Source organism: Streptomyces sp. Act143 (assembly GCF_003143935.1).
Lineage (GTDB): Bacteria > Actinomycetota > Actinomycetes > Streptomycetales > Streptomycetaceae > Streptomyces.
The window spans coordinates 7780069-7895411 of record NZ_QFRX01000001.1; the positions used below are offsets into that span (position 1 = coordinate 7780069).

Genomic DNA, 115343 nt, shown 5'->3' on the forward strand with positions numbered 1-115343 from the left:
CGGTTCAAGGAGGACTTCCCGGCGAACGCCGGCGGTGTCTACGACGTCGGTACGCCCGGCACGCGCAACCCGCAGACCAACAACCCGGGCCCCACGCTGTGGCTGCCCAAGGGCAAGACGGTCCGCTTCGTCCTCACCTCGCGTGACGTCATCCACTCCTTCTGGGTGGTGCCGTTCCTCATGAAGCAGGACGTCATCCCGGGCCACACCAACTCCTTCCAGGTGACCCCCAACAAGGAGGGCACCTTCCTGGGCAAGTGCGCCGAGCTCTGCGGCGTCGACCACTCCCGGATGCTGTTCAACGTGAAGGTCGTCTCCCCCGAGCGCTACGAGCAGCACCTCAAGGACCTCGCCAAGAAGGGGCAGACCGGTTACGTTCCCGCGGGCATCGAGCAGACCGCCCACGAGAAGAACCGGGAGACGAACAACCTGTGAGCATCCTCAACGAACCCCAGGGTGCCGCGGCAGCTGAGGGGCACTACTCAGACGAGCTGCCGGTCCGGCGCAAGCAGCCCGGCAACGTCGTGATCAAGTGGCTCACCACCACTGACCACAAGACGATCGGAACGCTGTACCTCGTCACGTCGTTCGCGTTCTTCTGCATCGGTGGCGTGATGGCGCTGCTCATGCGCGCCGAGCTCGCCCTCACGTCGTTCGCGTTCTTCTGCATCGGTGGCGTGATGGCGCTGCTCATGCGCGCCGAGCTCGCCCGGCCTGGTCTGCAGATCATGTCGAACGAGCAGTTCAACCAGGCGTTCACGATGCACGGCACGATCATGCTGCTGATGTTCGCGACGCCGCTGTTCGCCGGCTTCGCGAACTGGATCATGCCGCTCCAGATCGGCGCCCCGGACGTCGCCTTCCCGCGGCTGAACATGTTCGCCTACTGGCTGTACCTGTTCGGCTCGCTCATCGCGGTCGGCGGCTTCCTCACCCCGCAGGGCGCGGCCGACTTCGGCTGGTTCGCCTACAGCCCGCTGTCGGACGCGGTCCGCTCCCCGGGCATCGGCGCCGACATGTGGATCATGGGTCTGGCCTTCTCCGGCTTCGGCACCATCCTCGGCTCGGTCAACTTCATCACCACGATCATCTGCATGCGCGCACCGGGCATGACCATGTTCCGCATGCCGATCTTCGTGTGGAACGTGCTGCTGACCGCCGTACTGGTCCTGCTCGCCTTCCCGGTCCTGGCCGCGGCACTGTTCGCCCTGGAGGCGGACCGCAAGTTCGGCGCCCACGTCTTCGACGCCGCCAACGGCGGCGCGCTGCTGTGGCAACACCTCTTCTGGTTCTTCGGCCATCCAGAGGTGTACATCATCGCCCTGCCGTTCTTCGGCATCATCTCCGAGGTCATCCCGGTCTTCTCCCGCAAGCCGATGTTCGGCTACATGGGCCTGATCGGCGCCACCATCGCCATCGCGGGCCTGTCCGTGACCGTGTGGGCCCACCACATGTACGTCACCGGCGGAGTCCTGCTGCCGTTCTTCTCCTTCATGACGTTCCTCATCGCCGTCCCGACCGGCGTGAAGTTCTTCAACTGGATCGGCACCATGTGGAAGGGGTCCCTGAGTTTCGAGACCCCGATGCTCTGGGCCACCGGCTTCCTGATCACCTTCACCTTCGGTGGTCTGACCGGTGTCATCCTGGCCTCGCCGCCGATGGACTTCCACGTGTCCGACTCGTACTTCGTCGTGGCGCACTTCCACTACGTCGTCTTCGGCACCGTCGTCTTCGCGATGTTCTCCGGCTTCCACTTCTGGTGGCCGAAGATGACCGGCAAGATGCTCGACGAGCGCCTCGGCAAGATCACGTTCTGGACGCTGTTCACCGGCTTCCACGGCACGTTCCTCGTCCAGCACTGGCTGGGCGCGGAGGGCATGCCGCGTCGTTACGCGGACTACCTCGCGGCCGACGGCTTCACCGCCCTGAACACGATCTCGACGATCAGCTCGTTCGTGCTCGGCCTGTCGATCCTGCCGTTCCTCTACAACGTGTGGAAGACGGCCAAGTACGGCAAGCCGGTCGGCGTCGACGACCCGTGGGGCTACGGCCGTTCGCTCGAGTGGGCGACGTCCTGCCCGCCGCCGCGGCACAACTTCCTCACCCTGCCCCGTATCCGCAGCGAATCCCCGGCGTTCGACCTGCACCACCCGGAGATCGCCGCTCTCGACCAGCTCGAGAACGCGCCTCACGGTGAGAAGGCCCTCGCTGGTGGCAAGGAGGCCGGCAAGTGAAGATCCAGGGCAAGATGTTCATGTGGCTGAGCGTCTTCGTCCTCGCCATGGCGGTCGTCTATGGCGTGTGGTCGAAGGAGCCGGCCGGTACCACGGCCCTCTTCCTGGCCTTCGGTCTGTGCATCATGGTCGGCTTCTACCTGGGCTTCACGGCCCGGCGGGTCGACGCGGGCGCGCAGGACAACAAGGAGGCGGACGTCGCGGACGACGCCGGCGAGGTCGGGTTCTTCAGCCCGCACAGCTGGCAGCCGCTGTCCCTCGCGGTCGGCGGTGCGCTCGCCTTCCTGTCGATCGCGATCGGCTGGTGGCTGATGTACTTCTCGGCGCCGCTGATCCTGGTCGGCCTGTGGGGCTGGGTCTTCGAGTACTACCGCGGTGAGAACCGCACCCAGTAGCACGGCTTGAGCTCAGGGGAGCCCGGACACTCCGTCAGGAGGGTCCGGGCTCCCGCTTTTGCAGCAGTTTCGGTGGCCGGTTGCAGCAGTGCCGGTCCCTCGTCCGAGTTACCCACCGCGCCGCGGCTGACGAACCTTCCTAGCGTGAGACGCATGAGCCACACTCCGCGCACGCGCACCGTCCTCTCCTGCACCCTGCTGGTGCTCGCCCTCACCGCGGGCGCCACCGCCTGCAGCAGCGACGGCAACCCGCTGTCGGCGGCGCCGTACGACGCGGCGGACCAGATCTCCTTCAACGGCCCCTCGGGCGACGGCAAGAAGGCCGACCCCGACAAGCCCCTGGAGGTCACCGCCGAGGACGACGACGGGCGCATCACGGATGTCACGGCCATGGACGCCACGGGACGCCATGTGGCGGGCGAACTCTCCGCCGACGGCTCCCGGTGGCACAGCACCACTCCGCTGGCCGCCAGCGCCCACTACACGGTCCGCGTGAGCACCGAGGACGAGGACGGGGCGCCCGGCCGCCGGGTCCTCACCTTCGACACCGGCAAGCCCACCACCAAGAAGCGCCTGAAGGTCACCTTCGGCCCCGAGGCGGGCAAGTACGGCGTCGGGCAGCCCATCACCGCGAAGCTGAACAAGCCCGTCAAGGACAAGGCGCAGCGGGCCGTCGTCGAGCGCGCCCTCAAGGTCGACTCGATGCCCGCCGCAGAGGGCGCCTGGTACTGGGTGGACGACAAGGAACTCCACTACCGCCCCAAGGAGTACTGGCCCGCCCACGCCACGATCCAGGTGCACAGCAACCTGGACGGAGTCAAGATCAGCGATCGCCTGTGGGGCGGCCCGGCCAAGCCCCTCAAGCTGACCACCGGGGACCGCGTCATCGCGGTGACGGACGCCTCCTCGCACTCGATGACGGTCTACCGGAACGGCAAGGTCATCAACGAGCTCCCGGTCACCACGGGCAAGCCCGGCTTCGAGACCCGCAACGGCGTCAAGGTCGTACTCGGCAAGGAGTACTTCGTACGGATGCGCGGCACCAGCATCGGCATCGCCGAGGGCTCCTCGGAGTCGTACGACCTGCCGGTCTACTACGCGACCCGGGTCACCTGGAGCGGCGAGTACGTGCACGCCGCCCCCTGGTCCGTCGGCTCCCAGGGCTACGAGAACGTCAGCCACGGCTGCACCGGCATGAGCACCGGCAACGCCGAGTGGTTCTTCGACACCGTCCGCGAGGGTGACGTGGTGAAGGTCGTCAACTCCTACGGCGACACGATGGAGACCTTCGGCAACGGCTTCGGCGACTGGAACCTCAAGTGGAACAAGTGGCGCAAGGGCAGCGCCCTGACCGCCGGCACACCGGAGGCCCCCAGCGCCGAGCAGCGGGCTCGACTGCGGCCGGAGAGCGTCTAGAAGTCCACCAGAGCCTCTCTCCAGCCCGCAGCGGCCTTCTCAGGCGCTCAGCGCCCGCTTCTGGCGCAGCAGGGACGCCAGGGCGGAGGCGAACTCCACCGGGTCCACCGGATGCGTCACAGCGCCCTCGGCGCGGCTCCACGTGGCCAGCCAGGCGTCCTGCGGGCGGCCGATCAGCAGCAGCACCGGCGGGGAGTTGAACACCTCGTCCTTGATCTGCCGGCACAGCCCCATGCCGCCCATGGGCACGGCCTCGCCGTCCAGCACACAGACGTCGATCCCGCCCCGGTCCAGCTCCTTCAGCACGGCCGCAGGCGTGGCGCACTCCAGGAACTCCACCACAGGTGCGTCCGGAGCCGGCCGCCGGCCGGTCGCGAGCCGTACCTGCTCGCGGGTGTTGGCGTCGTCGCTGTAGACCAGCACCGTGGCGGTCGCCTGCATGCTTCCTCCGTGACATCAGCGTCGTACGGACAGAACAGTTGCCGCGGATGCTACTCCCTTGAACAGCCCGTCAACACCCGCTGGAACACCCCTGCGATGGGCCATCCGGGCAGTACACACGCTGCGAACACTCCGAACGGCACCCCCCGGAGTGAGGGCGGGATAAGCGACCGACATAATGTCGGTCGTGGCGACAGCAACGACAGTAGAAACCGGGCACGCGCACCCGTCGGTCAATCGGCCGAACCTCACCAGTGTCGGAACGATCATCTGGCTGAGTTCCGAGCTGATGTTCTTCGCGGCCCTCTTCGCGATGTACTTCACCCTGCGATCGGTGACGGGTCCCGATCACTGGAAGGAAATGGCCGAGAGCCTGAACTTCCCGTTCTCGGCGACGAACACCACGATCCTGGTGCTCTCCTCCCTCACCTGCCAGCTCGGCGTCTTCGCCGCCGAGCGCGGTGACGTGAAGAAGCTCCGGGGCTGGTTCATCGTCACCTTCATCATGGGTGCGATCTTCATCGGCGGTCAGGTGTTCGAGTACACCGAGCTGGTCAAGAAGGACGGGCTCTCGCTCTCCTCCGACCCGTACGGCTCGGTCTTCTACCTGACCACCGGCTTCCACGGCCTGCACGTGACGGGCGGTCTCATCGCCTTCCTGCTGGTCCTCGGCCGCACCTACGCGGCGAAGAGGTTCACTCACGAGCAGGCGACGGCCGCCATCGTCGTGTCCTACTACTGGCACTTCGTCGATGTCGTCTGGATCGGACTCTTCGCCACGATCTACATGATCAAGTAGTCGGGCCCGTCCCGAGCGCATCCATCAGAAGCGCACTTCCAGAAGCATCGACGCAGAAGATCCTGACACCGGGGTAATCCGTGAAAAAGCTCTCCGCACGACGACGCCATCCGCTGGCGGCGCTCGTCGTCCTACTCCTCGCGCTGGCGGCCACTGGGGGGCTGTACGCCACGTTCGCGCCCGCGGACAAGGCCCAGGCCGATGAAACCGCCCAGTCCCTCACCATCGAGGAGGGCAAGAAGCTCTACGCCGTGGGCTGCGCCAGTTGCCACGGCACCGGTGCTCAGGGCACCACCGACGGCCCGAGCCTCATCGGCGTCGGCGCCGCGGCCGTGGACTTCCAGGTCGGCACCGGCCGTATGCCGGCCCAGCAGCCGGGCGCGCAGGTCCCGCGCAAGAAGGTCATCTACACGCAGGCCGAGATCGACCAGCTCGCCGCGTACATCTCCTCCCTGGGCGCCGGTCCGGTCGTCCCGACGAAGAACCAGTACAGCCCGGAGGGCGCGGACATCGCCAAGGGTGGCGAGCTGTTCCGCACCAACTGCGCGCAGTGCCACAACTTCACCGGCAAGGGCGGTGCGCTGACGCACGGCAAGTTCGCGCCGAGCCTCGAGGGTGTCGACCCGAAGCACATCTACGAGGCCATGCAGACCGGCCCGCAGAACATGCCGTCGTTCCCCGACACCACGCTGTCGGAGCAGAACAAGAAGGACATCATCGCGTACCTCGACGCGGTCAACGGTGACGACACCGAGAGCCCCGGCGGCCTCGAGCTGGGCGGCCTCGGCCCGGTCAGCGAGGGTCTCTTCGCGTGGGTGTTCGGACTCGGTGGCCTGATCGCGATCGCCGTCTGGCTCGCCGCTCGGACCGCAAAGGCCAAGAAGTCATGAGTAGCCAAGACATTCCAGAAGAGAACCTGCCCGCAGAGCAGGACGCCCATGGCGCGGTAGGCGTCGCGGACGACAAGGACCCCTTCGCCGACCCCGGCCTGCCGCCGCACGAGCACCGGGTCCAGGACATCGACGAGCGGGCCGCCAAGCGGTCCGAGCGCACGGTGGCCATGCTGTTCACCCTGTCGATGCTGGCCACGATCGGCTTCATCGCCGCGTACGTGGGCGTCCCGCACGACAAGGCGATCTACGTCTTCCCGATCGGGCACATCAACGCGCTGAACTTCTCGCTCGGCCTGACCCTCGGTGTCGCCCTCTTCGCGATCGGCGCGGGCGCGGTCCACTGGGCCCGCACCCTGATGTCCGACGTGGAGATGGTCGACGAGCGTCACCCGATCGAGGCGTCTCCCGAGGTCCGCGAGAAGGTCTTCGACGACTGGAAGCAGGGCGCCAAGGAGTCCGCGCTCGGCCGTCGCAAGCTGATCCGCAACACCATGCTCGGCGCGCTCACCCTGGTGCCGCTCGCCGGTGTCGTGCTGCTGCGCGACCTGGGCCCGCTGCCCGGGACCAAGCTCCGCCACACCATGTGGCGCAAGGGGCTCCAGCTCGTCAACATGAACACGAACGAGCCGCTGCGTCCCGAGGACGTCGCGGTGGGTTCGCTCACCTTCGCCAAGCCCGAGGGCCTGGAGGAGCACGACGAGGAGTTCCAGACCGAGATCGCCAAGGCCGCCCTGATGATCGTCCGCATCCAGCCGGACAACATCAAGGACAAGCGCGAGCTCGAGTGGTCGCACGACGGCATCGTGGCGTACTCGAAGATCTGCACCCACGTCGGTTGCCCGATCTCCCTGTACGAGCAGCAGACGCACCACGTGCTGTGCCCGTGCCACCAGTCCACCTTCGACCTGTCCGACGGCGCCCGGGTGATCTTCGGTCCCGCGGGCCACGCCCTGCCGCAGCTGCGGATCGGCGTGAACGACGAGGGCTACCTCTACGCGCTCGGCGACTTCGAGGAGCCTGTCGGTCCTGCTTTCTGGGAGCGCGGATGAGCACCAACGAGAACAACGCTTCCCGCGACCGCGGGAAGGCCCCGGCCGGCGAGAAGCTCGCCGACTGGGCCGACGGCCGGCTCGGGATCTACTCCCTGGCCAAGGCCAACATGCGCAAGATCTTCCCCGACCACTGGTCGTTCATGCTGGGTGAGATCTGCCTCTACAGCTTCATCATCATCATCCTCACGGGTGTGTACCTGACGCTGTTCTTCCACCCGTCGATGAACGAGGTGGAGTACCACGGCAGCTACGTCCCGCTGCAGGGACAGCTGATGTCCGAGGCGTTCAACTCGACCATGCACATCTCCTTCGAGGTGCGCGGTGGTCTGCTGATCCGGCAGATCCACCACTGGGCGGCGCTGATCTTCCTCGCCGGCATGTTCGTGCACATGATGCGCGTGTTCTTCACCGGCGCGTTCCGCAAGCCGCGTGAGGTCAACTGGCTGTTCGGCTTCCTGCTGTTCGTCCTGGGCATGTTCACCGGCTTCACCGGTTACTCGCTCCCGGACGACCTGCTCTCCGGCACCGGTGTCCGCTTCATGGAGGGCGCGATCCTGTCCGTGCCGATCGTCGGCACGTACCTGTCGTTCTTCCTCTTCGGCGGCGAGTTCCCGGGCGGCGACTTCGTGGCCCGCTTCTACTCGATCCACGTCCTGCTGCTGCCGGGCATCATGCTCGGCCTGATGGTGGCGCACCTGATCCTGGTCTTCTACCACAAGCACACGCAGTACGCGGGCCCCGGCAAGAACAACAACAACGTGGTCGGCATGCCGCTGCTGCCGGTCTACACGGCCAAGGCCGGAGGCTTCTTCTTCCTGGTCTTCGGTGTCATCGCGGTCATCGCGGCCATCGCCTCGATCAACCCGATCTGGTCCCTGGGCCCGTACCGTCCGGACCAGGTGTCCACGGGCGCCCAGCCGGACTGGTACATGGGCTTCTCCGAGGGCCTGATCCGTGTCATGCCGGGCTGGGAGATCAACTTCTGGGGTCACACGCTCGTCCTGGGCGTCTTCATCCCGCTGGTGATCTTCCCGCTGGTCCTGGTCGCGATCGCGGTCTACCCGTTCGTCGAGGCCTGGGTCACCGGCGACCGCCGCGAGCACCACATCCTGGACCGCCCGCGCAACGCCCCGACCCGTACGGCCTTCGGTGTCGCGTGGATCACCTGGTACATGATCCTGCTCGTCGGTGGTGGAAACGACCTGTGGGCCACCCACTTCCACCTGTCGATCAACTCGATCACCTGGTTCGTCCGCGTCGCGTTCTTCGTCGGCCCGGTCCTCGCGTTCATCGTCACCAAGCGGATCTGCCTCGGCCTCCAGCGCCGCGACAAGGACAAGGTGCTGCACGGCCGCGAGTCCGGCATCATCAAGCGCCTGCCGCACGGTGAGTTCATCGAGGTGCACGAGCCGCTCAGCCAGGACGCGCTGCACACGCTCACGGCGCACGAGCAGTACAAGCCGGCCGAGATCGGCCCGACGGTCGACGAGAACGGCGTCGAGCGGAAGGTGAAGGGCTCCGAGAAGCTGCGCGTCAAGCTCAGCGAGGCGTACTACGGCGAGGAGTCGCAGATCGCCAAGCCCACCGTCGAGGAGTACAAGGAGATCACGAGCGGCCACGGCCACCACTGATCGCTGCGCTCGCCACGCGCGCTGGAAGGGCCCCCGTCCGGTCTTCGGACGGGGGCCCTTCCGCGTGCCCTGAGCTGGATAGGGTGGGGTCAAACGTCTGTTGAAGCAGGTTCTACGACACCCAGGAGCGGCCTTATGAGCGCTGTGACCCCCGCTGGAGGCGACACCGCGGCGGGCCGTTCCTGGCCCGAGGTGCTGAACGCCCTGCTGTACGGCCAGGACCAGAGCGCCGACGCCACCGCCTGGGCGATGGACAAGATCATGCGCGGTGAGGCGACCGACGCGCAGATCGCCGGGTTCGTGGTGGCGCTGCGCGCCAAGGGCGAGACCGTCGAGGAGATCACCGGGCTGGTCCAGGCGATGTACGAGCACGCGAACGTCATCGAGGTGTCCGGGCGGACCGTCGACATCGTCGGCACCGGCGGCGACGGCGCCAAGACGGTGAACATCTCCACGATGTCCTCGCTCGTCGTGGCCGGCACCGGCGCGAAGGTCGTCAAGCACGGCAACCGGGCGGCCTCGTCGGCGTCGGGCTCCTCGGACGTCCTGGAGAAGCTGGGCGTCAACCTCGACCTCACCCCGCAGCGGGTGGCCGAGGTGGCCGAGGAGGCGGGCATCACCTTCTGCTTCGCCATCAAGTTCCACCCGGCGCTGCGTCACGCGGGCGCCGCCCGCGGTCAGTTGGGCATCCGCACGGTCTTCAACGCGCTCGGCCCGCTGACCAACCCCGCGAAGGTCAAGGCGCAGGCGGTGGGTGTCGCCGACCCGCGGATGGCTCCGATCGTCGCCGGAGTCTTCGCCGAGCGTGGCAACTCCTCCCTGGTCTTCCGCGGGGACGACGGCCTCGACGAGCTGACGACCACCTCCACCTCCCGGGTGTGGATCGTCCGCGACGGCAAGGTCACCGAGGAGTCCTTCGACCCCCGTGACGTCGGGCTGGACCTGGTGCCGGTGGAGGCGCTGCGCGGCGGTGACCCGGCGTTCAACGCGGACGTGGCGCTGCGCCTGCTGAACGGTGAGACGGGTCCCGTGCGGGACGCCGTGCTGCTGAACTCGGCGGCGGCGCTCGTGGCGCTGGAGCCGACGGAGGCAACGCTGGCCGATCAGCTCCGTGCCGGAATGGCGAAGGCCGCGGAATCCATCGATTCCGGGGAGGCCAAGCGGGCGCTCGACCGCTGGGTGGCGGCCAGCAACCGCTGAGGTGTGACGCGGGGCGCAGTCCACGATGCGGACTGCGCCCTTGCGCGTCGAAGATCGTATGGCAGGATGCTGTACCAGGTCATGAGTGACAGTCATGAGGCCCCGGCCGACTGTCCGGCAACCCTCCGTCCGTGGCGGGGTGCCCCGGGTGAGGACCAGGCCGTAGGCAGTGAGGTCTACGGCAAGCGCGGACCCCTCGCGATACCAGGGGTCCTGGTCGTCGAGGAGATTCCCGTGAGCAAGCGAATGCGATAGGGCCGCCGAGCCCCGCCTCCGCGCACCCCTTTTCTCATCTTCAGCCGCTTTGCGCTGCCCTCTCACGGGAGTTCCCCATGTCTGTCTCCACCGCTGCCGCCGCTCAGACCATTTGTGCCCCGCTGCCCGTTCTCGGGCGAGATGTCACCGTCCCGCTCGTCACCGGTGGCGAGGTCACCTACGCCGCCCTCGACTACGCGGCCAGCGCCCCGGCCCTGCAGCGGGTGTGGGACGACGTGGCGGCGTACGCGCCCTACTACGGCAGCGTCCACCGCGGTGCCGGGTACCTGTCGCAGCTGTCGACCGACCTGTTCGAGAACGCCCGCAGGACCGTCGCCGAGTTCCTGGACTGCCGTGCGGGCGACCAGGTCGTCTTCACCCGGTCCACCACCGACTCCCTCAACCTCCTCGCCGCCGCGCTGCCCGCCGACTGCCAGGTCTTCGTCTTCGAGACCGAGCACCACGCCTCGCTGCTGCCCTGGCGCGACGCCCGCGTCACCTGCCTCGACGCGCCCCGCACCCACCAGCAGGCCGTGGAGACCCTGGAGAAGGCCCTCGCCGACCGCGACCCGTACGGTCCGGCCCTGGTCTGCGTGACCGGCGCCTCCAACGTCACCGGCGAGCTGTGGCCGGTACGCGAGCTGGCCGCCGCCGCCCATGCGCACGGCGCCCGGATCGTCCTCGACGCCGCCCAGCTCGCCCCGCACCACGCGGTCTCCGTCGCGGACCTCGACGTCGACTGGGTCGCCTTCTCCGGCCACAAGCTGTACGCCCCCTTCGGCTCCGGCGTCCTCGCGGGCCGCGCCGACTGGCTGACGGCGGCTGAGCCCTACCTCGCCGGCGGCGGCGCCAGCCGCAAGGTCACCCGGCGCGAGGACGGCGGCGTGGACGTGGAGTGGCACGAGACCGCGGCCCGCCACGAGGCCGGCTCCCCGAACGTCATCGGCGCCTACTCCATCGCCTCGGCCTGCAAGGCGCTGACGGAGGCCGGCTTCGACACGCTGGTCGCCCGCGAGCAGTACCTGATCGAGAAGGTCCGCGCGGGCCTGGCCGAGGTCCCCGAGGTCCGCGTCCTCTCCCTCTTCGGCGACGACGCCCCCCGCGTCGGGGTGATCTCCTTCGTCGTCGACGGCTGGAACAGCTCCCACTTCGCCGCCGCCCTCTCCGCCGAGTACGGCATCGGCGTCCGCGACGGTCTCTTCTGCGCCCACCCCCTCGTCCGCACCCTGCTCGGCAGCGACCCGCAGACCCAGGGCGAGTGCGGCGCCCCCGAGGCCGCGCCCGGGGAGAAGTCCCTCAACGCCATCCGCGTCAGCTTCGGCGCGGGCACGCCGGACGAGCACGTCGAGCGGTTCGTGAACGCCGTGTGCGAGCTGGTGAGCGACGGCGCGAAGTGGCGGTACCGGACGGAGGACGGGCGCTGCGTCTCGGCCGTCTGACCGGCTGACCGGGCATTGCCGATACCCTCCCCCTCGGACATGTTCGAGACGTCCAGGGGGAGCGGAAAGTGCAGGCGCTGCGCGCGACGGATCCACGCAGGGTCGGCCCGTACGAGGTACGGGGGCGGCTCGGCTCGGGCGGCATGGGCGAGGTCTACCTCGCCGAGTCACGGACCGGGCTGCGGCTGGCGGTGAAGGTCGTACGGCCCGAGTACGCCCAGGACCGCACCTTCCGTGCCCGGTTCCGGCAGGAGGTGCGGGCGGCGCAGACCGTCGGCGGGGCGGGCACGTACACCGCGCGGGTGGTGGACGCCGACCCCGAGGGCGAACACCCCTGGATGGCCACGGAGTTCGTGGCGGGGCCGAACCTGCGGGACGCGGTCCTCGACGGCGGACCCCTGCCCGAGCCCGCGGTACGGGTGCTGGGGGCCGCGCTCGGGGAGGCGCTGGGCGCGATCCACGCGCGCGGCATGGTCCACCGGGACCTGAAGCCCTCCAACATCCTGCTGGCGCCGGACGGTCCTCGGGTCATCGACTTCGGGATCGTCCGGGCCCTTGAGGCCACCGCGATGACCCGCACCGGCGCGATCGTCGGCTCGGTCGGCTATGTCTCGCCCGAGCAGATCCGCAACGGCGGCAAGGTCGGACCGTCGAGCGACGTCTTCTCCCTGGGGGCCGTCCTCGCCTATGCGGCGAGCGGGCGGGAACCCTTCGGCGAGGGCCAGGACTCGGTGATCCTGCTGCGCATCCTGACCCGGGACTTCGACCTGACGGGCGTACCGGAGGATCTCCTCCCGCTGGTGGAGGCGTGTCTGCGGGAGGAGCCGGGGCAGCGGCCGATGCCGAAGGACGTCGTCGAGGCCATGGGGGGTTCGCCGCTCGGCGGCCTGCGTCCGGGCTGGTACACGGCCGCGGGATCGGAGCCCGAGGCTGCGCAGGGGGACGAACTCTGGCTTCCCGAGCGGGAGTCGGGGGAGCGGGAGAGCCGGGTCGAGTACATGGTCGGCGACGCGGCCGCACCGGACGTGCCCGAGACGCCCGCGCCGGAGGAGACGGTGGCCGAGGTGCGGCCGTCGCGGCGCGGGCTGCTGCGGCTCGCCGTGGGCGGGGGTGCGGTCGCCGCCGTCGGCGGAGCGGGCGTCTGGTGGTGGCTCGGCGGGCCGGACACCGACGCGGACACCGATGCGGACGCGGAGGCGGGCAGTCGGGCCGGGGGCGCGGGGAAGGCGCCCGCGCGGAAGGCGACCGTGCGCTGGACGTACGAGGACGGCGGCCCGCCGAGCGTGGACGGCGGTCCCTGCGGGGCGCTCTCCGCCGACGGCCGGACACTGTACTTCGCCGGGGCGGACGGGATGCTGCGGGCCTTGGGCAGCGACGGCAAGGAACACTGGAAGGTGTCCCTCTTCAAGGGGGAGTCCTACGTCACCAAGCCGGTCGTCACGTCCCACGGGATCTTCGTCGCCACGGTCAGTGACACCGCGACCGGACCGGGGCGGCTCATCGCCGTGAGCGTCGACGGCGAGGAGATGTGGAAGAAGACTCTGCCCAGCGGCTACTTCCGTCAGCCCGCGGTGTTCGGGGGCAACGTCGTCGTCGGCTCGGCGGTGCGCGCGTACGACGGTCCGGGCATCGTGCAGGCCTACGACAGCCGGGGCACGGTGCGCTGGTACGCCTCGCTGGACGGTGCGCCATACGACGAACTCGTCGTGGCCGGCGACGTCCTCTATGTGCCCAGCATCGACAACCACCTCTACGGGATCCGCGAGGGTGGTGCCACGCCGTTCGACGCCCCGCTGGACGGTGATGTCGGCCGGCCCGCCGTCAGCGGTGACACCGTGGTCGTGAGCACTGGGAACCAGGCCAACGACCTGTTCGGGCTGGATCTCGAGGGCCGCCAGAAGTGGACACGGCCGGGCCTCGCCGGTTCCTACGTCCCGGCGAGGGCGGCATCCTTCGCCTTCCTGGGGGTGACCAACGCGGCGGAGGTCAAGGCGATCACCGAGGGCGGAGAGGTGGTCTGGACGTACAGCGAAGGCAGGGCCTTCTCGGACCCCGTCCTGGTGGACTCCACGGTGTACGTGCGTACGGAGACCGAGGTCCACGCCCTGGACCTGAACGGCAAGCGGCTCTGGAAGGCCGAGGTGGGCGCCGACCCGGGCGTCCTGCTGACGCCCGTCGTCCACGGCCGCCGCGTCTATGCCGGTACGAACAAGGGCGTCGCCGCCCTCGACGTCAGCAGCTAGCCGTCGAGACCGATCGAGAACGCCGCCTCCAGGTCGTGCTGGGAGTACGTGCGGAACGCGACGTGGGTGTCCGTGGCCTCCACGCCCGGGATCTTGCTGATGTTGCCGGGGATGACCTCGGCGAGATCCTCGTGCCGGCGGACGCGGACCATGGCGATCAGGTCGTAGGTGCCGGTGACGGAGAAGACCTCGCTCACCGAGTCCAGCGCCGCGATCGACTCGGCGATCTCGGGGATCCGGTCCACGCTGGTCTTGATGAGGACGATCGCGGTGATCACGGCTGGTTCTCTCCCTCGGGGGCCGGAGCTGGGGCGGGTTTCACTTTAGTCGTACGGCCGAATCGGACCCACGCGAAGGCGAAGCCCAGGCCGAAGCCCACCAGGTGCGCCAGATAGGCCACCCCGGGCCCGTTCGGCGCCCGGCCCGCCGCCAGCCATTGCAAGGCCGCCCAGAAGGGCAGCACCACCCAGGCCGGGAAGCGCAGCGGGAGGAAGAACAGGAACGGGAGCAGGCTTGTCACCCGGGCGCCGGGGAACAGGTAGAGAAACGCTCCGAGCACGGCCGAGATCGCTCCGGAGGCGCCGACCAGCGACTGGTCGGAGTCGGAGTTCGCGGCCGCGTAGCCCAGCAGCGCCAGATAGCCGCAGCCGAGGTAGAACAGCGTGAACTGGACGCGGCCCATCCGTTCCTCGGTCAGCACTCCGAAGACGTAGAGGAAGAGCATGTTGCCGAGGAGGTGGACCCAGCTGCCGTGCACGAAGAGGGCCGTCGCCGGGGTGAGGGTGGCCCGGGCCGAGCCCTCGAACAGTTCTGCGGGGACCACGCCCCAGCGGTGGAAGTAGGCCCGCTGGGCGGCCAGCAGCTCGTCGCCGGTGCCGTAGGCCGGGTTGAGGCCCCCGGCGGGGCCGATCACGAAGAGCAGGCAGCACAGGGTGATCAGGCCGTAGGTGACCGGTGCCGACCGCCACAACCCCCTGCTCGCGCCACCGACCGTGACCCTCCAGTTGCTGATCATGAACACAGAGCATGACGTAACGGGACGCAACCGAACAGACCGCCTCGCCGCCGGGCGGCCGACGCGGACGGCCGAGCGACGAGTACCCGCCAGGCCGTAGGGTTACGAGCCACACGCACCGGGCCCGGTGTGTCGCGGACAATGGAAGACCTAGAAGGAAAGAGCACAGGCACGATGACGGTTCCCCTGCCGACCGCCTCGACGCGGTGGCGCTGCACCCTCTGCGGCAACCTCACGCGGTTCGACGTGACCCGCTCGTCGAAGGTCGTCGAGTACGTCCACCTCGACCTGGCCGGTGAGCCGAAGGTCGAGGAGCGCGAGGTGGTCAGTGAGACCATCGAGTCGGTGCGCTGCCGCTGGTGCAACGCCGTGGATCAGGTGGAACTCGTGGACAGGCCGGGCGCCGACTCCTGAGGGAGCGGGCCCCGCACAGAGGTTGGGGTGTTGACGGATGGTGGAGACACAAGGCGGGGGGCCGGACGACGGCGCCGCTGAGGTGCTCGACCGTCCGCTGCCCGACGGTGTGCGGCGCCGGGTGGTGCAGATCGTGTCGGACGGCTTCGGCGGGCTGACCGTCGGTGAACTGCCCGCGCAGCTCAGACAGTACGCGCGGTTCGCGCCGAACCGGCGGGCCAAGTTCGCCGGCAACGCGATGGCCGCGGCGCTGGAGACCGATCCGCTCTTCCGGCAGCGGATCGGCGAGAAGTTCAGAGAGGCGCAGCCGGAACTCGTCGGCGCCCTCGACTCCGGCTCGCCGCCCCCGGCCGCGGATCCGCTCGACGTGGCGGCCGCGGCCTATGTTCTGCGCCCCGTCGGCTGGGTGAAGCTCGTGACCGCGGCCGGCGAGGAGGCCCAGCGGGCCGATGCCGAGCGCGCCGACGAGGAGAGCCGCGTCGAGCTGGAGCGGCTGCGCGAGGAGCTGACGGCCGCCAGGGACCACACGCGTGCCGAGACCGAGCGGCTGCGTGCGGAGCTGGACTCCGCCAAGAAGGAAGCCGAATCGCTTCACCGCAAGCTGCGGGCCGCCCTCAGTGACGTCAAGCGCGGCGAGGCGGCGCTGCGCAAGTTGCAGGGCGAGATGGACGCCGTGCGTGCCGAGGGGCAGGCGCAGGTGTCCGCCGCCGAGGTCGAGTCGCGTCGGCTCAAGGCCCGGCTGGGGGAGGCCGAGGCCGCCCTGGAGGCCACGCGCCGGGCGGCGCGGGAGGGGCGCAGTGTCGAGGACATGCGGGTCCGGCTGCTGCTGGACACCGTTCTCGACGCGGCCCAAGGGCTGCGCCGGGAGCTGGCGTTGCCGCCCGTGTCGGTGCGTCCCGCGGAGACCGTCGACGCGGTCGAACCGGGTCGAATGACGCCGAAAGACATCGCGGCGCGGGCCCTGTCCGAACATGACCCGGCCATTTTGGACCAGTTGTTGGCGCTGCCTCAGGCCCACTTGGTGGTCGACGGCTACAACGTCACCAAGACCGGCTATCCGCAGATGCCGTTGGAGAAGCAGCGGCTGCGGCTCCTCGGTCAGCTCTCGCAGCTCGCCGCGCAGACCGGGGCCGAGGTGACCTGCGTCTTCGACGGTGCCGAACTGGCCGCGCCGGTGTTGCTCGCGCCGCCGCGCGGCGTGCGGGTGCTGTTCTCCAAGCCGGGTGTCACGGCCGACGAACTGATCCGCCAGCTGGTGCGCGCCGAGCCGCCGGGCCGGCCCGTCATCGTGGCCTCGACCGACCGCGAGGTCGCCGACGGAGTGGCCAAGGCGGGGGCCCGGCCTGTCGCTTCCGCGATGCTTCTGAAGCGGCTGTCCTGAACTTCAAGGTCCAGGCTTATTGCCCGATTTGATCGAATCGTCACGCAACGTAGCGTCAATCGAGCATTACCGCACGTGAGTTGTGTGTAAAGAATGCAGTCCGTGACTGATTTTTTGGCGCGAGGATTTGAACTGATCACAAGAAGGTCACTAGGGTCTGGCCTCGAACCTCCGAACGGGTGATCACTCACAAGAAGGAGCTCACCTCCGTGGCGTCCCACCGTCGACCCAAGCAGCCGAGCCGCACACGCGTGACCGTGCTGACCACCGCTGCTGCCGCCGCCGTCGCGCTGAGCGCCAACGCCGCCAACGCGGCACCGAGCGAGAAGCCCAGCAAGGACGAGGTCAAGTCCAAGGTCGACAAGCTCTACGAGGAGGCCGAGCAGGCCACCGAGAAGCTCAACGGCGCCAAGGAGAAGCAGGAGAAGCTCCAGAAGGAGATCTCCGCCATCCAGGACACCGTGGCCCGCGGCCAGGAGGACCTCAACGGGCTCCGCGACTCCATGGGTCTCGCGGCCGCCGCCCAGTACCGCACGGGTTCCATAGACGCCTCCCTCCAGCTCTTCCTGTCGTCCAACCCGGACGACTACCTGGACAAGGCCTCCACGGCCGACCAGTTGAGCGCCCAGCAGGTCGAGGCACTGAAGAAGATCCAGGAGAAGCAGCGCGAGCTCGCGCAGGAGCGTTCCGAGGCCTCCGAGAAGCTCAAGGACCTCTCCTCCACCCGTACCGAACTGGCCAAGAAGAAGAAGGAAGTCCAGGCCAAGCTCGCCGAGGCGCAGAAGCTCCTCAACACGCTGACGGCCGCCGAGAAGGCCGCCCTCGCCGCCGAGGACGCGCGCGCCAGCCGCTCCGCCAGCGAGCGCGTGAACCTCGGCAACACCCCGCCCGCCTCCAACTTCGCCGCCGCCGCCTTCCAGGCCGCCCAGACCCAGCTCGGCAAGCCGTACGTCTACGGCGCCACGGGCACCGCCTCCTACGACTGCTCGGGCCTGACCTCCTGGGCCTACGCCCAGGCCGGCGTCTCCATCCCGCGCACCTCCCAGGCCCAGGCGAACGCGGGCACGCACCTGTCCCTCAGCCAGCTCAAGGTCGGCGACCTCGTCATCTTCTACGGCGACCTGCACCATGTCGGCATCTACGCCGGCAACGGCCAGGTGATCCACGCCCCGCGCACCGGCACGGTCGTGCGCTACGAGGCGATCAGCAACATGCCGTTCCAGTTCGGCGTCCGGATCTGAGCACCCTCAAGATCGCGACACCGCACCGCCCGAACGGGTGGATTGCCGCCACCTGAACTGACCCCGCACCCCGTCGATGACCTGCGTCAGCGGCGGGGTGTCACGTTGTGTGCCCGCGACGGTCGTTGGTCGGTGCCCCCTCACGGAGCTACTGTCGGCCGCGTTTCCCCGCTGCGGCGGGGAGCAGTCCTTGTCCGCCAGCGGAAGGAGTGCGGCCTCCGTGGTGTCCCATCGCCGCCTTGTACCGTCCGGGTTCGACCGGGGCGCCGGCGCCGCCGCGCTCTGTGTCCTGTCAGCCACCGCCGCGGCCCTCGGGGCCGTACCGGCCACGGCCGCGCCGCACGACACCCGCGCCGAGGTGGACCGCCTCTACGAGGAGGCCGAGAAGGCGACCGAGGCCTACAACAAGGCCGACGAACGCGCCGATGCGCTGAAGAAGCAGGTCGGCACCGCGCAGGACCGGATCGCCCGGCAGCAGGACCGCATCAACTCCATGCGGGAGGCGCTCGGTTCGCTGGCCGGTGCCCAGTACCGCTCCGGCGGCCTCGACCCCTCGCTCGCCCTGCTGTTCTCCGACGACCCGGACGACTACCTCGACAAGGCCGCCGCCCTGGACCGGATCACCGCCCACCAGGCCGGTGAGCTCAAGGACCTCCAGTCGGCGATGCGTGAACTCGCCCAGGAGCGCGCGGAGGCGGCCGGTCAGCTGGCCGAACTGGAGAAGAGCCGCAAGGCGGTCGCGACCCACAAACAGACGGTCGAGCGCAAACTGGCCAAGGCCCGTCAACTGCTCAACTCCCTGCCGTCCGCGGAGCGCGCCGCCTACGACCGGGCCTCCCGCTCCGGCCGCGAGGAGATGCCCGACCTCAGCGGGGCGCTGCCGCCCAACGCCCGTGCCGCCGCCGCGGTCGCCGCGGCCCGTGCCGCCGTCGGCAAGCCGTACGTCTGGGGCGCGACCGGCCCCTCCGGCTTCGACTGCTCGGGCCTGATGGTGTGGTCGTACCGGCATGCCGGGGTCTCCCTGCCGCGTACCTCGCAGGGCCAGCGCTACGCGGGCCGGCAGGTCCCGCTCTCCCAGGCGCAGCCCGGCGATCTGGTCACGTACCGGGGCGACGCCAGTCACGTCGGCATGTACGTCGGCAACGGCCAGGTGATCCACGCGCCCTACCCCGGCGCGCCCGTCCGCTACGACCCGGTGGGCATGATGCCGGGCGCGACGGTGACCAGGCCCTGAGCCCGGCCGGGCTCCCTCCGGCTGCGGAGCCGGCCGGCGGTCCCCGGTCGCCCCGGACCTCTGACCCTCGCGCCCGTCCCGCCGTACGATCGTGAAATGGCTGGTCGAAGGCGGGCGTCGGGACACGGGGTGTTCGCGCTGTGCCTGCTGCTGGTCTCGCTGGTGGCCTGCGGGGGGAGAGCGGGGAACGGCACCGCCAGGGCGGACGTCCAGGAGCTGCTCGACCGGCGGTCGGCCGCGGTGCTCGACCGGGACCGGGCGGCCTTCATGCAGACGGGCGCGCTGGACTGGTTCGAGCACGCGCGGGGCGTGCCGTTCGCGTCCTGGACGTACCGGCTGACGGGGCTGCACCAGCACGGCGCCGACGCCACCGCCGACGTCGAGCTGAAGTACCGCATACAGGGCTACGACAACGCGCCGGTCACCGTCGGCCGGACGCTCACCCTGACCCGGGACGCGGGCGGCGAGTGGTACGTCGACCAGGAACAGCCCGCGAAGAAGTCCGCCCAGCAGCTGTGGGACCAGGGCGAGGTGGACGTCGTGCGCGGCAGGCACAGCCTCGTCCTCGGGGTCGGCCGGTCGAGCGCGGCGCTGCACACCTACGCGGATCTGGCGGACCGCGCGGTTCCGGCGGTGTCGGCGCGGTGGGGCACCGGCTGGGCGCGGCATGTCGTGGTGCTCGTGCCGAGGTCGCTGGAGGGCATGGCGGGGCTGCTGGGCTCGCCCGCCTCCTCGTACCGCGGGATCGCCGCCGTCACCACCGGCGAGACCGGGGCCCCGGCGAGCGCGCCCGCCGACCGGGTCATCGTCAACCCCGACGCGTACGGCGTGCTCGGCAGCGTCGGCAAGCAGGTGGTGCTCACCCACGAGACCACCCATGTCGCCACCCGCGAGGACACCACCGCCGCCACCCCCCTGTGGCTGTCCGAGGGGTACGCCGACTGGATCGGTTACCTCGACTCCGGCCGCTCGCCCGTGCAGGCCGCGCCGGAGCTGTGGCGGGCCGTGACCGAGGGGCGGACGCCGGAGGCCCTGCCCGCGGACGCGGACTTCGGGTTCAGCGGCGACGCGACGAAGCTGGCGCAGGCCTACGAGAGCGGCTGGCTGGCCTGCCGGATGGTCGCGGAGCGGTGGGGCACCGACCAGCTGCGGGCGTTCTACCGGGCCGTGGGCGCCCACGAGCAGCGGGCCGGGGCGGTCGAGGACGCGCTGAAGGACGTGCTCGGCACCGACCTGGACGACTTCACGGACCAGTGGCGGGACTATCTGAAGGCTGAGCTCGACTGAGCCGCTCGATGGCCTCCTCCAGCCAGGTGCGCTCCGCCTCCCCGGTCGCCCGCGCGACTCGCAGCATGCCTTCGCGAAACAGGTCCGCCGCCTCCTCCGCGGGGACGGGTCTGCCGCCCTCGTAGAAGAAGCTCGTGGGCGTGTCGAGGAACTCCAGGCGGCGGCGGAGCACCGCGGCCTGTTCGCCGCGGTCCGGGAGGTGGCGCAGGAACGTCAGGACCGTGTTGAAGCGGACCTGGTCGGAGATCTCGACCGGCTTGGGGTGCCGCAGGCGCTCCAGCAGGTCCGCGCGGCCGGTCTCGGTGAGGGAGAGCGTGCGGCGCGGGGCCGCGCTCGCGCCGGGCTCCGTGTGCTCGTCGAGCTTGCCCGCCTTGATCAGGCGGGTGATGGCCGGGTAGAGGGCACCGTCGCTGACCGGGCGGACATGGCCGCTGAGCGCCTTGATGCGCTCCTTCAACTCATAGCCGTGCAGCGGTTCTTCGGCCAGGAAGCCCAGGATCGACAGCTCCAGCACGCCGATTCCTCCTTGTGGTGGTCGTGGTGCCATGGTACCTCTTATCGAGCTACCTCGTTTCGAGGTAGCTCGGATTGATGCAGCTCGGATCGAGGGGGCTTTCTCATGGACAGTCATCGGCGTCGGATCGTCGCGCTCGCCCACCCCGTCTACTTCTCGCTGCTCGCCTCCGTCGCCGCCGGGATCATCAACACCGTCTGGGTCTCCCGGCTCGGCGGACCGGCGGTGGCCGCCGTCGCCGTGGCGACCAACACCGAGAACGTGCTGCTCGGGGTGGCCCTGGTCTTCGGCTCGGGCACGACCGTGCTGGTCGCGCGGGCCAGGGGGGCGCGGGACCCGGGGGCGGTACGGGCCGCCGTGCGCGGGGGCTGGGCGGTGTGCGGGGCGGTCACGCCGGTGGTCGTGGTGGGCGGGTATCTGCTGCGGGAGCCGCTGGCCCGGCTGGTGCTCGGCGAGGGCGCGGCGCTGCCGCTCGCCGTCGGCTACTTCGCGATATCCATGCCGGGCATCGCTGTGTTCTTCGCCCAGCAGATGGTCGACGCCATCCTGAAGGGCACGGGGGACACCAGGACGCCGATGCGGCTCGCCCTGCTGGCCAACGGGCTGATCCTCGTCTGCGACCCGCTCTTCATCCACTTCTACGGTGTCCGGGGCGCCGCCGCCTCGACGGTGCTGTGCCGGTGCGTGGCCCTGGGGGCCGGGCTTCTCGCCCTGCGGCGGAACGCGCTGCTGCGGCACGCCGCCGGACCCGGCGTCGCCTTCCGGCGGACGCTGCGCACCGGACTGCCGATGGCCGCCGACTTCACCGTGCGGCAGGGCGGGGCGCTGGTGCTGGTCGCCGTCGTGGCGCGGATCGGGGTGACGGCGGTGGCCGCGTACGCCATCGCCTACAAGGTCCTCTACCTCGCCACCATGGGCTTCTACGCCGTCCGGCAGGCCGCCGCCATCCACACCGCGCATCTGCTGGGCGCGGGGTCGGACGCGCGGCGGGCGATCGGGCGGCAGGCGGTGACGGTGTCCGGGGCCTTCGGACTGGTCGCCGTCGCGCTGTTCGCCCTGACCGCGCCCTGGATCATGGCCGCCTTCGGCGCCGGGGGCGCGGTCGCCGACGCGGGGGTGCTGTTCCTGCGCTGCGCAGGGCCCTATCTGCTGCTGATGGCCTGTTTCATCGCGCTGGGCGGGGTCTTCGAGGGCAGCGGGGGCGCGCCGGTGCTGCTGCGGGTGACGCTGCTGGGGACCGCCGTCCAACTGCCGCTGGCGTACGGGCTGTCCGGGCTCGGGCTGCCGGGGGTGTGCCTCGCGATGGCGCTGGCCATGGCCGTGCAGTGTGCGGTGGTGGGCGTGGTGCTCGGGCGGTCCCGGCGTCAGGAGGAGACCGAGGTCTCCGGCGACTCGGACGACTCGGACGACTCCGACGCCTCTGCGGCCTGCGCGGCCTGAGCGGGTTCGGCGGCCTCGACGGGGGCGCTCACCGTGGCCCGCCACAGCTCCACGGCCGCCAGGACGGTCGCGGCGACGAGCAGGCCGTTGCGCAGGAAGAGCAGGGTGACGCCCAGGCCGTCACTGGCGACGACGTTCGCGAAGTAGACCGGGAACTCCAGCACGGTCACGAAGGACGCCACCAGCACCAGCAGGGCGGGCACCGTCATCCGGCTCGCCCGGAAGCACAGGCACACCGCGGCCAGGCCGATCAGCCACACCATGTACTGCGGGCTGATCACCCGGCTCGTGGTCGTGAACAGCAGGATCGCCACGAACGCCGCGTCCGCCAGGGTGTGTGCCTCGAAGCGGGTCGCCACCAGCCGCCACAGCAGCAGCCAGGCGAAGGCGACGCCGGTCAGGGCGAGCGCGGCGGTGCTGACGACGTTCACCCACGGGCCGAGGAACTCCACCGAGCCGTAGTTCAGCAGCACCTGGCCGTCCCAGCCGTACCGTCGCGCCACATGGAAGACCAGGGAGCCGAGCGACTCCACCTCGGTGCCCCGGTCGGCCTGGAAGGTCAGGAAGGCGAAGGCGCCGGGCATGGCCACCGCGAACAGGGCCGCGAGGCCGGCCGCCGTGGCCGCCGCCGACATCCACGTGGCCCGCTTACGGGCGGCCACCAGCAGCAGCACCGGCCACACCTTGAGCATCGCCCCGAAGCCGACCAGGGCGCCCATCACGCGCGGATGCCGGGCGCCCGCGAGCAGCGCGGCCACGGCGACGGCGGTGACCATCACGTCGTAGCGGGCGTACACGGTCGGACCGAGCAGCGGCACGCCCACCACCCACATCCACACGCCGCGCAGACTCCGCCCGGGACGCAGGCCCGCGTACAGCAGCAGGGAGAAGACCACCAGGTCGGCGAGGAAGGCGAGGACGAAGAACGCCGTCGCGTACGAAAGGAACGGCAGCAGGGCGGGGGAGAGGATCGCCAGCGCCGCGGCCGGCGGGTACTGCCAGGTGACGTCGTCCTGCGGGAAGGTGCCGGTGCGCAGCACGTCGTACCAGCCCTGGTAGATCACCGACACGTCGCTGGTGACGTCCGGGCCGGGGAAGACGTACACCTTCAGGACGAACAGGAGCAGCAGCAGTCGCGTCAGGCCCCAGGTCGCCAGCAGTCCCGCCGGAGACCGCCTCGTACCCGCAATGTCCACCGGAGCCCCTGTTCGCGCGTTGCCGTGTTCGCTGTCCTTGAGATGGCCATGATGTCCCGGCCTGCTGTGAGGTTGCCATAAACGTGGCCGCGCCCGGCTGTGAGGGGGTCGTGGAGCGGAGGTGGGCATGCCGTTGGGTAGGGTCGGCGGCGATGCGCACGACGATGTCCAAGACCCTGATCGTCACGAACGACTTCCCGCCCAGGCCAGGCGGTATCCAGGCGTTCCTGCACAACATGGCGCTGCGCCTCGATCCCGAGCGGCTCGTGGTCTATGCCTCGACCTGGAAGCGGGGGCGGGAGGGCGTAGCGGCCACGGCCGCCTTCGACGCCGAGCAGCCCTTCACCGTCGTACGCGACCGTACGACGATGCTCCTGCCGACGCCCGCGGCGACGCGTACGGCGGTCGGACTGCTGCGGGAACACGGCTGTACGTCGGTGTGGTTCGGGGCGGCGGCCCCGCTCGGGCTGATGGCGCCCGCGCTGCGGAAGGCGGGGGCCGAGCGGCTGGTGGCCACGACCCACGGGCACGAGGCGGGGTGGGCGCAACTGCCCGCCGCCCGGCAGCTGCTGCGCCGGATCGGTGAGGGCACGGACACCCTCACCTACCTCGGGGAGTACACGCGGTCGCGGATCGCCGCGGCGCTGACGCCGGAGGCCGGCTCGCGGATGGTGCAGCTGCCGCCGGGGGTGGACGAGAAGACCTTCCATCCGGGGTCGGGCGGCGAGGCCGTGCGGGCGCGGCTCGGGCTGACCGACCGGCCGGTGGTGGTGTGCGTCTCGCGGCTGGTGCCACGCAAGGGGCAGGACACGCTGATCCTGGCGATGCCGCGGATTCTGGCCGCCCAGCCGGACGCGGTGCTGCTGATCGTCGGGGGCGGTCCGTACGAGAAGGAGCTGCGCAGGCTCGCAGCCGAGACCCGGGTGGCCGACTCGGTCGTCTTCACGGGGGCCGTGCCCTGGTCCGAGCTGCCCGCGCACTACGGCGCCGGGGACGTCTTCGCGATGCCGTGCCGGACCCGGCGGGGCGGGCTCGACGTGGAGGGGCTCGGGATCGTCTACCTGGAGGCCTCGGCGACCGGGCTGCCGGTCGTCGCCGGGGACTCCGGCGGGGCGCCGGACGCGGTGCTCGACGGGGAGACCGGGTGGGTCGTGCGGGGCGGGTCGGCCGAGGACTGCGCCGAGCGGATCCTGGCGCTCCTGGACGATGCCGAGCTGCGGCAGCGGATGGGGGAACGGGGGCGGGCCTGGGTCGAGGAGAAGTGGCGCTGGGACCTGCTGGCAGAAAAGTTGAAGACGTTGCTCTAGGCGTCTAGGCGGAACCGAATAATCCGCCCATGCTGCGCGCATGACAGCAAAACTGATGCAGCGTCAGCTGACGAGACGTCACATATTGGGCATGGTGGCCCTCCAGACCGCCGCCGCGTCCGGTCTCACCCGCATCGGTCTCGAGTCGGCGTCGGCCGTGGAACCGGCCGCCGTCGACAACGCCCCGGCCATCGTGGTCGGTTCGGGCTACGGCGCCGCCGTGGCCGCCCTCCGCCTCGGCCAGGCCGGCATCCGCACCCTGATGATCGAGATGGGCCGGCTGTGGAACACCGCCGGCTCCGACGGCAAGATCTTCTGCTCCACCGCCGCCCCGGACCAGCGCTCCATGTGGTTCCGCACCCGCACCGAGGCACCGCTCGCCACCTTCCTGTGGCTGGACGTCGTCAACAAGGACATCAGCCCCTACCCCGGCGTCCTGGACCGGGTGCACTTCGACCACATGTCGGTGTTCGTGGGGCGGGGCGTCGGCGGCGGCTCACTGGTCAACGGCTGCATGGCGGTGACCCCGCTCAAGTCGTACTTCGCCGAACAGTTCCCGACCGTCGACGCCGACGAGATGTACGCGACGTACTTCCCGCGCGCCAACTCCATGCTCGGCGTCAACACCGTCGACCCCACCTGGTTCGAGTCGACGGAGTGGTACCGCTTCACCCGGATCTCCCGGAAGCACGCCCAGAACACCGGCCTGAGGACCACCTTCGTGCCCAGCACCTACGACTTCGCCTACATGCAGAAGGAGGCCGCGGGGACGGCGACCAGGTCGGCGCTCGCCCAGGAGGTCATCTACGGCAACAACCACGGCAAGAAGAGCCTCGACAAGACCTATCTCGCCGCCGCGCTCGGCACCGGGAACGTCACCATCAACACGATGGAGCGGGTGCGGGCCATCAGCCGGGCGAGCGACGGCTCGTACATCCTGACCGCCGACCGCATCGACGACGCCGGCACGGTCGTCGAGACCAAGCAGTACAGCTGCACCTACCTGTTCCTCGGCGGCGGCAGCCTCGGCACCACCGAACTCCTCGTCCGCGCCCGGGACACCGGCACCCTGCCCGCCCTGGACCCGAGCGTCGGCGCCGGGTGGGGACCCAACGGCAACACCATGCTCGGCCGGGCCAACCACCTGTGGGACACGGTCGGGGCGAACCAGTCGACCATGCCGGTCATGGGCATCGACGACTGGGCCAACACCGCCAACCCGGTCTTCGCCGAGATCGCCCCCCTGCCCACGGGCCTGGAGCACTGGGTCAGCCTCTACCTGGCGATCACCAAGAACCCTCAGCGGGCCGCGTTCACGTACGACAGCGCCACGGACGGCGTGAAGCTGGGCTGGACCGCAGCCCAGAGCGCGGTGTCCTCGGGCATGGCCAAGAAGCTCTTCGACCGGATCAACTCGGCGAACGTGACGATCTACCGCACCGACCTGTTCGGCTCCTCCAACAAGACCTTCGCCGACGACTTCACCTACCACCCGCTGGGCGGCTGCGTGCTGGGCAAGGCGACCGACAACTACGGCCGGGTGAAGGGGTATTCGCGGCTGTACGTCACCGACGGCTCGCTCGTGCCCGGGTCGATCGGCGTCAACCCGTTCGTGACGATCACCGCGCTCGCGGAACGGACGATGGCGCGGGTCCTCGTGGAGGACACCGCGCCATAAGTCGCGTACCGCAGTGACTACTTCTGGTAGATCGCCTCGATCTCGTCCGCGTAGTCCTTCGCCACCACGTTGCGCTTGAGCTTCAGGGACGGCGTCAGGTGGCCCGACTCCTCCGTGAACTGGGAGGACAGAATGCGGAACTTCCGCACCGATTCCGCCTTCGACACCGCGGCGTTGCCGTCGTCGATCGCGGCCTGGATGGCAGCGTTCAGGTCCGCGTCCCCGGCCAGCGACGCCGCGGTGGAACCCGCCGGCTTGCCGTGCTCCGCGGCCCACCGGCCCAGGAACTCCTCGTCGACGGTGACCAGCGCGCCCACGAAGGGCCGCCCGTCGCCGACCACCATGCACTCCGCGACCAGCGCGTGGGCGCGGATGCGGTCCTCGATCACGGCCGGGGCGACGTTCTTGCCGCCCGCGGTGACGATGATCTCCTTCTTGCGGCCGGTGATCCGGAGGTAGCCGTCCTCGTCGAGGGTGCCGATGTCACCGGTGTGGAACCAGCCGTCGGCCAGCGCCTCGGCGGTCGCGGCCTCGTTGTTCCAGTAGCCCTTGAACAGGTGCTCGCCGTGCAGCAGCACCTCGCCGTCGTCGGCGATCCGGACCACCGAACCGGGCAGCGGCTGGCCGACCGTGCCGATCTTCTGCCGGTCCCAGGGGTTGAAGGCGGTGGCCGCGCAGGACTCGGTCAGGCCGTAGCCCTCCAGCACCGTGAAGCCGATGCCGCGGAAGAAGTGACCGAGCCGCTCGCCCAGCGGGGCGCCGCCGGAGATGGCGTACTCGCCCTTGCCGCCGAGGACCGCGCGCAGCTTGCTGTAGACCAGCTTGTCGAAGGTCTTGTGCTTGAGCCGCAGACCGAGGGACGGGCCCGACGGGGTGTCCAGCGCCTTGCTGTACGCGATCGCGGTGTCCGCGGCCTTGTCGAAGATCTTGCCCTTGCCGTCGGCCTGCGCCTTGGCGCGCGCCGAGTTGTAGACCTTCTCGAAGACGCGCGGGACGCCCAGGATCAGCGTCGGCCGGAAGGAGGCCAGCTCGTCGGTGAGGTTCTTGATGTCCGGGACGGTGCCCAGCTTGATCGGCGCCATCATCGGCGCGACCTGCACGAGCCGCCCGAAGACGTGCGCGAGCGGGAGGAAGAGCAGGACGCTGCACTCGCCGGTGCGGAACAGCGGACGCAGCCGCTCCACGACGTTCCCGCACTCGGCGAAGAAGCTGCGGTGGGTCAGCACACAGCCCTTGGGGCGGCCCGTCGTCCCGGACGTGTAGACGATGGTCGCCGGGTCGTCCGCCTTCGCCAGCGAGCTGCGCTCCTCGACGGCGGCGTCGCTGATGTCCTGCCCGAGCCGGCCCAGCTCCGCCACCCCGCCGGCCTCGATCTGCCAGACGTGCTTGAGGGCGGGCAGCCGGTCGCGCACCGACTCGACGGCGGCGGCATGGTTGTCCAGCTCCACCACACAGGCGGTCGCGCCCGAGTCGGAGAGGATCCACTGGATCTGCTCGGGCGAGCTGGTCTCGTACACCGGGACGGTGACCGCGCCCGCACACCAGATCGCGAAGTCGAGCAGCGTCCACTCGTAGCGGGTCCGCGACATCAGGCCCACCCGGTCGCCGGGCTGCACCCCCGAGGCGATGAGGCCCTTGGCGGCCGCGTGCACCTCCGCGAGGAAGGCCGTGGCCGTCACGTCCTGCCAGGCACCGCCGACCTTGCGGGCGATGACGGCGACATCGGGATGCTGCGCGGCGTTTCTGCGGACGATGTCGGTGAGGTTTCCGTCCGCAGGGACCTCGTACAAAGCCGGAAGGCTGAACTCGCGCAAGACTGCTGCTCCTCATAAGGCGCCGGCGCCACGACGTTGTGCGATGCGACGGTGCGGTCCAAGGCTCGGGCAGGTGCTCAGGCTTCTTCAAATGGTTGCAGCCACTGGTTGAAATCCTGAGCACGACTGGACTGCCCGGACGTTACCCGCCGGTATGGCGTCTCCGACAGGGGGTCCCGGCGAGATGTTCGCTGCGTCACACGGATTGGTGTTTCTCAGCGCACAGTAGTCGAGGCGTCTGACGACTGGCCAGTAACCGCAGGTCCGGCCGCCACTGTTCACGTATGCCGCACACGCCTACCCTTGATCGTCATGGCACCCACACCCGCCGGTAACCGGAGGACACGCGTACATGTGGTCAGCGACGTGCACGGCAACGCCCGGGACCTGGCCGGCGCCGGCGAGGGTGCGGACGCCCTGATCTGCCTGGGTGACCTGGTCCTCTTCCTCGACTACGCCGACCACTCCCGCGGCATCTTCCCCGACCTGTTCGGCGAGGAGAACGCCGATCGCATCGTCGAACTGCGGACCGCCCGCCGCTTCGAGGAGGCCCGCGAGTTCGGCGCCCGCCTGTGGGCCGGGATCGGTACGGACCGGGCGAGCGCCATCGAGCAAGCGGTGCGCAAGCAGTACGCCGAGATGTTCGCCGCGTTCCCGACCCCGACGTACGCCACCTACGGCAATGTCGACATGCCGCCCCTGTGGGAGGAGTACGCCGGACCGGGCACGACGGTCCTGGACGGGGAGCGGGTGGAGATCGGCGGACGGGTCTTCGGGTTCGTCGGCGGGGGCCTGCGCACGCCCATGCGCACCCCGTACGAGATCAGCGACGAGGAGTACGCGGCGAAGATCGAGGCGGTCGGCGAGGTGGACGTGCTGTGCACCCACATCCCGCCGGAGGTCCCGGAGCTCGTCTACGACACCGTCGCGCGCCGCTTCGAACGGGGGAGCCGGGCACTGCTGGACGCGATCCGGCGCACCCGGCCGCGGTACGCCCTGTTCGGCCACGTCCACCAGCCGCTCGTCCGCCGGATGCGGATCGGTGCCACCGAGTGCGTCAACGTCGGGCACTTCGCGGGGAGCGGCACACCGTGGGCGCTCGAATGGTGAGGGTTCCGGACGGCGGGTGGCTCGAAGGGTGAGGGGCGTGAACGCGAGCGGCCCGGACGGCGGGTGGCCCGAAGGGTGACCGGTCGGTGAAGTCGGCCGCTCACGTGCGCGGTAGCCTTCACGCTGCACACACGTGCGCACGCTTCATGACCTACCGGCCCGCATCTGGAGGAGCCACGGCGATGGCGGAACACACCAGCTCGAGCATCACGATCGAGGCGGCACCGGCCGACGTCATGGCGGTGATCGCCGACTTCGCCCGCTACCCGGACTGGACCGGCGAGGTGAAGCAGGCGGAGGTCCTGGCCACGGACGCCTCCGGCCGTGCCGAGCAGGTACGGCTCGTCATGGACGCCGGCGCCATCAAGGACGACCAGGTGCTGGGCTACACGTGGACCGGGGAGAACGAGGTCTCCTGGACGCTGGTGAAGTCCCAGATGCTGCGCCAGCTCGACGGCACGTACCTCCTCAAGGCGACCGGCACCGGTGCCACCGAGGTCACCTACGTCCTGACCGTCGACGTCAAGATCCCGATGCTCGGGATGATCAAGCGCAAGGCCGAGAAGGTCATCATCGACCGGGCGCTGGCCGGGCTGAAGAAGCGGGTGGAGTCGGGGGCGAAGTAGGGATTCACCGCATGGGGATCTACCGTTCACTCCCATGCGCACCCTCCTGATCACCGGTCCCGGCGGCAGCGGTCGTACGACGGTCGCCGCCGCCACCGCACTCGCCGCCGCCCGCGCGGGTGACCGGACCCTGCTCCTCAGCGGCGACCGGACCGACACCCTCGGCGCGGTCCTGGGTGTCGCCACCGGCCCCCGGCCGGTGGAGGTCCGCGACGGGCTCACCGCGTGGCGGCCCGACGCGACCGCCGGATTCCGGGACGATCTCGCCGGTTTCCAGGAGCGCGCCTCCTCCGTCCTGGACCTGCTCGGCGCCTCCCGCCTCGATCCCGAAGAGGTCACCCCGCTGCCCGGCGCGGAGGAGCTCACGCTTCTCCGCGCGCTCCGGGACGCGGCCCTGTCCGAGCGCCACGACCTGCTCGTCGTGGACCTCCCGCCCACCCCGCAGGCCCTCGCCCTCCTCGCGCTCCCCGAGGAACTGCGCCGTTATCTGCGCCGGCTGCTGCCCCCCGAGCGACAGGCCGCGCGGGCGCTCAGGCCCGTGCTCGGCCGGCTGGCCGGGGTGCCGATGCCGTCGGAGTGGCTGTACGAGACCACCGCGCGGTGGGACCTGGAGCTCGCCGCCGTCGAGGCCGTCATCGCCGACCGCAAGACGGCCGTACGCCTCGTCGCCGAGCCGGGGCCGGCCGGTGCCGACGCCGTCCGCGCCGCCACCCTCGGGCTCGCCCTGCGCGGGCTGAGCCCCGACCGTCTGCTGGCGAACCGGGTCCTCCCCGACGTCCCCGCCGACAGCCGGTTCGCCGGGGCCGTCGCCCAGCAGCGCAAGGCGCTGGAGGAGTGGCGGGAGGCGTACGAGGTCGTGGAGGTCGCCCACTCCGGACGGGACCCGCGCGGCCTCGACGACCTCGAAGAGCTGGGTGCGCCCGGGGCGCCGCAGGTGCCGTCCGGGGTGGAGTGGCCGGTCGCCGACCGGCTCGCCGAGGACGGCGTGCTGGTGTGGCACCTCCCGCTGCCCGGCGCGGTGCGCGACGAGCTGGACCTCATCCGGCGCGGTGACGAACTCGTCGTCACCGCCGGGCGGTTCCGGCGGATCGTGCCCCTGCCCTCCGCGCTGCGCCGCTGCACCGTCGCCGGGGCCGCGCTGCGCGACGGAGAGCTGCGCGTGCGGTTCGCGCCGGACCCGGATCTCTGGCCGGAGACACGGTGAATCCGGTGCGGCCGTTCGGGTAACGTCGTAGGGACGAACCGCAGTCAGGAGTCCGTCATGAGCGAAGAGCTCCGCCCGTCAGAGGCCGATGAGGCTGTGGACGAGGTGCGGGCCACCGACGCCGACGCCTGGGCGACGGCGTGTGCCGAGGACCTCGCGGCGGAGAAGGCCCGCCGCCGCGCCGAACACGGCCAGCCGCCCGGCTCGGCCGCCGAGGAACTGCGCAGACTCGTCGACGCCGTCACCGACAAGCTGTCGTCGATCCAGTCGCCGCTGCTCGGGGCGGTCGCCGGACCGGCCGCCCAGCAGGTGGTGCAGCAGGTCGTCCAGCAGGCCAAGGCCGCCGTCGAGCCCGTCATCGAACGCAACCCGGACGTCTTCGACCACCTCGCAGCCGCCGGCAGCGAACTCCTGGCCGCCTACCGCTCCGCGGTCCAGGCCCAGGAACAGCGCTGGACCCAGCGGGACACCAAGCCCGAGGAGGGCGGCGAGGGCCCCGGTCCGGGGGAGCGCATCGACCTGGACTAGAGCGCCCTCGGGTACGGTGGGCCGTAGCGGGGCTCGACCGAAACTGAGGGATTCATGGGACTCACCATCGGCGTCGACATCGGCGGCACGAAGATCGCGGCCGGCGTGGTCGATGAGGAAGGCAACATCCTCTCGACCTTCAAGGTGCCGACCCCGGGCACGCCCGAGGGCATCGTGGACGCCATCGCCTCCGCCGTCGAGGGCGCGCGCGCAGGTCACGAGATCGTCGGCGTGGGCATCGGAGCCGCCGGTTACGTCAACCGGCAGCGCTCCGAGGTCTACTTCGCGCCCAACATCGACTGGCGCAACGAGCCGCTGAAGGCGGAGGTCGAGGCCCGCGTGGGCCTCCCCGTCGTCGTCGAGAACGACGCCAACGCGGCCGCATGGGGCGAGTACAAGTTCGGCGCGGGCAAGGGCCACCGCAACGTCATCTGCATCACGCTCGGCACCGGCCTCGGCGGCGGCATCATCATCGGCAACAAGCTGCGCCGCGGACACTTCGGCGTCGCCGCCGAGTTCGGCCACATCCGCATGGTGCCGGACGGGCTGCTGTGCGGCTGCGGCTCGCAGGGCTGCTGGGAGCAGTACGCGTCGGGGCGCGCCCTCGTCCGGTACGCCAAGCAGCGCGCCAACGCGACCCCGGAGCGCGCCGAGGTGCTGCTCGCCCTGGGTGACGGCACCCCCGAGGGCATCGAGGGCAAGCACATCTCCGTCGCCGCCCGGCAGGGCGACCCGGTCGCCGTCGACTCCTACCGCGAGCTCGCCCGCTGGGCCGGCGCCGGCCTCGCCGACCTCGCCTCCCTCTTCGACCCCTCCGCCTTCATCGTCGGCGGCGGCCTCTCCGACGAGGGCGAGCTGGTCCTCGACCCGATCCGCAAGTCGTACAAGCGCTGGCTGGTCGGCGGCAACTGGCGCCCGGTGGCGGACGTGATCGCCGCTCAGCTGGGCAACAAGGCGGGGATGGTCGGGGCTGCCGACCTGGCACGGGAGCCCGATCCGATCATGTGATCGAGCGGTGGGGCAGGGCTGTTCAGGGGCGCGGGGAGCTGCGCGACAAGCCACGACGATCCGGCAGTCGCGCACGAACCCTGCGCCCCGAGCCAGTGGGCGTACATTGACGCCATGCCCCCCGAGAGTTCAGCCCTCGTCCGAGTCCTGAGCTACAACGTCCGCTCCCTCCGCGACGACACCGCGGCCCTGGCCCGCGTCATCAAGGCCTGCGCCCCCGACCTCGTCCTCGTTCAAGAAGCCCCCCGCTTCTTCCGCTGGCGCAAGAAACTCGCCCGCCTGGCCCGCGCCGCCGACCTCGTCATCCTCACCGGCGGCGGCACCGCCGCGGGCCCGGCGATCCTCTGCGACCTCCGCGCCACCGTCGAGCGCACCGAGGACGTTCTCCTGCCGCTCACGCCCGGCCGGCACCGCCGCGGCTTCGCGACCGCCGTCGTACGGCTCGGTGGCGCCCGGCTCGGCGTGCTGAGCTGTCACCTCAGCCTCCAGAAGGACGAGCGCTACGAACAGGCCGGCATGCTTCTCGACCGGGTCGCCGGCCTGGGCGTCGAGCACGCCGTCGCGGGCGGCGACCTCAACGAACGCCCCGGTGGCCGCACGTTCCGCCGGCTGGCCGAGAGCCTCCAGGACTGCTGGGCCGTGGCCCCCGACGGCGGCGAGCACACCTGGGTCCACAGCGAACCCCACCAGCGCATCGACGCGATCTTCGCCACGAAGGGCATCGAGGTGCTCGGCTGCGGGGTGCCGCCGGACCTCCCGGAGAAAGACCTGAGGGCGGCCACGGACCACCTTCCGGTCCTGGCCACCCTCAGAGTTCCGGTGAGCTGACGGACTTACACGACCGCCCCGCGCCCCGGATCGTCGTCCTCGTCCTCGTCCGTCCGCATCCGCACCACCAGCGTCGCGAACCCGCCCAGGAAGCCGCCGATCCCGATCGTGGTGAGCCACCAGGTCATGTCCCAGCGGAGCAGTACCGCCAGCAGCAGGAGCAGCGGGCCGCCGAGCACCGCCAGCCACGCGAACTTGGCCGTGGTGTCGGCGTCCGGCAGCGGGGGCGGCTCCGGCGGGACGAAGTGGCCCTCGTCGTCCTCGTCGAAGTCGTCCTCGGTCGGCTCCGGCGCCGTGTAGTCGCGCGGGCCCACGCCGGGCGCGAAGGCGACCGAGCTGCCCAGCGGCCTGGCGGGCGCGGGCTTCTCGTCCGCCTTCGGCTTCCCGGCGTCCGTGTCGGCGCCGGTGCCGGTGTCGGTGCCCGTGTCGGTGTCGTTGGTCTCCGGCTCCAGCAGGGCCAGGTCCTCGACCGACTTGAACGGCTTGGCGCCCGGCGGGTCCGGCGGCTCCTCGCCGTACCCGGCGACGATCGCCTCCCAGGCGGCGGCCTCGTCGAAGGGGACGTGCTGCTCCTCCGCGCCGAGGCCGTCGCGCTCGTCGCGGTTCTCCCAGCCTTCCCGGTCCTCGCGGTCCGAGTCGTACTCAGCCACGTACGGCCGTCCCTTCCTTGCTGCCGGTGCCGGCGGCGAGCCGGCCGATGAACGCGGAGCTCTCCTCGAAGATCCGCTCCGCGTCATGGTCCAACGTCGCCACGTGGTAGCTCTGTTCCAGCACGATCTCCGTCACGTCCGTGGACGACACCCGGCTCAGCACGCGCGCGGAGTCGGCCGCCGGCACCACATGGTCCTCGGCGCTGCGCAACAGCAACAGCGGCTGGGTGACCTGCGGCAACTCGCCGTCGACCAGCCGGAAGAAGGCCCGCAGGGAGTGCGCGGCGTGCAGCGGCACCCGGGTGTAGCCCAGTTCGTGCCGGCCCTCCTTGGCGATGTCGTCGGCGATGCCCGGCGTCGACCGCAGGAAGTGACGGGCCACCGGAAGGGCGTACGGCGCGAGGCCGTGCATGCGGTTCGCGGGGTTGACGACCAGCACGCCCCGGACCGCGTCGCCGTGCTTCGCCGCCAGCCGCAGGGCGAGCGCGCCGCCCATCGACAGGCCGGCCACGAACACCTCGGAACAGCGCTCGGTGAGGGCGCGCAGCTCGCGGTCCACCTCGGCGTACCAGTCCTGCCAGCCGGTGAGCTGCATGTCCTCCCAACGGGTGCCGTGGCCCGGCAACAGGGGGAGCGACACGGTCAGGCCGCGCTCGGCGAGGTGCTCCGCCCAGGGGCGCAGCGACTGCGGGGAACCGGTGAAGCCGTGGCAGAGGAGGACGCCCGTCTGCCCGCCCTCATGGCGGAACGGCTCGGCTCCAGGGAGGACCGGCACCTTCGGTCTCCTGTTCATGGGGTCGGTTGCGTGTGCGTGGGGTCGTGCGCAGGTACTTCACCGTACGCGACCGCACTGACACCGACCAGGGTCGTCGGGTCCTTTGCCGGTGCTCCGGGTTAAGGTCTGATCGACAGACACAGGAGGCACTCGGTTGTTGTACGGAACGATGAAGGTCGCCATCGGAGGGCCGCTGAAGGTCGCCTTCAGGCCCTGGGTGGAGGGCGCCGAGAACATTCCGGCCGAGGGCCCCGCGATCCTGGCGAGCAACCACCTGTCCTTCTCGGACTCCTTCTTCCTGCCCGCGGTCCTCGACCGCAAGGTCACCTTCATCGCGAAGGCCGAGTACTTCACCACGCCCGGCGTGAAGGGCCGGCTGACGGCCGCCTTCTTCAAGGGCGTCGGTCAGCTCCCCGTGGACCGCTCGGGTGCGCGCGGTGCGGGCGAGGCGGCGATCAAGAGCGGTATCGAGGTCCTGGAGCGCGGTGAGCTGTTCGGGATCTACCCCGAGGGCACGCGCTCGCCCGACGGCCGCCTCTACCGGGGCAAGCCGGGCGGCCTCGCGCGCGTGGCGCTCGCCACCGGCGCTCCGGTCATCCCGGTCGCCATGATCGACACGGAGAAGATCCAGCCGCCGGGCAAGGTGATGCCCAAGCTCATGCGGCCGGGCATCCGCATCGGCAAGCCGCTGGACTTCAGCCGGTACCACGGCATGGAGCACGACCGTTTCGTGCTCCGCGCGGTGACCGACGAGGTCATGTACGAGATCATGAAGCTCTCCGGCCAGGAGTACGTCGACATGTACGCGACGGCCGCCAAGCGGCAGATCGCGGACGCGGCGAAGGCCGAGAAGGAAGCCGAGAAGGCGGCCAAGGCCGCGCTCGCGCAGGCGGAGAAGGAACGCGCCGAGTCCTGAGACAGGGCTCGGCCGGGGGTGGGGAGTGAGCCGGAGGGCGGCTGAGGGCGCCCGGAGGCGAACGACCGGAAAAAAGGGGGGGCCATGGCCAAGCGCGAGCGTGTCATGAGGATGTCGGTCGAACTGCCGCTGTGGCGCGCGCTCACCGGCTACCGGGTGCTGACCATGCTGTACGCGGTCGGCCTGTTCGCCACCGGGTACGAGAAGTACGACCGTCCCTCCATCGCCGTCGCGTACTACGCCGTCCTGTGCGTGTGGACGCTGGCGACCCTGCCCCGCGCCCAGAACGAGGCCGCCTGCACCAAGCGCTTCCTGGCCGCGGACCTCACCATCGCGCTCGTCGGCATCCTCCTCACCCCGTTCGCCGTCAACGAGCACCACATCGAGACCGGCGGCCCCACCCTGCCGTCGATATGGACGGCAGGCTCCGTCCTCGCGTACGCCATCAAGGGCGGCTGGCGCTGGGCGGCGTTCGCCTCCACGCCGGTCGCCGTGGCCAACCTCGTCGAGCGCGGCGCCCCGGCCCGCGACACCGTCCACAACGTGATCCTGGTCTGGGTCGCCTCCATCGCCATCGGCTACGTCGTCGAGGTCGCCCGCGCCTCCGAGCGCACGCTCGCCCGCGCCCTGGAGATCGAGGCGGCGACCAGGGAGCGGGAGCGGCTGGCGCGGGACATCCACGACAGCGTGCTCCAGGTGCTGGCCATGGTGCAGCGGCGCGGCGCCGTCCTCGGCGGCGAGGCGGCCGAGCTGGGCCGGATGGCGGGCGAGCAGGAGGTGGCGCTGCGCACGCTGGTCTCCGGCGGGCTGACGCCCGTCTCGCGGGTGTCGGAGGACCTGGCCGCGGGGGCGGTGGTACGTGCCGTCGACGAACCCGAGGACTCCCCGGGGCCCGTCGACCTGCGGACGCTGCTCGCCCCGTACGCCGCCGCGAAGGTCAGCCTGGCCGAGCCGGGCGCCCCGGTGCCGCTGCCGTCGCAGGCCGCGCGGGAGCTGGCCGCGGCCGTGGGCGCCGCCCTGGACAATGTGCACCGGCACGCCGGGGGCGACGCGCGCGCGTGGATTCTGGTCGAGGACGAGCCCGACGAGGTGATCGTGACCGTACGGGACGACGGGCCCGGCATCCCCGAGGGGCGGCTCGCCCAGGCCGAGGGCGAAGGGCGGATGGGGGTGGCCCTGTCGATCCGGGGGCGGCTGCGCGACCTCGGTGGCAGCGCCGAGCTGATCTCGGTGCCCGGGCAGGGCACGGAGGTCGAACTGAAGGTACCGAAGGTTTCACGGGGGAAGGCAGGACAGCGATGAGTGACAAGGGCCCGATCAAGGTCATGGTGGTCGACGACCATCCGATGTGGCGCGACGCGGTCGCCCGCGACCTCGGTGAGTCCGGCTTCGAGGTGGTGGCCACCGCGGGCGACGGCGACCAGGCGGTACGCCGTGCCAAGGCGGCCGGTCCCGATGTGCTCGTGCTCGATCTGAACCTGCCGTTGAAGCCCGGCGTCCAGGTCTGCAAGGAACTCGTCGGCCACAACCCGGCCCTGCGGGTCCTGGTGCTGTCGGCGAGCGGGGAGCACGCGGACGTGCTGGAGGCGGTGAAGTCGGGCGCGACCGGCTACCTGCTGAAGTCGGCGTCCACCGAGGAACTGCTGGACGCGGTGCGCCGCACGGCGGTCGGGGACCCGGTGTTCACACCCGGCCTCGCCGGTCTCGTCCTCGGCGAGTACCGCCGCCTGGCCTCGGAGCCCGCGCCCGCCGCCGACGCCGACCAGCCGAAGGCGCCCGAACTCACCGACCGCGAGACCGAGGTGCTGCGGCTGGTCGCCAAGGGCCTGAGCTACAAGCAGATCGCCGAGCGGCTGGTCATCTCGCACCGCACGGTCCAGAACCACGTCCAGAACACCCTGGGCAAGCTCCAGCTGCACAACAGGGTGGAGCTGGTCAGGTACGCGATACAGCGTGGACTCGACGACGAGTGAACGAACGACCCGCTGATTCCGCGGAATTGCCCTTCCGGCCCATCCCTGTGTGACCTGGATCACCATTAGCGTGGCCTTCACCAGGCAACCCCGGCGAAGGGACATTTCCATGCGGGTCGGAGTACTGACCGGAGGCGGCGACTGCCCCGGGCTCAACGCCGTCATCCGGGGCATCGTCCGCAAGGGCGTGCAGGAGTACGGCTATGACTTCGTCGGCTTCCGGGACGGCTGGCGCGGGCCCCTGGAGGGCGGCACCGTCCGCCTCGACATCCCCGCCGTGCGCGGCATCCTGCCCCGCGGCGGCACCATCCTCGGCTCCTCGCGGACCAATCCCCTGAAGCAGGAGAACGGCATCCGCCGGATCAAGGAGAACCTCTCCAAGCTGGAGGTCGAGGCGCTCATCGCGATCGGCGGCGAGGACACCCTGGGCGTGGCCGCCACCCTCAACGACGAGTACGGCGTCCCCGTCGTCGCCGTGCCGAAGACCATCGACAACGACCTGTCCGCCACCGACTACACCTTCGGCTTCGACACCGCGGTCGGCATCGCCACCGAGGCCATCGACCGGCTGCACACCACCGCCGAGTCCCATATGCGGGTCCTGGTCTGCGAGGTGATGGGCCGGCACTCCGGCTGGATCGCCCTGCACTCCGGGCTCGCCGGCGGCGCCAACGTCATCCTCATCCCCGAGCAGCGCTTCGACCTGGACCAGGTGTGCGCCTGGATCACCTCCCGCTTCAAAGCCTCCTACGCGCCGATCGTGGTCGTCGCCGAGGGCGCCATGCCGAAGGACGGCGACATGGTCCTCAAGGACGAGTCGCTGGACTCCTTCGGGCACGTCCGGCTGTCCGGGGTCGGCGAATGGCTCGGCAAGGAGATCGAGAAGCGGACCGGCAAGGAGGCCCGCACCACCGTCCTCGGGCACATCCAGCGCGGCGGCACCCCCAGCGCCTTCGACCGCTGGCTCGCCACCCGCTTCGGACTGCACGCCATCGACGCGGTCCGGGACGGCGACTTCGGGAAGATGGTCGCCCTGCGCGGCACGGACATCGTGCGCGTGCCGATCTCCGACGCCACGGCCAAACTGAAGACGGTCGCCCCGGAGCTGTACGCGGAGGTCGGCGTGTTCTTCGGCTGAGCTGCCCCGAACGCCCTCTCCGCCGCCCGGCCTCAGAGCGCCGCCACGGCTTCCGTGGCGGCGTTCGCCGTGTGCCGGGGCGGGTACGAGGGGAGCAGGAGAGGCGTGCGACGGGGGAGGGGCGCGTGGTCGGGTGGTGGAGCGGACGGGAGTTACGGGCGCTGCTGGCGCGGCACGAGGAGCAACTCGGCGCCGTATGGCCCGCGTTCCGGGACTCCGCGACGCCGCCGAGGGCGACGCCCGAGCACCTGCTGGGCCTCGCCGAACTGCTGCGGGCCGCCGGGAGGTCGGGCGGGGAGCGGGGCGCCGAGGCCGACAGCACACCCGAGACCGCGGTGGTCATCCTGGTCCTCGCGCTCTGCCACCGGCTGCAACCCGCCCTCGCACCACCCCCGTTGCGCGTCCTGGTCGACCCCGTGGCACACCTCGACGCCGACGACGTGAACGCCGCGGGCCGGCTGACCGCCCGGTTCGCCGAACTGGCCCGGGACCAGCGGACCCCCCACCACCTGCGCCGCTGGTGCGCGGACGCCGCGCTGCTGTGCGGCACCCGCTGCCTGACCGGCTCGGCCCCCGGCGACCCCCGCCTGGGCGTGCTGCACCAGGTCGTCTCGGGCGCCGCCGAGCAGCGCTTCGAGATCACCCAGGACCCCGCCGACGAGGACACGGCCATCGCCCACGCCCGCGCCTCCTACGACCGCCGCACCCCCGGCTCGTCCGGCGCCGAGGAGGCCACCCGGCTCGCCCGCCTGCTGGGGCAGCACTGCGCCCGGCTGCGGGACGCCTCGCCCATGGGAGACGTGCCCGACCTGGTACGGGCCGCCCTCGCCGCCACCGACCCCGCGAGCCCGCAGTGGCTGGCGTACGCCGCGTCGGCCACCGGCGCCTTCGTCACCGCCACCGCCCACGAGAAGCAGAGCACCGAACTCCTCGACGAGGCACTGGAGTTGCAGCGCGCGATCCGCAGGCACCCGAACTACGGGCTCATCCGGGAGCAGATGGAGCCGACCTGCGCCGGTCTGCTCGCCCAGCGCTTCGCCCGCCGCCGCGACGGGGAGATCCTCCAGGAGGCCGTCGAGATCTACGAGGCGCTGTACGCGGCCCGGCCGCAGCGCTACGCCGCCGACCTCGGCAGGCACCTCCAGTACCGCTACCAGCTGCACGGCGACACCGCCGACCGGCGCCGCGCGCTGGACCTCATGGGGGAGGGCCTCACCGGGCCGCACTCCACGCACGAGGCGGTGAGTTCGTACGGCGCCGCCGCGGTGCACGAGTTCCGGGAGACCGGCGAGATCGCGGTGATCGACCGCGCCCTGGCCGTGGTGACCCCGCTGACCCTCCCCGGCGGCGCGTACGCCGAAGCCTCCGCGGCCCACCGCGCGCTCTGCATGCTGCGCCTCGCCCGCGCCGACGACGAGGCCGCCTTCGACCACCGCCCCGCCGAGGCCGCCGCCCGCCGCGCCCTGTCCCTCGCCCGCTCCGCCGCCGACCGGGCCCTGGCACTGGGCGTGCTCGCCAACGTGCTCGTGTACCGCTACCGGTTCGGGCACGATCTCGCCGTGCTCGACGAGGCCGTGGCCCGCAGCCGCGAGGGCTTCGCCGCACTGCCCGCGGACCCCGACTCCGAACTGCTGACCAGCCTCCGCGGCAGCCTGATCATGGCCCTCTCCGACCGGCACACCCGCACCGGGCATCTCGCCGCCCTGCGCGAGGCGGTCACCGTGGCCGAGCAACTCGTCGCCGATATCCCGCAGTTCGAGGCCGAGACCCCGGTCGTCATCGGCAACGTGGCCACCCTGCTGATCGAGTACGCCCGCCAGAACGCCGGCCGGGGCCTGGGCGGTGCCGAACTCGACCGGGCGCAGCGCCTGGTGGAGCGCGCCCTGGACGGCACCGCGCCCGGCCACTACGGACGGCACCACCTGGTCTCCGCGCTCGGCGGTGTCCTGCTCGCCCGCTTCCAGCAGCCCGACGCCGGCACCGAGGCCGCCGAGGCCGCCGTACGCCACTACGAGACGGCCCTGCGCAACCCGCCCGCCGACCCCCTGCGCCGCGCCGGCCTCTACGGCAACCTGGCCCACGCCCTGCGCGAGCGCCACCGGCACGGCGGGGACCGCGAGGACCTCGACATCGCCCTGGCCGCCGCCCGCAAGTGCGTACGCCTGGTACCGCCGGGGCATCCGCTGCGCGGCGGCTGTCTGGGCGCGGTGTCCTGGGTGCTGAGGGACATCGCCCGCGCGGACGGCGGTCATGACGCGGTCCGCGACCAGGCGCTCGCCGTCAACGCCGAGCTGGCCGCCGACCCCGCCCTGCCCCCGGCCCACAAGGTCGCGGCGTCGGTACGGCTGGCCGGCGTGGCCCATGACGTGGGGGACGAGGAGCGGGCGCTGGCCGCGATGCGCACCGCGATCGACACCCTGCCGCTGGTGATGTGGCGCGGCGGCGACCGCTCGGACCACGAACAGTCCCTCAGCGACTCCGAGTTGAGATCGCTCGCCGCGACGGTCGCGCTGGCCGCCGGCAAGCCGTACGACGCCCTCGAACTGCTCGAAGCCGGTCGCGGCCTGCTCGCCGCCCAGGCCCTCGAACTGCGCACCGACACCGAGGACCTGGCCGCCGCCCACCCCGGACTCGCCGCCCGCTTCGGCGAGGTGCGCCGGCAACTGGAAACCGCCACCGACGATCTCTCCGCACCCGGCGCCGACCGCCGGCACCGCCTGGCCCGCGAGTGGCAGGAGACCCTGGAGGCGATCCGGGCCCGCCCCGGGTTCGCCGACTTCCTGCGGCCGCCCAGAGCCGGCCGGCTGCTGTCCGCGGGCGCGCACGGACCGGTCGCGGTCGTCACCGTCGGCCAGGAGGGCACCGGCCACGCCCTGCTCCTGGACAGCACCGGCCTCAGGGTCTGCCCGCTGCCCGGTCTCACCCATCAAGAGGCCCGGCAGCAGAGCGAGTTGCTGTTCCAGGCGGTCGCGGCGGCCGGGCGGTCCGGCCTGGCCCGCGCCTTCGCCGAGCAGTTCACCGGCGACCTCCTGGAGTGGCTGTGGACCACGGTCGCCGAGCCGGTCCTCGACACCCTCGGCATCACCGGCCCGCCCCCGCCGGGCCAGGAGCCGCCCCGCCTGTGGTGGTGCCCCTCCGGGCCGCTGACCTTCCTCCCCCTGCACGCCGCCGGCGCCGTGCCCGACCGGGTCGTCTCCTCGTACACCCCGAGCCTCGCGGCGCTGCTGCGGGCGCGGGAGAGGGCGGCCCCCGAGGCGGACCGGAAGCCGCTGATCGTCGCCGTACCGGAACTGGACGGGCAGACCCCGCTGCCGGGCGCCCTGCGGGAGGCCGAACTGGCTCACCGGGCGGTCGGCGGCGCGCTGCTGCGGGGCGAGGAGGTGCGTGCGGATGCCGTACGGGACGCGCTGCGCGCCCACCCCTGGGTCCACTTCGCCTGCCACGGCGTCCAGGACCCCGAACAGCCGTCCCAGGGACGGCTGTTGCTGCCCGACGGCGAGCTGTCCGTCCTCGACATGACCCGACTCCACCTGCCCGCCGCCGAGTTCGCCTACCTCTCGGCCTGTGAGACGGCCGTGGGCGGCGCCCGCCTGCCCGACGAGGCGCTGCACCTCGCGGGCGCGCTCCAACTCGCCGGGTTCTCACAGGTGATCGGGACGCTGTGGCGGGTGGACGACGACTCGTCGGCGGAGATCGCCGGGCAGGTCTACGACCGGCTGGCCACGGCCGGACCAGGGGCGCCGCCCGCCGCGCGCGCCCTGCACAGCGCCATGGGCCGGCTGCGGGAGCGGTACCCGGAACGGCCGTTGAGCTGGGCGGCGCATGTGCATTCGGGGGTGTGAGAGGCGTGGACGGCTTTACGATCGGTTCCGTGGAACCAGCCGACCGTGATCTGCATGCCGAATTCTGCCGGGAGTTGGCGGCCATGAGGCTCTTCAGCGGGCCCCGGCGCGCGGCCCTGGAACAGGCGGTACGACGGTTGCGTGAGGGAGCGGCCATCGACGAGGTCGTCAGCAGCCTCCCCGTCGGTGTCACCGGCCCGTTGCTGGCCCGGCACGCTCCGCCCCCGGTCGCCGCCCCCGGCCCACCCGTCCCCGGCCTCTACCTCTGCCCGGTCGGCGCCTGCAATCGCGCCGAGCAGCGGTACGCGGGGCAGGGGCCGCCCGAGTGCCTGGTCCACGAACGCGTGCTGACCTTCGTACCGGACGCCTGAGGACCGGCCGGTGACGGGGTTCCTCGCCGAACTGGGCCGGAAGCTGGCCGAGCGCTGGTTCACGCTGCTGGTCCTGCCGGGGCTGGCCTATCTCCTCGTCGCCGCCGCGGCGTTCAAGCTCGGCCAGCGCGACTGGCACGACTGGCATGCGCTGTGGAACGGCTTCGCCGCGCTCACCGAGGGCGACGCGGACCGCCAGGACGCCCTCGCGGTCCGGGCGGTTCTGCTGGTCCTGGCCGCAGTCCCGGTCTCGGCCGCCCTCGGAGTCGTCGCCCAGGCGCTGGCTGGTCCCGTCGAGCGCGCCCTGTGCGGCCCCTGGCCACACCCCTTCGCCGGCCTCTCCGCCCGCCGCACCCGCCGCCGCGCCGATGCCTGGAGCACCGAGGACACCGCCTACCGCGAGCACCGCGACCCCGAGCGGGCCGCCCGCCGCAACGCCCTCTCCCTCATCCCGCCCGAACACCCCACCCACCTCGGCGACCGCCTGCGTGCCCCCGCCGTACGCCTGCGCCAGGAGTACGGCATCGACCTCGCCACCGTCTGGCCCCGCCTCTGGCTGCTGCTCCCCGCCGCCACCCGCGACACCCTCACCGAGGCCCGCACCCGCCTCGACACGGCGTTCGCGCTCGGCGGCTGGGCGGTGCTGTATCTGCCGCTCGCCCTGTACTGGTGGCCCGCCGCACCGGTCGTGCTGGTCACCGCGCTCGTCTCCCGGCGCCGGGCCGCAATCGCCGCCGACGTCTACGCCGACCTCGTCGAGGCCGCCGTCGATCTGCACCTGGACCGTCTCCACAGCCGTCTCGCCGAGCCCCGCCCGTCCCCGCAGCAGGGCCGTGCGCTCACGGAGCGCCTCCGCAGGGGTCTGTGAGATATTCGCCAGGACCAGACAATTCCGGCGCACCCCCGGAGGGCCGCGTGGAGATCCTCGCCTTCGGTGTCCAGGCCGACGAGAAGCCCCTGATCGAGCACGCCTTCCAGGGCCACCACGAGGCCCGCTGCCTGGACGTCTTCCTGAACGAGGACACCGCACCCATCGCCGCCGGTTACGAGGTCGTCTCCAGCAGCGTCAACGCCGATCTCGGCGCCCGCGTCCTGGAGATTCTGGCCGCCGGCGGCACCCGGATGATCGCCCAGCGCTCCACCGGCTTCAACAACATCGACCTCAAGGTCGCCGAGCGGCTCGGCATGACGGTGGCCCGCGTCTCCTCCTACTCCCCGTACTCGGTGGCCGAGTTCGCCTGGACCCTCGCCATGGCGGTCAACCGCCGGATCGTCCGCGCCTCCACCCGCACCCGCGACTTCGACTTCCGTCTCGACGGCCTGATGGGCCGCGACATGCGCGGCCGCACCGCAGGCGTCCTCGGCACCGGCAAGATCGGCGAGGCCTTCACCCGGATCGCCCACGGCTTCGGCATGAACCTCCTCGGCTGGGACGTCACCGAGAACCCCGCCTGCCGGGAACTCGGCATGAAGTACGTCCCCAAGGACCAGCTCCTCGCCGAGTCCGACCTGATCACCCTGCACGTCCCGCTGATGCCGGAGACCAGGCACCTCATCGACGCCGCCGCCCTGAGGGCGATGCGGGACGACGCGATCCTGGTGAACTCCAGCCGCGGCGGCCTGATCGACACCGCGGCCCTCGTCACCGAGCTGCGCGCGGGCCGGTTCGCGGGCGTCGGCCTCGACGTGTACGAGGCGGAGGCGGGCCTGTTCTTCCTCGACAAGTCCCTGGAGGCCGTGGAGGACGACACCCTGGCCCGCCTGGTCACCTTCCCGAACGTCCTGGTCACCTCGCACCAGGCCTACTACACCGAGGACGCCGTCGGCCAGATCGTCGACACCACGGTGCGCAACGTCCTCGACTACAAGGCCGGCCGCCGCTCGGAGAACGTGCTGGTGCCGCGCAGCTGAGCCATCAACTCCCGGACGACCGCGGTGCCGTTCAGCGTCAGGACCGACTCCGGGTGGAACTGCACGCCCGCGAAGCCCGGCCCGCGCAGCGCGTGCACCTCACCGGACGGACTGCGGCTGACCTCGACCCCGTGCGCGGCCAGCTCGGTCGCCGTCCCGTCGTCGCAGTGCGCCACGAAACTGTTGTAGAAGCCGACCGTCTCCGGCCGCCCGAACAGATCGACGGTCGTCTGCGCCCCCTGGTACGGCACCTCCTTCCGTACGATCTCCAGACCCAGCTCCGCCGCGATCAGCTCGTGCCCGAGGCAGACGCCCAGTACGCCGTGCCGGTGCTCGCGGACGACACGAGCGGCGAGATCGCGCAGGAGGCGCATCTTGGGGTCGTCCAGGTCGGCGGGGTTGCCGGGCCCGGGGCCCAGGACGACCGGGCCCTCGTGGGCGAGAACCGCCTCGCGCAGACCGGGTTCGTCGTAGCGGCGGACGGTGACGTCGAGGCCGCCGGAGCGCAGGACGTGCGCCAGCATCGCGGTGAAGGTGTCCTCGCCGTCGACGACGAGGGCATGACCCTCCAGCTCCGCCGCGCGGTCCTGCATCCGCAGCCAGAACGGGGCCAGGGAGGCGCGGCGCCCGTCGAGCGCGGCACGCACGCGCGGGTCGTCGGACAGCCTGGGGCGCGCCTTCTCCGTACGCGGCCGCGACGGTCGTACGCCCAGTGCCGCCAGCACCCCCGCCGCCTTCGCGTGCGTCTCGGCGACCTCGCTCGCCGGGTCCGAACCGCGGACGAGTGTGGCGCCGACCGGGACCCGGAGGCGTCCGTCGGGGGCGATGTCGGCGGTGCGGATCAGGATGGGGGAGTCCAGGGTCTGCGCCCCGGCCGATCCTTCCCGCCCGCCGCCCGAGTCCCGGCCCAGCAGGGCCAGCGCGCCCGCGTAGTACCCGCGCCCGCCGACCTCGTGCCGCTCGATGACCCGGCAGGCGTTCTGCACCGGGGAGCCGGTGACGGTGGCCGCGAACATGGTCTCGCGCAGCACGTCCCGCACATCGAGCGAGGACTTCCCGCGCAGCTCGTACTCGGTGTGCGCGAGATGGGCCATCTCCTTCAGCCGCGGCCCGATCACCACCCCGCCCATGTCGCCGACGGTGCACATCATCTTGAGCTCCTCGTCGACGACCATCGACAGCTCCTCGATCTCCTTGCCGTCGGCGAGGAAGTCGAGCAGGTGCTCGGGGCTCGGGCCCTCGACGGGATAGCGGTACGTCCCGCTGATCGGGTTCATCACGACCGTGCCGCCGGACATCCGGACGTGCACCTCGGGGCTGGCGCCGACGAGGGTGCGGTCGCCGGTGTGGACGACGAACGTCCAGTAGGCGCCCCGCTCGCCTTCCAGCAGCCGCCGGAACAGCGCGAGGGCGTCGGCCCTCCCGAACCCCGGGATCTGACCCTCGTACGTCCGCCGGATCACGAAGTTGGCGCCCTCGCCCCGCCCGATCTCCTCGCGCAGCACCCGGCCGACGATCTCGCCGTACTCCTCGTCGGCGACGTCGAAGCCACCGTTCTCTACGCGCACGTCATGGGCGGGAAGCTGCGCCAAGGCGTCCGTCAGCGCCAGGGAGTACGTCTCCTCGGGGACCAGCACCGCCAGCGGCGTCCCGTCGTCCCGCGCGTCGAAGCCGCGCTCGCGGATCTGGCGGAAGGGGATGAGGGCGAGGCCCCGGTCGGGGAGGTCGGCGAGGCGGTCGCAGGAGGAGACCGGGCCGAGGAACACCTCCACGGTGTTCTCGTCGTGGCCCGGGGTGCGGCGGCGCAGCAGGGCGAACGGACGGTCGTCGTGCACGAGCTGTGTCAGGTCCATGGTTCCTCAGCTGTCGATGATGAGGAACGACCCCGGAAACGCCGAAGGCCGCCCCTCGGGCGGCCTTCGCGAAGTCTTGCGTACGCGCAGTCAGTGGGCCGCCGGATGAGCGGTCCACCACCAGTTCTGGGTCGAGTGCGCGAACATGCGACGCACCCTACCCCATGTCCGACCTGTGTACCCCGTGTCTCATTTGCTGGGCATGCGGCGGAGGGCAGGACACGACGCCGTAATGTTGAGGCCGTGACCGTGAACGCTAAGACCAGCGCGAGCGCTGGCAACACCTGGCGAGACCTGCCCGCGGCGCAGCAGCCCGAGTACCCCGACCCCGAGGCTCTGCGCGCAGTCGTTGCGGAGCTGGAGTCGTATCCGCCGCTCGTCTTCGCGGGCGAGTGCGACCAGCTGCGCGCCCGGATGGCGGCCGTCGCCAAGGGAGAGGCGTTCCTCCTCCAGGGCGGCGACTGCGCCGAGGCCTTCGACGCGGTGTCGGCCGACCACATCCGCAACAAGCTCAAGACCCTGCTCCAGATGGGCGCCGTGCTGACGTACGCCGCGTCCGTCCCCGTGGTGAAGGTCGGCCGGATCGCCGGCCAGTACTCCAAGCCGCGCTCCAAGGGCACCGAGACCCGCGACGGCGTGACCCTGCCGACCTACCGCGGCGACTCGGTCAACGGCTTCGACTTCAACGAGAAGGCCCGTATCCCGGACCCCGAGCGCCTGAAGCGGATGTACAACGCCTCCGCCTCCACGCTCAACCTGGTGCGCGCCTTCACCACCGGCGGCTACGCCGACCTGCGCCAGGTGCACGCCTGGAACCAGGACTTCGTGAAGTCGTCCCCCTCCGGCCAGCGCTACGAGCAGCTCGCCCGGGAGATCGACAACGCGCTGAACTTCATGCGGGCCTGCGGCACCGACCCGGAGGAGTTCAAGACCGTCGAGTTCTACTCCTCGCACGAGGCGCTGCTGCTCGACTACGAGTCCGCGCTGACCCGCGTGGACTCGCGCACCGGCCAGCTGTACGACGTCTCCGGCCACATGGTGTGGATCGGTGAGCGCACCCGGCAGCTGGACCACGCGCACATCGAGTTCGCCTCGAAGATCCGCAACCCGATCGGCATCAAGCTCGGCCCGACCACCACGGCCGAGGAGGCGTTGCAGTACATCGAGCGCCTCGACCCGGACCGCGAGCCGGGCCGTCTCACCTTCATCGTGCGCATGGGCGCGGACAAGGTCCGCGACAAGCTGCCCGAGCTGGTCGAGAAGGTCACCGCGTCCGGCGCCACGGTCGCCTGGGTGACCGACCCGATGCACGGCAACACCTTCGAGGCGGCCTCGGGTCACAAGACCCGCCGCTTCGACGACGTGCTCGACGAGGTCAAGGGCTTCTTCGAGGTCCACAAGGCGCTCGGCACCCACCCGGGCGGCATCCACGTGGAGCTCACCGGCGACGACGTCACCGAGTGCGTGGGCGGCGGCGACGAGATCTTCGTCGACGACCTGCACCAGCGCTACGAGACGGCCTGCGACCCGCGCCTGAACCGCAGCCAGTCGCTCGACCTGGCCTTCCTCGTCGCGGAGATGTACAGGGACCAGTGAGGGTTCCGCCTGTTACAGGGGCATGATGTGGGGCGCGGATCACATACGATCCGCGCCCCGCACCACTTTTGCGGCCCCTGTGGGCCGGGTAAGGTTAGGTTAGCCTCACCGATCAATCGGGACGGCACCACTGATCGATCCCGGCGGGAGGTGAACCGCGTGTACGTCTGCAGTTGCTTCGGTGTCACCGAGCAGCAGGTGAAGAAGCACGCGGCGGACGGTGCCTGCACCCCCCGCCAGATAGCCTCCGCCTGCAAGGCGGGCACGGACTGCGGTTCCTGTGTCCGGCGCATCCAGGCGATCCTGGGCCGGGGCGCGTGCCCCCGCCGTGAGCTCGTCGAGCAGGGCGGGTCGGTCCTGGCGGAACTGGACGAGGCCGCCTAGCTCTCCGGCTGCTCGATCAGCTGCGCGATGTACAGCGCCTCGCCGAGCTTCTCCAGCAGCTCCAGCTGGGTGTCGAGGTAGTCGATGTGGTGCTCCTCGTCCTCCAGGATCGACTCGAAGATGTTCGCCGACGTGATGTCGCCCTTGGCGCGCATCACCTCGATACCGCGCTTGAGGCGGTCGATCGCCTCCACCTCGATCTGCCGGTCGGCCTCGAACATCTCCTTGACCGTCTGCCCGACCCGGACGTGGAACAGGCGCTGGTAGTTCGGCAGCCCCTCCAGGAACAGGATCCGGTCGGTGAGCACCTCGGCGTGCTTCATCTCGTCGAACGACTCGTGGCGCGTGTACTTCGCGAGCTTCGTCCAGCCGAAGTTCTCCTGCATCTTCGCGTGCAGGAAGTACTGGTTGATCGCGGTGAGCTCGCCGGTGAGCTGCTCGTTGAGGAATTCGATGACCTCGGGGTCGCCCTGCATCGCAGAGGCTCCTTCCAGAAAGAACGAGGGGGGACTGGCAGGTTGCGCCGCATCCTTGCACCGCCGCCGAAGATCGTCCAGTAAGTCTTCGCTTAGTAAGTAAGTGCATGCTTAGTCTGATTTGAGGGGAAACGGTAGGGGGTTGGTCAGGTGTACCGCCTCAGGTCTGTCAGGATGGAGTCATGGGTCAGTCGGTGGAGCGCGAAAGTGGAGAAGCGGCGCACTCCGAGCTTCCGCCGGGGCAGCGACTGCAGCGTGGCTGGCCCGTCACGCACTACGGACCGGTCCCCAAGTTCCGCCCCGAACGCTGGGAGTTCCGGGTCTTCGGCGCCACCGCGGACGGCGAGAAGCGCTGCTGGAACCACGAGGAGTTCACGGCCCTGCCGCACACCTCGGTCGTGGCGGACCTGCACTGCGTGACGAAGTTCAGCATGCTGGGCGCCGAGTGGGGCGGGGTCCCCGCCCGGACCGTCCTGGAGATCGCCCCGCCCGCGCCGGACGTCACTCATGTGATGGTGTGGGCCGAGTACGGCTTCAGCTCCAACCTGCGTCTCGCGGACTTCGCCGCCGACCGCGCGATCTTCGCCACCCACAAGGACGGCGAGCTGCTCACCGCCGAACACGGCTTCCCGCTCCGCCTGGTCGTGCCGCATCTGTACGCCTGGAAGGGACCCAAATGGGTCCGCGGCGTCGAGTACATGACCGCCGACCGCCGTGGCTTCTGGGAGGAGCGCGGCTATCACAACATCGGTGATCCCTGGAAAGAGCAGCGGTACTCGTACCAGGAGGAGCCCGGGGACGGCCCGGAGCTCTGACTCCTGGTCCTGCCCGGTTCAGTGGTGGTACTGGTGCACCACCGCGTGCCCCTTGCCGCGGCCGATCGTCCACTTGTTGACCGGGGTCGTCACGACGAAGGCGACGACGAGGGAGATCGCCAGCGTGCCCCAGAACAGCAGGTCGTCCAGCGTGGCGTCCATCGCGCCCGGCCAGAGCGCGATCACGCCGTTGTCGACCAGTTCCATCACGGCGATCGACAGGGTGTCGGCGGCCAGCGCCACCTTCACGGCGGTCCCGAGGCCCACGCCGGCCTTCAGGACGCCCCGCAGGGTGAGCGAGTAGCCGAAGAGGAACGCGAGGACGATCGCCAGGACGGTCGTCGGCAGGTTCCCCCAGCCGAGCGCGGTGCCGATGACCATGCCGAGCACTTCGCCGATGGCGCACCCCGTGAGGCAGTGGAGGGTGGCCTGGATCGCCATGGCCCAGCTGCTGCCGGGTGCGTGATGCCCCTCGTGCTGGTGGTGAGCGTGGTCTGTGTGCGCCTCGTGTTGCATGCGTGCCCCCAACGTCAGGTGACGGTTCCTGCATCGAGAAGAACCGTATACCCCCCAGGGGTATTCCGTAGCGGCTTATGCGTCGCGAAGTTTCTTCAGCCGCTCCACGTCCGCCGCGTGCCCCTCCTTGCCGCCGGGAGTCTCGATGATCAGTGGTACGCCCGCCGTGGCCGGGTGGGTCATCAGCGCCCGGAACGGGTCCTCGCCGATGTGCCCGGCGCCGATGTTCTCGTGCCGGTCCTTGTGGGCGCCGACGACGTCCTTGGAGTCGTTGGCGTGGATCAGCTTCAGCCGCCCCTCGCCGACGGTGTCGACCAGCAGGTCGAGCGTCTGGTGCATGCCGGACGGGCCGGTCAGGTCGTGGCCCGCGGCGAAGATGTGGCAGGTGTCCAGGCAGACCCCGAGCTTCGGGTGCGCGTCCAGCGCCTCGAAGTACGGTCCGAAGTCCCAGGTGCGCGAGCACAGCGAGGAGCCCTGCCCGGCCGTCGACTCCAGCAGCAGGAACGGGTCGTCGTCGTGGGTGAGCTCGTCGAGCAGCGGCAACAGGTGCTCCCGTACCTGCTTCAGTGCCACGGACCGGTCCCGTCCGCCGGTCGCGCTGCCCGTGTGCACGACCACGCCGAGCGCCCCGATCTCCCGCCCGCGCCGCAGCGAGTGCCGCATGCTCTCCACCGACTTCTCCACGGTCGCCTCGGTGTGCGAGCCGAAGTTGATCAGATACGGGGCATGGACGTACGCCGGGATCGACTCCGCCGCGCAGGCCGCCCGGAACTCCTCGTCCTGTCGCGGGTTGCCGACGGGCGTGGCCCAGCCGCGCGGGTTGGCGACGAAGACCTGCACGGTCTCGGCCCTGAGATCACGGGCGTAGGACAGACCGACGGAGTTCAGACCGCCGGCCACGGGGACGTGGCCGCCGACGGGGTTGCGCTGAGTCATCACCCGTTCAGGGTGTCATGCGTGGGGGAGTGCCCCGTCGGCGGTCCGGGCTCCGGGCTCAGCGGATCTCGATCGTGATCGTCGACCCCTTGGGCGCGGTGTCGCCGCCGTCCACGGACTGGCCCTTGACGGTGTCACCGAACAGCCCGAGGATGCCGCGGTCTTCGTCGACCTCGAACCCGGCCGCCTCCAGCGCGGACTTCGCGTCGTCGACGCTGTCACCCACTACGTCCGGGACCTCGACCATCTCCGGACCCTTGGAGATCGTCAGCGTCACGGTGTCGCCCTCGGCGGCCTCGCTGCCCTCGCCCGGCGTCTGGGCGGCGACCTGGCCCTTGTCGAACTCGGAGTTGACCTGCTCGGTGGCGACCTTCACCTTCAGGCCCGCCTCCGTCAGGTCCGCCTTGGCGTCCTCCAGGCTCTCGCCGGTGACGTCCGGGACGTCGACCGGGCTGCCCTTGCTGACGACCAGGGCGACGGCCGTGCCCGCGTGGAGCTTGGTGCCGCTCTCGGGGTCGGTGCGGATCACGAAGCCCTTGATGACGTCGGAGCTGAACTCCCGGGTCACCATGCCCGGCTCCAGCCCGTCGTTCTTCAGCCGGGTCCGCGCCTTGTCCAGCCGGTAGCCCTTGAGGTCGGCCAGCTGCACGGTCTCGGGGCCGTCGGACACGGTGAGCGTCACCGAGTCGTTGCTCCGGATACGGGTGCCCACCTCCGGATCGGAGCTGATGACCCGGCCCCGCTTCACGGTGTCGCTGTAGGCGTGCTGCACCTTGCCGACGTCGAGGCCCTCCTGGGAGAGCCGCTCGCGGGCCTGCGCCTCGGTCTTCCCGATCAGCGCCGGGACCTTGGTGAACTGCCCGGAGTTGATGTACCAGACACCCGCGCCGACGCCGAGGATCAGCAGCAGGGCGACGACGATCGCCAGCGGCCCGCGCGGCGGGCCCGAACGCCGCCGGGGCGGCAGGGGCGGCGGGGTCTCCAGCCGGCTCGTGCGGTGCATCAGCTGCTGCGGATCGTCGTCGTTGACGGGCAGCGGACGCGGCACCGTCAGCGAGCGCGGGATGACACTCGTCCGGTCTTCCGCGATGTCGTGGTCCACCGACAGCGCCTGCGGCGGCACGGCGTCCAGCTGGTCCGCGCTGAGCGCGGCACGCGCCTCGCGGACCTGGGCGAGCAGCGCCACCGCGTCGTACGGGCGCACGTCCGGGGTGCGGGCGGTCGCCGACGCGACCAGTTCGTCCAGCTCGAACGGCAGGCCCGGCACGATCGCCGAGGGCGGCGGGACGTCGTCGTGCAGGTGCTTGTAGAGGACGATGGCGGGGGAGTCCCCGTCGTGCGGCTTCTGGCCGGTCAGCATCTCGTACAGCACCACACCGCACGCGTACACGTCGACGCGGGCGTCGGTGGCGCCCGGCTGTTCGATCTGCTCGGGCGCGAGGTAGGAGACGGTGCCCAGCACGGTGCCGCTGGTGTTGGTGACGGTGTCGACCGAGCGGACGAGCCCGAAGTCGGCCACCTTGACCCGGCCGTCATCCCCTATGAGGACGTTCTCCGGCTTCATGTCCCGGTGCACGAACCCGGCGCGGTGCGCGGCACCGAGCGCGGCCAGCACCGGCTCCAGGATGTCGAGCGCGGCCCGCGGCTGCAGCGCCCCGCGGTCGCGCAGCACGTCCCGCAGGGTGCAGCCGGCGACGTACTCCATGGCGAGATAGACGTACGACCCGTCGGTGCCCTGGTCGAAGACCTGCACCACGTTGGGGTGGGCGAGCCGGGCGACGGACTTGGCCTCGCGGATGAACCGCTCGACGAAGGTGCCGTCGGCCGCGAGACCGGGGTGCATCACCTTCAGGGCGAGCACGCGGTCGAGGCGGGTGTCCAGGGCCCGGTAGACCGTGGCCATCCCGCCGACGGCGATCCGCGCTTCCACGCGGTACCGGCCGTCGAGCACCTGCCCGACCAGAGGGTCCTGAAGGGTCGTATCCACGCAGGTGAGTGTACGAGCCGAGACTGACAGGGCCGGGGGTTCGGGTGAGATCGGGGCGGGACTGAAGCCGAGCTGTGACGGACCTCGCACCCGCTCCCGTATCTCGTCGAACGTACGTTCAGAACGCCGGGCGCTCGGGGTCCAGGCGCGCCAACCCCTCGGTGGGGGAGGACGCTTCGGCGAAGTGGCGCCTGGGAATGCGGCCGGCCCGGTGGGCCAGGCGCCCCGCCTCGACGCCGTGCCGCATCGCGTGGGCCATCAGCTCCGGCTCCTGGGCCCGCGTCACCGCCGAGGCGAGCATCACACCCGCGCACCCCAGCTCCATCGCCAGCGCCGCGTCCGACGCCGTACCGGCCCCGGCGTCCAGGATCACCGGCACGCGCGCGTGCTCGACGATCAGCTGGAAGTTGTGCGGGTTGCGGATGCCGAGCCCGGAACCGATCGGGGAGCCCAGCGGCATGATCGCCGCACACCCCGCGTCCTCCAGCTTCCGTGCCAGCACCGGGTCGTCGTTGGTGTACGGCAGCACCGTGAACCCGTCGTCGACCAGCGTCTCCGCCGCCTCCAGGAGCTCGATCGGGTCCGGCAGCAGGGTGCGCTCGTCGGCGATGACCTCCAGCTTGACGAGGTCCGTGCCGAGCGCCTCACGCGCGAGGCGGGCCGTGAGCACCGCCTCGCCCGCCGTGTAACAGCCGGCCGTGTTCGGCAGCACCTGGATGCCGAGCTCGGTCAGGACGGACAGCACCGAGCCGTGCACGCCGGGGTCCACGCGCCGCATCGCGACCGTCGTGAGTTCCGTCCCCGAGGCGACCAGCGCCCGCTTCAGCACGTCCAGGCTGGGCGCCCCGCCCGTGCCCATGATCAGCCGGGACGAGAACGTCCTGCCGCCGAGGACGAAGGGATCGTCGGCCATGGGTCAGCCTCCTTGGACGGCGGTGAGGACCTCGACGCGGTCCCCCTCGGAGAGGGGCGTCGACGGCCACTGCGCGCGCGGGACGACGGTTTCGTTGAGGGCGGCGGCCACTCCCGAGGGCGCCGCGGTGAGGGCGCGCACGACGGTGTCGAGCGCGGTGCCGGGCGCGAAGACGCGCGGCTCCCCGTTGACGGAGATGTTCATGCGGGCTGCTCCGTGAGGTGCTCGGCGAAACGCCTGGGGGTGAAGGGACGGGCCTCGTCCGGGAGTTCACCGGTGGTGAGGGCGTGCGCCATCGCGTCCCCGGTGACCGGCGTCAGCAGCACGCCGTTGCGGTAGTGGCCGGTGGCCAGCAGCAGCCCCGGCAGTCCGGTCGGGCCGAGCAGCGGCGCGTTGTCGGGGGAGCCGGGGCGCAGCCCGGCGCGGGTCTCGGTCAGCGGCAGTTCGGTGATGCCGGGGACCAGCTCATGGGCGTCGCGCAGCAGCTCGTACACCCCGCCCGCGGTCACCGTCGTGTCCCAGCCCAGCTCCTCGCTGGTCGCCCCGATCACCAGCTCGCCGTTCTCGCGCGGCACCAGATAGACGTGGCTGCCGCGCACCACGGCCCGCACGGTCCGGCTCAGGAAGGGCGCGTACCGCCGCGGCACGGTCAGCCGCAGCACCTGACCCTTCACCGGGCGGACGGGCGGCAGCACGGCGTCCGGGACGCCGTCGAGGCGGCCGCTGAGGCTGCCCGCGGCCAGCACGACCTGGCTCGCGCCCAGCCGCGTACCGTCGGTCGTCGTGACCCCGGCGGCCCGGTCCCGAAGGACGTCCAGACGCTCGGCCCAGTCTCGGTGGAACTCCACGCCCGCCCGCTCACAGGCGGCCAGCAGGGCCTGCGTCAGCCGCCGCGGGTCGATCTGGTGGTCGCCGTCCACCCGCAGCCCGCCGCGCACGCCCGGCGCGAGCATCGGCTCCAGGCGCCGGCACTCCCGCCCGGACAGCCACTCCGACTCCAGCCCCGACTGCTGCTGGAGGGCGTGCAGTTCGCGCAGGTGGGCGCGGTCGTCGGCGTCCAGTGCCACGGCGAGCGTGCCGCTGCGGCGGTAGCCGAGGTCGAGTCCGGTCAGCTCGGTCAGCTCGGCCGCGAAGTCCGGATAGCGGCGGGCCGAGGCCAGGTTCAGGCCGAGCAGGGTCTGCTCGCCGTAGTGCAGTTCGGTGACGGCGGCCAGCATGCCGGCCGCCACTTGGGCCGCCCCGCCGCCCGGTGCGGGGTCCACCACGGCCGTGGCGAAACCGCGCTGCGCGGCCCGCCAGGCCGTGACGAGGCCGATGATTCCGCCCCCGACGACGAGGACGTCTGACGTACGTGAGGACATGGGCGTCCAGCCCCTCCCTTCGCCGGCATGACCCGGATCAGGTTCGTACGGTCGGAGGCCGCCAGCCTCCCTCTCAGCCCGGTGCGTCCGGGCTCCCGCGAGTGCTCTACGGTGGCCACCCTAGCTCCCGGAGCTTCGCCCTCGTAAGGAGGCCTGCTGCCATGGCCCGCTCGCTGGACGGCCTCGTCCTCGCCCCCGTCGCCGACCAGGCCCCAGGTCAGGTGGGCACCCGGACCCGGTTCACGTACCACGAGAAGGACGGTGAGATCTGGGCCGAGTACGCGGGCGGCGATGTCGTGCGCGGGCATCTGGTGGGCACGCGCGCGGGCGACCGGCTCGACTTCCGGTACGTCCAGCTCAAGACCGACGGGACGACGTCGAGCGGGCACTGCGTGTCCACGGTCGTCGAACTCGCCGACGGGCGGCTGCGCCTGGAGGAGAGCTGGCAGTGGGAGTCGCAGCCGGGGAGCGGCACCAGCGTCGTGGAGCAGATCGCGCAGGGTGTGCAGCAGGTCACGGCGCACGACTCCTGACTGACGAAATGTCAGTTGTCTATGGTGATCAGGTGAGCGACGAGACGGAGACGCAGGCACAGCGGCGGGTCGTCGTGGTCGGCGCGGGCATGGCCGGCGTGCAGACCGCGGTGGCCCTGCGCGAACAGGGCTTCACCGGCACCGTGACGCTGATCGGCGCGGAACCCCACCAACCCTACGACCGGCCGCCGCTGTCCAAGGCGGTGCTGCTCGGCAAGGCCGAGGGCTCCGCCTTCGACGTCGACTTCGAGGCGCTCGGCATCGAACTGCGCCTGGGCGTCGAGGTGCTGGGCGTACGGCCCGCCGACCACGAACTGGACGCCGTCGGCGGTCCGGTGCCGTACGACGTCCTGGTCCTCGCCACCGGCGCCGAACCGATCCGGCTGCCCGGCGCGGAGGGCGTCCCCGGCGTCCATCTCCTGCGCACCCTCGACGACGCCGAACGGCTGCGGCCCGTGCTCGCCCGCCAGCACGACATCGTGGTCGTCGGCGCGGGCTGGATCGGCGCCGAGTTCGCCACCGCCGCGCGCGACGCGGGCTGCGCGGTGACGGTCGTCGAGGCCGCCGACCGGCCGCTCGCGGGAGCGCTGCCCGCGGAGGTGGCCGCGCCGATGGCGGCCTGGTACGCCGACGCGGGCGCCGCTCTGCGCACCCACGCGCGCGTGGCGCACGTCGAGCCCGGCGAGGTCGTCCTCGACGACGGCTCCCGGCTGCCCGCGGACGCGGTCGTGGTCGGCATCGGCGCCCGCCCGGCCACGTCCTGGCTGTCCGGCTCGGGCATCGGCCTCGGCGCGCACGGCGAGGTGCTGGCCGACGCCGGCCTGCACACGTCCGTCCCGGACGTCTACGCGGTGGGCGACTGCGCCTCCTTCCCGTCGGGCAGGTACGGCGAACGCCTGCTCGTCCACCACTGGGACAACGCCCTCCAGGGCCCGCGCACGGTGGCGGCGAACATCATCGGCGAGACACCGTCGGTCTACGACCCGGTGCCGTACTTCTGGTCCGAGCAGTTCGGCCGTTTCGTCCAGTACGCCGGCCACCACACGTCCGCCGACACGGTCCTGTGGCGCGGGGACCCGTCCGGACCGGCCTGGACGGTCTGCTGGCTGCGGGAGAACCGCCTGGTCGCCCTGCTGGCGGTGGGCCGGCCCCGGGACCTGGCGCAGGGGCGACGGCTGATCGAGGCGGGGACGGAACTGGACCCGGCGCTGCTGCCGGACCCGGGCAGGCCGTTGAAGGCGGCCGTGGTCTAGCGGAAATGTCCAGGTCGCACGCGTTTTGGGTGGCCCTGGCTTCCGACTGTCAGTGCGGGATGGCAGGCTTGATTCCGTGACCGAGATTGACGCAAAGATCGATGCTCTCGTCCCCGCCTGGCTCACCCTCCCCGACATCGCAGAAATGCTGGACGTCGAGGTGACGCGTGTGCGGCAGCTGGTCAAGGAGGGCCAGCTCATCGCCGTACGCCGGGGTGAGAACCGCGCACTGCACGTCCCCGCCGCCTTCATCGACGGGGCCGAGCAGAAGGTCGTCAAGGGCCTCGCCGGGACCCTGACGCTGCTGCGGGACGACGGCTTCACCGACGAAGAGATGCTGGAGTGGCTCTTCACCCCGGACGACAGCCTGCCGGGTACCCCCGCCCAGGCCCTGAGCGAGAACCGCGGCACGGAGGTGAAGCGCCGCGCCCAGGCGCTGGCCGTCTGACCTGAACACCGTCCGGCCCCAGGGCCGTCTGCCCCGGCTGCGGGCAGACGTGCCGCTGGGGCGGCACGGGCGGGCGCTGGGGCCCCTCCGGGGGAGGCCTCCCGCAGGCGCGGGCGAGTGACACCCGCCCCCGGTCCGTGCGCCCTCCCCGCGGCGTACCGGCATGCCCCCGCACGACCCACCTGTGGTTCACTACCGCCCGCCGAGGCCGACCGCACGCGTCCGAGGCCCGCACGCCACCGACACCGGGGGACCGACATGACCGACGCCACTCGCACCGCCCGCGCCCACCTCGCCGACGCCCGCGTCTACCTCTGCACGGACGCCCGCAAGCGCCAGGGCGACCTCCCGGAGTTCCTCGACGCCGTCCTGGCCGCCGGCGTCGACATCGTGCAGCTGCGGGACAAGGGCATGGAGGCCGCCGAGGAGCTGGACCACCTCCAGGTCTTCGCGGACGCCTGCGCCCGGCACGGCAAGCTGCTCGCCGTCAACGACCGGGCCGACGTGGCCCACGCCGCCCGCGCCGACGTACTCCACCTCGGCCAGGGCGACCTCCCGGTCCCCGCGGCCCGGGCGATCCTCGGCGACGACGTCCTCATCGGCCGCTCCACCCACGCGGAGCCGGAGGCGGCGGCCGCCGCGGTCCAGGACGGCGTCGACTACTTCTGCACCGGCCCCTGCTGGCCGACCCCCACCAAGCCCGGCCGCCACGCCCCCGGCCTCGACCTCGTCCGGTACACCGCCGCCCTCGGCACCGGCCGCCCCTGGTTCGCCATCGGCGGCATCGGCCTCGGCAACCTCGACGAGGTGCTGGAGGCGGGCGCGGACCGGGTGGTCGTCGTACGGGCCATCACGGAGGCGGACGATCCCGGCGCGGCCGCCGCGGAGTTCGCGAAGCGGCTGCGGCAGCGGTGAGTGCCTGCGGCAGCGGTGGGTGACCGCGGCAGCGTTGAACGGCCTCGGCGCTGCCCCGTTGTCCGAAAACTGTCCGATGGGTGGACAACAAGTCGACAAATCGGGCAAATTTCCGTGATCTGGTTGGGTGACCGCCGCCCCCTGGCTAACCTGCGGGTATGGCCCTCGGCACCGCATCCACCAGGTCGGATCACGCCCGCACCGTGCGCGACATGCTCGCGACCGGGAAGACCACGTACTCGTTCGAGTTCTACGCCCCGAAGACCCCGAAGGGCGAGCGGAACCTGTGGAACGCGCTGCGCCGGGTCGAGGCGGTCGCCCCCGACTTCGTCTCCGTGACCTACGGCGCGGGCGGTTCCACCCGCGCCGGCACGGTCAAGGCGACCGAGGCCATCGCCTCCGACACCACGCTCACGCCGATCGCCCACCTCACCGCCGTCGACCACTCGGTCGCCGACCTGCGCAACATCATCGGCCAGTACGCCGACGCCGGTATCCGCAACATGCTGGCCCTGCGCGGCGACCCGCCCGGCGACCCGATGGGCGAGTGGGTGGCCCACCCGCAGGGGCTGCGGTACGCCGCCGAGCTCGTCGAACTGATCAAGAACTCCGGCGACTTCTGCGTGGGCGTCGCGGCCTTCCCCGCGATGCATCCGCGCTCCGCCGACTGGGACACCGACGTCCGCCACTTCGTCGACAAGTGCCGCGCGGGCGCCGACTACGCCATCACTCAGATGTTCTTCCAGCCGGAGGACTACCTGCGGCTGCGCGACCGCGTCGCGGCCGCCGGCTGCGAGACCCCGATCATCCCCGAGATCATGCCGATCGCGAGTGTGAAGACGCTCGCGCGGGTCCCGTCCCTGACCAACGCCGCCTTCCCGGCCGCCCTGAAAGAGCGGATCCTCACAGCAAAAGACGATCCGGCCGCTGTACGCTCCATGGGGATCGAGTTCGCCACCGAGTTCTGCGCGCGGCTGCTGGCCGAGGGAGTGCCCGGACTGCACTTCATCACGCTCAACAACTCCACGGCGACGCTGGAAATCTACGAGAACCTGGGCCTGCACCACCCACCGCAGGCCTAGACCGGCCGCACGGATATACGACACACTGCGTAGCGGTCACTGGGAGAGGGGCGTACATGGGCTGGACGGTCCTCTACATCGCGTTCGGAATCGTCGCGCTGTGGTTGCTCGGCGAGGTGCTGCTCCAGTACAAGGCGCGGCTGCGCTGGCGCCTGCTCGCCTTCGCGGGTTTCGTGGGCGTCGTCCTCGGTGTCCTGATCCCCTCGGTCGTCGTCATCGGACTGGGCGCCGTCGCCTTCGCGATCGGCCAGACCTACGTCACCCTCTCCTTCCGCCGCGGCTTCGAACAGGGCTGGGCGGTCAATCCGCCGGCCGCCCTGGGCGGGCTGACCGGCGGCAAGCGTCCCCGCCGGGAGCGCGGCCGCGAGGAGCCGACCCTGGAGGTCTCCGACCTCGAGGCCACCGGCGCCGACTACGGCGACGAGGGCAACTTCCGCCAGGACGCGGCCGATTACGGCGACGACTACGACCGGGACGACGTGTTCACGCCCGCCCGCTCCGGCGCCCCCACGGCCGCCGAGACCACCGCGATCTACGAGCCCCAGCCGATGCCGGACGACACCGGCTCCTACGGCATATACGGCGACACCTCCTACGCGGCGGCAGCCACCGACGGCTCCTACGCCGGGCAGGACCAGTACGCCACGGCGGCCCAGGGCGCCGACCAGGGCTACTCCTACGACGCCTACACCGGCTACGACCAGCAGCAGTACGGCTATGACACGGCCGGACAGCAGCAGTACGCCGCCTACTCCGACCCGTACATCGGCACCCAGACCTACGGCGGCGCCGACTACGACACCTCCTACGGCGGCCAGCAGACCTACGGCCAGCAGGCCTACGGCCAGGACCAGTACGGCAACGCCGGTTACGGCGGCGAGACCCCGCCCGGCGGCGTCTGGGTCCCGCAGCAGCGCACCGACGACTCCTACGGCGGCGGACTGCCGCCGGAGCAGCCGTACCCCTACCAGGGCCAGGGCAACGGCCAGCAGGGGAACGGCTACGACGAGCAGTACCGCTTCTGATTCCGGGAAGCGCTCACCACCACCGGGAGCCGGTTCGCGGGGCCGTCACTGCGAGCCCCGGAAGTCCGGCCCCTCCACGATCAGCCCGGCCACCAGCGCGCCCGACATGCCCGCGTGCGGGAGACCGCCGCCGGGGTGCGACCAGCCGCCGACGGTGAACAGGCCCGGGAGTCCGGTGACGTTCGACGGATGCAGCAGGTGCCCCTCGGCCGCGGCGAGAGCCGGGTGCGGCACCGCGCCGCCCTCCGCACCGGTCGTCTCCGCGATGTGGGCCGGCGTGCGCACCTCGTGCCACAGCAGGCGCTCGCGCAGGTCCGGTACGGCCCGCTCGGCTGCGGTGATCAGCTGGTCCGCGTGATCGGCGAAGACCTCGGACTCCGGCCGGCCGCTGTCCGTGAGGGCGGGCACCGTCGCGGTGAGGGTGACCGCTTCGTGGTCCGCGTCCGGGACCGAACGGACGTCGTCGGGGCGCAGGACGGTGAGCGTGGGGCGCGCGTCCAGTCCCGTGGGCGAACCGAACAGCAGACCCAGCTCACGCTCCCGGTCCTCCGCGTGCACGACCGTCTTGTGCGCCACGCCCTCCGGGCGGCCACCGCGCAGCGCCAGCAGCACCGTGAGGCGGCTCGGCAGCCCGCGCCGCGGCGGAACGCCACCGTCACCCCGGACCGGCACGCCCCGCACGCACCGGCTGAGCACCTCGGGAGCCACTCCGGCGACGACGGACTCCGCCTCCACCACCGACCCGTCGCCCAGCTCCAGCCCGGCCGCCCGGCCGTCCTTCTCCAGCACCCCGGTGACCTCGGCCCCGAAGTGGAACTCCACCCGGCGCGCCACACACCGCTCGTACACCGCGCGCGCCAACTCCCGCAGTCCGCCGCGGACATACCAGGTACCGAAGGCGTGCTCCATGTACGGCAGCACCGCCGCGCTCGCCGGGGCGGTGCCCGGGTCCAGGCCGTAGGCCAGCGCGTAGCCGTCCAGGAGCGCGGCCAGGCGGGGGTCACGCAGCTCCCAGGCGCCGATCTCGGCGAGCCGTCCGGCGCGGCGGGTGCGCAGCAGCTTCTTGTGCGGGACCGACGGGTAGGGCTCGCGGTCGGCCAGCACCGACCAGTTGGGCCACAGCGGCTCCTCCAGGAGCGGCCGGCGCGTCCGGTCCCAGGCCTCGCGGGCCCGGACCAGGAAGTCGCCCCAGCGGGCACCGGCCCCGGCGCCCAGTGCTTCGTCCAGCGCCGCCACCACACCCGCGCGGGACGCGTTCGGCAGGCAGACCTCGGTGCCGTCCGCGAAGAGGTGCCGCGAGGACGGGTCGACCTGGACCAGCTCGACGACCGACTCCAGGGGCTCCTTGCCGGTCTTGACGAACAGGTCGCGGTAGACGGCGGGGAGGGGCAGCAGCCCCGGTCCGGTGTCGAAGGCGAACCCGTCGCGTTCGAAGCGGCGCACCGCACCGCCGTACGTCTCCGTACGCTCGTACACCGCCACCCGGTGGCCCGCGACGGCCAGCCGGGCAGCGGCCGCCATCGCGCCCATCCCGGCGCCGATCACCGCAATCCGTGCCATGCCTGCGACTTTATCGGCCGCCACCGACAGCGCGGACGCTCAGGTCAGCCCGGTGGCCACCCCGGCCGGCCGGCGAGGCGTTTCTCCTCCCGGCGCTGGGCCCTGCGGCGCAGGAACCGCCGGATGCGGGAGACGAGGAAGATCAGTATCACCAGCCCGCCGAGCAGCAGCGCACCCGCGATGACCGCGGCCGCCTCCGGGTGGAAGATCGCGAACGTGACGATGCTGGCGACCCCGAGATCCTCGGCGAGGCTCACGATCACGTTGCTGAACGGCTCCGGAGAGGCGTTCACCGCCATCCTGGTCCCGGCCTTGACCGCGTGGCTGGCCAGCGCCGTCGAACCGCCGACCAGGCCCGCGACCACGTCGTTGAGCGAGCCGCTCTGACCGGCCAGCACCGCCCCCACCCAGGCGCCCGCGGCCGGCCGGATCAGCGTGTGCACGGAGTCCCAGGCCGAGTCGAGGTACGGGATCTTGTCCGCGACCGCCTCGCACAGGAACAGCACGCCCGCTGTGACGAGCACCTCAGGGCGCTGCAAGGTCTCGGGCACGTCGTCGCTCAGCCCGGTCGCGCCGAAGACGCCGAGCAGCAGCACGACGGCATAGGCGTTGATTCCGCTGGCCCAGCCGCTGGTGAAGACAAGAGGGAGTACGGACACGGAGGCGATCGTAACCAGTCGGCAACGGGGCGTCCTGGGCCTGAGTGCGCAGCTCTGAGTATCCGTACCTAGTGAGCGAGATGAGTACGCGCGCGGATGGGTCCCGACCTGCGTGAACGAGAGAGTGGTGGCACGGAAAGGGGCACGGCTCCGGCACCGGCGACACGGGGCGCCGGAACGGAGCCGCCCCGGATCCGCTCCTTCCGCCGGTTGACGCCGGCGGGAGCGAGGCACGGGGGAACCCGGGGGAACGACCGAACGGGGGCCCAACGGGGGAACGGGGGAGTACGGGGGAAATCGGGGGAGCACGAGAGAGCGCCGGTTCGAGGTGGCCCGCGGGGGACGCGGCCACGGCGGACCGGCGCTTTCGTGTGAACGCGCGCGTAGGCGTCCCTACGCGCGTACCGGACTCAGGACCGGCCGCTGACCCGGCCCTGGAGCAGCCGCGACAGCGCCGCGTGGACGTCGTCCAGGGAGCGCTCCGGCTGGAACGCCTTCCAGTCCAGCGCGGCCACCAGCACCATGCCGACGAGCGCGGACGCGGTCAGGGAGACGTCGATCGCCTCGTGGAACTCGCCGCCCTCGATGCCCTCGCGCAGGACGCCCTCGACCACCGCCACCGCCTGCTGTCGGACCACCATGAGCGTGGACTGCCAGGACCGGTTGGTGCGCCACAGTTCGGCCACGTACAGCTGGGTGAAGGCCGGGTAGCGGTCGATGAAGACCAGGCCGGCCCGGATCATCGCGTCCAGGGCGTCCGTCTTGCTGCCGCCCGCCGCGGCCGTCCGCTCCGCCGCCTCCCTCAGGGCGGCGGTGAGGAGCCCCACGCCGTGCCGCAGCAGCTCCTCGAAGAGGACGGACTTGCTCGCGAAGTTGTAGTAGACGGTGCCCTTCGCGACCCCCGCCCGCTCGGCGATCTCGTCGACCGTGGTGGCGGAGAAGCCCTGCTCCGCGATGAGGGTGACGGCCGCCTCGTAGAGCTTCTGGCGGGTGGCCTCGCGGCGCGTGCTGCCGCTGCTGCTTTCCATGGCCCTGATTGTCACAGCATCCGGCTCCCGGGCGGTCGTCGAGGTCACAGGCTCAGCTCCGGGTGCAGCCGGTCCAGCGTCCACACCTGGCGCCGGCGGGCCGACAGGGCGGTCAGCGCGAGCGCTCCCGCGGTGAACGCGACGAGCACCACGCACGCGTGCCACACCGGACCGAGTCCGCCGCCCGTGATGAGCCGGCGCAGGGCCTCCACGACGTAACTCATCGGCAGGAAGGGATGGATCGCGTTGAAGAAGCCCGGGCTGGTCTGCACGGGATACGTGCCGCCCGCGGACGTCAGCTGGAGCATCAGGAACGCCAGGACGAGAATCCGCCCCGCCGCCCCGAAGCGGGCGTTCAGCCACTGCACGATCGCCGCGAAGCACGCCGTGACCAGGAACAGGAAGCCCACCGTCCCGGCCGCCCGCACCATCTGCAGGCCGATCGCCCAGTGCAGCACCGACATCAGGGCCACCGTCTGGAGCGTGCCGACCGCCACCACCGGCAGCCACCCGGCCAGCGCGATCCGCCACGCCGGGGCGCCCGCCGCGAGCGCGCGCCGGTTCATGGGCGCCATGAGCATGTACGCCACCATCGCGCCCACCCACAGGGACAGCGGGATGAAGTACGGCGCGAAGCCGGTGCCGTAGTTGGGCGCCTTGTGCAGGTCCCTGGAGACCAGCTGGACCGGGTCGGCCATGACGTCGGTGCGCCGGTCGCGGTCGGCCTTGTCGTAGTCGGGGATCTGGCCCGCGCCGTCGTGCAGTCCGTCGGAGAGCTTGCCGGAGCCGTCGACGAGCTTGTACATGCCGCCGTTGAGGTCCTCGGCGCCCGTCTTGAGCTTGCCGACGCCCTCGTCCAGGTCATCGGCGCCGGTCTTGGCGGTGCCGAGTCCCGTGTGGAGCTTCTTGGCGCCCGCGGCGACCTTGCCCGCGCCCTTGTTGAGCTCGTTGATCTTGGAGACGGCGTCGTCCAGGTCCTCGGACAGGTTCGGCGCCCGGTCGGCGAGGGCCTGGGCCTGCTTCTGCAGGGTGGCCAGGTTCTTGTCGAGCTTCTTCAGGTCGCCGTCCTGGTCGCCGACGAGCGTGTTGAGGTCGTCCGCGATCGTCGCCACGTCGTCGGCGGCGTCCTTGGCCTTCTTCAGATCGGTGCAGGCCACGTCCGGCAGGACCTCGTTCTCGCAGCGCGCCTTGTAGACGTCGTCCAGGGTCTCGGACGCGGTACGGGCGCCCTTGGCGGCGGCGGGGGCCGTCTCGACCAGGGTGTCGAGGTGGTCGCGGATCGCCTGGGCGGAGTCCGCGACCAGCTGGGCGGTGTCGCCGATCGTCTTCTCGTTGTCCTTCAGGAACGGGCCCACCTTCCCCGCGACCCCGTTGACCTTGTCGGCGAGCGTCTGGGTGCCCTCAGCGACTTGCGCCGAACCGTCCTGGAGGTCGCCCGCGCCCGTGTCGAGCTTCTTGAGCCCCTTGGACAGCTTGCCGCTGCCGCTCTTGGCGTCCTTCAGCCCGTCGGCGAGGTCCTTGGAGCCCTTCTCGGCCTTGACCGTGCCGGTCTCCAGCTTGTCGGCGCCCTTGGCCGCCTTGACCGTCGCGCCGTGGATGTCGGAGAAGGAGATGAAGATCTGGTCCAGGAACGACCGCGACGCCTTCGTGGACGCGGCCTCGCGCACCTCGCTGAAGACCGTGCGGGAGATCTGCCCGACGATGTAGTTGTTGGCGTCGTTGGTCCTGACCTGGAGCGCGCCCGTCTCGGGGGAGTCGCCCGCACTGGAGGCGATCCGCTCGCTGAAGTCGGCCGGCATGGTCAGCGACAGGTAGTACGTGCCGTCCTGGACGCCCGCGCGGGCGTCGGCGGCGCTCACCTCGTGCCACTCGAAGACGTCGCTCTTGAGCAGTCCCTCCGTGATGTCGGCGCCCGCGGTGATCTTCTTCCCGTCGGCGGTCGCGCCCTCGTCGGCGTTCACGAGCGCCACCGGGATGCGGTCCAGGCGGCCGTAGGGGTCCCAGAACGACCAGAGGTACAGGGCGCCGTAGAGCAGCGGCAGCACCAGCAGCGCCACCAGGGCGGCGCGCGGCAGCTTGCCCCGCCCGAAGCGCCGGAGCTCAAGAGCGGCCAGTCGTGGCGAGCGCATCGGCCTTCTCCTTTCCCTGGGTGGACACCTTCACCACGTCGTCCGGAGCCTCGCTGCACACCGCCACCACGGTGGTCCCGGCTTCGGCGACCGACCGCAGCAGCGCCCAGACCTCGGCCCGTTCGGCATCCGACAGCTTCAGATCGGTGTCGTCGACACCGAGCAGCTGGGGATGCCCGATGAGCGCGAGGGCGATGGACAGCCGCAGCGCCTCCAGCCGCTCCAGATCGCGTACGGCGGTCCGGGAGCCCTTGGGCAGGGTCTCCCGGTCGAGACCGGCGGCGGTCAGCGCGGCGTCGATCCGGAGCTTCGCCTCGAGCGTCTGCTCGGCGCGCGGTCGCAGCAGTGCGCGCAGGGAGTCTCCGAACCGGCGCTGGAGCAGGGCCCGCTCCCGCAGGTGCTCCCCGACGGTCAGCGCCGGGTCGAGGTCGGTGACCCCGGCGACGTGCGCCACGGCACTGATCCGCCGGACCGCGGCCAGCTGCTTCGGCAGCCGGGCCCCGCCCACGGCCGCCGATCCCTCGGTGGCCTTCATCCGCCCGGTGAGCGCGAGCAGCAGACAGGTCCGGCCGGACCCCGACGGTCCCTCGACCGCGATGAGCGAGCCGGGCTCGGCGTCGACGGTGATCCCGCGGAAGGCCCATCCCCGCGGCCCCTTGAGCCCGAGACCCTCGGCTGTGACGGCGACTCCGCCCACAGCCCACCCCCTGAGTGTGTTGCGAGTTTTTGAACTGACTGGTCAGTGCAAAAACTAGCCCGAACTCTCGGTCGAAGCAAAAGCCCAGGTCAGAACGGATTGTCAGTGCCATACCTCACGATGGGCACATACGGCATCCCGTATCGGGACGAGCCGTCACGCAGACGACAGGAGGTTCGTCATGGCCAGCTATCACGCAGCAGCCGCCCGTCGGCGCCGCGCCACCGGCCCTGCCCCCTCACTGACCGGACCGGCGAGCGACGTACACCCGGTGCTGCGCCGGACCACGGCCCCGCCCGCCGCCCTCGACCTGCTCGCCCAGGCCCGCGCCGGACTCGACGAGGCGGCCGTCCTGGAAACGCCGAACGAGCGCTACGCGACGGCACATCTCGCCGCCCTGCGCACCGCCGCCGCCGTGCTCGCCGCGCGAGGGCGCCCGGAGCCCACGCCCCGACGCCGCGCCAAGATCCGGAGCGCCTGGGAAGTGCTCCCCGAGATAGCGCCCGAGCTCGCCGAGTGGAGCGCGCTCTTCGCCGCCGGAGCCCGGCGCCGCGCCCGGGCCGAGGCCGGCATCCAGGGCGCGGCCTCCCGCCGGGACGCCGACGACCTCATACGCGACGTGGCGATGTTCCTGCGCCTCGTCGAGCGGATGCTGGTCCTCCAGCCGGTCCTGCCCCAGCCCCGCCAGGACCCGGACCCGGCGGTGGACGCCGACCACCCCAGGGAGCGGGACATGCCGGACGCGGGCTGACGGGGCGGCACAGGAGGTGGCGGTGTCCGTCGTATGAGACGTGCCCGGGCCCCTGCCCCGTGGTGACCAGGTGAGGCAACGGAGGCAATAGGGTGGAGGCGCCTGAAGCCCTGCGCCTCCCGTACCCCGGGCGGGCAGGGTTGCCCGTTCGCTCCGCCGTGCAAGAGGCGGTGCCGCGCCGAGGAGTCAACTGCCGTGTCGGACCCGCTGCGACCCCGCGCCTCCCTCCGTACCGCCGTGGTCTGGGAGGTCCTCCAGGACGCTCTCGAACGGCGGGTCAAGGCCACGGGCCGGGAGTCCCTGGACGTCCTCGACACCGGGGGCGGCAGCGGCAACTTCGCCGTGCCCGTCGCCCGCCTCGGCCACCGCGTGACCGTCGTCGACCCCAGCCCCAACGCGCTGTTCGCCCTGGAGCGCCGCGCCGCCGAGGCCGGCGTCGCCGACCGGGTCCGGGGCGTCCAGGGCGACGCCCACGGCCTCTTCGACGTGGTCGAGCGCGGCACCTACGACGCGGTGCTGTGCCACGGCGTCCTGGAGTACGTCGACGACCCCTCCGAAGGCGTGCGCAACGTGGTCGCCGCGCTGCGCTCCGAGGGCGTCCTCAGCCTGCTCGCGGCCGGCCTCGGCGGCGCCGTGCTGGCCCGCGCCCTGGCCGGTCACTTCAAGGAGGCCAAGCAGGCCCTCGCCGACCCGAACGGCCGATGGGGCGCCGGCGACCCCGTGCCGAGGCGGTTCACCGCCGAGCAGCTCACCGCGCTGGTCGAGGGCGCGGGCCTGGAGGTCGGCGCCGTGCACGGCGTGCGGGTCTTCGCCGACCTGGTCCCCGGCGTGCTGGTCGACACCGAGCCGGGCGCCCTGGAGGCGCTGCTCAAGCTGGAGGAGGCGGCGGCCGAGCTCCCCGCCTTCCACTCCGTGGCCACCCAGCTTCATGTGCTGGGCGAGACGCGGGTGGCCTCCTGAGGCCCGAGTGCCCTGTCCTGGTGCGGCGCTGATCAGGGACTTGGGTGCGGATGGAGTACGCCACAGGCCCCCCGATCGGACGCTCAGCGCCGTATGATCGAGGGAGACCGCCCGGCATGACGGGTCGGCTGCTGGGGAATGCAGGATTCAGTGGCCGGGACGTCCATGGCGGAATCCGGTTGGCCAATTGGCGTAGAGGGGCGGGTTTCACGGGGGCGATTCCCTGCCTATCCTGAAGGGACCCCCCGGGTCGCCCCGGCGACTGCACGATGAGGAGGACTCCGTGCCGCTCTCGGAGCACGAGCAGCGCATGCTCGAGCAGATGGAGCGAGCGCTGTACGCCGAAGATCCCAAGTTCGCGACAGCGCTTGAGGGAAGCGGGCTGCGCACGTACACCCGGCGACGGGTCTACCAGGCGGTCGCGGGCTTCCTCGTGGGTATCGCGCTCCTCATGGCAGGAATGGTCGCCAAGCAGGTCTGGCTCAGCGTGGTGGGCTTCCTCGTCATGCTGGGCTGTGCGGTACTCGCCGTGACCGGCTGGCGCAAGGCCCCCAAGCCGGGCGAGCAGCCCGCGGCAGGTGGCCCGCACGCCCGCCGTCAGCCTCGGCAGAAGCGCTCCATGATGGACCGCATCGAGCAGCGCTGGCAGCGGCGCCGCGACGAACAGGGCGGCCAATAGCTCGACCATCGGCTGATGAGGGGGTGACCGCCCGCCGGGCGGTCACCCCCTCACGCACGCCCTTCTTCCGGCACGTCGACCCGTGATCCCCGTGATCGCCCGGCAGACGGAGCCGGACAGCACCACAGACGGGTGAGCCCCCGATCCGCCACCGCGGACCGGGGGCTCACCCGTTGCCGTCTGCCCGGCCTCAGCCCTGCTGGCCGGACGGCCTGCGCAGGCTCGGCCGGGCCGCCGCCACCCGGGCCGTGACGCCGCTCCACCACGCCGAGACGGCCCACACCACTCGTACGGTCGAACGCGGCGCGAGGGCCGCGCGCAGCCGGGTGCTCCGCGGCGCCGTACCGCGCAGCCCGGCGATTGCCCGCCGGACGTCCTCCGCGAGCCCCGCCGCCGGGCGGGGCCGTGGCGCGTAGAGGACCTGCTCCACGGCCTCCGCCACGCGGTGCACCGAGGCCGCGGCCGACGCGTCGAGATGCCCCACCCGGACGATCCGGGCCGCCGCCTTGCGCGGGGTCTGCGACCCGTCCGGCAGGATTCCGAAGTCCCAGGCCGTATCGGTCAGTTCCAGCCAGACCGCCAGGGTGTGCTGCGCGGCGTCCGCTTCGGTGCGTCCGTGCGCCCCCAGCCGTACCGATCGGGTCCGCATCCGCCACAGCCCGGGTGCCAGCGGGATCGCCAGGGCGGCGAGCCCGGCCAACGCCCAGGCCAGCAGGACGTACCAGTTCGGACCGTCGTCGTCCGTGTGCAGCGCCGCCGCCGCGGACTCGCTCGGGCAGGCGTCGAGCTTCTTCTGCTGCGCCGTGCAGCTCTCGCTCGCCGACGGGGCGGCGGAGGGCAGCGCGCTCGCCGACTGGGTCGGACGACCCGTGTCCGGCAGGCTGCTGCCCGGTGTCTCCGTCTGCGTGTACTCGGGCTGCGTGCCCCGGGTCGGGGTCGGCTCGAAGCGGGTCCAGCCGACGCCCTCGAAGTACAGCTCGGGCCAGGCGTGGGCGTCCCGCAGCGTCACCGTCACCGAACCGTCGCCCTGCGGCGTGCCCGGCGCGAAGCCCACCGCCACGCGCGCCGGAATGCCGAGGCTCCGGGCCATCGCGGCCATCGCGAACGAGAAGTGGACGCAGAAGCCCTGCTTGTTCTCCAGGAACCGGGCGATCGCCTGCGAACCGCTGCCCGCCTGCACCTGGGTGTCGTACTGGAAGCCGCCGGTCACCGTGAAGTACTCCTGGAGCTTCACCGCCTCCTCGTAGTGGTTCGAGGAACCGGCGGTGACCTCACGGGCGGTCTTGGTGACGACGTCGGGCAGGGACTTCGGCAGCTCGGTGTACTCGCGCTCCAGGTCCGTGGGCGGCTCCGGGGCCGAGGCGAGCTGCTCGGCCGTCGGCCGCACGTCCAGGCTCTTGACCGTGTACGTCTCCCCGCGCGTGGTCTGGCCCTTGTCGCCGACCAGCGTCATGCCCACGGGCTCGTAGCGCCACTTGCCGTCGATGTCCACGCCGCTCGGCGGGTACGGCATCGGCAGCCAGTCCTGCTTGTACGAGTCGGCGGCCGCGATCCGAGTCGTGATCTCCGCACGCCGGACGTCGGCAGCCAGTCCGGGCGGGGTGGGGAACTCGTCCGGCACCTTGTCGATGTCGCGCTTGGACGGCTTCCAGGTGGTGCCGTCGAAGTCGTCCAGGGAGACGATCCGCAGATACTGGGCGCCGGCCGCCTCGGGGTCGGACCGCACGGACAGCACGTCGCGGTCGTCGTCCGCGTTGAGGTTGTCGCGCAGGGACACCAGGGGGTTCACCGCGGAGATCGTGCCCCCGCTGCCGTTGCCGGCGCCCGCGCCCGTCCCGACGCCGTCCAGGAGGCCGCCGCTCATCGAGGGCAGGGCGACGGGCACCACGAGGGCCAGGCCCAGCGCGACCGCGCCGATACGCCGCCCGGTGCGGACCGGGGCCACCACGCCGGACTCCCCGCCGGGGGTGCGCGGCGCCCCGCCGAAGACCCGGCCCCACTGGGAGAGCCGGTCGCGTCCCTCGGCGAGAAGCAGCGTCAGGTAACCGGCCGCCGCGACCAGGAACCACAGCCAGTCGGCGCCGCCGTCGGACAGCCCTGCGGCCACGGAATACAGCGCCAGCAGCGGCAGCCCGGCCGGGGCCGCGCTGCGGAACGTCACCGCGAGGGTGTCCACCGCCAGCCCGATGACCAGGACGCCACCGATGATCATCAGTCGGATGCCGTCGGACTCCAGCGGGGCTGGGATCGCGTACCGCGCGATGTCGTCACCGCCCTGCCGGAACAGGTCGGCGAAGTGCTGGAAGGCCTGGGGGCCGGGGACGATCCCGGCGACCGCCTGCTCCCGGGCGAAGGCCAGGGTCAGCATCATCAGCGTCACCAGGGCCTGCGAGGCCACGGTGAGCGGCCGGGCCAGCGGTACCCGCCGGGTCGCCGCGCCCACCAGGGACTGGACGCCCAGCATCAAGGCCGCCTGGATGATCCACGTGGCCGGTTCGACCAGGGGCAGCAGGGCGCAGGACGCCATCAGGGTGGCCGCCCAGGCGCACAGCGCCAGTCGTGCCCGCCCGCTCATGCCGGTGCCCCCTCACTGCCGACGCCGTTCGTCGCGCCGATGCCCGTGCGCTCGCGGTCCGCCTGGCGCCACAGCTCGGTCAGGGACGCGCCGCGCGGCACGCTCAGCGCCGTCCAGCCCGCCTCGCGCAGCATCCGCAAGCGCTCTTCGTTCCTGTCCGACGGCCAGGCCGCGTCGGTGGCCTCCCGGCCCCAGCTCGTGCTGCCCAGCAGGAAGGCGACCGCGCCTCCGCTGCGCTGGCGCATCTTGGCGGCGACCGTGGCCTGTTCCTCGTCGAGGTCGCCGAAGAAGGCGACCAGCAGCCCCTCGTTGCCGCCGCGCAGCACGTCGTAGGCGCGCGACAGGCCGGTGCCGTCGGAGTGGTCGATCACCGCGAGGGTGTCCATCATCAGGCCCGCCGCGTCCGCCGACTCCTGGCTCGCGCCCGCGAACCCGTCCGCGCCCTCGCCCGGTACCGAGCTGCCGGTGTCCGTCAACAGCCGTACGGAGAAGCCCCGTTCGAGCATGTGCACCAGCGTCGACGCGGTGCCCGAGACGGCCCACTCGAAGGCCGAGTCGGGGCCCGCGCCGTGGTAGGCGAGACCCCGGGTGTCGAGCAGCACGGTGCAGCGCGAGCGCTGCGGCTGCTCCTCGCGGCGCACCATCAGCTCGCCGTAGCGCGCGGTGGACCGCCAGTGCACCCGGCGCAGGTCGTCGCCGTAGCGGTACCCGCGCGGGATGACGTCGTCCTCGCCGGCCAGCGCCAGCGAGCGCTGCCGCCCGTCGCCGTAGCCCTTCGCCTCGCCGCTGAAGCGGACCGGCGGCAGCGGCTCCACGCGCGGGATCACCGTCAGGGTGTCGTACGACGAGAAGGACCGCGTCAGCTCGCACATGCCGAACGGGTCGGTCAGGCGCAGCTGGAGCGGGCCCAGCGGATAGCGCCCGCGCAGGTCGGAGCGGACCCGGTAGGACACCTCGCGGCGGCCGCCCGCCTCGACCCGGTCGAGGACGAAGCGGGGGCGCGGGCCGAGGACGTAGGGCACCCGGTCCTGGAGCATCAGCAGGCCGGTCGGCAGCCGCGAGACGTTGTCCATCCGCAGGTGGACGCGGGCCTCGCTGCCGGCGGGCACGCGCGCGGGGGAGAGCCGGCGGCTGCCGGCCACCCGGTAGCGGGTGCGGTAGAGGACGGCGGCGCAGACCAGGGGCAGGACGGCCAGCAGCAGGCCGACCCGGAGCAGATCGCTCTGCCCCAGGACGTACGCGCAGATGGCGGCGGCGATGCCCGCGGCCAGGAAGGAGCGGCCGCGGGTGGTCATGCCGGCCAGCGCGGTGCGCACCCCGCCCTTGTCGCCCCGGTCGGCCTCGGTGGGGTCCGGCCCGGTGGCGGTGGTCATCACAGCCTCCGCGGCGGCTGCTGGCCGTATGCCTGCGTGCCGTGGCCCAGGCCGATGCCGCCCTGCTGCTGGGGTACCGGGGTGCGCTGCAGGATCTCCTGGACGACCTGCTCCGAGGTGCGCCGGTTGAGCTGGGCCTGCGCGGTGGGCAGCAGCCGGTGGGCCAGGACGGCGACGGCGAGGGCCTGCACGTCGTCCGGCAGCGCGTACTCCCGGCCGCTGAGGGCGGCGGACGCCTTGGCCGCGCGCAGCAGATGCAGCGTCGCGCGCGGAGAGGCGCCGAGTCTCAGGTCGGGGTGCGTGCGCGTGGCGGCGACCAGGTCGACGGCGTAGCGCCGGACCGGGTCGGCGACGTGGACGCCGCGGACGGCGTCGACCAGCTTCACGATGTCGTGCGCGTGCGCCACCGGCTGGAGGTCGTCCAGGGGGTTCACCCCGCCGTGCACGTCGAGCATCTGCAGCTCGGCCTCCGCGCTCGGGTAGCCGATGGAGACGCGCGCCATGAAGCGGTCGCGCTGGGCCTCCGGCAGCGGGTAGGTGCCCTCCATCTCGACCGGGTTCTGCGTGGCTACCACCATGAAGGGGCTGGGCAGCTCGTACGTCTGCCCGTCGATGGTGACCTGCCGCTCCTCCATGGACTCCAGCAGCGCGGACTGGGTCTTCGGCGAGGCGCGGTTGATCTCGTCGCCGATCACGATCTGGGCGAAGATCGCGCCCGGCTTGAACTCGAAGTCCCGGCGCTGCTGGTCCCAGATGGAGACACCGGTGATGTCCGAGGGCAGCAGGTCCGGCGTGAACTGGATACGCCGCACCGAGCAGTCGATGGACCGCGCCAGCGCCTTCGCCAGCATGGTCTTGCCGACGCCGGGCACATCCTCGATCAGAAGATGCCCCTCGGCGAGCAGCACGGTCAGCGAAAGCCGTACGACCTCGGGCTTGCCCTCGATCACTCCCTCCACCGAACTGCGGACTCGCTCCACAGTGGCAGTCAGATCAGTGAGGCTCGCTCGATCGTCATAGGTCGTCACCCGGCCCTCCTCGGCCCGTTCTTTCTCCGGGCCGACGCTCTGCGTTGCGGACCGGCCCACCCCGAATCACGGACAGCACGCGGAAATGGTTCCGCGTGACGTCCATCCACGCATTCTTGCTGCCGTTACCGATTCGTGTCACTCGCCTGTGGACAACTGCCTGCGATATGTCAGGGCTTGCGGCCTTTTGGGTACCACGGAACCGGAAATCAACAGCAGAACGACAGCTTCGGAGAGGGCCGGGGCGGGGTCAGGCGGGGTCGATCTCGCGCAGCAGGCCGGTCTTCACGTCGAAGACGAAGCCGCGCACGTCGTCGGTGTGCAGCAGGAACGGGTTGGTGCGCACGCGCTGCATCGACTGCCGCACGTCCTGGTCGACGTCCCGGAAGGACTCCACGGCCCAGGCCGGGCGCTGGCCGACCTCCATCTCCAGCTCGGTGCGGAAGTCCTCGGTGATCGCCTCCAGGCCGCAGCCGGTGTGGTGGATCAGGACCACGCTGCGGGTGCCCAGCTTGCGCTGGCTGATGGTGAGGGACCGGATCACGTCGTCGGTGACCACACCGCCCGCGTTGCGGATGGTGTGGCAGTCGCCGAGCTCCAGGCCGAGCGCGGCGTGCAGGTCGAGACGGGCGTCCATGCAGGCCACGATGGCGACGTGCAGGACGGGGCGGGCGTCCATGCCCGGGTCGGTGAACGCGGCGGCGTAGTGCTCGTTGGCGTCGACGAGCCGGTCGGTGACGGCGGCGACGCGTATGGCGCCTTCGGATGCGTGGGCGGCGGATGCGGAAGTCGTCATACCCATGACGTTACTGGTCACAGCCGGCCCGGTCCTGTGGTGAGAAGGGAAAAAGAGCGCCATCACGTCCTCTTTGTGAGGTAAGCCACAGGTGCGGACGGTGCGTCCGACCGGGTGATTTCCCGCCGCCGCTCTCCTCGCCCCGATGCCCGGCCACGACGCGCAGGCCGGTTGATTGACCGCGAGACACCGTGGACTAAAGTGACGCGAAGCGGGAGGCGAGGTCTCCCTGCTGGCATGAATTCCCCAGGAGACACCGGCCCAGTCACCGGATCTCCCCACGCGCGCGGCGCGTACGTACGGCTCGGCCTCCTCCCGCTCCCGGCCGGCTGACGCTTCCGGCGCCGGCAGGCATCCCCTTCACGAGCGGGCGGGGACCCGGCGGTGCGTACGGCCCGCCGGACCTGAGAGGGCCCCTTGAGCAACACGCGACATGTCCCGGTGATGCTCCAGCGCTGCCTGGACATGTTGGCCCCCGCCCTCCAGGCCCCCGGAGCGGTCGTCGTCGACTGCACCCTCGGTCTCGGCGGTCACAGCGAGGCCCTCCTCCAGCAGTTCCCCGCGGTCCGCCTGGTGGCCCTCGACCGTGACAAGGAGGCCCTGCGCCTGTCAGGCGAGCGCCTCGCGCCCTACGGGGAGCGCGCCACCCTCGTCCACGCGGTCTACGACGAGCTTCCGGACGTTCTGGAGAGACTTCGCGTCCCGCGCGTCCAGGGCGTTCTGTTCGACCTCGGCGTCTCCTCCATGCAGCTCGACGAGGCCGACCGCGGCTTCGCCTACGCCCAGGACGCCCCGCTCGACATGCGCATGGACCAGACGACCGGCATCAGCGCCGCCGAGGTCCTCAACACCTACCCGCCGGGCGAGCTGGTGCGGATCCTGCGGGCGTACGGCGAGGAGAAGCAGGCCAAGCGCATCGTGGCCGCGATCGTCCGCGAGCGGGCGAAGGAGCCGTTCAGCAACAGCGCGCGCCTCGTCGAGCTGATCCGGGACTCCCTGCCACAGGCCGCCAAGCGCACCGGCGGCAACCCGGCCAAGCGCACCTTCCAGGCGCTGCGCATCGAGGTCAACGGCGAACTCTCCGTGCTGGAGCGGGCGATCCCGGCCGCCGTGAAGGCCCTCGGCGTCGGCGGGCGGATCGCCGTGCTGTCGTACCACTCGCTCGAGGACCGGCTGGTGAAGCAGGTGTTCGCGGCCGGCGCCGCCCACACCGCGCCCCCCGGCCTGCCGGTGATCCCCGAGCAGTACCAGCCGCGGCTCAAGCTGCTCACGCGCGGTGCCGAACTTCCCACCGAGGACGAGGTCGCCGAGAACCGCCGGGCGGCGCCCGCGCGGCTGCGAGGTGCCGAGCGGATCAGGGCGGACATCGAGTGAGGAGCGGAGTGAGCAGGAAACCCGAACTGAGGGGGCGGGCGGCTCGTCTCGCGCGGCTCTTCCCACCCGACTCCCACTCCGGCTCCGGCGGCTCCGGCCAGGCCGCCCGCACCCCGTTCGTGCTCCTCGTCGTGCTGCTCCTGGGCGGCGGCCTCATCGGGCTCCTGGTGCTGAACTCCGCGCTCAGCGAAGGCTCGTTCAAGCTCGACGACCTCCAGAAGGAGACCAAGAGCCTCACCGACCAGGAACAGGCCCTCCAGCGCGACATCGACGCCTACTCCGCCCCCGACGCCCTCCAGCGCCGCGCCCGCGAGCTCGGCATGGTCCCCGGCGGCGACCCGGCCTTCCTGAGCCCCGACGGCACCGTCAAGGGCGTCCCGGGCGCCGCCGCCGAGCAGTCCGCCGTCGAGGTCGTACGGCCTCCCGAGGCGATGCCCCTCACGGCCGCGTCCCCGGTGCCCACGACAGCCTCCCCGGTGCCCACCACAGCCTCCCCGGCGCCCACGGCCGCCACCACGGCCGTACCCACCCCCCTTGCCACCCCCTCCACCGAACCGTCCTCCGCGACCCCGACCCCCGGCAGGTGACGGAAGTGTCCGACAGGGAACCGCCGCGCCGCCGTGTGCCCGGACCCGCCAGGCCCGCCCCCGACGGCCGCCGGCGCCCCGCCGGTCCCGGCGCCCGCCCGGCCCGCCGCCCGGCGTCGCCACGCCCCGCGGCCCCGCGCGGCACGGCCCCGCGGCAGATCCGCCTCGGCAGCCCCCGGCCCCGGCTGCGCATGGTCAGCCTCGCCCTGACCCTCGTCCTGATCGCCTTCGCGGTCCGGCTGCTCCAGGTCCAGGCCGTGGACGCGAGCACCTACGCCGCCAAGGCCGAGCAGAACCGGTACGTCGGCTACACCCTGGCCGCCGAGCGCGGCCAGATCACCGACCGCGCCGGCGTGGCCCTCGCGACCAGCGTGGACGCGTACGACATCACGGCCGACCCCACGCTCTTCAAGCGCAAGCAGCTCAAGATCGACGACGGGCCCGAGCAGGCCGCCGCGCTGCTCGCCCCGATCCTCGGGCAGGAGCAGAGCGAGCTGACCGAGAAGCTCCGCACCAAGGGGCAGTACGTCAAGCTCGCCGGGCGGCAGACACCGCAGGTCTGGAAGCAGATCAAGGACCTCAAGAACGCACTGGCGACGAAGGCCGAGGACGGCACCGGCGTCAACGTCCTCGCCGGCGTCTTCGCCGTCGCCACCAGCAAGCGCGTGTACCCGAACGGCGATCTCGCCGCCGGGATACTGGGCTGGGTCAACGCCGACGGCAAGGGCGGCGGCGGGGTAGAGCAGCAGCTGAACACGCTGCTCTCCGGCAAGGACGGCAAGATCCGGTACGCCCAGTCCGGGGGCCGGCAGGTCCCGACCGCGGGTTCCACGGAGACCCCCGCCGTGCCCGGCAGCGACGTCGAGCTCACCATCGACCGCGACATCCAGTGGGCCGCGCAGAACGCCATCGCCGAGCAGGTGCGGAAGTCCAAGGCGGACCGCGGGTACGTGATAGTGCAGGACACGAAGACCGGCGAGATCCTCGCGATGGCCAACTCGCCCGGCTTCGACCCCGGCGACCTGAGCCGGGCCGACCCGAGCACCCTGCACAACTGGGCCGTGGAGGACGCCTACGAGCCCGGCTCCACCGCCAAGGTCATGTCGATGGCCGCCGTGCTGGAGGAGAACGCCGCGACGCCGCTGACGCACGTCACCGTGCCCAACCGGCTGCACCGCGGCGACCGGCTCTTCAAGGACGACGTCGACCACAAGACCTGGTACCTCACGCTCAACGGCGTGCTCGCCATGTCCAGCAACATCGGCACCATCCTGGCGACCGGCCAACTCGGCAAGACCCAGGCCGAGTCCAACCAGGTCCTCTACTCCTACCTGCGCAGGTTCGGCCTCGGCAGCTACAGCGGCCTGGACTTCCCCGGCGAGACGAAGGGCATCCTCGCCGCGCCCCAGGACTGGTCGACCTCGCAGCAGTACACGATTCCTTTCGGCCAGGGCGTCTCCCTCAACGCGATGCAGGCCGCCTCCGTCTACTCGACGATCGCCAACGGCGGCGTACGCGTCGAGCCCACGCTCGTGCGCGGCACGCAGGGACCCGACGGACGCTTCACGCCCGCCGCGAAGCCCAAGAAGTCAAGGGTGATCAGCGAGAAGACGGCGAAGACCCTCGCCCAGATGCTGGAGTCGGTCGTGGACGACGAGGCGGGCACCGGCGCCAAGGCGCGCATTCCGGGGTACCGGGTCGCGGGCAAGACGGGTACGGCCAACCGTGTGGATCCGGCCACCGGCAAGTACCGCGGCTACACCTCGTCGTTCGCCGGGTTCGCGCCCGCCGACAGCCCCCGCATCACCGTGTACTGCGCCATCCAGAACGCCACCAAGGGCAGTTACTTCGGCGGCCAGATCTGCGGCCCCGTCTACAAGCAGGTCATGGAGTTCGCCCTGAAGACCCTCCAGGTCCCGCCGACGGGAACCAAGTCCGCCTCCCTTCCCGTCACCTTCAAGCCCTGATCAGTACGAGCAGCCAGGAACCACCTCGTGACAACGATCACTCCCGATCCCGGGAACCAGAGCATGCCCGCGCCCTCACTTCGCTCCGAACCGGGTGTGCCCGGTACGCTCACCGCCGTGCCACACGCTGATCAGTCCGAAACCACCCAGAAGGGCCATCCCGTGACATATCCGGGACCGCCCCGGCCGGTCCGGGTCTCCGCAACACCCCTCGCGGAACTCGCCGATCAGCTGGGTGTCGCGCAGCCGGGCAGCACCGCCGAGGTCACGGGCATCACCCATGACTCGCGCGCGGTCCGCCCCGGCGACCTGTACGCCGCCCTCCCGGGCGCCCGCCTGCACGGCGCCGACTTCGTCACCCAGGCCGCCGGCCTCGGCGCCGCCGCCGTGCTCACCGACCCGACCGGCGCCGAGCGCGCCGCGGCGACCGGCCTGCCGGTCCTGGTCGTGGACGACCCGCGCGCGCGGATGGGCGAACTGGCGGCCACCGTCTACGGCCGGCCGGGCCGCGACCTGCTCCAGATCGGCATCACCGGCACCTCCGGCAAGACCACCACCGCCTACCTCGTCGAGGGCGGCCTGAAGACCAAGAACAACACCGGTCTCATCGGCACGGTCGAGATGCGGATCGGCGACGAGCGCATCAAGTCGGAGCGCACCACCCCCGAAGCCACCGATCTCCAGGCCCTGTTCGCGGTCATGCACGAACGCGGCGTGGAGGCCGTGGCGATGGAGGTCTCCAGCCACGCCCTGGTCCTCGGCCGGGTCGACGGCTGCGTCTTCGACATCGGCGTCTTCACCAACCTCAGCCCGGAACACATGGAGTTCCACTCCGACATGGAGGACTACTTCCGGGCCAAGGCGCAGCTGTTCACGCCGAAACGCAGCAAACGCGGCGTCGTCAACTTCGACGACGAGTACGGCCGCCGGCTGGTCGAGGAGGCCACCGTCCCGGTCGTCACCTTCTCCGCAGAGGGCCACCCCGACGCCGACTGGCGGGCCGAGAACGTCCAGGTCGGCCCGATGGACTCGACGTTCACCGTGATCGGCCCCGAGGGCGAGCGCATCCACGCCAGGTCGCCTCTGGCGGGCCCCTTCAACGTGGCCAACACCCTCGCCGCGATCGTCGCCCTGGCCGTCGCCGGGCTCGACCCGCAGACCGCCGCCGACGGCATCGCCGCGGTGCCGGGCGTGCCGGGGCGCCTGGAGCGCGTGGACGCCGGGCAGCCCTATCTCGCGGTCGTGGACTACGCCCACAAGACCGACGCCGTCGAGTCCGTCCTCAAGGCGCTCCGCAAGGTCACCGAGGGCAGCCTGCACGTCGTCCTCGGCTGCGGCGGCGACCGCGACAGAACCAAGCGCGCGCCGATGGGTGCCGCCGTGGCGCGGCTCGCCGACACCGCCGTACTGACGTCCGACAACCCCCGCTCCGAGGACCCGCTGGCGATCCTCGCAACCATGCTCGAAGGTGCGGCGTCCGTGCCGGTACACGAGCGCGGCGAGGTCCAGGTCTTCGAGGACCGGGCCGCCGCGATCGCCGCCGCCGTCGCCCGCGCGCGGCCCGGAGACACCGTGCTGGTCGCGGGCAAGGGCCACGAGCAGGGCCAGGACATCGCCGGGGTGGTCCGTCCCTTCGACGACCGCCAGGTGCTTCGAGAAGCCATCCAGAAGACCCAGGGATGAACTTGTGATCGCCCTCTCTCTCGCCGAGATCGCCTCAGTCGTCGGCGGGCAGACGCACGACATACCGGATCCGTCGGTCCAGGTCACCGGGCCGGTCGTCCGGGACTCCCGGGAAGTGGAGCCCGGCAGCCTCTTCGTCGCCTTCGTCGGCGAACGCGTCGACGGCCACGACTTCGCGGCCCAGGTCGTCGGGGCGGGCGCGGTTGCCGTCCTGGCGTCGCGCCCCGTCGGGGTGCCCGCGATCGTCGTGGACGACGTCCAGGCGGCCCTCGGCGCCCTCGCACGCGATGTCGTACGACGGCTCGGCGCGACCCTCGTGGCGCTGACCGGCTCGGCCGGCAAGACCAGCACCAAGGACCTGATCGCCCAGGTGCTCCAGCGCAAGGCGCCGACGGTGTGGACGCCGGGCTCGCTCAACAACGAGATCGGGCTGCCCCTGACCGCCCTGTCCGCCACCGAGGAGACGCAGTTCCTCGTGCTGGAGATGGGCGCCCGCGGCATCGGCCACATCCGCTACCTCACCGAACTGACGCCCCCGAAGATCGGCCTGGTCCTCAACGTCGGCACCGCCCACATCGGCGAGTTCGGCGGCCGGGAGCAGATCGCGCAGGCCAAGGGCGAGCTCGTCGAAGGGCTGCCGCCATCGGAAGAGGGCGGCACGGCGATCCTCAACGCCGACGATCCTCTCGTACGGGCCATGGCGTCCCGTACGAAGGCGAAGGTGCTCCTTTTCGGAGAGTCCGACGAAGCGGACGTTCGCGCCGAGAACGTGAGACTCACGGACACGGGACAGCCGGCCTTCAGGCTTCGCACACCCTCCGGTGACAGCGACGTGACCATGCGCCTGTACGGTGAGCACCACGTGTCGAACGCGCTCGCCGCGGCCGCCGTCGCCCATGAGCTGGGCATGTCCGCGGAAGAGATCGCCACCGCGCTCTCCGAGGCGGGCTCCCTCTCCCGCTGGCGGATGGAGGTCACCGAGCGCCCGGACGGCGTGACCGTCGTCAACGACGCCTACAACGCCAACCCCGAATCCATGCGGGCCGCACTGCGCGCGCTCGTGGCCATGGGCCGGGGGCGGCGGACCTGGGCGGTGCTCGGCAAGATGGCCGAGCTCGGGGACGAGGCGCTCGCCGAGCACGACGCGGTCGGACGGCTCGCCGTCCGGCTCAACGTCAGCAAGCTCGTCGCGGTCGGGGGCAGGGAAGCGTCCTGGCTGCAACTGGGCGCATATAACGAGGGTTCGTGGGGTGAGGAGTCGGTGCACGTGTCCGACGCACAGGCGGCGGTCGACCTGTTGCGCAGCGAGCTGCGCCCGGGAGACGTCGTACTCGTGAAGGCGTCCCGTTCGGTCGGTCTGGAGAGCATCGCCGCTGCGCTGCTCGCGACCGGTGCCGAGGGTGAGGTTTCCGCCCGATGATGAAGCAAGTCCTGTTTGCAGGAGTCATTGGTCTGTTCCTGACCCTGGTCGGCACCCCGCTGCTGATCAAGCTGCTGGCCCGCAAGGGCTACGGCCAGTACATCCGCGACGACGGCCCGCGCGAGCACGCCAGCAAGCGCGGTACGCCGACCATGGGCGGTATCGCCTTCATCCTGGCGACGGTCGCCGCCTACTTCCTGTCCAAGGTCATCACCGGCTACCCGCCCACCTACTCGGGCCTGTTGGTGCTCGGCCTGATGGTCGGCATGGGCCTGGTCGGCTTCCTCGACGACTACATCAAGATCGTCAAGCGGCGTTCGCTCGGCCTGCGGGCCAAGGCGAAGATGGCCGGCCAGCTGATCGTCGGCATCAGCTTCGCGGTGCTCGCGCTGATGTTCCCGGACGCCCGCAACAACACCCCGGCCTCCGACAAGCTGTCGTTCATCACGGACTTCGGCTGGAAGATCGGCCCGGTGCTGTTCGTGATCTGGGCCCTGTTCATGATCCTCGCCATGTCGAACGGCGTGAACCTGACGGACGGTCTGGACGGTCTGGCCACCGGCGCCTCCGTCCTCGTCTTCGGCGCCTACACCTTCATCGGCGTCTGGCAGTTCCAGGAGTCCTGCGCCAACGCGGGCACCCTGACCAACCCCAACGCCTGCTACGAGGTGCGCGATCCGCTCGACCTCGCGGTCATCGCCTCGGCGCTGATGGGCGCCTGTCTCGGCTTCCTGTGGTGGAACACCTCCCCGGCGAAGATCTTCATGGGCGACACCGGTTCGCTCGCGCTCGGCGGTGTCCTCACCGGTCTGGCCATCTGCTCCCGCACGGAGCTGCTGGTGGCCATCATGGGCGGCCTGTTCGTCCTCATCACCATGTCGGTGGTCATCCAGGTCGGCTCGTTCCGTCTGACGGGCAAGCGCGTCTTCCGGATGGCGCCGCTCCAGCACCACTTCGAACTCAAGGGCTGGTCCGAGGTGCTCGTGGTGGTCCGCTTCTGGATCATCCAGGGCATCTGCGTGATCGTCGGCCTGGGCCTCTTCTACGCGGGATGGGCAGCGGAAAAGTGACCTCTTCGGTGTCCTCGGGGGACTTCGACTGGCAGGGCAAGCGCGTCACCGTCGCGGGCCTCGGCGTCTCCGGCATCCCGGCCGCCAAGGCGCTGCACGCGCGCGGGGCGCTCGTCACAGTCGTCAACGACGGCGACGACGCACGCGCGCGTGAGCAGGCCGCAGAGCTGGAGGCGCTGGGCATCACCGTGCGCCTCGGCGACGGCGCGTCCCTGCCGGAGGGCACCGAACTCATCGTCACGGCCCCCGGCTGGAAGCCCGACAAGCCGCTGTTCGAGGCGGCCCGCGCGGCCGGTGTGGAGATCTGGGGCGACGTCGAACTCGCCTGGCGGCTGCGCGGCCCCGAGGCGGCCCCCTGGCTCGCGATCACCGGCACCAACGGCAAGACCACGACCACCCAGATGCTGGCGTCGATCCTGAAGGCCGCGGGCCTGCGCACGGCGGCCGTCGGCAACATCGGGATCTCGGTGCTGGACGCGGTGCTCGGCGAGGAGCAGTACGACGTCCTCGCCGTGGAGCTGTCGAGCTACCAGCTCCACTGGGCACCCTCCGTACGCGCCCACTCGGCGGCCGTCCTCAACCTGGCCCCGGACCACCTCGACTGGCACGGCTCCATGGAGGCGTACGCGCGCGACAAGGGCCGCGTCTACGAGGGCAATCGCGTCGCCTGCGTCTACAACGTGGCCGACAAGGCCACCGAGGACCTGGTGCGCGAGGCCGACGTCGAGGAGGGCTGCCGGGCCATCGGCTTCACGCTGGGCACACCCGGCCCGTCCCAACTCGGCGTCGTGGAGGGCATCCTGGTCGACCGCGCCTTCGTCGAGAACCGGCAGAAGAACGCGCAGGAGCTCGCCGAGGTCGCCGACGTCAACCCGCCCGCCCCGCACAACATCGCCAACGCCCTTGCGGCGGCGGCCCTCGCGCGCGCCTTCGGGGTGCCCGCCAAGGCCGTACGCGACGGTCTGCGGGCGTTCACCCCGGACGCGCACCGCATCGCGCACGTGGCGGACGTGGACGGCGTCGCGTACGTCGACGACTCCAAGGCCACCAACACCCACGCCGCGGAAGCCTCGTTGGCCGCGTACGAGTCCATCGTGTGGATCGCCGGCGGACTCGCCAAGGGCGCTGCCTTCGACGAGCTGGTCGCCAAGTCGGCAAAGCGACTTCGGGGCGCGGTGCTGATCGGCCAGGACCGTGAGCTGATCCGCGAAGCCCTCGCGCGACACGCCCCGGAAGTACCCGTCGTCGACCTCGACCGGACCGACACTGGGGCGATGCTCCAGGCGGTGACGGAGGCGAAGCGGCTGGCTCGGCCCGGCGACACGGTGCTGCTGGCCCCGGCCTGCGCGTCCATGGACATGTTCACCAACTACAACCAGCGCGGTGACGCGTTCGCGGAGGCGGTTCGCGAACTCGGCTCCTGACCGACGTAGCGGAGGCTCTGATGCCCAGCAGCCGTACCGGCCGACCGCCCGTGCAGCGGACCGTCAGACGTCCCGCCGCTCCCCGGACCGTGCGCGACAATCCCGTACGACGGCTCCACACGCGCGCGAAAAAGGCCTGGGACCGGCCGCTGACCGCGTACTACCTGATCCTCGGCGGCAGTCTGCTGATCACCGTGCTGGGTCTGGTGATGGTCTACTCGGCCTCCCAGATCAAGGCGTTGCAGATGTCGCTGCCCGGCTCGTACTTCTTCCGCAAGCAGTTGCTGGCCGCGGCGATCGGCGCCGGGCTGCTGCTTCTGGCCTCCCGGATGCCGGTGAAGCTGCACCGGGCGCTGGCCTACCCGATCCTCGCGGGCGCGGTCTTCCTGATGGCCCTGGTGCAGGTGCCGGGGATAGGGATGGCGGTCAACGGCAACCAGAACTGGATCTCGCTCGGCGGCTCCTTCCAGATCCAGCCCAGTGAGTTCGGCAAGCTCGCGCTCGTGCTGTGGGGCGCCGACCTGCTCGCGCGCAAGCAGGACAAGAAGCTGCTGAGCCAGTGGAAGCACATGCTGGTGCCGCTCGTCCCGGTCGCGTTCATGCTGCTCGGGCTGATCATGCTCGGCGGCGACATGGGCACGGCGATCATCCTGACGGCGATCCTGTTCGGCCTGCTGTGGCTCGCGGGGGCGCCGACCCGGCTGTTCGTGGGGGTGCTGTCGATCGCCGGTCTGATCGGCCTGATCCTCATCAAGACCAGCCCCAACCGGATGGCCCGGCTCGCCTGCATCGGCGCCACCGAGCCCCGGTCGGCGGGCGCCGACTGCTGGCAGGCCGTGCACGGCATCTACGCCCTCGCCTCCGGCGGAATCTTCGGCTCCGGGCTCGGTGCGAGTGTGGAAAAATGGGGTCAACTCCCGGAAGCGCACACGGACTTCATCTTCGCCGTCACCGGTGAGGAACTGGGCCTGGCGGGGACGCTGTCGGTGCTCGCCCTGTTCGCGGCTCTAGGCTATGCGGGTATCCGCGTGGCCGGCCGCACGGAGGACCCCTTCGTCAGGTATGCCGCGGGAGGCGTGACCACCTGGGTCACGGCCCAGGCCGTGATCAACATCGGTGCGGTGCTCGGTCTGCTGCCGATCGCCGGTGTCCCCCTCCCGCTGTTCTCCTACGGAGGATCCGCCCTGCTGCCGACCATGTTCGCGATCGGGCTGCTGATCGCCTTCGCTCGCGACGAGCCCGCTGCGCGGGCCGCGCTTGCGATGCGGCAACCCCGCTTTGGTAGAAAGCGGGGTGCCGGGGGCTCCGCTCGGACCAGGGAGCCTCGGAGATGGAACACGATGCGACGGCGTGCCTCGGCGGCACGTACGTCCGGAGAGCGGTGAATTTCGGTGCATGTCGTACTCGCCGGTGGGGGGACCGCCGGCCACATCGAGCCCGCGCTCGCCCTCGCGGACGCCCTGCGCAGGCAGGACCCGACCGTGGGGATCACGGCGCTGGGCACGGAGCGCGGCCTTGAGACCCGCCTCGTCCCCGAGCGCGGCTACGAACTCGCGCTGATCCCCGCCGTACCGCTGCCACGCAAGCCCACCCCCGAGCTGATCACCGTCCCGGGCCGGCTGCGCGGCACGATCAAGGCCGCCGAGCAGGTCCTGGAGCGCACCAAGGCGGACGCCGTCGTCGGCTTCGGCGGTTACGTGGCGCTGCCCGGCTACCTCGCCGCCAAACGCCTGGGCGTGCCGATCGTGATCCACGAGGCCAACGCCCGCCCCGGCCTGGCCAACAAGATCGGCTCGCGGTACGCCGCCCAGGTCGCCGTCTCCACCCCGGACAGCAAGCTGCGCGGCGCCCGCTACATCGGCATCCCGCTGCGCCGCACCATCGCCACCCTGGACCGGGCCGCCGTCCGCCCCGAGGCCCGCGCGGCGTTCGGCCTCGACCCGAACCTGCCGACCCTCCTGGTCTCCGGCGGCTCCCAGGGCGCCCGCCGCCTCAACGAGGTCGTCCAGCAGGTCGCCCCCTGGCTCCAGCAGGCCGGCATCCAGATCCTGCACGCGGTCGGCCCGAAGAACGAACTGCCGCAGGTGCACCATATGCCGGGGATGCCGCCGTACATCCCGGTACCGTACGTGGACCGGATGGACCTCGCGTACGCCGCGGCCGACATGATGCTTTGCCGCGCGGGTGCGATGACCGTCGCCGAGCTCTCCGCCGTCGGACTCCCGGCCGCCTACGTCCCGCTGCCCATCGGCAACGGCGAACAGCGGCTCAACGCCCAGCCGGTGGTCAAGGCGGGCGGCGGCCTGCTGGTCGACGACGCGGAGCTCACCCCGGAGTGGGTCCAGCAGAACGTCCTGCCCGTGCTCGCCGATCCGCACCGGCTGTACCAGATGTCCCGCGCCGCCGCCGAGTTCGGCCGCCGGGACGCCGACGACCTGCTCGTCGGCATGGTGTACGAGGCGATCGCCGCCAACCGTGCACGTCACTAGGAACGTATGACCGAAGGGCAGGGAGCGTGGCCGGACCGACCACCGCCGAACGCGGCGAGCGCCAGCAGGAGTCGTCGTCCGCTCCGCCCCCTGCCCGACGGTTGAGGCTGCCCCGGCCTCGTACGATCATCATCCTGGCCGTCGCCCTGGTCCTCCTCGGCGCCGGTTCCGTCTGGGCCCTCTACGGCTCCCAATGGCTGCGCGTGGAGCGGGTGTCGGTCTCCGGCACCGGCGTCCTGACGCCCGCACAGGTGCGCGAGGCCGCGGATGTGCCCCTCGGGTCGCCGCTGATTTCGGTCGACACCGATGCGATCGAGGCACGCTTGCTCCGGAAATTGCCCCGAATTGACTCGGTTGACGTGACTCGCTCCTGGCCCCACGGAATCGGGCTGAAAGTGGTCGAGCGCACTCCGGTCCTGATTGTCGAAAAGGGCGGAAAGTTTGTCGAAGTGGACGACGACGGCGTCCGTTTTGCCACGGTTTCTCGGGCCCCGAAAGGCGTCCCCGCACTCGAATTGACGGTCTCCGAGTCCGGCTCCGCCGCCGCGAGCCTGCGCCGCTTCGGCGAGGACCGGCTGGTGCGGGAGGCGGTACGCGTGGCCGGTGACATTCCGGCCGCCGTCGCGAAGACGGCACGGACCGTCAAGGTGCGTTCGTACGACGACATCTCGCTGGAGTTGAGCGGCGGCCGGACGGTCGAGTGGGGGAGCAGCGAGAAGGGTGCCGCAAAAGCCCGTACGCTCACCGGCCTGCTGAAAGCGGCGGCCGGTGCGCGGCACTTCGACGTCTCGGTTCCCACCGCCCCTGCGTCATCGGGGAGTTGACGCACATCCGCGCAGGCCACCACCCTGGTTGGGCAGCGACATGGCTGATCACATAGGGTGAAAAGAAAAACGGGAGGTTCGGCGTGTTCGTTGAACGTGCGCCACTTGTCGACTTAGTGTCCTGTTCAGAAGACTCCAGGGAACAGACACACTGGTAACCCTAAACTTCAACGTTAGGGTTCGGGTCGGCACTATGGACCGTCCCATTCGGCATCCGTCGTCAGCTCGCATGACCCGCGAGACGACGACACGTAACTCGAGGCGAGAGGCCTTCGACGTGGCAGCACCGCAGAACTACCTCGCAGTCATCAAAGTCATCGGTGTCGGCGGCGGTGGTGTCAATGCCATCAACCGGATGATCGAGGTCGGTCTCAAGGGTGTCGAGTTCATCGCCATCAACACCGACGCGCAGGCGCTGTTGATGAGCGACGCCGACGTCAAGCTCGACGTCGGCCGTGAACTCACCCGCGGACTCGGCGCCGGCGCCAACCCGGCTGTCGGCCGCAAGGCCGCCGAGGACCACCGCGAGGAGATCGAGGAGGTCCTCAAGGGGGCCGACATGGTCTTCGTGACGGCCGGTGAAGGCGGCGGCACCGGCACCGGCGGCGCACCCGTCGTGGCCAACATCGCCCGCTCTCTCGGCGCCCTGACCATCGGCGTGGTCACCCGCCCGTTCACCTTCGAGGGCCGGCGCCGCGCCAACCAGGCCGAGGACGGCATCGCGGAACTCCGCGAAGAGGTCGACACCCTCATCGTCATCCCCAACGACCGGCTGCTGTCCATCTCGGACCGCCAGGTCTCGGTGCTCGACGCCTTCAAGTCGGCCGACCAGGTCCTGCTCTCCGGTGTCCAGGGCATCACCGACCTCATCACCACGCCCGGCCTGATCAACCTCGACTTCGCCGACGTCAAGTCGGTCATGTCCGAGGCCGGTTCGGCCCTCATGGGCATCGGCTCGGCCCGCGGCGACGACCGCGCGGTGGCCGCCGCCGAGATGGCGATCTCCTCGCCGCTGCTGGAGGCGTCCATCGACGGCGCCCGCGGTGTGCTGCTCTCCATCTCCGGCGGTTCCGACCTCGGTCTGTTCGAGATCAACGAGGCCGCCCAGCTGGTCTCCGAGGCCGCCCACCCCGAGGCCAACATCATCTTCGGCGCGGTCATCGATGACGCCCTCGGCGACGAGGTGCGCGTCACGGTGATCGCCGCCGGCTTCGACGGCGGCCAGCCGCCGGCCCGCCGGGACAACGTCCTCGGCTCGGCCTCGTCGTCCACGGCCCGCCGCGAGGAGCCCGCTCCGGCACGGCAGACCGAGTCCCGCCCGACCTTCGGCTCGCTCGGCAGCGTCACGCCGAAGGAGGAGCCGGAGCCCGCGCCCGAGCCGGTCGCCGACCTCCCGGTCGCCCCGCCGGTGCCGCCGTCGCGGACCTACTCGGACAGTGCGGCCGAGGAACTGGACGTGCCGGACTTCCTGAAGTGATAGGACAGCGCGACACCGTGAGCGGCGCGCACTTCGCCTTCACCGACCGGTGGGGCGGGGTGAGCGCCGTTCCGTACGAGGAGCTGAACCTCGGCGGGGCGGTCGGCGACGACGCCGACGCCGTCCGCGCCAATCGTGAACTGGCCGCCAAGTCGCTGGGGATCGACCCGGCGCGGGTGGTCTGGATGAACCAGGTGCACGGGGCCGACGTCCAGGTGGTCTCCTCGCCGTGGGGGGACCGGCCGGTGCCGGAGGTCGACGCGGTGGTCACCGCCGAGCGCGGTCTCGCCCTCGCCGTCCTCACCGCCGACTGCACGCCCGTCCTGCTCGCCGACCCGGTCGCCGGTGTCGTGGCCGCGGCCCACGCGGGCCGGCCCGGAATGATCGCGGGGGTCGTCCCCGCCGCCGTACGGGCCATGACCGGACTCGGCGCCGATCCCGCCCGGATCGTCGCCCGCACCGGACCCGCCGTCTGCGGCCGGTGCTACGAAGTGCCGGAGGAGATGCGCGCCGACGTCGCCGCCGTCGAACCGGCGGCGTACGCCGAGACGAGTTGGGGCACTCCCGCCGTCGACGTGACCGCCGGAGTGCACGCGCAGCTCGACCGGCTCGGGGTGCGCGACCGGGAGCAGTCGCCGGTGTGCACGCTGGAGTCGGGCGACCACTTCTCGTACCGCCGCGAGCGCACCACGGGGCGACTCGCGGGATATGTCTGGCTGGACTGAGAGAGCATGACGGACCGTAAGGGCGAACTCGCCGCAAATCTGGCGAAGGTGGAGGAGCGCATCGCCGCCGCGTGCGTGGCCGCGGGGCGCAAGCGTGAAGAGGTGACCCTGATCGTGGTCACCAAGACGTATCCCGCGAGCGATGTGCGGATCCTGTCGGAGCTCGGTGTCCGTGACGTCGCCGAGAACAAGGACCAGGACGCGGCCCCCAAGGCGGCCGAATGTGCTGATCTGCCCCTTACTTGGCACTTTGTTGGCCAATTGCAGACCAATAAAGTGCGATCCGTGGTCGGTTACGCGGATCTCGTGCAGTCCGTCGATCGTTCGAAGCTGGTGACGGCCCTCTCCAAGGAGGCCGTCCGGGCCGGGCGCGAGGTCGGGTGTCTGATCCAGGTCGCGCTCGACGCGGGTGAGAGCGCGCGCGGGGAGCGGGGTGGCGTGGCGCCGGGCGGAATCGAAGAGTTGGCCGACCTCGTCGCGCAGGCTCCGGGGCTGCGGCTCGACGGGTTGATGACCGTCGCGCCGCTCACCGGGGAGTACGCGGGACGCGAACTGGCGGCGTTCGAGCGGTTGATGGATTTGTCGACCGACCTGCGCCGAGCTCATCCGGCTGCGAACATGGTCTCGGCAGGGATGAGTGCGGATCTCGAACAGGCCGTGGCCGCCGGAGCGACACATGTACGCGTCGGTACCGCGGTACTCGGAGTCCGCGCGAGGCTCGGGTAACGTCGCCAGGAAGTCGGACCACAGCAGAAAATATGGTCATTGCCGCCGAAAGGCGGGCGTAACGACCTCGTGGATCGCAGGCACTTGGCAGTCGTCAGCAGATCCACCACAGAGCGGAGGACTCAGAGCATGGCCGGCGCGATGCGCAAGATGGCGGTCTACCTCGGCCTCGTGGAGGACGATGGGTACGACGGCCGCGGTTTCGACCCCGACGACGACTTCGAACCCGAACTGGACCCGGAGCCCGAGCGGGACCACCGGCGGCACGAACCGGTGCACCAGTCTCATGGTGCACATCAGTCCCAAAGGGACGAAGAGGTGCGAATCGTGCAGCCGTCCACCCCGCGTGAACCGGTCGCCCGTTCCGCTTCGCTAGCCGCGGAATCCGGACGTCCGGCGCGGATCGCGCCCGTGGCGTCCATCACACAAGAACGCCAGAGCCTGGAGAAGAACGCACCGGTGATCATGCCCAAGGTCGTGTCGGAACGAGAGCCTTACCGGATCACCACACTTCACCCGCGGACCTACAACGAGGCCCGTACCATCGGGGAACACTTCCGCGAGGGCACCCCTGTGATCATGAATCTCACTGAGATGGATGACACAGACGCCAAGCGACTTGTCGACTTTGCGGCCGGTTTGGTGTTTGGTCTTCACGGCAGCATCGAGCGGGTGACGCAGAAGGTGTTCCTGTTGTCGCCTGCTAACGTCGATGTCACGGCGGAGGACAAGGCCCGTATCGCAGAGGGCGGGTTCTTCAACCAGAGCTGAGACGCAAGGCCGGAAACAGCAGTACAAGCAGTACCCGCAGCACGGAAAACAGGGGAGAGGGAAGCACAGGTCATGAGCGTGGTTCTGGATGTCGTCTACATCGCGCTGATGTGCTTCCTGATCGTGCTCATCTTCCGGTTGGTCATGGACTACGTCTTCCAGTTCGCCCGCTCATGGCAACCTGGCAAGGCGATGGTGGTCGTTCTGGAGGCCACCTACACTGTCACCGATCCACCGCTCAAGCTTCTGCGGCGGTTCATTCCGCCGCTGCGTCTCGGGGGCGTGGCGCTCGACCTGTCCTTCTTCGTACTGATGATCATCGTCTACATCCTGATCTCGATCGTGAGCCGGCTGTGAGCGATGTGAACTACCGTCTTGCCGATGCCGACGACTACGTTGAGGTGAAGAGATGCCGTTGACCCCCGAGGACGTGCGGAACAAGCAGTTCACGACCGTCCGCCTCCGAGAAGGCTATGACGAGGACGAGGTCGATGCCTTCCTCGATGAGGTCGAAGCCGAACTGACCCGCCTGCTCCGCGAGAACGAGGACCTGCGCGCCAAGCTGGCCGCGGCGACGCGTGCCGCCGCGCAGAACCAGCAGAACATGCGCAAGCCCCCGGAGGGGCCCGGCGGTCCCGGTCCGCAGGACCAGCAGCAGGGGATGCCCCAGCAGGGCATGCCTCAGCAGGGGATGCCGCAGCAGGGCATGCGTGGGCCCGGCGGCCCCGTGCCGGCCGGCATATCTGGCCCGCCGCAGCAGCAGATGGGCGGCCCCATGGGTGGCCCGCCCCAGCTGCCGAGCGGTGCGCCGCAGCTGCCTGCCGGTCCCAGCGGTGGCCAGGGTGGCCCGCAGGGTCCCGGTCCGATGGGCCAGGGTCCGATGGGTCAGGGCCCCATGGGCGGTCAGCCGCCCATGCAGCAGCAGATGGGTGGCCCGATGGGCGGCCCCATGGGCGGTCCGATGGGCGGCCCCGGTCAGGGTCCCGGTGGCGACAGCGCCGCCCGTGTCCTCTCGCTGGCCCAGCAGACCGCCGACCAGGCGATCGCCGAGGCCCGTTCCGAGGCCAACAAGATCGTCGGCGAGGCGCGTTCGCGTGCCGAGGGTCTCGAGCGTGACGCCCGTGCCAAGGCCGACGCGCTGGAGCGGGACGCGCAGGAGAAGCACCGCGTCGCGATGGGCTCCCTGGAGTCCGCCCGCGCCACGCTGGAGCGCAAGGTCGAGGACCTGCGTGGCTTCGAGCGCGAGTACCGCACCCGCCTGAAGTCCTACCTGGAGTCGCAGCTGCGTCAGCTGGAGACCCAGGCCGACGACTCGCTGGCCCCGCCGCGTACCCCGGCGACCGCGTCGCTTCCGCCGTCCCCGGCGCCCTCGATGGCTCCGGCCGGTGCGAGTGCCCCGTCCTACGGTGGCAACCCGGGCGGTATGGGTGGTGCTCCGGCGCCGGCCGCTCCGTCCTACGGCGGCCAGCAGCAGATGTCGCCCGCGATGACCCAGCCGATGGCTCCGGTCCGGCCGCAGGGTCCGTCGCCGATGGGGCAGGCTCCCTCGCCGATGCGTGGGTTCCTGATCGACGAGGACGACAACTGACGAGTTGTAGTACGCCATAGGCGTCGGCAGCGTTCAAAGGGGCGAGCCCTGGACTTCGGTCCGGGGCTCGCCCCTTTTACGCGGGTTGATCAGTGGGGTGGGTCCGAGGGCGCGAGGGGTGGGGTTGATGTGGGGGCGTGGCAAAGGCCTGGTCTCCCCGGGTGAGGAGACCAGGCCTCGTAGGCCGTGCCCGCGTTACGCCTTGCGCAGGCGGAACGTCAGGGACAGGCCCTCGTCGGTGAACGGCTCGCCGTAGCTGTCGTCCGCCTCGCCCTGGGCGAAGTCCGTCGACAGCACCTCGTCGGCGATCAGGGGTGCGTGCTCGGTCAGGGCCGCGATCACCGCCGGGTCCGTGGACGTCCAGCGCAGGGCGATCCGGTCGGCCACGTCCAGGCCGCTGTTCTTGCGAGCCTCCTGGATCAGGCGGATCGCGTCACGGGCGAGGCCCGCCTGGCGGAGCTCCTCCGTGATCTCCAGGTCCAGGGCGACCGTGGCACCCGAGTCGGAGGCGACCGACCAGCCCTCGCGCGGGGTCTCCGTGATGATCACCTCGTCGGGAGCGAGGGTGATCGTCTCGCCGTCGACCTCGACCGACGCCGTGCCCTCGCGCAGCGCCAGGGACAGGGCGGCGGCGTCCGCGTTCGCGACCGCCTTCGCCACGTCCTGGACCCGCTTGCCGAACCGCTTGCCCAGGGCGCGGAAGTTGGCCTTCGCGGTGGTGTCGACCAGGCTGCCGCCGACCTCGGAGAGGGACGCCAGGGCCTCGACGTTCAGCTCCTCCGTGATCTGCGCGTGCAGTTCACGGTCGAGGGCGTCGAAACCGGTCGCGGCGATGAGCGCACGGGACAGCGGCTGACGGGTCTTCACACCCGACTCCGCGCGCGTGGCCCGGCCCAGCTCGACCAGGCGGCGGACCAGGACCATCTGCCGCGACAGCTCCGGGTCGATGGCGGAGAGGTCCGCCTCCGGCCACGAGGACAGGTGGACCGACTCGGGCGCGCCCGGGGTCACCGGGACGACCAGGTCCTGCCAGACCCGCTCCGTGATGAACGGGGTCAGCGGGGCCATCAGCTTGGTGACCGTCTCGACGACCTCGTGCAGCGTGCGCAGCGCGGCCTTGTCGCCCTGCCAGAAGCGGCGGCGCGAGCGGCGGACGTACCAGTTGGACAGGTCGTCGACGAAGGCCGAGAGGAGCTTGCCGGCGCGCTGGGTGTCGTAGGCCTCCAGCGCCTGCGTCACCTGGTCGGTGAGCGCGTGGAGTTCGGACAGCAGCCAGCGGTCCAGGACCGGGCGGTCGGCCGGGGCCGGGTCGGCCGCGGACGGGGCCCAGTTCGACGTGCGGGCGTACAGGGCCTGGAAGGCGACCGTGTTCCAGTACGTCAGCAGAGTCTTGCGGACGACCTCCTGGATCGTGCCGTGGCCCACCCGGCGGGCCGCCCACGGGGAGCCGCCGGCCGCCATGAACCAGCGGACGGCGTCGGCGCCGTGCTGGTCCATCAGCGGGATCGGCTGGAGGATGTTGCCCAGGTGCTTGGACATCTTCCGGCCGTCCTCGGCGAGGATGTGGCCGAGGCAGACGACGTTCTCGTACGAGGACTTGTCGAAGACCAGCGTGCCGACCGCCATCAGCGTGTAGAACCAGCCGCGGGTCTGGTCGATGGCCTCGCTGATGAACTGGGCCGGGTAGCGGGACTCGAAGAGTTCCTTGTTCTTGTACGGGTAGCCCCACTGCGCGAACGGCATCGAACCGGAGTCGTACCAGGCGTCGATGACCTCGGGCACGCGCGTGGCCGTCTTGCCGCAGGCGTCCTTGGGGCAGGCGAAGGTGACGTCGTCGATGAACGGGCGGTGCGGGTCCAGGGACGACTGGTCGGTGCCGGTCAGCTCGGTGAGCTCCGCGCGGGAGCCGGCCACGGTGAGGTGGTCGTCCTCGCAGCGCCAGATCGGCAGCGGGGTGCCCCAGTAGCGGTTGCGGGACAGCGCCCAGTCGATGTTGTTGTTCAGCCAGTCGCCGTACCGGCCGTGCTTGACCGTGTCCGGGAACCAGTTGGTGTTCTCGTTCTCCTGGAGGAGGCGGTCCTTGATGGCCGTGGTGCGGATGTACCAGGACGGCTGCGCGTAGTAGAGGAGCGCGGTGTGGCAGCGCCAGCAGTGCGGGTAGCTGTGCTCGTACGGGATGTGCTTGAAGAGGAGGCCGCGCTGCTGGAGGTCCTCGGTGAGCCGTTCGTCCGCCTTCTTGAAGAAGACGCCGCCGACAAGGGGGACGTCCTCCTCGAAGGTGCCGTCGGGGCGGACCGGGTTCACCACCGGGAGGCCGTACGCGCGGCAGACCTTGAGGTCGTCCTCACCGAAGGCGGGGGACTGGTGGACCAGGCCCGTACCGTCCTCGGTCGTGACGTACTCGGCGTTGACGACGAAATGCGCCGGCTCCGGGAACTCCACGAGCTCGAAGGGACGTTGATACGTCCAGCGCTCCATCTCGGCGCCCGTGAAGGACTGGCCGGTGGTCTCCCAGCCCTCGCCGAGCGCCTTGGCGAGCAGAGGTTCGGCGACGACGAGCTTCTCCTCGCCGTCGGTGGCGACGACGTAGGTGACGTCGGGGTGCGCGGCGACGGCCGTGTTGGACACCAGCGTCCAGGGCGTCGTCGTCCACACCACGAGCGCGGCCTCGCCGGCGAGCGGACCGGAGGTGAGCGGGAAACGGACGTACACGGACGGGTCGACGACCGTCTCGTAGCCCTGTGCCAGCTCGTGGTCCGACAGGCCGGTGCCGCAGCGGGGGCACCAGGGGGCCACGCGGTGGTCCTGGACCAGCAGGCCCTTGTTGAAGATCTCCTTGAGCGACCACCAGACGGATTCGATGTACTCGGGGTCCATCGTGACGTAGGCGTCGTCGAGGTCGACCCAGTAGCCCATGCGGGTCGTCAGCTCGGAGAACGCGTCGGTGTGGCGCAGCACGGACTCGCGGCACTTGTCGTTGAACTCGGCGATGCCGTACGCCTCGATGTCCTGCTTGCCGCTGAAGCCGAGCTCCTTCTCCACCGCGAGCTCCACCGGGAGGCCGTGGCAGTCCCAGCCGGCCTTGCGGGCCACGTGGTAGCCGCGCATGGTGCGGAAGCGGGGGAAGACGTCCTTGAAGACGCGGGCCTCGATGTGGTGGGCGCCCGGCATGCCGTTGGCGGTGGGCGGGCCCTCGTAGAACACCCACTCGGGGCGGCCCTCGGACTGCTCCAGGGACTTGGCGAAGATCTTCTGCTCGCGCCAGAAGTCGAGCACCGCGTGCTCGAGCGCGGGCAGATCGACCTGGGCGGGCACCTGGCGGTACTGCGTCATCAGTCTTCCTCCGGCGGACTTGCTGCCTTCCGTCCGGAGGGACGAGAGCTGTCTTCTGTACGCCGGTTTCGGCGCGCTCCCGCGGTACCACCCTCCTTGGCCCTCCCGCGCGCCGTACGCGCCGGTGAGCCCCCTCATTGGGGTCGCGATGCCGGGTCTACCACCCGCCGTCTGTCGACTGCGGGGTTCTTCCGGCGGCTCCGGGGTGATCTTCACGTCGCGCTCGCCCCCGGGCTTCCACCGTCCCCGGGTCGCTCTGGGCTGCGTACGTCGCTACTCGTCCCCATCCACGCTTTTCGCTCCGCCCAGTGTACGGCGCCGCGCGGACAGCGGCCGACCGGTTTTCCCGGCCTCGGCGGGGCGGGGGCCGGGGGCGCCGGGGTGACCCGAATGGATCGGTACGCGTGTTCGGATTCCGGGACGCTCGGTCCGGCGGATTACCCGGCGGGGAGCTGGGCACAACGCTTGCATGTCTGGCGTGCTCCCTGCGCGAGGCGGGCGAATCGGGCGGTGCGTCCCGTTGCCGCGGGGCTCAAGTCGATTTATCGTCCCAGCACGATTCGCGTGCAAGATCACAAAATGTGAAGGGGCCGCGGCCATGGTGGCGAAGAAGACCGCCGATCAGCAGTCGGCGTCGGGCAGGTCCACACATGCCTCCGGCGGTGCGGCCAAGGACGTGGGCGGGAAAAAGGCGGTGGGCGCGGCAGCGAAGCGGACGACCGCGGGGAAGACGGCCGCGGTGAAGACCACGGCCGAGAAGAAGCCGGCCGAGAAGAGCGCAGCCGCGAAGAAGACGGCTGCGAAGAAGACGGCAGGGAAGACGACGGCCGGGAAGGCGGTGGCCGGGAAGGCGGCTGCAAAGAAGGCCGCCGTCGCCAAGAAGGCGGTGGGAACGAAGGAGACCGTCGCCAAGGAGGCGGCGGGGAGCAAGAAGGCGGTGGCGGCCGGGAAGGCGGGCGTGAAGAAGGCGGCCGCCAAGAAGACCGCTGCCGCGAAGGGCACCTCCACGACGAGCGCGGCCGGCAAGAGCGCGGCCAAGAAGGCGGGCGCGGCGCAGGCCGCGCAGCAGACGGGAGCCACGACGGTGGTTGCGAAGAAGACTCCTGGCACGGCCACGGCGGCGCAGACCGCCGTCCCCAAGGCACGTCTCGCCGCGGCGGAGCCGGGCGAGCTCGCGGTCCGTCCCGGCGAGGACCCCTGGACCCCGGAGGAGGTCGCCGAGGCGCGCGCCGAGCTCCAGTCCGAGGCGCTGCGGCTGCGCTCCGAGATCACGACGTCCGAGGAGTCCCTGGTGGGCCTGATGCGGGACTCCGGGGACGGTGCGGGCGACGACCAGGCCGACACCGGCACCAAGAACATCACGCGTGAGCACGAGATGGCCCTCGCGGCCAACGCGCGCGAGATGCTCGAACAGACCGAGCGTGCCCTGGATCGTCTGGACGCGGGTACCTACGGTCTGTGCGAGAACTGCGGCAACCCGATCGGCAAGGCGCGAATGCAGGCGTTCCCGCGCGCGACCCTGTGCGTGGAGTGCAAGCAGAAGCAGGAACGCCGGTACTGAGGGTGCAGCGGGGCGTGCCGTACCCTCGTCCTCAGTCAGGCACCTAGGTTGAGGGACTCACGTGACCGAAGCGGAGCGCATGATCGGTACGCCGGACACCCCGGAGGGGGACGGGGCCGAGCCGGAGCAGGCAGCCGGGCAGGAGGGCGTCGGGGAGCGGCCCCAGCCCAGGGGCAAGCGCCGGATCGCCGTACTGTTCGCGGTCGCCGCCTTCGCGTACCTCCTCGACCTGGGCAGCAAGCTGCTCGTGGTCGCCAAGCTGGAGCACCACGACTCGATCGAGATCGTCGGGGACTGGCTGAAGTTCGAGGCGATCCGCAACGCGGGCGCCGCCTTCGGCTTCGGCGAGGCCTTCACCGTGATCTTCACGGTGATCGCGGCGGCCGTGATCGTGGTCATCGCCCGGCTCGCCCGCAAGCTCTACAGCCTGCCCTGGGCGATCGCGCTCGGACTGCTCCTCGGCGGTGCGCTCGGCAACCTCACGGACCGGATCTTCCGCTCCCCGGGCGTCTTCGAGGGCGCGGTCGTCGACTTCATCGCGCCGAAGCACTTCGCGGTGTTCAACCTCGCCGACTCGGCGATCGTGTGCGGCGGCATCCTGATCGTGCTGCTGTCCTTCAAGGGCCTCGACCCGGACGGGACCGTCCACAAGGACTGAGCGCGCGTTCGGGACTGTCGCACCCGTCCGGCATACTCGACGGGTGAGCACGATTCCCGAGATCCGTACCCTGCCCGTGCCGGACGGCCTGGAGGGCGAGCGCGTCGACGCCGCCATCTCCCGCATGTTCGGCTTCTCCCGCACCAAGGCGGCCGAGCTGGCGGCGGCGGGCAAGGTCCAGGTCGACGGGTCCGTGGTCGGCAAGTCCGAGCGCGTGCGCGGCGGCGCCTGGCTGGAGGTCGAGATGCCCGGCGCGCCCGCCCCGGTGCAGATCGTCGCCGAGCCGGTCGAGGGCATGGAGATCATCCATGACGACGACGACGTGGTCGTCATCGTCAAGCCCGTCGGGGTCGCCGCCCACCCGTCGCCGGGCTGGACCGGCCCGACCGTCATCGGCGGGCTCGCCGCCGCCGGGTACCGCATCTCGACCTCCGGCGCCGCCGAGCGCCAGGGCATCGTGCACCGCCTCGACGTCGGCACCTCCGGTCTGATGGTGGTCGCCAAGTCGGAGTACGCGTACACGTCGCTCAAGCGCCAGTTCAAGGAGCGCACGGTCGACAAGCGCTACCACACCCTCGTCCAGGGCCACCCGGACCCGACGAGCGGCACCATCGACGCCCCCATCGGACGCCACCCCCACCACGACTACAAGTGGGCGGTGACCGCCGACGGCAAGCCGTCGATCACCCACTACGACCTCATCGAGGCGTTCCGCGCGGCCTCCCTGCTCGACGTGAAGCTGGAGACCGGCCGCACCCACCAGATCCGCGTGCACATGGCCGCCCACCGCCACCCCTGCGTCGGCGACCTCACCTACGGCGCCGACCCGACCCTCGCCAAGCGGCTGCGCCTGACCCGGCAGTGGCTGCACGCGGTCCGTCTCGGCTTCGAGCACCCCGGGGACGGGCAGTGGGTCGAGTTCGAGAGCGACTACCCGCAGGACCTCCAGCAGGCCCTGGACCAGGTCCGCGAGGAGACGTACGCGTGAGCGGGCCGGCGTACGCCGTGCGGGTCGCCGAGGACCCCGCGGACCGGGAGCTGTGCTTCGCCGTGCGCAAGCAGGTCTTCGTCGTCGAGCAGGGCGTTCCGGAGGATCTGGAGTACGACGCGTACGACACCGTGGCGCTGCATGTGCTGGCCGTGCGGGACGACGGGGTGCCGCTGGGCACCGGGCGGCTGCTGTACGGCGAGGCGGCCGCCGAGAAGGTCGCCGGCGATCTCTCCCTCGGGTCGCTCGGGCGGCTGGCGGTCGCCGAGGAGGCGCGGGGTCTCGGCGTCGGCGTGGCGCTCGTACGGGCCATCGAGGACGCGGCACGCGCGCGTGGGCTCGCGGCGGTGGATCTGCACGCGCAGACGCACGCGCTGGGGTTCTACGAGCGGCTCGGGTACGAGGCGTACGGGCCGGAGTACCTGGAGGCGGGGATTCCGCACCAGGGGATGCGGCGCGCGCTGTAGCTGATCGGCTCGGGTGTCGTGGCAGGCTGGGTCGCTGAAGTCCTGCTCGTCCGACCCGCCGGAGCCTGACCGTGGATCAGTTGGCCCTGCTGTTCGTGCTGTTGCTCGGGGCCGTGGTGAGCGTTCCGGTGGGGGACCGGTTCAAGCTGCCGGCACCGGTGCTCATGACCCTGCTCGGGATCGTTCTCGCGCTCCTCGACTTCGTGCCGAACGTCGACATCGCGCCTGAACTGATCCTGCCCCTTCTGCTCCCGCCGCTGCTCTACGCGGCCGTGCGGCGCACCTCGTGGCGGCAGTTCGCGGCCAACGTACGGCCGATCCTGCTGCTGGCCGTGGCGCTGGTGTTCGTCACCACCCTGTGTGTGGCCGCCGTCGCCAACGCGATCGTCCCGGGGCTGCCGCTCGCCGCCGCCGTGGCGCTGGGCGCGCTGGTCGCGCCGCCCGACCCGGTCGCGGCGACCGCCGTCGCGGGGCAGCTGGGGCTGCCGCGGCGGCTGGTGTCGATCCTGGAGGGTGAGGGGCTCTTCAACGACGTGACGGCCATCGTGCTCTACCACGTGGCGATCGCCGCGGCCGTCAGCGGCTCCTTCGACCTCGGGGACGCCGCGTTCGAGCTGGTGCTCTCCGCGGTCGTCGCCGTCGGCATGGGGCTCGCCCTGGGCTGGGGCGCGAACAAGCTGATGGATCTGCTCGGCGACCCGACCCTCCAGATCGGGCTGACGCTCCTCGTGCCGTACGCCTCCTATGTGCTCGCGGAAGAACTGCACGGCTCCGGCGTCCTCGCCGTGCTCACCACCGCCCTCTTCCTCGCCGAGTACGGCACCGACGCCGACGACGTGCTCACCCGGCTCGCCGGACACACCTTCTGGGACATCGTCGACACGCTCGTCACCGGCGTGGCCTTCGGGCTGATCGGGCTGGAGCTGCACAACGCCGTCCGGACCGCGTCCGGGCGGTGGGGCGAGATGCTCGGCTGGGCGGCCGCGATCGTCGTGGTCGTCGTCCTCGTCCGCCTGGTGTGGCTGCTGCCCGCGACCTGGGTCGCCAAGCGGCTGCACGCCAAGCAGGACTACGACGAGGAGATCCCGATGACCTGGCGGGAGACCGTCGTCATGTGGTGGTCGGGGATGCGCGGGGTGGCGTCGGTGGCGCTGGCGCTGGCGATTCCGCTGAAGACCGACGAGGGGGGCGCCTTTCCCGACCGGGACGAGATCGTGTTCATCGCGTTCGGCGTCATCATGGCGACCCTGGTGCTTCAGGGGCTGACCCTGCCGTGGCTCGTGAAGCGGCTCGGCGTGAAGGCCGACACCGAGCGGGAGAAGGAGTTCGAGAGGAACCTCGCCATCCGGGCCGCCAAGGCCGCCAAGCGGCGGCTGAAGGAGATCGAGGAGGTCGAGGAGCTGCCGGAGGAGCTGTCCGAGCAGATGCTGCGGCGGGCCTTCGACATCGGGGTGCGGATCAGCCCGGACATGGGGGACGAGGAGCGGCGCGAGGCGCATCAGCAGCGGGCGAAGCGGCTGAAGCGGGTCCGGCGCATCCAGGGCGAGATGCTGAGCGCGGCGCGGCACGAGGTGCTGGCGGCGCGGAGCGAGCCGGGGGCGGATCCGGAGGTGGTGGATCGGGTGCTGCGGCATCTGGATGTTCGCAGCCTGCGCTGACGCGGCGGTCGCATGACCTTCGGGTGAAAACGGATGACGGCCCGCCGTGGCCCTTCGTAGGGTCGGATCATGGCTCGCAACGTGGTGATCAGCGGTGGTGGTACGGGAATCGGGCTTGCTGCGGCCCGCGTCTTCGCGGCGGACGGGGACCGGGTGCTGTTGCTCGGGCGGCGCAAGGAGGTGCTGGAAGGGGCGGCCGTACCCGGGGCGCTCAGCTGTGCCGCCGATCTCAGTGACCCGGCCGACGTGCGCGGGGTCGCCGGGTTCGTCGGGCGGGAACTGGGGGCCGTGGACGTCCTCGTCCACAGCGCCGGCGGCAACGGGCAGCTCGAACCACCCGCCGCCGGTGACGACCCGCTCGACGCCGTCGCACACCACTGGACCGTCAACTTCCGGCTCAATCTGCTGACCGCCGCGCTGCTCACCGAGGCCCTCAAGGACCGGCTCGCCTCGCCCGGCGGGCGGGTGCTGTTCGTGAGTTCCATCGCCGCCTACCGGGGATCGGGCAGCGGGGCGTACGGGGCCGCCAAGGCGGGACTGCACCCGTACGCGCACGACCTGGCCCGGGAGCTCGGCCCCCGCGGGATCACCGTGAACGTCGTCGCGCCCGGCTACATCGAGGACACCGAGTTCTTCGGCGGCGCCATCGACCCCGCCCGGCGGGAGCGGCTGATCGGCGAGACCGCCACCGGGCGCGCCGGGAACCCCGGGGACGTCGCCGAGACGCTGCACTGGCTCGCCTCGCCCGGCGCCGGGCACGTGACGTCGCAGGTCGTGCAGGTCAACGGGGGCGCCGAGCGGGGGCGTTGACGGTTCAGCGGGCCTGCCTCGGCGGCTCGTGCGCCCTGCGGGGCCCGCCGTCGGGGGAGGGGGTCGGACGGTTGCCGTTGGTGCTCGGGGGCAGGGCGGAGTCGGCCGTGTTGACGCGGGGCAGGGCGTAGGGGTGGTGCTCGGTCAGCCAGCGGATCATCTGCTCGCGGACCGTGACCCGCACCTTCCAGATGTCGTCGGCGTCCCTGGCGGTCACCAGGGCCCGCACCTGCATGGTGTTCGGCGTCGAGTCCGTGACCGTCAGATCGCAGGCACGGCCGTCCCACGCCGGGCACTCGCGGAGGATGTCGCGGAGCTTCTCCCGCATCGCCTCCATCGGCGCCGAGTGGTCCAGGTGCCAGTAGACGATGCCGGTCATCTGGGCGCCGCCGCGCGACCAGTTCTCGAACGGTTTCGAGGTGAAGTACGACACCGGCATGGTGATCCGGCGCTCGTCCCAGGTCCGGACGGTGAGGAAGGTCAGCGTGATCTCCTCGACCGTGCCCCACTCGCCGTCCACCACGACCGTGTCCCCTATGCGCACCATGTCGCCGAACGCGATCTGCAGCCCCGCGAACATGTTGCTCAGCGTGGACTGCGCCGCGACACCGGCGACGATGCCGAGGATTCCGGCCGAGGCCAGCAGCGAGGCACCGGCCGCGCGCATCGCCGGGAAGGTCAGCAGCATCGCGGCGATCGCCACCACGGCGACGACCGCCGTGACCACCCGTGTGATGAGAGTCACCTGGGTGCGGACGCGCCGGACCCGGGCCGGATCGCGCTGGGCGCGGGAGTAGCGGGTGTACGTCGTCTCCACGACCGCCGCCGCGATCCGGATCATCAGCCACGCCGTCGCCCCGATGAGGACCAGGGTCAGCGTCCGGCCGATGCCGACGCGGTGTTCCACCAGCACCCGCGCCTCGTCGTACGACCCTCTGAGCAGGGCCGCGAAGATGACGAGCTGGTAGGGGATGCGGCCGCGGCGCAGCAGGCCCCACAGCGGGGTCTCGCTCTGCCGTTGGTCGGCCTTGCGCATCAGCAGATCGGTGGCCCAGCCGATGAGGAGCGTGAGCACGACCGAGCCGCCGACGACGATCAGCGGGCGCAGTACGTTCTCCATGCCTCCGACCGTACTGGCACGATGGGCTCATGAACATCATGCTCTTTCACTCGACGTACGGTCTGCGGCCCGCGGTGCGCGCGGCGGCGGACCGGCTGCGCGCCGCCGGACACGAGGTCTGGACCCCGGATCTCTTCGAGGGGCGCACGTTCGAGACGGTCGAGGAGGGCATGGAGTTCAAGGACGGCATCGGCAAGGACGAGCTGCTCAAGCGGGCCGTGCTGGCCGCCGCGCCCTACTCGGAGCGGGGCCTGGTGTACGCCGGGTTCTCGTTCGGTGCCTCGGTCGCGCAGACCCTGGCCCTCGGCGACGACAAGGCGCGCGGGCTGCTGCTTCTGCACGGCACGTCGGACATCGCCGCCAACGCCTCCGTGGACGACCTGCCGGTCCAGCTGCACGTGGCCGAGCCGGACCAGTTCGAGACGGACGACTGGCTGAGCTCCTGGTATCTCCAGATGGGGCGCGCGGGCGCCGATGTGGAGGTCTACCGGTACGCCGGGGCCGGCCACCTCTACACCGACCCCGACCTGCCGGACTACGACGAGGAGGCCGCCGAGGCCACCTGGCGGGTGGCGCTCGGCTTCCTGGAGACCCTCTAGATCATCCGGCGGCGCGGTACGCCGCCCAGCTCTGCTGCATCCGCGTCACCTGACCCGAGGTGAACTGGTACATGCAGCTGTCGTACGTGTAGTCCATGAAGTTGTGGATCGGGTCGACGCCCGCCTTGGTGGTGCAGGTGTCGCGGCCGGTCGGGCACTGGTAGGCCGCGCTCTTCTCGGCCGGGGTGTCGTCGACGTAGTCGCCCTTGCCGCTGCAGCCGCCCTGGAAGGTGTGGTACAGCCCCATCCAGTGGCCGACCTCGTGGGTGGCGGTGTCGCCCTCGTTGTAGTTCGCCGCCGAGCCGCCGGGCAGGGAGGCGTCGAGGATGACGACGCCGTCCATCGAGGGGCTGGACTTGTAGGAACTGGGGAAGGTGGCCCAGCCGAGGAGGCCGTCGCCGAGGTTGGCGGTGTAGATGTTGAGCGCGTTCGCGCCGCCCTTGCGCAGGGCGGTCTTCATCGCCTTCTCCTCCGCCGAGCCGTAACCGACGTTGTACCAGGCGGCGTTGTCGGTGTAGTCGGTGCCGGCCAGCGTGAACTGGTAGCCGGAGTCGGTGTTCCCGGTGCCCTGGCCGGCGTAGGCCGCGTTCAGGACGTTCAGCTGGGCGCTGATGTCGGACGAGCTGAGGTTGCCGGTGGCGCCGTCGTGGATGACGTGGAAGTACACCGGGATGCTGGTGGAGGCGGCGGCGGCGAGGCTGCGGCTGCCGGACGAGGGCAGCTTGTCGAGCTTGGCGCGCAGATCGGCGTCCATCGCCTGGGCCTTGGCGGTGCTGATCTCGTTGGGCTCGGCGATGTTCTCGCCACTGCCCGGGCGGATCTCGCGGGCCGCGGCGTTCGTGTCCGTGCCGGCGCAGTCGGCGGCCGGAGCCTGGGCCGCCGCGACTCCGGTGGGCGCCGACAGGGGAGAGAGCATCAGGGTTCCGGCCACAACTGCCGTACCGAGAAGGCGTCTGCGCATAACAGGGGATATCCGGGCGAGCGCACGCATGCTGACTCCTAGCTGATGCGTCGGGGAGAGCGGACGCAGGGGTCTTCCTGGCCGCCGCCCGGAGATTACGTGTACATGCTCAGCCTGTAAATGCCTCCTGAACGCCTTCCGACCGGGCGAGTGGCGCGGCCGTATACGAACGCGGGCCGCGCCACTCACCGTTGGCCAAAACCTGACTACACGGGGTCGTACGTCCGCTCGACCTTCTGCGTGCCGGTCCTCGTGCGGTACGAACGGGCCCAGGACGAGGTCGCGTCGGCCTTCGTCTTGTCGGAGAGGACGTAGTAATCCATCTGCGCGCGGCCGGCGGTGATGTCCAGGACGCCGTAGCCGTGGCGGTCGGTGTCGACCCAGTGGACGTGCCGGTTGGCGGCCTTGATGATCGGCGCGGCGAGGGCGGAGACCGTGCCCTCGGGGACCTTGACGATGTCGTCGAGGTTGTCGGAGGTCACCGACGTCACGACGAACTCGGTCGCGGCCGAGGCCGACAGCGGATACGTGCCCGCGTCCACCGGCACGTCGTTGGCCCACGCCATGTGGATGTCACCGGTCAGGAACACGGTGTTGCGGATGGCGTTCGAGCGCAGGTGGGCCAGCAGCTCCCGGCGGTCGTCCGTGTAGCCGTCCCACTGGTCGGTGTTGAGGGCGAGGCCCTCCTTCGGCAGGCCCAGCAGCTCGGCGAGCGGCTTCAGCAGGTCCGCGGAGAGCGAGCCGATGGCGAACGGCGAGATCATCACCGAGTTGCCGACCAGCCGCCAGGTGGTGTCGGAGGACTTCAGCCCCGCCTTGAGCCAGTCCAGTTGGGCCCGGCCGGTGAGGGTGCGGTCCGGGTCGTCGACCGAGCCGTTGCCGACGGACACCTGCTGCGAGCGGAAGGACCGCAGGTCGAGGAGGGACAGGTCGACCAGCTTGCCGAAGCGCAGCCGCCGGTAGGTCGTCCCCGCGATCGCCGGACGCACCGGCATCCACTCGAAGTACGCCTGCTTGGCGGCCGCCTGGCGTGCGGCCCAGGCCCCCTCCGCGCCCTCGGTGTGGTTCTCCGCCCCGCCCGACCAGGCGTCGTTGGCGAACTCGTGGTCGTCCCAGATCGCGACGACCGGAGCGACCGTGTGCAGCGCCTGGAGGTCGGAGTCCGTCTTGTACTTGCCGTGCCGGACGCGGTAGTCGGCGAGGGTGAGGATCTCGTGGGTCGGCGCGTGCTGCCGTACGACGGTGTCGCGGGTGCCGTACTCGCCGGTGCCGTACTCGTATATGTAGTCGCCCAGGTGCAGCCAGGCGTCCAGGTCGCCGCGGGCCGCGAGATGGCGGTACGCGGAGAAGTGGCCGGCCTCCCAGTTGGCGCAGGAGACCACGCCGAAGCGGAGGTTGTTCACGGCCGCGTCCGCCGCCGGCGCGGTGCGGGTGCGCGCCGCCGGGGAGTCGGTGCCGCCCGCGGAGAAGCGGAACCAGTAGTCGGTGGCCGGGGCGAGGCCGCGCACGTCGGCCTTGACGGTGTGGTCGGAGGCGGCGGTCGCGGTGACGGAGCCTTTGGCGACGACGTTCGTGAACGCCTTGTCCGTGGCGACGGTCCAGTTCACCTCGGTGTCCGGGCCGAGCCCGGAGCCGGGTGTCGCCGCGGCCACGGGGGTCACCCGGGTCCACAGCAGGATGCCGTCGGGCAGCGGGTCGCCGGAGGCGACGCCGTGCAGGAAGGCGGGGGCCTCGTCGGCGGCGCCGGCGGGGAAGGGGGTCGCGAGGAGGGCGGCGCCCGCGGTGGCGGCGGCGGCCTTCACGACCGTACGGCGGCGCGGCGCCAGGGAGTTGAGGCGCTCGGATGCTCTGTGTTCACTGGTCACGAGCGCTCAGGTTACTGGCCGGTACGAGCGAAGAGCGGGCGAACCGGGAAAGTTCGCCCGCTCTTCAGCCGGAGGTCGCCTCAGGTCATGCTCAGGCCTTCAGCGCCGCCTCGAGCGCCGTGTTGAACTCGGCCACCGTCATCGGCGCGTTCTTGCCGTCGGAGCCGGTCAGCGCCTTGTCGTCCATCTTCAGGGTCGGGGTGCCGGTCACGCCGCTGTCGTCGAACTTCTCGGACATCACCAGGGCCCACTTGTCGTAGGTGCCGTTCTTCACGGCGTTCTGGAAGGTCTTGTTGTTCTTCAGGGCGTCGACCGTGTTCGCGATCTTGATCAGGTAGTCGTCGTCCTTGAACTTGTCGTCCGACTCCTCGGGGTGCCACTTCGTCGAGTACATCGCGGTCTTGTACTGGAGGAACGCGTCGGAGCTGACGTTCAGCGCGGCGCCGAGGGCGCTGAGCGCGTTCTTGGAGCCCTCGCCGCCCAGACCCTTGTCGAGGAAGCTGGCGCCGACGTACTGGAGCTTGAACTTGCCGGCCTCGACGTCCTTGTCCACGGTCGGGCCGACGGTCTGCTCGAACTGGGCGCAGACCGGGCAGCGCGGGTCCTCGTACATCACGAGGGTCTTCTTGGCGGCGGCCTTGCCGATGACGACCGTCGTGCCGTTCTCGCCCGTGGTGTTGGCCGGCTTGACGAGCTTGTCGTTCTTCGCCTCTTCCCAGTAGCCGGGCTTGTTGCCCTGGACGACGGCGTAGCCGATGCCGCCGGCTATCGCGAGGACGCCGACGACGGAGCAGGCGACGATGACCTGCCGCTTGATCTTGTCGCGCTTGGCCTGGCGCTCGCGCTCCAGACGCAGCCGCTCGCGGGCCGCCGTCTTCGCCGCCTGGCTGTTCCGCTTGCTCATGGGTGATCTCCGTGAAGGGGACGCGCACACGTCGTGTGCGGATACGTAAAAGGGTGTGGTGATGCCCGGTGCTGTTCGGGTGGGTCAGGCGAAAGCGGCCGAGCACGGCGGTCCACGCCGTCCCAGGGAGTGCACGAGGAGCCGGTCGCGCGCGATGGTCGTGCGGCGACCGGGGTGCCGCGGGCGGCGCACCGCCGGGGTGCGGCGGACCGCCACCACGGCGACCGCCAGCAGCAGCGGACGGAACGTCGTCGCCGCGACCGCCCGCAGCAGCTGGGCCAGCGCCCGCTCGCCGCGGCGCAGCCAGGCGGCGGCCAGCAGGCCCACGCCGATGTGTGCGCCGAGCAGCAGCCAGGCGGCCTGCGGATCGGCGTGGGCGAGGACGCCCGCCAGACGGTCGCTGTCGGTGCCGGTGACCCGGGCCAGGGGGCTGCCGACGCTGGTGCCGTCGCCGCACAGGACGTCCCAGCCGACCGAGCGCAGCGGGCCGGCCACGGGGCCGCCCGCGGCGCCGTAGCAGACGTGCTGCCCGGTGGTGAGGACCGTGTCCGCGGCGAGTTCCAGCGGGACGAGCAGGGCGGCGATCCGCCCGAAACCCCGCTCCCGGCCGGCCAGGGCGTACGCCACGGCGAACACGGTGACCGAGACCAGGGCCACCGTGTTCAGCGGGAGCGGGGCGCGGGACAGCAGTACGTGCGACGCGGTGCTGAGGGTCACGACGAGTGCCGTGAACAGCGCCGCGCGGAGCGCTCGCAACTGGGTCCCGGATATGTCCATAGCGTCAGAGAGTGTGTCACGCGGGCCTGTAAGGGAGCCCTAAAAGATCCCTGTGAGCGGCCCTATCGTTATCGACATCCGTGCGGTCTCCGTCACAGCCCCGGAATCCGGCCGTTGCGGAACAGGTCCACGAAGATCTGGTGGTCGGCACGCGCGCGTGCGCCGTAGTCGTGCGCGAAGGAGACCAGGAGCTCGCCGAAGCCCTCCTCGTCGGCCGCGATCGCCGCGTCGATGGCCCGCTCCGTGGAGAACGGCACCAGGGACTCGCCGGAGGTGTCGTCCGCCGCCGCGTGCATGGTGGCCGTGGCCCGGCCGAGGTCGGCGACGACCGCCGCGATCTCCTCCGCGTCGTCGATGTCGCCCCAGTCGAGGTCCACGGCGTACGGCGAGACCTCGGCGACCAGCTGCCCCGCGCCGTCCAGCTCGGTCCAGCCCAGCCACGGGTCGGCGTGCGCCTGGAGGGCGCGCTGCGAGATCACCGTGCGGTGCCCCTCGTGCTGGAAGTAGTCGCGGATCGCCGGGTCGGTGATGTGCCGGGAGACGGCCGGGGTCTGGGCCTGCTTGATGTAGATCACGACGTCGTTCTCGAGCGCGTCGCTGTGGCCCTCCAGGAGGATGTTGTACGACGGCAGCCCGGCCGAGCCGATGCCGATGCCGCGGCGGCCGACGACGTCCTTCACGCGGTAGGAGTCCGGGCGGGCCAGCGAGGCGTCCGGCAGGGTCTCCAGGTAGCCGTCGAAGGCCGCCAGCACCTTGTAGCGCGTGGCCGCGTCCAGCTCGATGGAGCCGCCGCCGGGCGCGAAGCGGCGCTCGAAGTCACGGATCTCGGTCATCGAGTCCAGGAGGCCGAACCGGGTCAGCGAGCGGGCGTCGCGCAGCGCGTCCAGGAGCGGCCCCTCGGCGGTGTCCAGCGTGAAGGGCGGCACCTCGTCGCTCTTGGCGCCGGTCGCCAGGGCGTGGATGCGCTCGCGGTAGGCGGCGGCGTAGATCCGCACCAGCTCGGTGATCTGCTCGTCGCTGAGCGCCTTCGCGTACCCGATCAGGGCGATGGAGGCGGAGAAGCGCTTGAGGTCCCAGGTGAAGGGGCCGACGTACGCCTCGTCGAAGTCGTTGACGTTGAAGATCAGGCGCCCGGTGGCGTCCATGTACGTGCCGAAGTTCTCCGCGTGCAGGTCGCCGTGGATCCACACGCGCGAGGTGCGCTCGTCCAGGTACGGCCCACGGAATATCGCCCCGTCGCCCCGCCCGGCGTTCTCCGCGTCCAGGTCGTGGTAGAAGAGGCACGCCGTGCCCCGATAGAACGCGAACGCCGAGGCCGCCATCTTGCGGAACTTCACGCGGAACGCGGCCGGATCGGCGGCCAGGAGCTCGCCGAAGGCGGTGTCGAAGACGGCGAGGATCTCCTCGCCGCGAGGCTCGTCGTTGAGCTGCGGTACCGACATCGCGGGGTGCCTCCTGGAGCGGGTGTACGTGCAGGCGTACCTGCATGTGTACGACAGCGTTTCTGTCGTCTCAACGGTCGGGGCGGCGCGAAAGTGCCCGCGCAACCCTCGCTGTGAAGGTACGCGGGGCGGCCCCCGAAGTGTCAGTCCCGAGGCATAGACTTCGACGCTGTCCCCCGAACTGTCCGCCGGCCCGTAGCCGAGTGTTTCCCCTGGAGGCCCGACCGTGTCAAAGCCGCCGTTCACGCACCTGCACGTCCACACCCAGTACTCCCTGCTGGACGGTGCCGCGCGGCTGAAGGACATGTTCGACGCGTGCAACGAGATGGGCATGACCCATATCGCCATGTCCGACCACGGCAACCTCCACGGCGCGTACGACTTCTTCCACTCCGCGAAGAAGGCCGGGGTCACCCCGATCATCGGGATCGAGGCCTATGTCGCCCCCGAGTCCCGGCGCAACAAGCGCAAGATCCAGTGGGGCCAGCCGCACCAGAAGCGGGACGACGTCTCCGGTTCGGGTGGTTACACCCACAAGACGATCTGGGCGTCCAACGCCACGGGACTGCACAACCTCTTCCGGCTCTCCTCGGACGCCTACGCCGAGGGCTGGCTCCAGAAGTGGCCCCGGATGGACAAGGAGACCATCTCCCAGTGGTCCGAGGGGCTCATCGCCTCCACCGGCTGCCCCTCCGGCGAGCTCCAGACCCGGCTGCGCCTCGGCCAGTACGACGAGGCCCTGAAGTCGGCCGCCGAGTACCAGGACATCTTCGGCAAGGACCGCTACTTCCTGGAGCTGATGGACCACGGCATCGAGATCGAGCGCCGGGTCCGCGACGGCCTCCTCGACATCGGCAAGAAGCTCGGCATCCCGCCCCTGGTGACGAACGACTCGCACTACACCTACGCGCACGAGGCGACGGCGCACGACGCCCTGCTGTGCATCCAGACCGGCAAGAACCTCTCCGACCCCGACCGCTTCAAGTTCGACGGCACCGGCTACTACCTGAAGTCCACGGACGAGATGTACGCCGTCGACTCCTCCGACGCCTGGCAGGAGGGCTGCCGCAACACCCTCCTGGTCGCCGAGCAGGTCGACACCACCGGCATGTTCGAGGCCAAGAACCTCATGCCGAAGTTCGACATCCCCGAGGGCTACACCGAGGTCACCTGGTTCAAGGAGGAGGTCCGCCGCGGCATGGAGCGCCGCTACCCGGGCGGCATCCCCGAGGACCGCCAGAAGCAGGCCGACTACGAGATGGACGTCATCATCTCGATGGGCTTCCCCGGCTACTTCCTCGTCGTCGCCGACTTCATCATGTGGGCCAAGAACAACGGCATCGCGGTCGGCCCCGGCCGAGGCTCCGCGGCCGGTTCGATCGTCGCCTACGCCATGGGCATCACCGACCTCGACCCGATCCCGCACGGCCTGATCTTCGAGCGGTTCCTCAACCCCGAGCGCATCTCGATGCCCGATGTCGACATCGACTTCGACGAGCGCAGGCGCGTCGAGGTGATCAGGTACGTGACGGAGAAATACGGCGCCGACAAGGTCGCCATGATCGGCACCTACGGCAAGATCAAGGCCAAGAACGCGATCAAGGACTCCGCGCGCGTGCTGGGCTACCCGTACGCGATGGGCGACCGCATCACCAAGGCCATGCCCGCCGACGTCCTCGGCAAGGGCATCGACCTCAACGGCATCACCGACCCCTCGCACCCGCGCTACAGCGAGGCCGGCGAGGTCCGCGGGATGTACGAGAACGAACCGGACGTGAAGAAGGTCATCGACACCGCCAAGGGCGTCGAGGGCCTGGTCCGGCAGATGGGTGTGCACGCCGCCGGCGTGATCATGTCCAGCGAGACCATCACCGAGCACGTGCCCGTCTGGGTGCGCCACACCGACGGCGTGACCATCACGCAGTGGGACTACCCGAGTTGTGAGTCGCTCGGCCTGCTGAAGATGGACTTCCTCGGCCTGCGCAACCTGACGATCATGGACGACGCCGTCAAGATGGTGAAGTCCAACAAGGGCATCGACATCGACCTGCTGGCGCTGCCGCTGGACGACCCGACGACCTTCGAACTCCTCCAGCGCGGCGACACCCTCGGCGTCTTCCAGTTCGACGGCGGCCCGATGCGCTCGCTGCTGCGGCTGATGAAGCCCGACAACTTCGAAGACATCTCCGCCGTGTCGGCGCTCTACCGTCCGGGCCCGATGGGCATGGACTCGCACACCAACTACGCGCTGCGCAAGAACAAGCTCCAGGAGATCACCCCGATCCACCCGGAGCTGGAGGAGCCCCTCAGGGAGGTCCTCGACGTCACCTACGGCCTGATCGTCTACCAGGAGCAGGTGCAGAAGGCCGCCCAGATCATCGCCGGCTACTCGCTCGGCGAGGCCGACATCCTCCGCCGCGTGATGGGCAAGAAGAAGCCCGAGGAACTGGCGAAGAACTTCACCATCTTCCAGGCCGGTGCCCAGAAGAACGGCTACAGCGACGAGGCCATCCAGGCGCTGTGGGACGTCCTGGTCCCGTTCGCCGGCTACGCGTTCAACAAGGCGCACTCCGCCGCGTACGGCCTGGTCTCGTACTGGACGGCCTACCTCAAGGCCAACCACCCCGCCGAGTACATGGCCGCGCTGCTGACCTCCGTCAAGGACGACAAGGACAAGTCGGCCGTCTACCTCAACGAGTGCCGCCGCATGGGCATCAAGGTGCTCCCGCCGAACGTGAACGAGTCGGTGCACAACTTCGCCGCCCAGGGCGACGACGTGATCCTGTTCGGCCTGGAGGCCGTCCGCAACGTCGGTTCGAACGTGGTCGAGTCGATCATCAAGGCCCGCAAGGCCAAGGGGAAGTACGCCTCCTTCCCCGACTACCTCGACAAGGTCGACGCCACCGCCTGCAACAAGCGCACCACGGAGTCGCTGATCAAGGCGGGCGCCTTCGACAGCCTCGGGCACACCCGCAAGGGACTGACCGCGCACTTCGAGCCGATGATCGACAACGTGGTCGCCGTCAAGCGCAAGGAGGCCGAGGGCCAGTTCGACCTCTTCGGCGGCATGGGCGAGGAGGAGACCAGCGAGCCCGGCTTCGGACTCGACGTCGAGTTCACCACCGACGAGTGGGACAAGACCTATCTGCTCGCCCAGGAGCGGGAGATGCTCGGTCTGTACGTCTCCGACCACCCCCTCTTCGGCCTGGAGCACGTGCTCTCCGACAAGGCCGACGCGGGCATCGCCCAGCTCACCGGAGGCGAGCACGCGGACGGTGCCGTGGTGACCATCGGCGGCATCATCTCCGGTCTCCAGCGCAAGATGACCAAGCAGGGCAACGCCTGGGCGATCGCCACCGTGGAGGACCTCGCGGGCTCCATCGAGTGCATGTTCTTCCCGGCGACCTACCAGCTGGTCTCGACCCAACTCGTCGAGGACGCCGTGGTGTTCGTCAAGGGCCGTCTCGACAAGCGCGAGGACGTGCCGCGGCTCGTGGCGATGGAGCTCCAGGTCCCCGACCTGTCCAACGCGGGCACCAACGCGCCCGTGATCCTCACCATCCCGGCGACCCGGGTCACTCCGCCGATGGTCAGCCGCCTCGGCGAGATCCTCACCCACCACAAGGGCGAGAGCGAGGTCCGGATCAAGCTCCAGGGCCCGACGAAGACGACCGTCCTGCGGCTCGACCGGCACCGGGTGAAGCCCGACCCGGCGCTCTTCGGCGACCTGAAGGTGCTGCTCGGCCCGTCCTGTCTGGCGGGTTAGCCGTACATCGAGAGGGCGCGTCCGGTGTCGGACGCGCCCTCTCTGTGTGCCCGGGTCTCAACAACCCGTGGGTCTCAACAACCCTTTATGCAGATGTCAGTTGTGACCGAAGCGCTTCTGCTTGCCCTTGCGGGCGATGTCACCCGGAGTCACCTGGGTCATGCGCTGCTCGGCCTGTGCCTCCATCGAGGACTGCTGGGCCTGCTGCTGACCACGCTCGGACTGCGGCTGCTTGCGGTCACGGTTCTTGTTCTTGGCCATGGTGATCTGCCTCCTGAGGGTGATCTAGGGGCCAGGGCCGCGACCAGATTCACATAGGCTGACAAAGAACGCATTTCGGATAATTACCGTGTGTGACAGGGAATGTCGCCCGGCAATGCCGCGAAACGCCACGCCGAAGATCGAGTTCCGGCCGTTAACCTCCGCGAGGTCGGGCAGACTCGAAGGAAGCCCGAAGCAAACCTCCCGGGAAGAGGGTGAGTCGCGTGGACCGCTGCATCGTCCTGGTGGACGCCGGGTATCTGCTGGGGGCGGCCGCCAGTCTCCTCGCGGGGGAGCCGTCCCGGTCCCGCATCACCGTGG

The 115343-nt window shown here is 71.0% G+C and carries 104 protein-coding genes and 2 riboswitches (2 of these 106 only partly in view); of the genes, 70 read left to right on the forward strand and 34 right to left on the reverse strand.

Features of this window, described 5'->3' with window-relative positions; translation table 11 throughout:
- The 4 genes from coxB to DI272_RS35530 all read left to right on the forward strand — a co-directional run.
- On the forward strand, positions 1-435 hold the 3' portion of the coding sequence (gene coxB, locus DI272_RS35515; RefSeq protein WP_109499280.1) for a cytochrome c oxidase subunit II. It extends 525 nt beyond the left edge of the window; 435 of the gene's 960 nt are visible here — the last part of the coding sequence; its start codon lies beyond the left edge, outside the window; its stop codon occupies positions 433-435.
- Complete coding sequence (gene ctaD, locus DI272_RS35520) at positions 432-2234, forward strand: cytochrome c oxidase subunit I (RefSeq protein WP_109499281.1); 1803 nt, start codon at positions 432-434, stop codon at positions 2232-2234. The genes coxB and ctaD overlap by 4 nt, the downstream gene beginning before the upstream one ends.
- Positions 2231-2629 carry a cytochrome c oxidase subunit 4 gene (locus DI272_RS35525; protein ID WP_109499282.1) on the forward strand — a complete coding sequence of 133 codons (399 nt, stop codon included), beginning with the start codon at positions 2231-2233 and terminating at the stop codon, positions 2627-2629. The genes ctaD and DI272_RS35525 overlap by 4 nt, the downstream gene beginning before the upstream one ends.
- Before the next feature lie 153 nt (positions 2630-2782).
- Positions 2783-4045 carry an Ig-like domain-containing protein gene (locus DI272_RS35530; RefSeq protein ID WP_109499283.1) on the forward strand — a complete coding sequence of 421 codons (1263 nt, stop codon included), beginning with the start codon at positions 2783-2785 and terminating at the stop codon, positions 4043-4045.
- A gap of 39 nt (positions 4046-4084) precedes the next feature.
- Here the strand turns inward: DI272_RS35530 and DI272_RS35535 are convergent, their stop codons facing one another.
- A complete protein-coding gene (locus DI272_RS35535) occupies positions 4085-4486 on the reverse strand; it encodes a response regulator transcription factor (protein WP_109499284.1) in 402 nt (133 codons plus the stop codon).
- A 178-nt stretch (positions 4487-4664) separates the two neighbouring features.
- Here DI272_RS35535 and DI272_RS35540 point away from each other — a divergent pair, with 178 nt between their 5' ends.
- The 7 genes from DI272_RS35540 (at position 4665) to DI272_RS35570 (ending at position 13998) form a co-directional block, all read left to right on the forward strand.
- The gene (locus DI272_RS35540) at positions 4665-5285 is read left to right on the forward strand and encodes a heme-copper oxidase subunit III (RefSeq protein WP_079308715.1); all 621 of its coding nucleotides are present in this window, start codon (positions 4665-4667) and stop codon (positions 5283-5285) included.
- 80 nt (positions 5286-5365) lie between these two features.
- The gene (locus DI272_RS35545) at positions 5366-6175 is read left to right on the forward strand and encodes a c-type cytochrome (RefSeq protein ID WP_109499285.1); all 810 of its coding nucleotides are present in this window, start codon (positions 5366-5368) and stop codon (positions 6173-6175) included.
- Positions 6172-7227 (forward strand): ubiquinol-cytochrome c reductase iron-sulfur subunit, encoded by a 1056-nt coding sequence (locus DI272_RS35550; protein ID WP_109499286.1) that lies wholly within the window; start codon positions 6172-6174, stop codon positions 7225-7227. Before DI272_RS35545 ends, DI272_RS35550 begins: the two co-directional genes overlap by 4 nt.
- Entirely contained in the window at positions 7224-8861 is a 1638-nt protein-coding gene (locus tag DI272_RS35555; RefSeq protein WP_109499287.1) for a cytochrome bc complex cytochrome b subunit, read from the forward strand. Before DI272_RS35550 ends, DI272_RS35555 begins: the two co-directional genes overlap by 4 nt.
- Positions 8862-8996: 135 nt before the next feature.
- A complete protein-coding gene (trpD, locus tag DI272_RS35560) occupies positions 8997-10061 on the forward strand; it encodes an anthranilate phosphoribosyltransferase (RefSeq protein ID WP_109499288.1) in 1065 nt (354 codons plus the stop codon).
- Positions 10062-10138: 77 nt separating this feature from the next.
- Positions 10139-10255, forward strand: a riboswitch (SAM riboswitch).
- A gap of 138 nt (positions 10256-10393) precedes the next feature.
- Positions 10394-11755 (forward strand): aminotransferase class V-fold PLP-dependent enzyme, encoded by a 1362-nt coding sequence (locus DI272_RS35565; protein WP_109499289.1) that lies wholly within the window; start codon positions 10394-10396, stop codon positions 11753-11755.
- A gap of 68 nt (positions 11756-11823) precedes the next feature.
- The gene (locus tag DI272_RS35570; RefSeq protein WP_109499290.1) at positions 11824-13998 is read left to right on the forward strand and encodes a PQQ-binding-like beta-propeller repeat protein; all 2175 of its coding nucleotides are present in this window, start codon (positions 11824-11826) and stop codon (positions 13996-13998) included.
- On the opposite strand, the gene DI272_RS35575 is transcribed toward DI272_RS35570, so the two are convergent.
- Together DI272_RS35575 and DI272_RS35580 are read right to left on the reverse strand one after the other, a co-directional pair.
- A complete protein-coding gene (locus tag DI272_RS35575) occupies positions 13995-14276 on the reverse strand; it encodes an Lrp/AsnC family transcriptional regulator (RefSeq protein ID WP_109499291.1) in 282 nt (93 codons plus the stop codon). The two genes, DI272_RS35570 and DI272_RS35575, sit on opposite strands and share 4 nt — an antisense overlap.
- Complete coding sequence (locus DI272_RS35580; RefSeq protein ID WP_109501226.1) at positions 14273-15013, reverse strand: rhomboid family intramembrane serine protease; 741 nt, start codon at positions 15011-15013, stop codon at positions 14273-14275. Before DI272_RS35580 ends, DI272_RS35575 begins: the two co-directional genes overlap by 4 nt.
- A 174-nt stretch (positions 15014-15187) precedes the next feature.
- On the opposite strand from DI272_RS35580, the gene DI272_RS35585 reads away from it, so the two are divergent.
- The 5 genes from DI272_RS35585 (at position 15188) to DI272_RS35605 (ending at position 20570) form a co-directional block, all read left to right on the forward strand.
- On the forward strand, positions 15188-15427 hold the full coding sequence (locus DI272_RS35585) for a hypothetical protein (protein WP_020137397.1): 240 nt from the start codon (positions 15188-15190) through the stop codon (positions 15425-15427).
- 37 nt (positions 15428-15464) lie between these two features.
- Positions 15465-16808 carry an NYN domain-containing protein gene (locus DI272_RS35590; protein ID WP_109499292.1) on the forward strand — a complete coding sequence of 448 codons (1344 nt, stop codon included), beginning with the start codon at positions 15465-15467 and terminating at the stop codon, positions 16806-16808.
- A gap of 209 nt (positions 16809-17017) precedes the next feature.
- Positions 17018-18049 carry an NlpC/P60 family protein gene (locus DI272_RS35595; protein WP_109501227.1) on the forward strand — a complete coding sequence of 344 codons (1032 nt, stop codon included), beginning with the start codon at positions 17018-17020 and terminating at the stop codon, positions 18047-18049.
- Positions 18050-18269: 220 nt separating this feature from the next.
- Positions 18270-19283: an NlpC/P60 family protein gene (locus DI272_RS35600; protein ID WP_109499293.1), complete on the forward strand. Its 1014-nt coding sequence runs from the start codon at positions 18270-18272 to the stop codon at positions 19281-19283.
- 96 nt (positions 19284-19379) lie between these two features.
- Entirely contained in the window at positions 19380-20570 is a 1191-nt protein-coding gene (locus tag DI272_RS35605) for a hypothetical protein (RefSeq protein WP_109499294.1), read from the forward strand.
- Here the strand turns inward: DI272_RS35605 and DI272_RS35610 are convergent.
- The gene (locus DI272_RS35610; RefSeq protein WP_109499295.1) at positions 20527-21084 is read right to left on the reverse strand and encodes a PadR family transcriptional regulator; all 558 of its coding nucleotides are present in this window, start codon (positions 21082-21084) and stop codon (positions 20527-20529) included. The two genes, DI272_RS35605 and DI272_RS35610, sit on opposite strands and share 44 nt — an antisense overlap.
- A 105-nt stretch (positions 21085-21189) precedes the next feature.
- Here DI272_RS35610 and DI272_RS35615 point away from each other — a divergent pair, with 105 nt between their 5' ends.
- Positions 21190-22524 (forward strand): MATE family efflux transporter, encoded by a 1335-nt coding sequence (locus DI272_RS35615; RefSeq protein WP_109499296.1) that lies wholly within the window; start codon positions 21190-21192, stop codon positions 22522-22524.
- On the opposite strand, the gene DI272_RS35620 is transcribed toward DI272_RS35615, so the two are convergent.
- Positions 22449-23720 (reverse strand): glycosyltransferase family 87 protein, encoded by a 1272-nt coding sequence (locus DI272_RS35620; protein WP_258314781.1) that lies wholly within the window; start codon positions 23718-23720, stop codon positions 22449-22451. The two genes, DI272_RS35615 and DI272_RS35620, sit on opposite strands and share 76 nt — an antisense overlap.
- A 164-nt stretch (positions 23721-23884) precedes the next feature.
- On the opposite strand from DI272_RS35620, the gene DI272_RS35625 reads away from it, so the two are divergent.
- The gene (locus tag DI272_RS35625; RefSeq protein WP_109501228.1) at positions 23885-25027 is read left to right on the forward strand and encodes a glycosyltransferase family 4 protein; all 1143 of its coding nucleotides are present in this window, start codon (positions 23885-23887) and stop codon (positions 25025-25027) included.
- Positions 25028-25118: 91 nt separating this feature from the next.
- Positions 25119-26705: a GMC oxidoreductase gene (locus DI272_RS35630; RefSeq protein WP_109499298.1), complete on the forward strand. Its 1587-nt coding sequence runs from the start codon at positions 25119-25121 to the stop codon at positions 26703-26705.
- Between the two features lie 17 nt (positions 26706-26722).
- Here the strand turns inward: DI272_RS35630 and DI272_RS35635 are convergent, their stop codons facing one another.
- Entirely contained in the window at positions 26723-28519 is a 1797-nt protein-coding gene (locus DI272_RS35635) for a long-chain fatty acid--CoA ligase (RefSeq protein WP_109499299.1), read from the reverse strand.
- Between the two features lie 312 nt (positions 28520-28831).
- Here DI272_RS35635 and DI272_RS35640 point away from each other — a divergent pair, with 312 nt between their 5' ends.
- From DI272_RS35640 to DI272_RS35665, 6 genes are all read left to right on the forward strand, one after another.
- Positions 28832-29629: a metallophosphoesterase gene (locus tag DI272_RS35640; RefSeq protein ID WP_109499300.1), complete on the forward strand. Its 798-nt coding sequence runs from the start codon at positions 28832-28834 to the stop codon at positions 29627-29629.
- Between the two features lie 182 nt (positions 29630-29811).
- Positions 29812-30255: an SRPBCC family protein gene (locus DI272_RS35645; protein WP_109499301.1), complete on the forward strand. Its 444-nt coding sequence runs from the start codon at positions 29812-29814 to the stop codon at positions 30253-30255.
- 34 nt (positions 30256-30289) lie between these two features.
- Positions 30290-31459, forward strand: coding sequence for an ArsA family ATPase (locus DI272_RS35650; protein ID WP_109499302.1), 1170 nt, complete (start codon positions 30290-30292; stop codon positions 31457-31459).
- Positions 31460-31516: 57 nt separating this feature from the next.
- The gene (locus tag DI272_RS35655; RefSeq protein ID WP_109499303.1) at positions 31517-31987 is read left to right on the forward strand and encodes a DUF5304 domain-containing protein; all 471 of its coding nucleotides are present in this window, start codon (positions 31517-31519) and stop codon (positions 31985-31987) included.
- Between the two features lie 54 nt (positions 31988-32041).
- Entirely contained in the window at positions 32042-32995 is a 954-nt protein-coding gene (locus DI272_RS35660) for an ROK family glucokinase (protein WP_109499304.1), read from the forward strand.
- 114 nt (positions 32996-33109) lie between these two features.
- Positions 33110-33823: an endonuclease/exonuclease/phosphatase family protein gene (locus DI272_RS35665; protein ID WP_109499305.1), complete on the forward strand. Its 714-nt coding sequence runs from the start codon at positions 33110-33112 to the stop codon at positions 33821-33823.
- A 5-nt stretch (positions 33824-33828) separates the two neighbouring features.
- Here the strand turns inward: DI272_RS35665 and DI272_RS35670 are convergent, their stop codons facing one another.
- Together DI272_RS35670 and DI272_RS35675 are read right to left on the reverse strand one after the other, a co-directional pair.
- Entirely contained in the window at positions 33829-34473 is a 645-nt protein-coding gene (locus DI272_RS35670; RefSeq protein ID WP_109499306.1) for a hypothetical protein, read from the reverse strand.
- Positions 34466-35248, reverse strand: coding sequence for a carboxylesterase (locus DI272_RS35675; protein WP_109499307.1), 783 nt, complete (start codon positions 35246-35248; stop codon positions 34466-34468). The genes DI272_RS35670 and DI272_RS35675 overlap by 8 nt, the downstream gene beginning before the upstream one ends.
- A 169-nt stretch (positions 35249-35417) precedes the next feature.
- On the opposite strand from DI272_RS35675, the gene DI272_RS35680 reads away from it, so the two are divergent.
- The 8 genes from DI272_RS35680 (at position 35418) to DI272_RS35715 (ending at position 45399) form a co-directional block, all read left to right on the forward strand.
- Positions 35418-36164, forward strand: a complete 747-nt coding sequence (locus DI272_RS35680) for a 1-acyl-sn-glycerol-3-phosphate acyltransferase (protein WP_109499308.1) — start codon at positions 35418-35420, stop codon at positions 36162-36164.
- An 84-nt stretch (positions 36165-36248) separates the two neighbouring features.
- Positions 36249-37466: a MacS family sensor histidine kinase gene (gene macS, locus DI272_RS35685; RefSeq protein ID WP_109499309.1), complete on the forward strand. Its 1218-nt coding sequence runs from the start codon at positions 36249-36251 to the stop codon at positions 37464-37466.
- Entirely contained in the window at positions 37463-38137 is a 675-nt protein-coding gene (locus DI272_RS35690) for a response regulator transcription factor (protein ID WP_109499310.1), read from the forward strand. The genes macS and DI272_RS35690 overlap by 4 nt, the downstream gene beginning before the upstream one ends.
- 109 nt (positions 38138-38246) lie before the next feature.
- Positions 38247-39275: a 6-phosphofructokinase gene (locus DI272_RS35695; protein WP_109499311.1), complete on the forward strand. Its 1029-nt coding sequence runs from the start codon at positions 38247-38249 to the stop codon at positions 39273-39275.
- A gap of 125 nt (positions 39276-39400) precedes the next feature.
- Positions 39401-43117, forward strand: a complete 3717-nt coding sequence (locus DI272_RS35700; protein ID WP_109499312.1) for a CHAT domain-containing protein — start codon at positions 39401-39403, stop codon at positions 43115-43117.
- A gap of 29 nt (positions 43118-43146) precedes the next feature.
- A complete protein-coding gene (locus tag DI272_RS35705) occupies positions 43147-43488 on the forward strand; it encodes a hypothetical protein (RefSeq protein WP_146238416.1) in 342 nt (113 codons plus the stop codon).
- A gap of 10 nt (positions 43489-43498) precedes the next feature.
- Positions 43499-44356, forward strand: a complete 858-nt coding sequence (locus DI272_RS35710) for a hypothetical protein (protein ID WP_109499314.1) — start codon at positions 43499-43501, stop codon at positions 44354-44356.
- Positions 44357-44403: 47 nt separating this feature from the next.
- Positions 44404-45399, forward strand: a complete 996-nt coding sequence (locus tag DI272_RS35715; protein WP_109499315.1) for a 2-hydroxyacid dehydrogenase — start codon at positions 44404-44406, stop codon at positions 45397-45399.
- Here the strand turns inward: DI272_RS35715 and DI272_RS35720 are convergent.
- Positions 45351-47252 carry an anthranilate synthase family protein gene (locus DI272_RS35720; protein ID WP_109499316.1) on the reverse strand — a complete coding sequence of 634 codons (1902 nt, stop codon included), beginning with the start codon at positions 47250-47252 and terminating at the stop codon, positions 45351-45353. The two genes, DI272_RS35715 and DI272_RS35720, sit on opposite strands and share 49 nt — an antisense overlap.
- Before the next feature lie 90 nt (positions 47253-47342).
- Positions 47343-47399 carry a trp operon leader peptide gene (locus DI272_RS46305; RefSeq protein ID WP_071528813.1) on the reverse strand — a complete coding sequence of 19 codons (57 nt, stop codon included), beginning with the start codon at positions 47397-47399 and terminating at the stop codon, positions 47343-47345.
- Between the two features lie 96 nt (positions 47400-47495).
- On the opposite strand from DI272_RS46305, the gene DI272_RS35730 reads away from it, so the two are divergent.
- Both DI272_RS35730 and DI272_RS35735 read left to right on the forward strand, forming a co-directional pair.
- Positions 47496-48848, forward strand: a complete 1353-nt coding sequence (locus DI272_RS35730; RefSeq protein WP_109499317.1) for a class II 3-deoxy-7-phosphoheptulonate synthase — start codon at positions 47496-47498, stop codon at positions 48846-48848.
- Positions 48849-48998: 150 nt separating this feature from the next.
- A complete protein-coding gene (locus DI272_RS35735; protein WP_109499318.1) occupies positions 48999-49232 on the forward strand; it encodes a bacterioferritin-associated ferredoxin in 234 nt (77 codons plus the stop codon).
- Here DI272_RS35735 and bfr read toward each other — a convergent pair.
- The gene (gene bfr / locus DI272_RS35740; protein WP_079308696.1) at positions 49229-49708 is read right to left on the reverse strand and encodes a bacterioferritin; all 480 of its coding nucleotides are present in this window, start codon (positions 49706-49708) and stop codon (positions 49229-49231) included. The two genes, DI272_RS35735 and bfr, sit on opposite strands and share 4 nt — an antisense overlap.
- 182 nt (positions 49709-49890) lie before the next feature.
- Here bfr and DI272_RS35745 point away from each other — a divergent pair, with 182 nt between their 5' ends.
- Positions 49891-50523, forward strand: coding sequence for a sulfite oxidase-like oxidoreductase (locus DI272_RS35745; RefSeq protein ID WP_109499319.1), 633 nt, complete (start codon positions 49891-49893; stop codon positions 50521-50523).
- An 18-nt stretch (positions 50524-50541) separates the two neighbouring features.
- On the opposite strand, the gene DI272_RS35750 is transcribed toward DI272_RS35745, so the two are convergent.
- The 6 genes from DI272_RS35750 to thiO all read right to left on the reverse strand — a co-directional run bounded on the left by DI272_RS35750 (position 50542) and on the right by thiO (position 56236).
- Entirely contained in the window at positions 50542-51039 is a 498-nt protein-coding gene (locus tag DI272_RS35750) for a DUF4396 domain-containing protein (protein ID WP_109499320.1), read from the reverse strand.
- Between the two features lie 75 nt (positions 51040-51114).
- Entirely contained in the window at positions 51115-51975 is an 861-nt protein-coding gene (locus DI272_RS35755; protein WP_109499321.1) for a deoxyribonuclease IV, read from the reverse strand.
- A gap of 58 nt (positions 51976-52033) precedes the next feature.
- Positions 52034-53962 carry a Stk1 family PASTA domain-containing Ser/Thr kinase gene (gene pknB / locus DI272_RS35760; RefSeq protein ID WP_109499322.1) on the reverse strand — a complete coding sequence of 643 codons (1929 nt, stop codon included), beginning with the start codon at positions 53960-53962 and terminating at the stop codon, positions 52034-52036.
- A 118-nt stretch (positions 53963-54080) separates the two neighbouring features.
- Positions 54081-54875, reverse strand: a complete 795-nt coding sequence (locus DI272_RS35765; protein WP_109499323.1) for a thiazole synthase — start codon at positions 54873-54875, stop codon at positions 54081-54083.
- A gap of 3 nt (positions 54876-54878) precedes the next feature.
- The gene (gene thiS, locus DI272_RS35770) at positions 54879-55079 is read right to left on the reverse strand and encodes a sulfur carrier protein ThiS (protein ID WP_109499324.1); all 201 of its coding nucleotides are present in this window, start codon (positions 55077-55079) and stop codon (positions 54879-54881) included.
- Positions 55076-56236: a glycine oxidase ThiO gene (gene thiO, locus DI272_RS35775; protein WP_109499325.1), complete on the reverse strand. Its 1161-nt coding sequence runs from the start codon at positions 56234-56236 to the stop codon at positions 55076-55078. Before thiO ends, thiS begins: the two co-directional genes overlap by 4 nt.
- Positions 56234-56345, reverse strand: a riboswitch (TPP riboswitch). Its footprint overlaps the gene before it by 3 nt.
- 52 nt (positions 56346-56397) lie before the next feature.
- On the opposite strand from thiO, the gene DI272_RS35780 reads away from it, so the two are divergent.
- The 6 genes from DI272_RS35780 (at position 56398) to DI272_RS35805 (ending at position 61492) form a co-directional block, all read left to right on the forward strand.
- Positions 56398-56769 carry a hypothetical protein gene (locus DI272_RS35780; protein WP_109499326.1) on the forward strand — a complete coding sequence of 124 codons (372 nt, stop codon included), beginning with the start codon at positions 56398-56400 and terminating at the stop codon, positions 56767-56769.
- 8 nt (positions 56770-56777) lie between these two features.
- Entirely contained in the window at positions 56778-58022 is a 1245-nt protein-coding gene (locus DI272_RS35785; protein WP_109499327.1) for an NAD(P)/FAD-dependent oxidoreductase, read from the forward strand.
- A gap of 76 nt (positions 58023-58098) precedes the next feature.
- Entirely contained in the window at positions 58099-58470 is a 372-nt protein-coding gene (locus DI272_RS35790) for an Rv2175c family DNA-binding protein (protein WP_079308691.1), read from the forward strand.
- Positions 58471-58728: 258 nt separating this feature from the next.
- Positions 58729-59385 (forward strand): thiamine phosphate synthase, encoded by a 657-nt coding sequence (gene thiE / locus DI272_RS35795; RefSeq protein ID WP_109499328.1) that lies wholly within the window; start codon positions 58729-58731, stop codon positions 59383-59385.
- A gap of 158 nt (positions 59386-59543) precedes the next feature.
- Positions 59544-60467, forward strand: a complete 924-nt coding sequence (gene metF, locus DI272_RS35800) for a methylenetetrahydrofolate reductase [NAD(P)H] (protein WP_109499329.1) — start codon at positions 59544-59546, stop codon at positions 60465-60467.
- Positions 60468-60523: 56 nt separating this feature from the next.
- Positions 60524-61492, forward strand: a complete 969-nt coding sequence (locus tag DI272_RS35805; protein WP_109499330.1) for a hypothetical protein — start codon at positions 60524-60526, stop codon at positions 61490-61492.
- Positions 61493-61537: 45 nt separating this feature from the next.
- Here DI272_RS35805 and DI272_RS35810 read toward each other — a convergent pair whose 3' ends face one another.
- The 5 genes from DI272_RS35810 to DI272_RS35830 form a co-directional block, all read right to left on the reverse strand.
- Positions 61538-63052 (reverse strand): NAD(P)/FAD-dependent oxidoreductase, encoded by a 1515-nt coding sequence (locus tag DI272_RS35810; RefSeq protein ID WP_109499331.1) that lies wholly within the window; start codon positions 63050-63052, stop codon positions 61538-61540.
- 44 nt (positions 63053-63096) lie between these two features.
- The gene (locus DI272_RS35815; RefSeq protein WP_109499332.1) at positions 63097-63711 is read right to left on the reverse strand and encodes a DUF4126 domain-containing protein; all 615 of its coding nucleotides are present in this window, start codon (positions 63709-63711) and stop codon (positions 63097-63099) included.
- Positions 63712-64121: 410 nt separating this feature from the next.
- Positions 64122-64739, reverse strand: a complete 618-nt coding sequence (locus DI272_RS35820; protein ID WP_109499333.1) for a TetR/AcrR family transcriptional regulator — start codon at positions 64737-64739, stop codon at positions 64122-64124.
- A 44-nt stretch (positions 64740-64783) separates the two neighbouring features.
- Positions 64784-66868: a YhgE/Pip domain-containing protein gene (locus tag DI272_RS35825; RefSeq protein ID WP_109499334.1), complete on the reverse strand. Its 2085-nt coding sequence runs from the start codon at positions 66866-66868 to the stop codon at positions 64784-64786.
- A complete protein-coding gene (locus tag DI272_RS35830; protein ID WP_109499335.1) occupies positions 66840-67565 on the reverse strand; it encodes an ATP-binding cassette domain-containing protein in 726 nt (241 codons plus the stop codon). The genes DI272_RS35825 and DI272_RS35830 overlap by 29 nt, the downstream gene beginning before the upstream one ends.
- A 181-nt stretch (positions 67566-67746) precedes the next feature.
- On the opposite strand from DI272_RS35830, the gene DI272_RS35835 reads away from it, so the two are divergent.
- The 3 genes from DI272_RS35835 to DI272_RS35845 all read left to right on the forward strand — a co-directional run bounded on the left by DI272_RS35835 (position 67747) and on the right by DI272_RS35845 (position 69955).
- Positions 67747-68316, forward strand: coding sequence for an SAV_6107 family HEPN domain-containing protein (locus tag DI272_RS35835; protein ID WP_109499336.1), 570 nt, complete (start codon positions 67747-67749; stop codon positions 68314-68316).
- A gap of 195 nt (positions 68317-68511) precedes the next feature.
- The gene (locus DI272_RS35840) at positions 68512-69276 is read left to right on the forward strand and encodes a methyltransferase (RefSeq protein ID WP_109499337.1); all 765 of its coding nucleotides are present in this window, start codon (positions 68512-68514) and stop codon (positions 69274-69276) included.
- Between the two features lie 283 nt (positions 69277-69559).
- Complete coding sequence (locus DI272_RS35845) at positions 69560-69955, forward strand: DUF3040 domain-containing protein (RefSeq protein ID WP_062702903.1); 396 nt, start codon at positions 69560-69562, stop codon at positions 69953-69955.
- A gap of 190 nt (positions 69956-70145) precedes the next feature.
- On the opposite strand, the gene DI272_RS35850 is transcribed toward DI272_RS35845, so the two are convergent.
- The 4 genes from DI272_RS35850 to DI272_RS35865 all read right to left on the reverse strand — a co-directional run bounded on the left by DI272_RS35850 (position 70146) and on the right by DI272_RS35865 (position 75790).
- Positions 70146-72530 (reverse strand): DUF3488 and transglutaminase-like domain-containing protein, encoded by a 2385-nt coding sequence (locus DI272_RS35850; RefSeq protein WP_109499338.1) that lies wholly within the window; start codon positions 72528-72530, stop codon positions 70146-70148.
- The gene (locus DI272_RS35855) at positions 72527-73903 is read right to left on the reverse strand and encodes a DUF58 domain-containing protein (RefSeq protein WP_109499339.1); all 1377 of its coding nucleotides are present in this window, start codon (positions 73901-73903) and stop codon (positions 72527-72529) included. The genes DI272_RS35850 and DI272_RS35855 overlap by 4 nt, the downstream gene beginning before the upstream one ends.
- On the reverse strand, positions 73903-74931 hold the full coding sequence (locus DI272_RS35860) for a MoxR family ATPase (protein ID WP_109499340.1): 1029 nt from the start codon (positions 74929-74931) through the stop codon (positions 73903-73905). The genes DI272_RS35855 and DI272_RS35860 overlap by 1 nt, the downstream gene beginning before the upstream one ends.
- Positions 74932-75181: 250 nt before the next feature.
- Complete coding sequence (locus DI272_RS35865; protein WP_181387427.1) at positions 75182-75790, reverse strand: carbonic anhydrase; 609 nt, start codon at positions 75788-75790, stop codon at positions 75182-75184.
- Positions 75791-76144: 354 nt separating this feature from the next.
- Here DI272_RS35865 and rsmH point away from each other — a divergent pair, with 354 nt between their 5' ends.
- The 16 genes from rsmH to DI272_RS35945 all read left to right on the forward strand — a co-directional run bounded on the left by rsmH (position 76145) and on the right by DI272_RS35945 (position 93852).
- Positions 76145-77101: a 16S rRNA (cytosine(1402)-N(4))-methyltransferase RsmH gene (gene rsmH / locus DI272_RS35870; RefSeq protein WP_109499342.1), complete on the forward strand. Its 957-nt coding sequence runs from the start codon at positions 76145-76147 to the stop codon at positions 77099-77101.
- Between the two features lie 8 nt (positions 77102-77109).
- Positions 77110-77688, forward strand: a complete 579-nt coding sequence (locus DI272_RS35875; RefSeq protein WP_109499343.1) for a septum formation initiator family protein — start codon at positions 77110-77112, stop codon at positions 77686-77688.
- Positions 77689-77693: 5 nt separating this feature from the next.
- Positions 77694-79655: a penicillin-binding transpeptidase domain-containing protein gene (locus tag DI272_RS35880; protein WP_309221685.1), complete on the forward strand. Its 1962-nt coding sequence runs from the start codon at positions 77694-77696 to the stop codon at positions 79653-79655.
- Positions 79656-79817: 162 nt separating this feature from the next.
- Positions 79818-81338 carry a UDP-N-acetylmuramoyl-L-alanyl-D-glutamate--2,6-diaminopimelate ligase gene (locus DI272_RS35885; protein ID WP_109501229.1) on the forward strand — a complete coding sequence of 507 codons (1521 nt, stop codon included), beginning with the start codon at positions 79818-79820 and terminating at the stop codon, positions 81336-81338.
- Positions 81339-81342: 4 nt separating this feature from the next.
- Positions 81343-82758 carry a UDP-N-acetylmuramoyl-tripeptide--D-alanyl-D-alanine ligase gene (murF, locus tag DI272_RS35890; RefSeq protein ID WP_109499345.1) on the forward strand — a complete coding sequence of 472 codons (1416 nt, stop codon included), beginning with the start codon at positions 81343-81345 and terminating at the stop codon, positions 82756-82758.
- Positions 82755-83828: a phospho-N-acetylmuramoyl-pentapeptide-transferase gene (gene mraY / locus DI272_RS35895; protein ID WP_181387428.1), complete on the forward strand. Its 1074-nt coding sequence runs from the start codon at positions 82755-82757 to the stop codon at positions 83826-83828. The genes murF and mraY overlap by 4 nt, the downstream gene beginning before the upstream one ends.
- Positions 83810-85252, forward strand: coding sequence for a UDP-N-acetylmuramoyl-L-alanine--D-glutamate ligase (murD, locus tag DI272_RS35900; protein WP_181387429.1), 1443 nt, complete (start codon positions 83810-83812; stop codon positions 85250-85252). Before mraY ends, murD begins: the two co-directional genes overlap by 19 nt.
- Positions 85253-85272: 20 nt before the next feature.
- Positions 85273-86637: a putative lipid II flippase FtsW gene (ftsW, locus tag DI272_RS35905; protein WP_109499347.1), complete on the forward strand. Its 1365-nt coding sequence runs from the start codon at positions 85273-85275 to the stop codon at positions 86635-86637.
- 6 nt (positions 86638-86643) lie between these two features.
- Positions 86644-87741: an undecaprenyldiphospho-muramoylpentapeptide beta-N-acetylglucosaminyltransferase gene (gene murG, locus DI272_RS35910; RefSeq protein ID WP_109499348.1), complete on the forward strand. Its 1098-nt coding sequence runs from the start codon at positions 86644-86646 to the stop codon at positions 87739-87741.
- Between the two features lie 26 nt (positions 87742-87767).
- Positions 87768-88565: a cell division protein FtsQ/DivIB gene (locus DI272_RS35915; RefSeq protein ID WP_109499349.1), complete on the forward strand. Its 798-nt coding sequence runs from the start codon at positions 87768-87770 to the stop codon at positions 88563-88565.
- A 277-nt stretch (positions 88566-88842) separates the two neighbouring features.
- Positions 88843-90042, forward strand: a complete 1200-nt coding sequence (gene ftsZ / locus DI272_RS35920; RefSeq protein WP_109501231.1) for a cell division protein FtsZ — start codon at positions 88843-88845, stop codon at positions 90040-90042.
- On the forward strand, positions 90039-90767 hold the full coding sequence (gene pgeF / locus DI272_RS35925; protein ID WP_109499350.1) for a peptidoglycan editing factor PgeF: 729 nt from the start codon (positions 90039-90041) through the stop codon (positions 90765-90767). The genes ftsZ and pgeF overlap by 4 nt, the downstream gene beginning before the upstream one ends.
- Before the next feature lie 6 nt (positions 90768-90773).
- On the forward strand, positions 90774-91493 hold the full coding sequence (locus DI272_RS35930; protein ID WP_109499351.1) for a YggS family pyridoxal phosphate-dependent enzyme: 720 nt from the start codon (positions 90774-90776) through the stop codon (positions 91491-91493).
- A gap of 129 nt (positions 91494-91622) precedes the next feature.
- Positions 91623-92264 carry a cell division protein SepF gene (locus DI272_RS35935; RefSeq protein WP_097262896.1) on the forward strand — a complete coding sequence of 214 codons (642 nt, stop codon included), beginning with the start codon at positions 91623-91625 and terminating at the stop codon, positions 92262-92264.
- A 72-nt stretch (positions 92265-92336) separates the two neighbouring features.
- Positions 92337-92621, forward strand: coding sequence for a YggT family protein (locus DI272_RS35940; protein WP_007448661.1), 285 nt, complete (start codon positions 92337-92339; stop codon positions 92619-92621).
- Between the two features lie 52 nt (positions 92622-92673).
- A complete protein-coding gene (locus tag DI272_RS35945) occupies positions 92674-93852 on the forward strand; it encodes a DivIVA domain-containing protein (RefSeq protein ID WP_109499352.1) in 1179 nt (392 codons plus the stop codon).
- Between the two features lie 195 nt (positions 93853-94047).
- On the opposite strand, the gene ileS is transcribed toward DI272_RS35945, so the two are convergent.
- Positions 94048-97185 (reverse strand): isoleucine--tRNA ligase, encoded by a 3138-nt coding sequence (gene ileS, locus DI272_RS35950; RefSeq protein WP_109499353.1) that lies wholly within the window; start codon positions 97183-97185, stop codon positions 94048-94050.
- A 598-nt stretch (positions 97186-97783) separates the two neighbouring features.
- Here ileS and DI272_RS35960 point away from each other — a divergent pair.
- The 6 genes from DI272_RS35960 (at position 97784) to DI272_RS35985 (ending at position 103327) form a co-directional block, all read left to right on the forward strand.
- Complete coding sequence (locus DI272_RS35960) at positions 97784-98746, forward strand: TraR/DksA family transcriptional regulator (RefSeq protein WP_109499354.1); 963 nt, start codon at positions 97784-97786, stop codon at positions 98744-98746.
- A gap of 61 nt (positions 98747-98807) precedes the next feature.
- Positions 98808-99404 (forward strand): signal peptidase II, encoded by a 597-nt coding sequence (lspA, locus tag DI272_RS35965; protein ID WP_109499355.1) that lies wholly within the window; start codon positions 98808-98810, stop codon positions 99402-99404.
- Positions 99405-99447: 43 nt separating this feature from the next.
- Positions 99448-100392: an RluA family pseudouridine synthase gene (locus DI272_RS35970; RefSeq protein WP_109499356.1), complete on the forward strand. Its 945-nt coding sequence runs from the start codon at positions 99448-99450 to the stop codon at positions 100390-100392.
- Positions 100389-100859 carry a GNAT family N-acetyltransferase gene (locus DI272_RS35975; protein ID WP_109499357.1) on the forward strand — a complete coding sequence of 157 codons (471 nt, stop codon included), beginning with the start codon at positions 100389-100391 and terminating at the stop codon, positions 100857-100859. The genes DI272_RS35970 and DI272_RS35975 overlap by 4 nt, the downstream gene beginning before the upstream one ends.
- 71 nt (positions 100860-100930) lie before the next feature.
- The gene (locus tag DI272_RS35980) at positions 100931-102517 is read left to right on the forward strand and encodes a Na+/H+ antiporter (protein ID WP_109499358.1); all 1587 of its coding nucleotides are present in this window, start codon (positions 100931-100933) and stop codon (positions 102515-102517) included.
- A 69-nt stretch (positions 102518-102586) separates the two neighbouring features.
- Positions 102587-103327, forward strand: coding sequence for an SDR family NAD(P)-dependent oxidoreductase (locus tag DI272_RS35985; protein WP_109499359.1), 741 nt, complete (start codon positions 102587-102589; stop codon positions 103325-103327).
- Between the two features lie 4 nt (positions 103328-103331).
- Here DI272_RS35985 and DI272_RS35990 read toward each other — a convergent pair whose 3' ends face one another.
- Positions 103332-104447 carry a mechanosensitive ion channel family protein gene (locus DI272_RS35990; protein ID WP_109499360.1) on the reverse strand — a complete coding sequence of 372 codons (1116 nt, stop codon included), beginning with the start codon at positions 104445-104447 and terminating at the stop codon, positions 103332-103334.
- A 29-nt stretch (positions 104448-104476) separates the two neighbouring features.
- Between DI272_RS35990 and DI272_RS35995 the strand changes: the two genes are divergently transcribed.
- Positions 104477-105046 (forward strand): dienelactone hydrolase family protein, encoded by a 570-nt coding sequence (locus tag DI272_RS35995; protein ID WP_109499361.1) that lies wholly within the window; start codon positions 104477-104479, stop codon positions 105044-105046.
- Position 105047: 1 nt separating this feature from the next.
- Here DI272_RS35995 and DI272_RS36000 read toward each other — a convergent pair whose 3' ends face one another.
- The 5 genes from DI272_RS36000 to DI272_RS36020 form a co-directional block, all read right to left on the reverse strand.
- Positions 105048-106037, reverse strand: a complete 990-nt coding sequence (locus DI272_RS36000) for a zinc metalloprotease (protein WP_109499362.1) — start codon at positions 106035-106037, stop codon at positions 105048-105050.
- 176 nt (positions 106038-106213) lie between these two features.
- Positions 106214-107872, reverse strand: a complete 1659-nt coding sequence (locus tag DI272_RS36005) for an alkaline phosphatase (RefSeq protein WP_109499363.1) — start codon at positions 107870-107872, stop codon at positions 106214-106216.
- A 91-nt stretch (positions 107873-107963) separates the two neighbouring features.
- The gene (locus tag DI272_RS36010; protein ID WP_109499364.1) at positions 107964-108776 is read right to left on the reverse strand and encodes a thioredoxin domain-containing protein; all 813 of its coding nucleotides are present in this window, start codon (positions 108774-108776) and stop codon (positions 107964-107966) included.
- Positions 108777-108860: 84 nt separating this feature from the next.
- Positions 108861-109553 (reverse strand): hypothetical protein, encoded by a 693-nt coding sequence (locus DI272_RS36015; protein WP_109499365.1) that lies wholly within the window; start codon positions 109551-109553, stop codon positions 108861-108863.
- A gap of 92 nt (positions 109554-109645) precedes the next feature.
- Complete coding sequence (locus DI272_RS36020; RefSeq protein ID WP_109499366.1) at positions 109646-110995, reverse strand: DUF2252 domain-containing protein; 1350 nt, start codon at positions 110993-110995, stop codon at positions 109646-109648.
- Between the two features lie 226 nt (positions 110996-111221).
- On the opposite strand from DI272_RS36020, the gene dnaE reads away from it, so the two are divergent.
- Entirely contained in the window at positions 111222-114761 is a 3540-nt protein-coding gene (dnaE, locus tag DI272_RS36025) for a DNA polymerase III subunit alpha (RefSeq protein ID WP_109499367.1), read from the forward strand.
- A gap of 96 nt (positions 114762-114857) precedes the next feature.
- On the opposite strand, the gene DI272_RS44750 is transcribed toward dnaE, so the two are convergent.
- On the reverse strand, positions 114858-115022 hold the full coding sequence (locus DI272_RS44750) for a hypothetical protein (RefSeq protein ID WP_181387430.1): 165 nt from the start codon (positions 115020-115022) through the stop codon (positions 114858-114860).
- 224 nt (positions 115023-115246) lie between these two features.
- Here DI272_RS44750 and DI272_RS36030 point away from each other — a divergent pair, with 224 nt between their 5' ends.
- On the forward strand, positions 115247-115343 hold the 5' portion of the coding sequence (locus tag DI272_RS36030; protein WP_109499368.1) for an NYN domain-containing protein. Its footprint extends 1118 nt past the window's final position; 97 of the gene's 1215 nt are visible here — the first part of the coding sequence; the start codon lies at positions 115247-115249; its stop codon lies beyond the right edge, outside the window.

What these genes read in the sequence shown, in the direction of transcription:
- DI272_RS35530 (WP_109499283.1), top strand. Translation starts at nt 2,783, where the DNA reads ATGAGCCACACTCCGCGCACGCGCACCGTCCTCTCCTGCACCCTGCTG.
- DI272_RS35535 (WP_109499284.1), bottom strand. Translation starts at nt 4,486, where the DNA reads ATGCAGGCGACCGCCACGGTGCTGGTCTACAGCGACGACGCCAACACC.
- DI272_RS35540 (WP_079308715.1), top strand. Translation starts at nt 4,665, where the DNA reads ATGTCGGTCGTGGCGACAGCAACGACAGTAGAAACCGGGCACGCGCAC.
- DI272_RS35550 (WP_109499286.1), top strand. Translation starts at nt 6,172, where the DNA reads ATGAGTAGCCAAGACATTCCAGAAGAGAACCTGCCCGCAGAGCAGGAC.
- DI272_RS35555 (WP_109499287.1), top strand. Translation starts at nt 7,224, where the DNA reads ATGAGCACCAACGAGAACAACGCTTCCCGCGACCGCGGGAAGGCCCCG.
- trpD (WP_109499288.1), top strand. Translation starts at nt 8,997, where the DNA reads ATGAGCGCTGTGACCCCCGCTGGAGGCGACACCGCGGCGGGCCGTTCC.
- DI272_RS35565 (WP_109499289.1), top strand. Translation starts at nt 10,394, where the DNA reads ATGTCTGTCTCCACCGCTGCCGCCGCTCAGACCATTTGTGCCCCGCTG.
- DI272_RS35580 (WP_109501226.1), bottom strand. Translation starts at nt 15,013, where the DNA reads ATGATCAGCAACTGGAGGGTCACGGTCGGTGGCGCGAGCAGGGGGTTG.
- DI272_RS35585 (WP_020137397.1), top strand. Translation starts at nt 15,188, where the DNA reads ATGACGGTTCCCCTGCCGACCGCCTCGACGCGGTGGCGCTGCACCCTC.
- DI272_RS35590 (WP_109499292.1), top strand. Translation starts at nt 15,465, where the DNA reads ATGGTGGAGACACAAGGCGGGGGGCCGGACGACGGCGCCGCTGAGGTG.
- DI272_RS35605 (WP_109499294.1), top strand. Translation starts at nt 19,380, where the DNA reads ATGGCTGGTCGAAGGCGGGCGTCGGGACACGGGGTGTTCGCGCTGTGC.
- DI272_RS35615 (WP_109499296.1), top strand. Translation starts at nt 21,190, where the DNA reads ATGGACAGTCATCGGCGTCGGATCGTCGCGCTCGCCCACCCCGTCTAC.
- DI272_RS35625 (WP_109501228.1), top strand. Translation starts at nt 23,885, where the DNA reads ATGTCCAAGACCCTGATCGTCACGAACGACTTCCCGCCCAGGCCAGGC.
- DI272_RS35630 (WP_109499298.1), top strand. Translation starts at nt 25,119, where the DNA reads ATGGTGGCCCTCCAGACCGCCGCCGCGTCCGGTCTCACCCGCATCGGT.
- DI272_RS35640 (WP_109499300.1), top strand. Translation starts at nt 28,832, where the DNA reads ATGGCACCCACACCCGCCGGTAACCGGAGGACACGCGTACATGTGGTC.
- DI272_RS35645 (WP_109499301.1), top strand. Translation starts at nt 29,812, where the DNA reads ATGGCGGAACACACCAGCTCGAGCATCACGATCGAGGCGGCACCGGCC.
- DI272_RS35650 (WP_109499302.1), top strand. Translation starts at nt 30,290, where the DNA reads ATGCGCACCCTCCTGATCACCGGTCCCGGCGGCAGCGGTCGTACGACG.
- DI272_RS35655 (WP_109499303.1), top strand. Translation starts at nt 31,517, where the DNA reads ATGAGCGAAGAGCTCCGCCCGTCAGAGGCCGATGAGGCTGTGGACGAG.
- DI272_RS35660 (WP_109499304.1), top strand. Translation starts at nt 32,042, where the DNA reads ATGGGACTCACCATCGGCGTCGACATCGGCGGCACGAAGATCGCGGCC.
- DI272_RS35665 (WP_109499305.1), top strand. Translation starts at nt 33,110, where the DNA reads ATGCCCCCCGAGAGTTCAGCCCTCGTCCGAGTCCTGAGCTACAACGTC.
- DI272_RS35680 (WP_109499308.1), top strand. Translation starts at nt 35,418, where the DNA reads ATGAAGGTCGCCATCGGAGGGCCGCTGAAGGTCGCCTTCAGGCCCTGG.
- macS (WP_109499309.1), top strand. Translation starts at nt 36,249, where the DNA reads ATGGCCAAGCGCGAGCGTGTCATGAGGATGTCGGTCGAACTGCCGCTG.
- DI272_RS35690 (WP_109499310.1), top strand. Translation starts at nt 37,463, where the DNA reads ATGAGTGACAAGGGCCCGATCAAGGTCATGGTGGTCGACGACCATCCG.
- DI272_RS35695 (WP_109499311.1), top strand. Translation starts at nt 38,247, where the DNA reads ATGCGGGTCGGAGTACTGACCGGAGGCGGCGACTGCCCCGGGCTCAAC.
- DI272_RS35720 (WP_109499316.1), bottom strand. Translation starts at nt 47,252, where the DNA reads ATGGACCTGACACAGCTCGTGCACGACGACCGTCCGTTCGCCCTGCTG.
- bfr (WP_079308696.1), bottom strand. Translation starts at nt 49,708, where the DNA reads ATGCAGGGCGACCCCGAGGTCATCGAATTCCTCAACGAGCAGCTCACC.
- DI272_RS35745 (WP_109499319.1), top strand. Translation starts at nt 49,891, where the DNA reads ATGGGTCAGTCGGTGGAGCGCGAAAGTGGAGAAGCGGCGCACTCCGAG.
- DI272_RS35750 (WP_109499320.1), bottom strand. Translation starts at nt 51,039, where the DNA reads ATGCAACACGAGGCGCACACAGACCACGCTCACCACCAGCACGAGGGG.
- DI272_RS35755 (WP_109499321.1), bottom strand. Translation starts at nt 51,975, where the DNA reads ATGACTCAGCGCAACCCCGTCGGCGGCCACGTCCCCGTGGCCGGCGGT.
- DI272_RS35765 (WP_109499323.1), bottom strand. Translation starts at nt 54,875, where the DNA reads ATGGCCGACGATCCCTTCGTCCTCGGCGGCAGGACGTTCTCGTCCCGG.
- thiS (WP_109499324.1), bottom strand. Translation starts at nt 55,079, where the DNA reads ATGAACATCTCCGTCAACGGGGAGCCGCGCGTCTTCGCGCCCGGCACC.
- thiO (WP_109499325.1), bottom strand. Translation starts at nt 56,236, where the DNA reads ATGTCCTCACGTACGTCAGACGTCCTCGTCGTCGGGGGCGGAATCATC.
- DI272_RS35780 (WP_109499326.1), top strand. Translation starts at nt 56,398, where the DNA reads ATGGCCCGCTCGCTGGACGGCCTCGTCCTCGCCCCCGTCGCCGACCAG.
- DI272_RS35785 (WP_109499327.1), top strand. Translation starts at nt 56,778, where the DNA reads ATGTCAGTTGTCTATGGTGATCAGGTGAGCGACGAGACGGAGACGCAG.
- thiE (WP_109499328.1), top strand. Translation starts at nt 58,729, where the DNA reads ATGACCGACGCCACTCGCACCGCCCGCGCCCACCTCGCCGACGCCCGC.
- metF (WP_109499329.1), top strand. Translation starts at nt 59,544, where the DNA reads ATGGCCCTCGGCACCGCATCCACCAGGTCGGATCACGCCCGCACCGTG.
- DI272_RS35805 (WP_109499330.1), top strand. Translation starts at nt 60,524, where the DNA reads ATGGGCTGGACGGTCCTCTACATCGCGTTCGGAATCGTCGCGCTGTGG.
- DI272_RS35810 (WP_109499331.1), bottom strand. Translation starts at nt 63,052, where the DNA reads ATGGCACGGATTGCGGTGATCGGCGCCGGGATGGGCGCGATGGCGGCC.
- DI272_RS35820 (WP_109499333.1), bottom strand. Translation starts at nt 64,739, where the DNA reads ATGGAAAGCAGCAGCGGCAGCACGCGCCGCGAGGCCACCCGCCAGAAG.
- DI272_RS35825 (WP_109499334.1), bottom strand. Translation starts at nt 66,868, where the DNA reads ATGCGCTCGCCACGACTGGCCGCTCTTGAGCTCCGGCGCTTCGGGCGG.
- DI272_RS35835 (WP_109499336.1), top strand. Translation starts at nt 67,747, where the DNA reads ATGGCCAGCTATCACGCAGCAGCCGCCCGTCGGCGCCGCGCCACCGGC.
- DI272_RS35850 (WP_109499338.1), bottom strand. Translation starts at nt 72,530, where the DNA reads ATGAGCGGGCGGGCACGACTGGCGCTGTGCGCCTGGGCGGCCACCCTG.
- DI272_RS35855 (WP_109499339.1), bottom strand. Translation starts at nt 73,903, where the DNA reads ATGACCACCGCCACCGGGCCGGACCCCACCGAGGCCGACCGGGGCGAC.
- DI272_RS35865 (WP_181387427.1), bottom strand. Translation starts at nt 75,790, where the DNA reads ATGGCGCTCTTTTTCCCTTCTCACCACAGGACCGGGCCGGCTGTGACC.
- mraY (WP_181387428.1), top strand. Translation starts at nt 82,755, where the DNA reads ATGATGAAGCAAGTCCTGTTTGCAGGAGTCATTGGTCTGTTCCTGACC.
- murD (WP_181387429.1), top strand. Translation starts at nt 83,810, where the DNA reads ATGGGCAGCGGAAAAGTGACCTCTTCGGTGTCCTCGGGGGACTTCGAC.
- ftsW (WP_109499347.1), top strand. Translation starts at nt 85,273, where the DNA reads ATGCCCAGCAGCCGTACCGGCCGACCGCCCGTGCAGCGGACCGTCAGA.
- DI272_RS35930 (WP_109499351.1), top strand. Translation starts at nt 90,774, where the DNA reads ATGACGGACCGTAAGGGCGAACTCGCCGCAAATCTGGCGAAGGTGGAG.
- DI272_RS35935 (WP_097262896.1), top strand. Translation starts at nt 91,623, where the DNA reads ATGGCCGGCGCGATGCGCAAGATGGCGGTCTACCTCGGCCTCGTGGAG.
- DI272_RS35940 (WP_007448661.1), top strand. Translation starts at nt 92,337, where the DNA reads ATGAGCGTGGTTCTGGATGTCGTCTACATCGCGCTGATGTGCTTCCTG.
- DI272_RS35945 (WP_109499352.1), top strand. Translation starts at nt 92,674, where the DNA reads ATGCCGTTGACCCCCGAGGACGTGCGGAACAAGCAGTTCACGACCGTC.
- ileS (WP_109499353.1), bottom strand. Translation starts at nt 97,185, where the DNA reads ATGACGCAGTACCGCCAGGTGCCCGCCCAGGTCGATCTGCCCGCGCTC.
- DI272_RS35960 (WP_109499354.1), top strand. Translation starts at nt 97,784, where the DNA reads ATGGTGGCGAAGAAGACCGCCGATCAGCAGTCGGCGTCGGGCAGGTCC.
- DI272_RS35985 (WP_109499359.1), top strand. Translation starts at nt 102,587, where the DNA reads ATGGCTCGCAACGTGGTGATCAGCGGTGGTGGTACGGGAATCGGGCTT.
- DI272_RS35990 (WP_109499360.1), bottom strand. Translation starts at nt 104,447, where the DNA reads ATGGAGAACGTACTGCGCCCGCTGATCGTCGTCGGCGGCTCGGTCGTG.
- DI272_RS35995 (WP_109499361.1), top strand. Translation starts at nt 104,477, where the DNA reads ATGAACATCATGCTCTTTCACTCGACGTACGGTCTGCGGCCCGCGGTG.
- DI272_RS36000 (WP_109499362.1), bottom strand. Translation starts at nt 106,037, where the DNA reads ATGCGTGCGCTCGCCCGGATATCCCCTGTTATGCGCAGACGCCTTCTC.
- DI272_RS36010 (WP_109499364.1), bottom strand. Translation starts at nt 108,776, where the DNA reads ATGAGCAAGCGGAACAGCCAGGCGGCGAAGACGGCGGCCCGCGAGCGG.
- DI272_RS36015 (WP_109499365.1), bottom strand. Translation starts at nt 109,553, where the DNA reads ATGGACATATCCGGGACCCAGTTGCGAGCGCTCCGCGCGGCGCTGTTC.
- DI272_RS36020 (WP_109499366.1), bottom strand. Translation starts at nt 110,995, where the DNA reads ATGTCGGTACCGCAGCTCAACGACGAGCCTCGCGGCGAGGAGATCCTC.
- DI272_RS44750 (WP_181387430.1), bottom strand. Translation starts at nt 115,022, where the DNA reads ATGGCCAAGAACAAGAACCGTGACCGCAAGCAGCCGCAGTCCGAGCGT.